Genomic DNA, 112301 nt, shown 5'->3' on the forward strand with positions numbered 1-112301 from the left:
TCAGGCCCGCAGGGCCTGAAGCCTTCAGGGGCGCGGGGAACTGCGCGAGAAGCCCCACCGGACCCGCACCCGACCACACACCCGAACCCCCGACGTCCCCGAGGTCCCCGAGGTCCCCGAGGTCCCCGAGGTCCCCGAGGTCCCCGAGGTCCCCGAGCTACAAAGCCCCCCCGTCTCACCCGACGGACGATGTTTCGCCCCGGTTTCCCCGAGCCGATAGGCTCGCGGCGTGGCTGATATCCAGATCCCCGCTGACATCAAGCCCGCCGACGGACGTTTCGGCGCGGGCCCCTCCAAGGTGCGGACGGAGGCGCTGGACGCCCTGGCCGCGACCGGTACCTCCCTGCTCGGCACCTCCCACCGCCAGGCCCCGGTGAAGAACCTGGTCGGCCAGGTCCGCGCGGGCATCAGCGAGCTGTTCTCCCTCCCCGAGGGCTACGAGGTCATCCTCGGCAACGGCGGGTCCACGGCGTTCTGGGACGTCGCGACCCACGGCCTGATCGAGAACAAGAGCCAGCACCTGACCTTCGGCGAGTTCAGCTCGAAGTTCGCCAAGGCCGCGAAGCTCGCCCCCTGGCTCGCCGAGCCCACGGTCGTCTCCTCCGACCCCGGTACGCACCCGGAGCCGACCGCCGAGGCCGGCGTCGACGTCTACGCCTACACCCACAACGAGACCTCAACCGGTGTCGCCGCCCCGCTCAACCGCGTGGCCGGGGCCGACGAGGGCGCCCTCGTCCTGGTCGACGCCACGTCCGGCGCCGGCGGCCTGCCCGTCGACATCACCGAGACCGACGTCTACTACTTCGCCCCGCAGAAGTCCTTCGCCTCCGACGGCGGCCTCTGGATCGGCGTCTTCTCCCCGGCCGCCATCGAGCGCGCCGAGCGGATCCACGCCTCCGGCCGCCACATCCCGGAGTTCTTCAGCCTCCCCACGGCGATCGACAACTCCCGCAAGAACCAGACGTACAACACCCCGGCCCTCGCCACCCTCTTCCTGCTCAACCAGCAGCTGGAGTGGATCAACGGCCAGGGCGGTCTGAGCTGGTCCACGGCCCGTACGAAGGACTCCTCGACCCGGCTGTACACCTGGGCGGAGGAGAGCAAGTACGCGAGCCCCTTCGTCACCGACCCGGCCAAGCGGTCCCAGGTCATCGGCACGATCGACTTCTCCGACGAGATCGACGCCGCCGCCGTCGCCAAGGTCCTGCGCGCCAACGGCATCGTCGACACCGAGCCGTACCGCAAGCTCGGCCGCAACCAGCTCCGCGTCGCCATGTTCCCGGCGATCGACCCGGCGGACGTCGAGGCCCTCACCAAGTGCGTCGACTACGTGATCGAGAAGCTCTGACCCGGATCACTCCCGTACGAGGATCACTCCTGTACGACAGCGAAGGGGCCCGGCAGCACGTGCTGCCGGGCCCCTTCGTGTTCTTCAGCGTGACGGTGACGCTCAGCCGCGGAAGCCGAGGATGCCGTGCAGGGTCTCACCGCTGGTCGCGGCCGGCCCCTGCGTGCTCAGCGTCGACCGGGCGGAAGCCTCCTGCGTGGCCGCCGGCTTCGGGTCGGGCAGCTTCTTGCAGGTGGCGTCGGCCGCGCCCTTGCCCCGCGGCACCTTGCCGTTGGTGAGGTAGGTCGCCAGGTACTTGTCGAGGCAGCTGTTGCCGCTCAGCGTGATGCCGTGGTTGCCGCCGCCCTGCTCGACGACCAGGCTGGAGTTCTTGAGCAGCTTGTGGACGGTGACACCGCCCTGGTACGGGGTGGCCGCGTCGTCCGTCGCCTGGAACAGCAGCGCCGGCGGGATCTTGGAGTTGGCGACGTTCACCGGCTTCAGCGACTTGGTCGGCCAGAACGCGCACGGCGCGTTGTACCAGGCGTTGTTCCAGGTCATGAACGGGGCCTTCTTGTAGACGGCCCAGTTGTCCTTGGTCCACTTCTTCCAGTCGCGCGGCCAGGCGGCGTCACGGCACTGCACCGAGGTGTAGACGCTGTAGCCGTTGTCACCGGAGGAGTCGACGGCCGCGAAGTTCTGGTACGCCTCGACCAGCGGGTCGGAGTTCTTGTCACCCACGTAGGCGGCGAACGCCTCGGCGAGGAACGGCCAGTAGCCGTTGTAGTAGCCGCCGGGGAGGAAGGTGTCCTCCAGCTCGGAGGCGCCCACCTTCACCGAGCCGCCGACCGGCTTCTTGGCGAGGGCGGCGCGCATGGCGTACCACTTCGCCTCGATCTTCTTCGCGTCGGTGCCGAGCTTGTAGGTGGCGTTGTTCTTGGCGACCCACTTCATGAACGCCTTGTGCCGCTTGTCGAAGGCGTAGTCCTGGTCGAGGTTGTCCCGGTACCAGACACCCGTCGGGTCGACGATCGAGTCGAGCACCAGGCGCCGCACCCGCGTCGGGTACAGCTTGGCGTAGACCGCGCCGAGGTAGGTGCCGTACGAGTAGCCGAAGTAGTTGATCTTCTTGGCGCCGAGGGCCTTGCGGATCGAGTCCAGGTCCTTCACGGCGTTGATCGTGTTGATGTACGGCAGGACGTCCTTGTGCTTCGTGCCGCAGGCCTTGGCGAAGGACTTCGCCCGCTCGACGTTGGCCTTCTCTATCGCGGCGGTGCTGGGCACGGAGTCCGGGCGCACCGGGTCGAAGTGGCCGGGCTTGCAGTTCAGGGCGGGCTTGCTGGCGCCCACGCCACGCGGGTCGAAGCCGATGACGTCGTACTGCGCCGCGACCTTCTTCGGCAGCGCGGAGGCGACGAATCCAGCCAAGGTCAGACCGCTGCCGCCGGGGCCACCCGGGTTGACCAGCAGCGGGCCCTGGTACGTCTTGGAGGTGTGCGGCACCCGGGACAGCGCCAGGGTGATCTTCTTCCCGCTCGGCTTCGCGTAGTCGAGCGGCACCTTCACCGACGCGCACTGCAGCGTCGGGTAGGCGTCCGTGGCGCACTTCTTCCAGGCGACCTTCGCGGCTGCGGCCTGGACGGTGTTGCTCGCGGCGGCCGCCCCACTGGCGTTGGCGGGGACGGCGCTGACCGTCCCGGCCAGGACCACGATGGCACCGCTCAACACGGCTGCGCTTCTTCTCATAGACATCTCTCAGAACGATGAGGGGGGTTCAGGTCCGCGAGGTACGCGGCCCGTGCCGCATGTTTCCTGAAGAGCACCCCACACACGCACTCATTAGACGAAGACTTGACCGAATTGATCCATAGGATTCACTCAAGAACCCCACAGAATGGGGCACTTGAAGCCATCCAGGACACCTCCCGCCCCGCCCGCCTGCTCCACCTGCTCCGGGGGCTCCGCCTGCGCCCGAATCACGTCCACGCCGGCCTCCGGCAGAGCCGCTCAGGTCGCGTCCCCCTCCCCCGGCCACAACCCGCCCGGCCCCCCCTCGCATCGTCCGCTCACGTCGCCGTGCAGCTCACGCTCGGCGCAGCCCCGCCCCCGGGCGCGCCCCCGAAGCCGAAGGTCGCCGAACCGCCTGGGGCGAGCGACCCGTTGTGGGCGGCGTTGGTGGCGGTGACCGTGGCGCCGGTCTGGGTGTGGGACGCGTTCCACATGGTCGTCACCCGCTGGGAGCCCGGCCAGGTCCAGGTGACCTTCCAGGAACCGATCGCGGCCGCACCGGTGTTGGTGACCTTCACCTCGGCGTTGAAGCCGCTGCCCCAGTCGCTGCCGACGGTGTACGCGGCGGTGCAGGCGGGCGTCCCGCCTCCCGGGTCGCCGGGGTCCTCCGGGTCGCCGGGGTCGGTGCCCCCGCCGGGCGGGAAGCCCGGGGCCTTGATGCTCGTCAGATAGCCGTCCTTGACCGTGTCCACCGTCTGCCAGTCGTCCTTCAGGATGCCGCCGGTGTCACCGGAGTTGGGGTTCCAGGACCAGAAGGTCCAGTGGAAGGAGTCCGAGCCGTGGGCGGAGGTCGAGCGCAGATACGTCACCAGGGCCGACAGCCAGCGCTGGTCGATCGTGGACTGGAGGGTCGTACCGAACTCGCCGACCCAGACCGGCGCGATGTTCTGCTTGAAGATGTAGCCCCAGTACTTGTCCCAGACGCCCGGCATGTTGGCCGGGAAGGACGGGTCGCTGAACCAGCTCTGCTGGGCGACGCTCGTGGCGTAGTCGTGGGCCGAGTACACCACCCGGTTCGCCACGTCCAGCTGTACGGGGTACTGCGCCACCCCCATCAGATTGCCGCCCCACCAGCCCGAGACGCCGTTGAACGTCTGGACGCCCTCGACGAGGATCAGCAGGTCCGGGTTGACGGAGAGGACCGCGTTGCCGGCACGCTGGGCGGCCAGCCGCCAGTCCCTGGCCGTGTCGCCGCAGCCCCAGCAGGCGGGATCGTGGGGCTCGTTGTGGAGGTCGATGCCGACGACGGTCGGGTTCCCCTTGTACCGGGTGGCCAGCGCCCTGAGGTTGGCGATCCACGTCGTCTCGGGGACGGCCGAGGTGTACCAGAGCGCCGACTGACCCGCCGCGTCCGGGCGGTGCCGGTCGAGGATGATCTTCAGCCCGCTCTGGCCGGCGTACGCCACGATCTTGTCCAGGACCTGGAGCGAGGTCAGGCCCTGGAGGTCCGCGTTCTTGCCGTCGGAGTAGTTGACGCTGTCGGGCATGGTGCCGGGCTTCAGGATGTCGTCGCTGTAGGGCATCCGGATGGTGTTGTAGCCCAGCGACTTCATCTGGTCGATCATGCTCTTGTAGTCGCGGGCCCAGAGGCCGTGGGTGACGTTGTTGGCGGTCTCGAAACCGAACCAGTTGATGCCGGCGATCCGGACGGGCCGGCCGCTCGCGTCCAGGATCTGACGGCCGCTGGTACGCCAGTAGCCGGCACCGGCGTCGGCGTCGGCCGCGTCGGCGTAGGCCGCGTCGGCCGCGCGGGCCGGCGTGAAGCCGCCGGCCGCCGCGTCGGCGCCCAGCTGCCCGGCCGCCGCGTGCGCACCGCCGGCGAAGGGCAGTGCGAGCACGGCGGCGGCCGCACACAGGGCGCCCAGGGTTCTCCGTAAGCTGCGGAACATGTCGCTGCTTCCTCCTCGGGATGCGCGAGGCCGGAACAAGGTGGGAGCGCTCCCACCGCCCTCGCTTCCCATGGAAGACAGAACGCATGAACACGTCAAGGCGTCCGGCGTCACCTGATACACCGGACGCCCTTGACGGTGTCCTCGGGCCCCCTGCGGCCCCCCGTGGCCCCCGCGCGTGGCGCCCGAGTGCCCACGCGCCGGGGCCGTACGTCACCGGCTCAGCTTCTGGAACCTCCGTACCGCCAGCGGCAGGAAGATCAGGGTGAGTACCACCGGCCACACCAGGGCCATCAGCAGCGCGTTCTGTTCGATCCAGGAGTCGCCGACGACCGGCGTGCCGAACAGATCGCGGGTCGCGGCCGCCGTGGAGGAGATCGGGTTCCAGGCGGCGATCCAGCCCAGCCAGTCGGGCATCAGCTGCGGGGCGACGAAGATGCTGGAGATCATGGTCAGCGGGAACGCGACCGCGAAGAGACCGCCCGCCGCCTCCGGGTTGGGGACCAGCAGTCCCAGCCAGACGCCGATCCAGATGAGCGCGAACCGCAGCCAGAGCAGCAGACCGAAGGCGGCCAGGAAGCCGAGGCCCGTGTCCGGGCGCCAGCCCATCGCGAGGGCGGTCAGCATCATGATGGCCAACTCGGCGCAGGCGACGAGGAGATCGGTGATCCCCCGTCCCGCCACCACCGCCGACGGCGCCATCGGCATGGAGCGGAACCGGTCGATGACGCCCTTGGTGGAGTCGTAGACCACGAGGGTCGCCGTGTTGATGAACCCGAAGGCCATCGTCATCACGAACATCCCCGGCATCAGGAAGTCCCCGTAGTCCCCGCCGCCCGGCACCTGCATGGCACTGCCGAAGACATAGCCGTAGAGCAGGACGGAGAGGATCGGGAAGCCCAACTGCCAGGCGATGTTGACCGGTTGACGCCGGTAGTGGGTCAGGCCGCGACGGACGATGTTCCAGACGTCGGCCAGCACCCAGTACGTACGGCCGTGCCCGCTCGACACGTCCAGGTCGACGGCGCTCGTGGCGGCGCTCCCGGCGCCGACGGCGTTCGGATCGACGGTGGTCATGCGAGGGCCCCCTTGTCGTTCTCGCCGGTCTTCTCCGTGCGGTGGCCCGTCAGGCGCAGGAACACGTCGTCCAGGCTGGGCCTGCGCAGGCCGATGTCCTCGACCCTCACGCCCTCGTCCTGGAGGGTGCGGGCCACCTCGGTGAGGGCCGAGACGCGGTCGGTCACGGGCGCGTGGACCCGCAACTCCGCGTCGTCCGACTCCGGTTCGCCGTCCGAGACGCGGGCGACGACCTTCGCCGCGCGCGGGATGTCGGCGCGCTCGGCGACGACGACCTCGATGCGGTCGCCGCCGACCGTGCTCTTCAGCCCGTCCGGGGTGTCGTCCGCGATGGCCCGCCCCTGGTCGATGACGGTGATGCGCGAGGCGAGCCGGTCGGCCTCCTCCAGATACTGCGTGGTGAGCAGCACGGTCGTACCGCTCGCCACCAGCGCCCTGACGGAATCCCAGACTTCGCCCCGGCTGCGCGGGTCGAGGCCGGTCGTCGGCTCGTCGAGGAAGAGGACGGACGGGGCGAGAATCATCGAGGCGGCGAGGTCGAGCCGGCGCCGCATGCCGCCGCTGTACTTGCCGACGCCCAGGTCGGCCGCGTCGGTGAGGTCGAACCGGTCGAGCAGCTCGACCGCGCGCAGCTTCGCCCGCTTCCCGCCGAGGTGGAACAGCCGGCCGAACATCTCCAGGTTCTGACGTCCCGTCAACACCTCGTCCACGGCGGCGTACTGCCCCGTCAGCCCGATACGGGCCCGCACCTCACGCGGGTGGCGGGCCACGTCGAGCCCGGCCACCGTCGCCCGGCCGCCGTCCAGGCGCAGCAGCGTGGAGAGGATGCGTACGGCTGTGGTCTTGCCCGCGCCGTTCGGGCCGAGGAGGCCGTGCACCGCGCCTTCGCGGACGGTGAGGTCGAAGCCGTCCAGCGCGCGTTTCTCCCCGTACCGCTTCTCCAGACCCTCGGCCCGGACCGCGTACCCGTCACTCATGAGTCCCCCTCAACAGGCTTCCGTCAAGAACTGAGTACACCGTACCCTATTTCGCGTACGACGTACCCAGTTTTTTCGCGAGCACTTAAACTCGGGCTCATGACAAGGGGCAAGAGCGCTACGACAGGCGGTACGGGCGGTACGGCAGGCGGCACGAAGGGCAGCACCACCGTCGGTACGGAGACCAGCGGCAGCGGCGACATCGTCCGCACCCAGCAACTGCTCTGGGACACCGGCCCTCGCCCCAGTCGCGGCCCCAAGCCGGGGCTCACCCTGGAGCGGATCGTGGAAGCGGCGATCCGGGTCGCCGACGCGGAGGGGCTGCACGCCCTGTCGATGCGCCGGGTCGCGACCGAACTCGGCACCGGGACCATGTCCCTGTACCGCTACCTCCCCGGCAAGGGCGAACTGCTGGACCTCATGCTCGACCGCGTCCAGCGGCCCTCGGAGAACCCCGCCGACCTCGGCGACGGCGGCTGGCGCTCCGCCCTGGAGGCCATGGGGCGCGCCACCCTGGCGCTCTACCGGCGCCACCCGTGGCTGCTCCAGGTGAACCAGTCCCGCCCCGTCCTCGGGCCGAGCGCGCTGGAGGGCATGGAGAAGATCCTCTCCCGTATCAAGTCCATGGGGCTGACCGACCCCGAGCTGATCTCGGCGGTCGTCGCCGTGGACGGCTATGTCGTCGGCGCGGCCCGTACGCAGCTCTACGCGGAGGAGGCGGAACACCGCACGGGCCTCACCGACACGGAGTTCTGGCAGGCCCAGGCGCCCATCCTCGAAGAACTCATGCTCTCCGGCCGCTACCCCCTCCTGGCCGGCCTCTCCGAGGACGCGTTCGGCTCGGACTTCGACCACTTCGAGTTCGGCCTGCAGCGCATGCTGGACGGCCTGGAGGTATTCGTGAACAGGCGCCGCGCGACCGCGGAGACCGCGGAGACCGCGGAGACCGCGGGTGCGGGGGTCGGGGGCACGGAAGGCGCGGGAGCCGGAGGCGCCGGAGCCGGCGGGGCGTAGTCGGCGTGTCGTAGTCGGCGGGCGCGGAGGCCGGGCGCAGAGGCCGGGCGCGCGGGTGACGGCCACGAACGAAACCGGCGACGCGAAGGCCGCGGATCCGAAGGCCCGGTTGCGGGAGGCCGGGTAGGCCGGGTAGGTCAGGCGGACGGGCGGCGCAGGAGGCGGCGGAAGCCCCATACGACGACCACCGCGCCGGCCACGGCCAGTGCGCCGACCTTGACGGTCGAGCTCGTGCCCTCACCGTCGGCCTGCGTCGTGCCGGAACCGCCCCCGTCGGAGGAGGACGACCCGGAGCCGCCGCTCCCGGAGCCGCCGCCGGGCACCTCCCGCGCGACGACGGAGCTGCCGGCCCCCTCACTGCCGTACATGATCTTCGAGCCGTCGGTACGGAAGGTCACCGACTCCCCCTGTCGCTGCAGGGGCACGCTCAGCCGCTCGGCCTTCTTGATCTTGCCGCCGTTCCAGTCGTAGAGGATGCCGCCGAAGTACGCGCGCAGGGCGAGCTGCTTGCCGTCCGGCGAGAACGCGCCGTCGGTGACCTCCAGGTCCGGGACGGACGCGACCTTCTTGAACACGTTGGTGCCGGACGCGGACAGCTCCGCGGGCCCCTCGTACAGCGATCCGCCCGCCTCGTTCTTGTCGGCGATGTACACCCGCCCGGTCTTCGGATGCACCATCAGCGCCTCCGCGTCCCGCGCCCCGTCCTCGTACTTCACGACGTACTGCGTGGCCTTGAGCGTCTGGTCCTTCAGCTCCTTCGGCTCCGGCAGCTCGTAGATCCACACGTACGCCCAGGTGCCGCCGAGGTTGTCACCGATGTCGCCGACGTAGAGCTTGTCGCCGGGGCCCATCGAGATCGCCTCGACGTCCCTCGGGGTGCCGACGCCCGTCAGGGTGACCGTGGCGACCGTCTCGCCCGTCTTGCTGTCGACCGCGTACAGGAAGGCGCCGTCGTCGCTGTCGTTGTGGGTCCAGTAGACCCCCGGGTGCTGCCGGGACGCGGCTAGACCGCTCGACTCGGTGATCCGCGAGTCCTGCATCGTGAACCCGTCGTCGTCGGCGAGGGCGGGCGTGGCCGGGAGGACGGCGAGCAGGATCGCCGCGAGACCGGCGAGACCGGCGAAGCCGGTGCGGGCCGCGCGGAACCGGCGGAGGGGACGGGGGCGGTTGAGGGGGCGACGGCGCATGGGGCCAAGCCTGCCATCTCGCTCCGCCGGGTGGGGTGGGGGAACGCGGTGGGGGCTGGCGAGTCGTTCGGTGCAGGTCCGGTGGGGGCTGGTCGCGCAGTTCCCCGCGCCCCTGAAAAAGCGGGGCTGCGCCCCTGCTTTTTCGCCCGGAGGGCCACTAGGCCCTCAAGCGGCACGGGAACGGCGCGAGAAGCCCCACCCCATCCAGCCCGCGTGGCCAGATTCACAGCACCCGTCGGCCGCCCGCCCCCTACCACCGGGTAGCCATCGTTCATGATGAGCGGATGCTCAGGTTCATGCCCGTAGGCGACTCCATGACGATCGGCAGCGCGGGCGAACACACATGGCGCTTCCGGCTCTGGCAGCACCTGCGCGCGACGTACGACGGCCCCTTCAAGATCGTCGGGCCACGCGAGACGCTCTACGACAAGGCGACGGACGCCCCGACGTCGTACGAGTACGCCGACACCGACCCACGTTTCCCCCGCGCCCACCTCGCGGGCTGGGGCGAGGGCTGGCTCCATATGGCCCCGCTGATCGCCGACGCGGTCCGCACCCATCGCGCCGACGTCCTCCTCGTCTCCCTCGGCCTCATCGACCTGGGCTTCTACACCAACGCCGAGCAGACCGCCGAGAACACCCGCCGCTTCGTCGAGGCGGCCCGTGAGGCCGCCCCGCACATCCGTATGGTCCTCCTGCCGGTCACCCCGAACATCCGCGCCGAGTCCGACGCCCCCTTCGCCGCCCAGGTCACCCGCTTCAACGAACTCCTCGCCAAGACGGCCGCCGACCTCGACGAACCCCGCTCCCCCCTCCTGCTGGCCTCCCCGCCGCCGTCGTACGACATCCACTGGGACACCTACGACGGCACCCACCCCAACGCCTCCGGCGAACACAAGCTGGCGGCGACCTTCGCCAACGCGATGCACGAGGCGTGGGGGCTCGGAGGCCCGTACGAGCAGGCGTAGCGTCCGCGCCCCTTTCGTCCGTCGTGTCCTCGTCACCGTGCGTATCGTTGTACCGCGCGGCCGTCCTCGATCGAGGGGCGGCCGGGGAGGAGCGCCACGATGACCGTCCTTGAAGACAGGATCGCGATGGCCGAGAGCGACAACACGCGCCAGCTGGACGAGATGTTCGAGCGGCTCGAGAAGATGCCCGTCCCCGAGGGATACAAGGTCGAGATCGTCGAGGGGACCATCTACATGTCGCCGCAGCGGGATGCCCATTGGCAGACAATCCGCCGGATCGTTCGCGTGCTCGACAACCGTTTCGGCGAGGACGTGCATGTCGTCTCCGACGTCCGCATCGACTTCCCCGGCCTGCTGAACGGCTACTGCCCCGACGTGGCGAAGCTGCGCGACGACGCCGAGAAGGACTCCAACGGTCGCTGGCGCCACGAGGACGTCGAGTTCATCGCCGAGGTCATCTCCAAGGACACCGCCAAGAACGACTACGGCCCCAAGAAGACCGCGTACGCCCTCGCCGAGGTCCCCGTCTACCTGATCGCCGACCCCTACGTGGGCAAGTGCCGACTGTTCACCCAGCCCAAGGACGGCGACTACGTCAGCGACCTGTCCATCACCTACGGCGGCGACGTCGACATGACCACCACCCACCTCGGCCTGGTGCTTCCCACCGCCAAGTTCCCCCGCAGCTGACGACGCCGCCCACGGCCGCCCGGATCCGCCGCTCCGCGCTTGCTCGGCCGCCCTCCACTCGCTTGGATGTCCCGGTCGGACGCGGCGGCGACGGATGCGGGGCGGGCGGATGACGCGGGGCGGTGGGCTGGGGCGGGAGTTCCGGTGGCTGTGGGCGGCGTACACGGTCAGCGCGTTCGGGACCCGGCTGTCGTTCGACGCGCTCCCCCTGCTCGCGGTGCTGGTCCTGCACGTCGGCCCCACGGAGGTCTCCGCGCTGGCGGCCACCGGTCTGGCGGTGGGCGCGGCGGTGGCCGTACCGCTCGGTCCCTGGGTGGAGTTCCGCCGCAAGCGCCCGGTGATGATCTCGATGGACCTCGTCCGCTGCGCGGCCCTGCTGTCCGTCCCGGTGGCCTACGCCCTGGACCTGCTCACCTTCCCCCAGCTGCTCCTGGTCTCCGTGGTCGTCGCCGTCGCCGACATCACCTTCACCGCGGCGAGCGGCGCCTGTCTGAAGTTCCTGGTCCCCCCGGAGCACCTGGTGGCCGCCAACGGCCGCTTCGAGGCCACGACCTGGACCACGACGATGCTCGGCCCGCCCCTCGGCGGCGCCGCGATGGGTCTCTTCGGCCCGGTCGTCACCGTGCTGATCGACGCCGGCAGCTACCTCCTCTCGGCGGCGGGCATCCGCGCGATCGGCACCGAGGAGCCCCGACCGGCCGACGCCAAGGAACCCCGCCCGGCCGGCACCGAAGAACCCCACCCGGCCGACGCCAAGGAACCCCGCCCGGCCCCGGCCACCAAACCCGCGCCGGGGTGTGGCACCCGGCTCCGCCTCGGTGACCTCCCGGACGGCTGGCGGTACATCCTCCGCGACCCCGCCCTGCGCCCCCTCTTCCTCAACTCCGTCCTGGTCAACGCCCTGATCATGGCCCCGGCACCACTGCTGCTCATCCTCATGGTGGGCCAACTCGGCTTCGCGCCCTGGCAGTACGGCCTCGCCTTCGCCGTCCCGTGCGTCGGCGGTCTGATCGGCTCGCGCCTCTCCCGCCGTCTGGTCGTCCGGTACGGGCAGGACAGGGTCATCCGGGTCGCCGGAACCCTGCGGGCGTGCTGGCCGCTGGGTCTGGCGTTCGTCGGTACGGGTCCGGCGGGCCTGGTCCTCGTGATGGTCGTCGAACTGGGCCTGATCACCTGCATCGGCGTCTTCAACCCCGTCCTGGCCACCCAGCGCCTCACCCGGACCCCGTCGGACCGCGTCGCCCGCACGCTCACCGCCTGGTCCGTCACCGGCAAACTCACCATCGCCGCCACGACGGCCCTCTGGGGCCTCCTCGCCTCCGTCACCACCCCCCGCACGGCGATCGCCACGGCCGGCCTGCTGCTCCTGACGACCCCTCTGCTGCTGCTCCTCCCCAAGAGCCACCGTCCGGACCCGCCCCGCAGCCCGGCCCCGACCGGCCACCAGGACCCGCACCCGGCTCCGAAGAATCAACAACTCCCTTGATCTCAACCGTGCTTGAGGATGCACCATGGTCCACATGACCACGGAAACCACGGCGCGAGCCGCCGACATCGAAGCCGTCAAGCAGGTCGTCGCCACCGTCGAGCACTCCCAGCAGCACAAGGACCCCGACGAGTTCCTCGCTCTCTTCCACCCCGACGCGATCTGGACGACGGCTCACGGCAAGGTCCTCATCGGCCTGGACGAGATAGCGGCGTTCACCCGCAAGGTGCTCCCCGGGGCCCACTGGGACGGCGAGGTCAGCTACGAGGTGGTCCACGTGCTCTTCCTCCGCCCCGACGTCGCGGCGGTCAAGGTCCGCCAGCGCTACCTGGGCGGGGACGACGACAGCGAGGGGGCCCCGCTCTACGTGATGACCAAGCAGCCCGACGGCCGCTGGCTCCTGACCGCCTGCCAGAACACGCAGGTCCTGGCAGGCTGAGCGAGGAATCGGCCGGGGGCGCCGGGAAGCCGGCGCGGCGGTCAGAACATCGTGTTGTCGTTCGCCGACGTCTCCGGTACGTCCTGCAGCGCGTCCCAGTGTTCGACGATCTTCCCGTTCCGCACCCGGAACAGGTCGACGACCGCCTGCCCCCGCTCCCCCGGCACGTTCACGTAGTGGCTGTGGACGGCGACGAGGTCGCCCTCGGCCACGACGCGCTTGCGCGAGACGGTGAGGGACGGGAACTGCTGGAAGTAGCCGCCCAGACCGGCCCTGACCCCCTCCACACCGTCGGGGATGTTGGGGTTGTGCTGGTGGTACTCGCGGCCCCAGTACTTGTCGATCGCCGACAGGTCCTTGCGCACCAGCAGTCGGTCGAACGCCTTGGTCACCAGCTTCTCGTGGTACGAGGTCAGCCAGGCCGGTCCCGGCTCGCTCGTCCGCGGCCTGCTGACCGTGGAGAACATGTCGTTGCCGTTGGCCGACGTCGCCGGCACGTCCTGCGCCACGTCCCAGTGCTCGGCGATCCGCCCGCCCTGGAACCGGAAGATGTCGAAGACGGCGGAGCCGGGCGTGCCGGGCGTCAGCACGACGTTGGAGTGCACGAGCACGAGGTCGCCCTGCGCGATGACCCGCTTGACGTCGTACTTGGCATCCGGGAACTGCTCGTTCACCACCCCGGCGAGGCCCTTCAGCGTCTCCGCCCCGTCCGGCGCGAACGGGTTGTGCTGGATGTAGTCCGGCCGCACGTACCGGTCCACGACCTCCGTGTCCCCGTCCTCGAACACCCCCTTCAGCACGCGTACGACAACGGCCTTCTGATGACCGAGCCGCGCGGCGTCCCCGTGCGGGGCCCGTTCCACGACGGCGGCGGAGGGCGGGGCCGCGACAGCCGGTACGACGGCGACGGTGGAGGTGAGCGCGGCGGCCGCGAGGACGGCGACGAGCGCGCGTCGGGCAGGCGTGGTGGGGGTCACGATGCTCCCATCTGCAAGGCAACGGGCATATTGAAAGTTCAAGCTTATGCTTACGAAAGGAAAGCACTAACCCCCGGTTAGCGTCAAGATCTCTCCTGCTTGCCTAGAGCGCACTCCACGGCCTTGGCTGGGGAGTCATGAAGTACACACAGCTCGGACGCACGGGACTCAAGGTCAGCCGACTGGTCCTCGGCACGATGAACTTCGGTCCGCAGACGGACGAAGCGGACAGCCACGCGATCATGGACACGGCTCTGGACGCGGGCATCAACTTCTTCGACACGGCGAACGTGTACGGCTGGGGCGAGAACAAGGGCCGCACCGAGGAGATCATCGGGAACTGGTTCGCGAAGGGCGGCGACCGCCGCGACAAGGTCGTCCTCGCGACCAAGGTGTACGGCAACATGGCGGACTCCGACCACGCCTGGCCCAACCACGACAAGCTCTCCGCGTTGAACATCCGGCGCGCCGTGGACGCCAGCCTGAAGCGGCTGCGGACGGACCACATCGACCTCTACCAGTTCCACCACGTCGACCGGGACACCCCGTTCGACGAGATCTGGCAGGCCGTCGACGTGCTCGTCCAGCAGGGCAAGATCCTCTACGCCGGCTCGTCCAACTTCCCCGGCTACAAGATCGCCCAGGCCAACGAGACCGCCGCCCGCCGCGGCGGCACCATCGGCCTGGTCAGCGAGCAGTGCCTCTACAACCTCTACGAACGCCGCGCCGAGATGGAGGTCATCCCGGCCGCGCAGGAGTACGGCCTCGGTGTCATCCCGTGGTCGCCGCTGCACGGCGGTGCGCTCGGCGGCGTCCTGAAGAAGGAGGTCAAGGGCGGCCGACGCGCCTCGGGACGCGCGGCGGCCGCAGTGTCCGGCCCCGACGCACGCGCCAAGATCCAGGCGTACGAGGACCTGCTGGAGAAGCACGGTCTGGAGCCCGGCGAGGCCGCCCTGGCCTGGCTGCTCACCCGCCCCGGCGTGACCGGCCCGATCGTCGGCCCGCGCACCGCCGAGCAGCTCGAGTCCGCGCTGCGCGCGGTGGAGCTGGAGCTGGGCGAGGAGCTGCTGGCGTCCCTGGACGAGATCTTCCCGGGTCCGGGCCCGTCCCCGGAGGCCTTCGCCTGGTGACGGCGGTGACAGGGGACGCCCCCTGTCCGTAGGGGCGCGGGAACTGCGCGACGAGCCCTCACCGGCCGGCGGCCGTCACCGGCAACGGCCGACGAAGACGCGGTTCCCCGCCCCTTCGCCCGCGACAGGGCTACTTGCCGAGCGCGGCAGCGACAGCCACCACAGCGAACATCAGTACGAGCACACCGGCCATGATCCGGTTACGGGTCTTCGGGTCCACACCCCGAGCCTAACCGGCGGCCCGAACGGTCATCCGCCCGCCCCGAGCCCCCACCGCGCCACCGTCTCGTACCGCGGCTGCTCACCCGCCACCCCGGACGCCGGCAGACGGCTGCGCACCAGCGCCAGCTCGGACACCGTCCACGACCGCCCGGCGAAGGCGTCGAGCACGGCGACGTACGGCTTCACGTCGAGGTCCTCCCGGCTGCGGGCCACCGTCAGATGGGGGGTGTACCGACGGTGCTCCCCCATCGGCACCCCGGCCTTGCGCGCCGCCGCCTCCGCCCGGTCGGCCAGCATCCGCAGCGCGCCGAGGTCCCCCTCGGCCCCCGCCCACAGTGCCCGGCCACGCCCGAACTTCCCACCGCCGCGCACGGCCAGCCGGAACGGCTCGCTCCGCTCCGCGGCCCGCTCCAGCCGCCGCGACAGCTCCGGTACGACGTCCTCCTCGACCTCCCCGTAGAAGGCGAGCGTGAAGTGCCAGCCGGGCGGCTGGGTCCAGCGCAGCCGCTCCGCACCCGCGAGGCTCCTCAACTCCCCGACCACCAGACCGAGTTCCTCGACGACATCAGCGGGCGGAAGCACAGCGGCGAACAGTCTCATGCCCGCCACCTTCCCAGGCCGACGTGTGCCCCCGCGACTCCCCGAGCCCCGGTCAGGGGCGCGGGGAACGGCGTGACGAGCCACGACGGCGCGGCAGCCGCCGACCACGCCGCGCGGCACCCCCTCCGGCGGCCGACCAGGCGGAGCGCCACCGCACCCCGCCGGCCCGCACGAGGACGAGGCCCACGGTGACGGCGGCGACCGTGGCGACGACACCGCCGGCGACGAAGCCCATCCGGGCGCCGTACGCGTCGGTGACCCAGCCGGCGATCGGCGCGCCCAGCGGCGTACCGCCCAGGAAGACCATCATGTAGAGGGCCATGACGCGGCCGCGCATCACGGGGTCGGTGTTCATCTGGATGGCCGTGTTGGCGGTGACGTTCACCGTCAGGCCGAACATCCCTATCGGCACCATCAGCAGGGCGAAGATCCAATACGCGGGGGCCAGCGCCGCCACGATCTCCAGCAGGCCGAAGGCGAGCGCGCCGCCGATCAGCACACGCAGCCGCGCGGTGCCCCGGCGGGCGGCGAGCAGGGCGCCGGCGACCGAGCCGACCGCCATGAGCGTGTTGAAGAGGCTGTACGAGCCGGCGTCCGCGTGGAACACGTCGTCCGCGTAGGCCGAGAGCCAGACGGGGAAGTTGAAGCCGAAGGTGCCGATGAAGCCGACCAGCACGATGGGCCACAGCAACTCGGGACGCCCGGCCACATAGCGCAGGCCCTCGCGGAGCTGCCCCTTGGCGCGGGGGGCGCGGCGGACGGGGTGCAGGTCACTGCTCCGCATCAGCAGCAGGCCGATGATGGGGGCGACGAAGGAGAGCCCGTTGTAGAGGAAGGCCCAGCCCGTGCCGACGGTGGTGATCAGCACACCGGCGACGGCGGGGCCGACGAGACGGGCGGACTGGAAGTTCGCCGAGTTGAGACTGACCGCGTTCTGCAGGTGGTCCGGCCCGACCATCTCGGACACGAACGACTGTCGGGCCGGGTTGTCGACGACCGTGGCCATGCCGACGGCGAAGGCGGCCACGTACACGTGCCACACCTGCACCTGGCCCGAGATCGTCAGCGCGGCCAGCGCCAGCCCCGTCACCGCCATCGACGTCTGCGTCACGAACAGCAGCCGCCGCTTGGGGAACCGGTCGACCAGCACACCGCCGTACAGTCCGAACAGCAGCATCGGCAGGAACTGGAGCGCCATCGTCACACCGACGGCCGTGGAGGACCCGGCCAGGCTCAGGACGAGCCAGTCCTGCGCGATCCGCTGCATCCACGTGCCGATGTTCGACACGACCTGCCCGACGAAGAACAGCCGGTAGTTCCGCACCCGCAACGACCGGAACATGGAGGCCCGCGCCCCCTCGGGCGAAACCGCCGAGGAACCAGCGGTTCGGGGGGTGGCCCCGGCAGGCGCGGCGGCGACGGAAGGCGGGGCGTCCGCGGGAGCCGCGGTGGAACGGGCGTGGGCGTCGGCCTGGCTCGCGGGTCCGGGGATCAGAACCGAACCGCCGGCAGCGGAGGCGGAAGCGGGATGGGCGGAGGCGGAGGCGGGATGGGCGGAGGCCGATGGGTCGGCGGCGCCCGGCAGGGCGCTGGTGCTGCCCTCGTTGGGCCGGCCGTCGGTATCCGGCGGGGCCTCCAGTACGGCGGGAGTGGGTGGCTGCTCGTGGGTGGGCGGGGGTGCGGGGACGGAAGGTGTTCCGGGGCCCGTACTCAAAGGGGTTCGCCTCCTTGCGTGAAACGCGTGTTCGTCCTGCGGCTGTGTGCGCCTCAGCGCTCCTGTTCTGTCTGCTGGTTTTCGGGTCGGCCCATGCCCGCCCCCTGACGGCGCACAGGCTGTATGCCGGGGCGCACCGGCGGCCGCACCGGCGTGCCCCACGGCCACGGCGCATCGCGCGCGGCGCATCAGGCGGCCGGCCCGGGTGCGGCGGCATCCCTAGAGGTGCGCGAGTTTCTCCAGTACCGGCGCGGCGGTCCGGAGCGCGGCCCACTCCTCCTCGTCGAGCCCTTCCACCAGGGACGCGAGGAACGCGTTGCGCTTGCGCCGGCTCTCCTCCAACATCGCCTCGGCCCGCTCGGTCTGGGTGACCACCTTCTGCCGCCGGTCCTCGGGGTGCGGTTCCAGCTTCACCAGCCCCTTGCTCTCCAGCAGGGCGACGATCCTGGTCATCGACGGCGGCTGCACATGCTCCTTGCGGGCCAGCTCACCGGGGGTGGCCGTACCGCAACGGGCGAGCGTGCCGAGCACCGACATCTCGGTCGGGCTCAGCGACTCGTCGACCCGCTGGTGCTTGAGCCGACGGGACAGGCGCATCACGGCGGAACGGAGGGCGTTCACAGCGGCCTCGTCGTCGCCATGGTTCAGGTCAGGCATGTTCTTTAGCCTAACTCATTACTCTCGCTAAAGACCACCGGAACTCCACAGCCGCGCCCGTGAGCCCCGCCACTCACGCCGACCCCAACTATGCCGATCCCCTGCCCGGATCACTCATATGAGTGACTAGTACGCAGAACATGACACGACAGAGCAGAGCACACCTGACCCTCGTACACATGGGGACCACTGTGCTGAGCCTGCGGATAGACGGGGAGCTGCTCGAACGGCTCCGGACCCACGCGGCGAAAAGGGGAATGAGCGTCCAGGACTACGTGATCGGGACGCTCATTCGGGACGACTTCGACGAGCGGTTCCAGACCGCGGTCGAGGAGACGGAGAAGTTCTACGGTGTGACGTGAGGGGCGGCCGCGGTCACCCGCAGCGGCCGCGCACCGCTCACGTCAGACCCAGCGCCGGCATCAGGTAGTAGAAGAGGAAGACCGCCGAGACCACGTACATCGCGACCGGGACCTCACGGCCGCGCCCGGCGGCCAGGCGCAGCACGACGAAGGTGATGAAGCCCATGCCGATGCCGTTGGTGATCGAGTAGGTGAACGGCATCATCACCATCGTCACAAAGGCCGGGACCGCGATCGTGTAGTCGGCCCAGTCGATCTCGCGGACGGAGTTCGCGAGGATCAGGAACCCGACCGCGAGCAGCGCCGGGGTGGCCGCCTGGGAGGGGACCATCGTGGCGATGGGCGTGAGGAACAGCGCGACCGTGAACAGGGCACCGGTCACCACGTTGGCGAAACCGGTGCGCGCCCCCTCGCCCACACCCGCCGTCGACTCCACGAAGCAGGTCGTGGCGGACGAGGAGCTGGCACCACCGGCCGCGACGGCGATGCCGTCGACGAACAGCACCTTGTTGATGCCCGGCATCTGACCGTCCGCGTCGGTCAGCTTGGCCTCGTCGCCGACGCCCATGATCGTGCCCATCGCGTCGAAGAAACACGACAGCAGCACGGTGAAGACGAACAGGACGCCCGTCAGCAGGCCGACCTTGCCGAAGCCGCCGAAGAGACTGACCTCGCCGAGCAGCCCGAAGTCGGGGGTCGCGACCGGGTTGCCGGGCCACTTCGGGGTGGTCAGACCCCACGAACCCGCCGGAAGCTTGGCGACGGCGTCGACGACCACCGCGAGCAGCGTCATCGCGACGATCGAGATGAGGATCGCGCCCGGCACCTTGCGCACGATCAGCGCGAGCGTCAGCAGCGCCCCGAGCACGAAGACCAGCACGGGCCAGCCGTTGAGGTGCCCGTCCGCACCGAGCTGGAGCGGCACGGTCGTCCTGGCGGCATCCGGGATCCGGGTGACGAAGCCGGCGTCGACCAGGCCGATCAGCATGATGAACAGACCGATACCGATGGAGATGCCCTTGCGCAGGCCCAGCGGCACCGCGTTCATCACGCGCTCCCGCAGACCCGTCGCCACCAGCAGCATCACGACGAAACCGGCCAGCACGACCATGCCCATCGCGTCCGGCCACGACATGCGAGGCGCGAGCTGGAGGGCGACGACCGTGTTCACACCGAGCCCCGCCGCCAGCGCGATCGGCACATTGCCGATGACGCCCATGAGGAGGGTGGTGAAGGCGGCGGTGACCGCGGTGGCGGTGACCAGCTGTCCGTAGTCCAGCTGATGCCCGTACATGTCCTTCGCGCTGCTCAGGATGATCGGGTTGAGCACGATGATGTACGCCATCGCGAAGAAGGTGGCGAAACCGCCCCGGATCTCACGCGACAGCGTGCTGCCGCGCTCCGTGATCCTGAAGTAGCGGTCGAGGGAGCTGCCCTGCGGGGACATAGGAGACCTCATCCCCAACAGGTCGCGGGCGCTGCGGGAGCACCACCGGAGCATGCTGGAGTTTTCTACGAACAGAAGTGGCCAATCAGAAACCGTTTCAGTATGAACATACATTGCGGCAAAGACCATCTCCGCGCGTAGACCCGCGCGCCTCGTAAGCTGTGCCCCATGGCGAAGTGGACCCCCAAGCACGAGGCACCGGAGCCCCTGGAAGGGCCCATCGTGCCGACCATCATCGGCGGCACGATCCTGTGGCTCGTCCTCTTCGTCGTCCAGCTCCCCTTCTACGGCTGGTACGAGGACCACGGGCACGCCTGGTGGGTGTGGACCTGCCTGGCGGGCGGCGGACTCGGCTTCATCGGCATCTACTACGTCCGCAGACGGGACGCGGCGATCAAGCGAGACACGGCCCGGCAGGCCGAGGCGGAGGCCGGCGAGGCCGAGGCCGGTGACGTGGAGGCACGGCCCGCCACCAACTGAGCCCGTCCGGCGATCGAGGACGAGCCCGAAGGGCGACAAGCGGGGGTCCGGGGGCGCGGCCCCCGGCGGCCCGCATCAACCGACCGCACCCGCCACACCCCCGCACGTACGACCCCGGCACCACGCCGAAGCAGAACCCTCCTCCCCTGGTCGGATCTTTCGCCCACTCGATGGGTGAACCCCCGAATCCGCACGTACCGTCGGATGCATGACGCACATCGACGCGGGCACCGACCTCGATCCTGTGCACCCCACCACCGCCTCGGCCCCCCTGGACACGAGGCGGGCGCGTGGGCTGTCGGCCGCCGAAGTGACCGAGCGGGTGGCCCGTGGCGAGGTGAACGACGTACCCGTACGGAGCAGCCGCTCCACGGTGGACATCGTCCGCGCCAACGTCTTCACCCGGTTCAACGCGATCATCGGCGTCCTCTGGGTGATCATGCTGTTCGTCGCGCCGATCCAGGACAGCCTCTTCGGCTTCGTGATCCTGGCCAACACGGGCATCGGCATCGTCCAGGAGTGGCGGGCGAAGAAGACCCTCGACTCCCTCGCGGTGATCGGCGAGGCGAGGCCGACGGTCCGGCGGGACGGCGTCGCCGCCTCGGTCGGTACGTCCGAGATCGTCCTCGGGGACCTGATCGAGATCGGGCCCGGCGACAAGATCGTCGTCGACGGGGAGTGCGTCGAGACCGACGGCCTGGAGATCGACGAGTCGCTGCTCACCGGTGAGGCGGACCCGGTCGTCAAGCAACCCGGTGACCAGGTGATGTCCGGCAGTTTCGTGGTCGCGGGCGGCGGCGCGTTCACCGCGACCAAGGTCGGCCGGGAGGCGTACGCGGCCCAGCTGGCCGAGGAGGCGAGCCGCTTCACGCTCGTCCACTCCGAGCTGCGCTCCGGCATCTCCACCATCCTCAAGTACGTCACCTGGATGATGGTCCCGACCGCGATCGGTCTGATCATCAGCCAGCTGATCGTGAAGGAGAACGACTTCAAGGACTCCGTCGCCCGCACGGTCGGCGGCATCGTCCCGATGGTCCCCGAGGGCCTGGTCCTGCTCACCTCCGTCGCCTTCGCCATCGGCGTCATCCGGCTCGGCCGCAAGCAGTGCCTGGTGCAGGAGCTGCCGGCCATCGAGGGCCTGGCCCGCGTCGACACCGTCTGCCTCGACAAGACGGGCACCCTCACCGAGGGCGGCATGGACGTCACCGAGCTGCGCCCCCTGGCCGGGACGGACGAGTCGTACGTACGCCGCGTGCTGGGCGCCCTCGGCGCGTCGGACCCACGGCCCAACGCCTCGCTCCAGGCGATCATCGACGCCTACCCGGACGGCGAGGACTGGCGCTGCACCCGGTCGCTGCCCTTCTCCTCGGCCCGCAAGTACAGCGGCGCGGCCTTCGGCGAGAGCGACGGCGGGTCCAGCACCTGGCTGCTGGGCGCCCCCGACGTCCTGCTCCCCGACGACGACCCGGCCCTCACCGAGACCGAACGGCTCAACGAGGACGGCCTACGGGTGCTGCTGCTGGCCCGGGTCACCCGGGAGCTGGACGACCCCGAGGTCGCGACCGACGCGCGCCCCACCGCCCTCGTCGTCCTCGAACAGCGGCTGCGTCCGGACGCCGCCGACACCCTGCGCTACTTCGAGGAGCAGAACGTCCGGGCGAAGGTCATCTCCGGCGACAACGCGGTCTCGGTCGGCGCGGTGGCCGGCAAGCTCGGCCTGGCCGGCGAGGTGGTCGACGCCCGCCGGCTGCCGGCCGAGCGCGACCACATGGCGACGGCCCTCGACTCGGGCACCGTGTTCGGCCGCGTGACCCCCCAGCAGAAACGGGACATGGTCGGCGCGCTCCAGTCCCACGGCCACACGGTCGCGATGACCGGCGACGGCGTGAACGACGTCCTGGCCCTCAAGGACGCCGACATCGGTGTGGCGATGGGCTCCGGGTCGGAGGCGACCCGGGCGGTCGCCCAGATCGTCCTCCTCAACAACAGCTTCGCGACGCTGCCGTCGGTGGTCGCCGAGGGCCGCCGGGTGATCGGCAACATCACCCGCGTGGCGACGCTGTTCCTGGTCAAGACGGTCTACTCGGTGCTGCTCGCCATCCTGGTCGTCTGCTGGCAGGTGGAGTACCCCTTCCTGCCCCGCCATCTGACCCTGCTCTCCACCCTGACGATCGGCGTCCCGGCCTTCTTCCTCGCCCTCGCCCCCAACAAGGAGCGGGCGAAACCCCACTTCGTCCGCCGGGTCATGCGGTACGCCATTCCGGGCGGCGTCCTGGCGGCCCTGGCGACCTTCGCCACGTATCTGATCGCCCGTCACCACTACACGGGGGCCGACGCGTTGGAGGCGGAGACCAGCGCCGCCACCCTCACGCTCTTCCTGATCTCGATGTGGGTACTGGCCATCATCGCCCGCCCGTACACCTGGTGGCGCCTCGGTCTGGTCGCCGCGATGGCGGCCGGCTTCCTGCTGGTCCTCGTCGTCCCCTGGCTCCAGGACTTCTTCGCGCTGCGCCTGGTCGGCACGACGATGCCGTGGACCGCGGTCGCCGTCGCGGCCGGGGCCGCGGCGGTCCTGGAGTTCTTGTGGAGGTGGGTGGACCGCCGCTTCCCCGCGTAGCCGACGGGCCTCCGCGTGGCCGGCGGGCCTCCGCGTGGCCGGCGGGCCTCCGCGTGGCCGGCGGGCCTCCGCGTGGCCGGCGCATGCCCACGCAGCCGGCGCCTCCCGGCGCACGGCGGGCGCGCGCAAGGGGGCGTACGCCCGCGCGCGAAACCGGACCCGCGCGGTCGGCGTCCTCGCTTCTGACCGACCCCGCCGCGGCCGCTCCCCGCCCTCACCGGCCGGTGGAACGGGTCCGTGGCGGGGCGTGCGGTTCAGGGAGGGGAGAGGCACCACATGAACCCGGATCAGCCGGTGGAGTTCCACGCCTCGTGCGGTCATCTGATCTCGGCACCGGCCGATCGCGTGGGGCAGGAGGTCCGCTGTCCCCACTGCCATCGGGTGGTGCGGGTCCCGTCCCCGGACGTCCCGTACGCCTCGGTGGTGCCCGTCCCGGCCGGCGCCGTCGAGCCGCCCGCGCTGACCGCCCTCTACGTGACCACTCTCGTCGGTGGTCTCCTCGCCGCCGGACTCGTCTACCTGGTCATGTTCGACGAGTTCTCCGAGTCCGAGCTGGTCTCGATCACACCGCTGTGGTTCTTCCCCGTCGTCTTCGGCCTGTACGGCTTCGCCTCGCAGCGGTTGCTGCGCCACATCGCGACCGGCCGCGCGGGAACCCTCGGCGAGGCGGCCCGGCTCTCCATCGACGTGGCCGGCTACTGGGCGGCCCTGGTGCTCTTCCCGTTCCTGGTGCTGAAGTGGCGCAGTTCGCTGCTGGTGTCGCTGGCGGCGGCGCTCTTCTGGGCCGTCCTGCTGTGGCTGTTCTTCGCCCTGCTCTTCCCGATGCTCTGACCGCGCGACGAGGGGGTGCCGCCGTCCGAGTACCGGCCTGCGCAACGGAAAGGGCGTCGGCCCGGGAGACCCCCCGGCCGACGCCCTGCCTCTGACCGCTGCCTGCGGCTTACTTCACGTCGATGGCGTCGGCCGCGGAGGTCACGGCCGGCGTCGTGGAGGTACCCGCGAACACGAAGCGGAACGAACCGTCGGCGCTCGCCTTGACGGTTGTCCTCAGCGCACCGCCGGAGCCGGACTTGACGGTCTTGACGTCCTTGTAGGCGGACGTGCCCTTCTTCTTGAACTGCAGCTTCACCGACTGGCTGGTGTAGCCCGCGTACTTGAGCGTGTCCCAGTTGGCGCGGGTCAGCTTGCCGGAGACCGTGATGGTCTTGCCCTTCTTGACCGGCTCGGGAGAGGCGTTGGTGGTCAGCGCGGACGCGCGCTTGACGCTCGCCGTGGAGTGCTTCTCCCGGATGTTGCGGTCGCCGTCCTTGGCCAGGGCACCGGCGAAGACGTGCCACTTGCCGGCCAGGATGTTGCTGTAGATGTTGTCGTTCGGGTCGGCGACGACGGTCACCTTGCAGGTGGACGTGGTCGCGTCGACGGCGGTGCAGGTGCCGTTCTCCGCGTCCGGGACCATGGCGCCCACGACATCGCCGGAGTCGATGTCGTTCCCCTTCCACAGGAACGCGTAGCCGTCCTCGATGCCCGACGGGTCGGTCGCGGTGACCGAGAGGGTGACGCTCTTCTTCTTGGAGGTGCCGACCACGATGTCCTTGCCACCGTTGACGGTGACCTTCTTGATGACGGTGTCGCCGACGATCTCGTCCGCCAGGGCCCCGAACGGCGTGACCGACGCCCCGAGGGCGCCGGGCGCGTCATCGGCCTGCGCGGCCGGAACGGCGAAGACGGACAGGGCGAGGGCGCCCGAGACGGCGATCACAGTGGCACGCATACGCATGTATTCCCCCGGTGGTGAGATGGGGCCGACGGTCTGGTCGCATCGGCCCGGGTGGTCGCGAGTCGGCTGACCCGCCGGCTCTGCGGGTGGGGGACGCGCCGGTGCGCCCTGCGTGTCCCCCTGGCTCCTGCTGCTTACTGCACGTCGATGGTGTCGCCCGTGGCGGTCGCGCCCGCCGTGGTCGACGTGCCCGCGAAGACGTAGCGGTACGTGCCGTCGGCGCTCGCCTTGACGGTGGTGGACACGTCGCCCGTGGAAGCAGAGTTGACGGTCTTGACCGTCTTGTAGGCGGTCGTGCCGGCCTTCTTGAACTGCAGCTGCACCGGCTGGCCGCCGAGCGCGCCGTTCACCCCGGTGTTCCAGTTGGCGCGGGTCAGCTTGCTGGTGACGGTGATCGTCTCACCCTTCGCGACCGGCTCCGGAGAGGCGTTCGCGCCCGCGAGCTGGGCGGCGCGCAGGACCTTGAAGGACTTGATGTTCTCCCGCTCGATGAAGTCGGCGTCCTTGCCCTGGGCGATGGCCCAGGTCTTCCAGGTGCCCGCGTGAGCGTTGAAGGCGTTCGAGCCGGCCTCGATGGTGTAGTTCGCCGAGCAGGTCGCCTTGGTGGAGCTGGCCCTGGTGCACTTGATCCAGGTGTTGCTGGACGGAGCGGCGGTGTCCATGTTCGCGGTGCTCGAACCGCGGTACAGGAACGCGGCGGCACGCCAGGCGCCGGAGTTGTCGGTGACGGTGAACTTGAGCTTGACCGTCTTCTTGGCCGTCGCACCCACGACGACGGGCTTGCCGCCGTTGACGACGACGTTCGAGATCTTCGTGTTGCCGCTGGTGATGTTGTCAGCCTGTGCGGCCGGAGCGACGAAAGCGGTCAGGGCCAGGGCGCCGGTGACGGCGCCCACGATGGCACGCTTGTGCAAAATATTCCCCACGTGGTTGGGATCTCACGGCGGCGCGGCGGCGGCGCACGAGATCCGGTCAGGTCTGAGGAGCCCGTCGGCTTCTGGGAGTCATGCGACTCCAGGGAAAACCGTCGGCTCGGGTGATCAGATCCACGAGTGTGGCGAATGGTTGTACGAGTTTCGCGTTTCCCGTGAAGATGTAGCCCAGATCACATCGAGCCGACGTACTCCTCGGCCCGCGCTCAGTCGAACCAGCGATCCCGCGCCAGTTCCTCCGTCCTGGACGGGTCTTCGAGCAGCGCGGCAACCTCGAAGCGGCGTGGCCACTGCCCGGCCGCCCAGGCCAGTCCGGCCGCGACACCCTCCAGCGTGGCCGCGTGCAGCACACCGTCGCGGGTACGGCGCCAGTCCAACTCCACGCCGTCGACGACGAGTTCCTCGTGCTCGACGTACGACGCCGACGTGGCCGGGCCCAGCAGGACCCGCACCGACTCCGGGACCTCGTGCTCCGTGCCCTCGGAGTCGACCTCCCCCGTCACCGACTCGCTGAGCCGCCGCACCTGGAACAGCTCGGCCAACTCGGCGGCCCGCGACGGCCGTACGGGGAGCAGGGGCACACCGGAGGTAAAGGGCAGCAGGTCGGGCGAGTCGACGACCACGGCGTCGGCCGCGTCCACCACGGTCACCTCACCGTCCAGCACCGCGCGCAACTCGTCCGGGAGCGTCACCTGTTCTGGGTCCAGCTCGGCCAACGCGCCGTACAGACCGTGCAGTTGCGCGGCACCCACCGGCAGGTCGGGGTCGGCCAGCCGGTCCAGCAGTTCGGCGGCGCCGCCCGGCTCGTCCAGCAGCGCGGCCACCGAGGTCCGTACGCCCAGCGCCCGCAGCACCTGCTCGTCGTCGAAGCCGGTGGCGTCGGCCTCGTCGTACAGGCCGCGCAGCAGCGGGTCGCCGCCGGCCGCGAGCAGGCCCGCCGGGCGGCGGCCGTCGAGGACGGGGTGACCGCGCAGCCACCAGGCGGTGTAGGGGCGGACGACCTCGTGCGTACCGTCCGCGAGCAGGATGCGCACCGGCTGGACCAGCGCGTCGCGCAGCGGCGGCTTCGCCAGCAGCGCGAGCGCCTCCGGCCAGCGGTCCTCGTCGACGAGGTCCAGGTCGCGCACGGCCACGATCTCCGTCGCGACCGGCGGCACCGGGCTGTCGGGGAACCGGTCGAGGATGTCCTCGGACCACACGTCCACCGCGTCCAGCAGCCCGGCGTCGTCGGGCTCGGCGAAGTCCCCGTCGCGCGGCTCCAGTTCGTCGGGGTCGAGGACGACGTCGGTGGCGCGTACGAGGGCGAAGGTGGCGAGGACCCCGCAGGCGGCCAGGGGCTGTTCACCCCAGCGCTCGGCCAGCTCGGCGTCGACGAAGGCGAGTTCGTCCTCACGCATGACCCGGGCGAACGGGCTGCCGGGGAGGACGAGTTCACCGGCGGGCGCCAGCTCACCGTCCTCGTCGGTGAGGGCGAGGGCGCCGAGCCAGGGCTCGTCGCCGGGTTCGAGGCCCGCGTCGCGGACCAGGGCGAGGACGAGGTCGGCCAGCTCGTCGGCGTCGGGCCGCCCGTCCTCCTCGTCCCAGACGCCGCCGTCGTCGTCCAGGGAGGCGGCCACGGCGGCCCGTACCTGCGGCGTGGTGAGCACGGCGCGCGGGGTCGCGGGCAGCGCGCCCAGCTTCTCCAGGAGGGGATGCGCGGCGTCCGGGTGCGCGACCTTCAGCCCGAGGCGGGCGAGCGTGTCGGGACGGGCCGTCCCCGGGCCGTCGGGGGCCGGGAGCAGGACCTGCCGGGGCCCGATGGTGGTCCGGCCGTCGGCGAGCGGGACCGGGAGACCGGACAGACGGTCCGGATCGACGCCGGCGAGGCTGTCGTACAGCCGCCGCCACCAGTCGGGGGCCTTCTCCAGCCCGGCGAGCCGGTCGACGGCGTCGCCCAGCGGCAGGCGCGCGACGCCCAACGTCCGCAACTCCGCGCGCCGTTCGAGCCCGGCGGGCAGCAGGCTGGGCAGGACGTCCGCGAGCACCCGTACGGTCTCGGCGCCGGCCCCCTCGACGACCTCGGCGTCACGCGGACGCAGCGCGGCGGACAACTCCTCCAGCTCGTCATCGGGTTCGGGCATCACGGCACGCGGCAGGAACGCGGTCCTGGGCAGCCGCTCCAGGATCGCCTGGCGCAGCGCCCCGTCCAGCTCGCCCTTGCCCAGCGGGCCGGGCACGAGGTCGATGATGCCCTCGCCCACCGGCTCCCAGGCGGCCAGGAGCGTGGCGTACGCGTCGGCCGCGCGCTGCACGAGGAAGTCGGTGAGCGGTCCGGGCGCCGCGTGCCGCCGGGTCGTGTCCAGCGGGAAGGAGGCGATGAGCAGCGCGGGCACCCCGAGGGCCTCGTCGCTGGGCGTCGGCGCGTGCACCACGGCACTGGTGCGCGGCCGGACCGGCGCGCCGTCGGGCCCGGTCGGCACGGCCCACGTGACGGACCAGTGCGGTCGCAGCCGCTCCTCGACGGGCCGGTCGGCGAGCAGCGCGGCCTCGATCGCCCCGTGCTCGGCGACGGTGCGCCAGCGCGTCACCCCGTCCCGCGAGTCCTCCACGACGACATACGCCCCCTCCACGCGCCGTCGCAGCGTCCGCGCCTCACCGGCGCCGACCTCGATGACGACCTCGTCGAGGCCGGGCAGGGCGAGCAGCAGTGCGTCGTCGACGGCGTGCAGCAACCGCTCGGCGAGATCGGCGGCGGCGGTGTCGCGCAGCGGCAGGATCACGACGGTGTCGTACGACTCCGGAGCGGATCCCTCGGCCGCGAACGGCAGCCGCAGCAGCGGCACATGACCGTCCCGGCGGCGGATCTCGTCGCCCAGGCCGGGGCTGTGCCGGGCGGTGTCGGCGGCGAGCAGCCGGGCCTCGGCGAGCGACCAGCGGATACCGCCGTGCCGCCCGATGACGGCGGGCTCGTCGGTGACGGCGAGCACGGCGGCGAAGCCGACGCCGAACCGGCCCACCGCGCCCTCGTGGCCGCCGCCCTGGCTGTCCCGCTTCGCGGACGCGCGGAGCGTGGACAGCGACTCGACGCCGCCCGCGTCCAGCGGGGCTCCGGTGTTGGCGGCGACGAGCACACCGTCCCGGAGGGTCAGCCGCAGCCGCCCGGGGACCTTCGCCCTGGCCGCCGCGTCGGCGGCGTTCTGCGCCAGCTCCACGACGAGGCGGTCCCGGTAGCCGCCGAGGACGAGGTCCTCCTCGGCGTTGGCGTCCTCGCGGAACCGGGCGGGGCTGGTCGCCCAGGCGTCCAGCACACCCCGCCGCAGTCGCGCCGTCCCGAACGGGTCCGCACCCTCGGCCGCCGGCCGCACGAACTTGCTCACGGTTCACATCTCCCTGTCGCCTGGTGGACACGAAGGTACCGGGTCGCTGCGCCGGCTTGGGCCGGGCGCCCAGGGGGTGGGGGTAGCTGGTACGTGGGCGAGTGCGGGTGCGTGGGGGCTGGTCGCGCCCACGCGGCGGAGCCGCATATGGACACAGCCCCGCGCCCCTGAAAGACCGTCCCCCGTAATCCTGGAAGGCGACCGACGGCGGGCGCGCGAAAGCCGGGAAAAGCACGGGGCGCAGCCCCTGCTTTTCAGGGGCGCGGGGAACTGCGCGAGCAACCCCCACGCACCCGCACCCGCACCCGCACCCGCACCCGCCGAAACAGGCACCTCCGAGCTATGAGGCGCCCCTACGAGTGCCCGAGGTCGGCCTCGGACTCGGCGTCCTCCACCGGCACCGACCCGGAATCCCGCGCGGGCCGCAGCGGGAAGGGATCCACCCGCGTCTCGTCGAGCCGCGGCGGAGCCGGCCGCGGCGGCTTCGGCATGACCGCCGCCTCCGAGTGCCCCCCGCACCCGTACGTCAGGGACACCATCCGCCCGTCCGCCGGCGCGAACTCGTTCGCGCACACCCCGAAGGCCTGCCCGAGCGACCCCCCGATCGGCACGAGGAACCCACAGCTCACACACGCGGCGGGCGCGGCCTGGGCCATCGCGGTCTTGGCCCCGAAGCCCTCCTCCCACCGGTCCGCCGCCGTGTGCAGCCCGTACCGGGACAGGACACGCGCCCGGCGCATCCCCAGCTCCTCGGCGACCGCGGCGATCGACCCGCGGCTCGGCGCGAGCGGCAGGTTCGCCGGCACCCCACCGGTGACCTCGGCGTCCTCCGCCTCCACCAGCTCGGCCATGTCGTGCGAGACGGGCGAGTTGGGCAGGGGTTCGTCCTCGCCGGAGTACCCGGGCTCCAGCCGCAGGTCATCGGCTTCGGTGGGCAGCAGATCGCCGGGGCCCATGTCGCCGGGCCGCAGCCGCTCGCTCCACGGCACCCACTCCGGCGCGAGCAGCGCGTCCGGGCCGGGCAGCAGCACGACCTCGTCCAGGGTCACGAACTTCGCGCGGGAGGCGCGGGCGACGGTGACGGCCCAGCGCCAGCCTCGGTACCCCATCTCCTTGCACTCGAAGAAGTGCGTCACTACCCGGTCGCCCTCGGAGACGAGGCCCGCGTGTTCGCCCACCACGCCGGGTGCGGCGGCCTCCTCGGCGGCGGAGCGGGCGAGGTCGACGGCCTCGGCGCACAGACGGTCGGGGGTGCGGCTTCGCGTTGTCGCTGCGCTCACAGGTATCGCTTCTCTCCTACGCCGTCTCACGAGTGCGCCTCCCTCGGCGGGGGGTGCGGACGGAGCGGACCAGGGGGCCGCGTCGACGTCCGCGCCCGATCGCACTCGGGCGCACCTATGTCATCCATTCTGCGGGATGAACCAGAGGCGCGCGGCCGAGAACAACCGCCGCAGGCGCGCTATGCACGCTACCTTCTCCGAGGCTCCGCGCCCACACCGACGTAAGGGTTCCGCGATTCCGCTGCGCTCGGCTTTGGCCGACGGCGGGGGGTGAGGGGCGGCTTCGGGGGTGGCCGACGGTTGGCGGGAAACCGCCGTGGCCTGCGGCCGGCTCCGCGCGGGCGGGTGTGGGGAGACTGAGGTTGTCGGGCGTCCACAGGCCCGGTGGGGCTTCACGCGCAGTTCCCCGCGCCCCTTGAAAACCCAGGTCCCACGCCATTGCAGCCCAGGTTCCACGCCCCCCTTGCAAGCCCAGGTTCCCGCCCCCCCTGAAAGCCCAGGTTCCCGCGCCCCCTTGCCAGCCCACGTCCCGCGCCTTGGCCAGCCCACGTCCCGCGCCCCTGCCAGCCCAGGTCGCCCGTCGAAAGCCCAGGCCGCATCTCGAAACCTGGGCCCACGCCCGTCGAAAGCCCAGGCACGGCACCCCCACGAGGTCCGGTCGGCGGGTTTGAAAGGGCGCCGGCTGCGCGAGCTCGTGGACAACGGCCCTCGGCGGCCGATGAAAGCCGGGGCGCAGCCCCGCTTTTTCAGGGGCGCGGGGAACTGCGCGAGAAGTCCCCCGCACCCGCACCAGCCGACGAAACACGCACCCCCACCCCAGCAGGCGCCCGACGCCCCCCACTCCCACCTCGCGGCCATACGAGCGGTAACCGCACTACGCCCCGCCATCTCGGGGCACTATGACGAGGTGACCGGCGCCGAGCGGAGCGGAGCGCGCGGATCGGGTCGGGTGACCGGCGCGGTCCGCTCGGTGGGTCGCGCCCTGCACCTGCCGTTCACCGGCCCGGCCCGAGGCATCCGCAAGGCCACCCACGCCCACGGCGCCGGCGAGTCCGGCCTCGGCAAACTGATCGAGCTGCACGGAGTGAACGGCGCCGGCGACGTGATGATCACCGTCTCCCTCGCCTCCACCGTCTTCTTCTCCGTCCCCACCGACGAGGCCCGCGGTCGCGTCGCCCTCTACCTCGCCATCACCCTCGCCCCCTTCGCCCTGCTCGCCCCGGTCGTCGGCCCCCTCCTGGACCGCCTCCCGCACGGCCGCCGCGCCGCGATGGCCGGCGCCATGCTGGCCAGGGCGTTCCTGGCCCTGGTCCTGGTCGGCGCCGTCGAGACGGGCCGCATCGAGCTCTACCCCGCCGCACTCGGCGTCCTGGTCGCGTCGAAGGCGTACGGCGTGGTCAGAAGCGCCGTCGTCCCCCGCCTCCTCCCGCCCCGGTTCTCCCTGGTGAAGGCCAACTCCCGGGTCACCCTCAGCGGCCTGCTCGCCACCGGCGTCGCCGCCCCCATCGGCGCCGGACTCCAGGCACTCGGGCCCCGCTGGCCGCTCTACGGCGCCTGCCTGATCTTCATCGCGGGTACGTTCCTCTCCTTCACCCTGCCCGCGAAGGTCGACTCGGCGAAGGGCGAGGACCGGGCGCTGCTCGCGGCGGACGCCGAGCATCTGCACGGCCCGCACCGCAGCAGCGCGCTCAAGCGGCCGGGGCTGCGGACGGTCGGCCCGGCGGTCACTCACGCGCTCGGCGCGAACGCAGCCCTGCGCGGCCTCTCCGGCTTCCTGATCTTCTATCTGGCGTTCCTGCTGCGCATCCACCCGCTGCACGGGCAGAGCGCGGCCGTGTCGCTGGGCATGGTGGCCGTGGCCGCCGGTACGGGGAACGCGCTGGGCACGGCCGTCGGCGCGTGGGTGAAACAGCGCTCGCCGGAACTGATCATCGTGACGGTGGTCGCCGTGGAGCTCGCGGTGGCGATCCTGGCGGCGCTGTTCTTCGGCACGTTCTTCATCGCCGCTCTCGCCGCGGTCGCCGGTTTCTCGCAGGCGCTGTCCAAGCTGTCGCTGGACGCCCTGATCCAGCGTGACGTCCCCGAACTCGTGCGCACCTCCGCGTTCGCCCGCTCCGAGACCCTGCTGCAGATGTCCTGGGTGGTCGGCGGCGCCGTCGGGATCGCCCTGCCCCTCAACGGCACCCTGGGGATGGCCGTGGCCGCCGCGATCGTCGCCGCCGGCTGGCTCACCACGGTCCGCGGCCTGCTCTCGTCCGCCCGGCACGGGGGCGCGCCCCGGGCCCGGGTGGCATGACCCCGGGCCCCGCCGACCCCCGGCGCGCGCCCGGCCGACCCGGCACGCCGTACCCCACATAAGGGCACCCCTGGACACGCCAGATAGCCTTCGCCCATGACCTCCCCGCGTTCCCGTCGCGCCGCAGCCACTCTCGGCGCTGTTTCCGCCGGACTCCTCGTCCTGTCGGCCTGCGATGAGCCCACGCCGATGGCCACCGTCACGATCGGTACCGACTCGATCAGCTCCGAGGCCGCCTGCTACCGCACCCTCACCGCCGAAGAGGCCAAGGAGTGCGCGCAGAAGAAGCCCTCCAAGTCGATCGACCTGCCCCAGGGCGAGACGCTGCGCATCGGTGTCGACCCCGAGGTGTCGGAGACGGGCTGGGCCCTGTGGATCAACGGGGAGCAGGCCACCAACAACACGTTCGACAAGACCTACTGGTCCTTCGAGAACGCCGACCTGTTCGCCACCCAGCCGGGTCAGGCCGCCCAGAAGTCGCTGACCATCAGCGTCGTCGAGCAGAACGCCGAGGGCTCGAAGATCGAGGGTGTGTGGAACTTCGAGCTGAAGAACCCCGACGCCTGATCCACGGCCGACCCGCATGCGCATCCTCGTAGCCACCGCCGTCCCGGCCGAACGGGACGCGGTGGCACGAGCGTTTCCGGGCCCGGCGACCGAGACCCGGCTCCCGGCCGGCACCCTCCACCGGTTCCACGCCTCGGCCCACGCACCGGACGCGACGCCGCCCTGCTCGGCGACGACCACCGCACCCGACCACGGCGACACCCCGCCCGCACTCCCCACCGGCCCGGAGTACGACCTCCTCGCCGCCGGTGTGGGCCCCGCGCTCGCCGCCGCCTCCGTCGCCGGTGCGCTGACTGCGGCGGTCCTGGAGGGCAGGCCGTACGGGCTGGTCGTGTCCGCCGGGATCGCGGGCGGGTTCGCGCCCGACGCCCCCCTCGGCTCGCTCGTCCTCGCCGACGAGATCACGGCCGCCGATCTCGGTGCCGAGACACCGGACGGCTTCCTCCCGGTCACCGACCTGGGCTTCGGCACCGTCACCCACCACCCGCCCCGGGACCTCGTACGCGCCGCCGCGACCGCCACCGGCGCCCGTACCGGCACCGTGCTCACCGTCTCCACGGTCACCGGCAGCGCCGGGCGCGCGGCCGAGCTGCGCGCCCGCCATCCCCGCGCGCTGGCCGAGGCGATGGAGGGCTTCGGGGTCGCCGAGGCCGCCGCCGCGCACGCGACGCCCGTCCTCGAACTGCGGGCCGTCTCCAACCCCGTGGGGCCGCGCGACCGCGCCGCCTGGCGGATCGGCGACGCCCTGACCGCACTCACCACGGCCTTCGGGAAGCTGACGCCCGTACTGGAGAGTTGGAACCCACATGAGCCCTGAGACGAGCCCCGTGACCGCCCCCGCCGAAGCCGCCGCCCCCACCGCGCCCGGCGCACTGCGCATGGCGTACTCCCCCTGCCCGAACGACACCTTCGTCTTCGACGCCTGGGCCCACGGCCGGGTGCCGGGCGCGCCCGCGCTCGACGTGACGTTCGCGGACATCGACATCACCAACGGCATGGCCGAACGCGGCGACCTCGACGTACTGAAGGTGTCGTACGCCGTCCTGCCGTACGTCCTCGACGAGTACGCGCTGCTGCCGTGCGGCGGTGCGCTGGGGCGGGGCTGCGGTCCGCTGGTGCTGACGCGGGAGCCGGGCTCGGACCTCACCGGCCGTACGGTGGCCGTGCCGAGCGAGCGCTCGACCGCGTATCTGCTCTTCCGTCTCTGGGCGGCGGACACGCTGCCCGGCGGGGTCGGCGAGACCGTCGTGATGCCGTTCCACGAGATCATGCCGGCCGTACGGGACGGGAAGGTCGACGCCGGACTCGTGATCCACGAGGCCCGCTTCACCTACCGGAACTACGGCCTCCACAAACTCGCCGACATGGGCGAGCACTGGGAGGAGACGACGGGACTGCCGATCCCGCTCGGCGCGATCATCGCGAAGCGCTCGCTGGGCGCGGCGACCCTGACCACGCTCGCCGAGACGATCCGCGCCTCCGTCCGCGCGGCCTGGGACGACCCCGAGGCCTCCCGCCCGTACGTCCTGGAACACGCCCAGGAGATGGACCCGGCCGTCGCCGACCAGCACATCGGCCTGTACGTCAACGAGTTCACGGCCGATCTCGGCGAGGACGGCTACGCGGCGGTCCGGGGTCTGCTGACCCGCGCGGCGGCCGAGGGACTGGTACCGCCCCTCGGCCCGGACGCGCTCGAATTCCCTTGAGAACCAGGGGATTCGCCTGGAGCCGGCTGGTCTACACGTCCAACTGGTCGGCCACGGCGCGCAACAGACCCGCGATCTTCTTGCCGGCGGCACGGTCGGGATAGCGGCCCCGCTCCAGCATCGGCGTGATGTTCTCCAGCAGCGTCGTCAGGTCCTGCACGATCGAGGCCAGCTCGTCGGGCTTCTTGCGCTGGGCGGCGGCGACCGAGGGGGCGGGCTCCAGGATCGTCACGGACAGGGCCTGGTCGCCGCGCTGACCGGCGACGACTCCGAACTCGACCTTCTGACCCGGCTTCAAGGTGTCGACACCGGCGGGCAGTACGGAGGAGTGGACGAAGACGTCACCGCCGTCGTCGCGGGAGAGAAAGCCGAAGCCCTTCTCACTGTTGAACCATTTGACCTTGCCAGTCGGCAAAGCACACACTCCCTCGATCGCTCCCGGACTGGCCGGACACCCTTGATCTGCCGTTGAGACAGCCTACCGGGGGTCTCTCCAGCCGAACACGCCTTAAAACGAGACTGAGCCCCTACCAGTGAAGGCAGAGGCTCAAAGTGGTGCAGGAAGCGTGAGGGGCTTAGCTCTCCTTGGCTTCCGCCTTGATGCGGAAGACCGTTGCCCGACCAATCCCATGCTTGGCAGCAACCTTCATGACGCTCATGCCGTCGTTGAGGTCTTCCAGGACGGCCGTACGGTCAATCTCCCTGGGACGCCCCCAAGTCTTCCCGCTGGCCTCACGAGAGGCACGCGCAGAGGCACGGCGCTCACGCTGGAAGATGAGTTCCATCTCAGCGAACGTACCGAGCATCAGAAGAGCCATGTCCGTAGCCGGACCACCTACGCGAGTGTCAATGGTCATCGCTCCCCCGATGACCAGATGAACACCCTTCTCCCTGAGTTCCGCAACGAGAGCCAAGACCTTGTGCATGGTGCGCCCAAGCCTGTCCAGAGAGGGCACGTACAGCACGTCACCGGAACGGAGTTGGGCGAGCACTGCACCCAAGCCCTCACGCTCAAAGTCGGTACCGGTCTTCTTGTCGGCGTAGGTGCGCTCAGTCGGCACGCCCTGTGCAGCGAGCCAATCCAGTTGCCTCTTCAAGTCCTGCGCCGTGGTGCTGACTCGGGCGTATCCGTATTCGTAGGTGGTCATTTCGTCTCCCCCTGGTCTCACTGTGTCCCTGACTGACTTTCGATACCGGTATCAAAACCTACTCTGGGACAGGAGTCAAGCGAGACCCCGCCAACTGCCCGGCAAACCGCACTGAAACCGGACATAGGGACATGGTCGGCAAGGGTCGTGAGACGGGGTCTCGTATTTAAGAATCTGAGACCCCCTTGAGACGACACAAAGCCTGCTACAGAACTGGGACAATAGAAGACAGAGGGAGCAGAGGTGGAGAGATACGACAGACAGGAGATTGATCATGGGCATGAACCCCGTAGACCTAGACGTGGTCGACCGCATGGGAGCCGACACGGCAGCGCGCAGCGAGCAAGGGGCGCAGCTAGCCGAGGACGGCATGCGCGACATTGGGAACGCACTGGAGAGCCGCTCAGCAGCGTTCTCCCAGGGAGCGGCGAGCGGACGAGTAGCGCCGGTATCTAGCATTGGAAGCGCTGCAAGAACAGCACCATAAAGTGTGATCTTTCTCACACACTTACCGGATAGCGGACAGGTCGAGTAACTACACCTTACATACGGTAACGACAGAAGCCCTAGCAATTACTGATTGTGATTGCTAGGGCTTTTCGCTGCTCAGGGGCACTCCTGCTCTCACGAAAACCTCTCGAAATCGTGAGATGATTAAGGAAGAAGGGTGAGGTCGACGGAGAGAAAGAACCTATCGACCAACCTTGGAGCAATAACTATGAGCGTGACCATTCCGCGTACGACCGTGCCAACCGTACCTATTCACCAAGTCAAGAACCTTAGCATGCACGCGAAGGTTATTTGGTCTTGCTGGCAGATCGGGCTTCCCCTCACTGAAGAGGCATGGGAAGACTACCTATCTAAGATGCGCGTTCCTTACGTACCCCTCGATGCCTGCAAGGAAGAGCTACGCCGTAACGGCTGGCTGGCATAGAGGTACGGACATGAGCACAAGCATTGCAGAGATCAGCCCCGAGGCATTCACGGTGCTACACGTGATCAGAGCACACAGCGAAAAGCATGAGTACGTCTCTACCGGCGTACTGGCACACGAGACACACATGACCCCGGACCACATCAGAGAGTGCCTTAGAGAGCTGTCTGAATGGCCAGAGAGAGCCCTAGTCGCGTAGAGAAAAGGATGAGATGGAAGAGCAGACAGAAGTAATCGAGCTAGAAGGGAAGCCCCTTACACGCTGGACACCCTGGAAGCGTAAGAGAGTAGAGGCCAGAGCAAATCTCCTCTACATGTACCTGAGCCTATTCGAGGGGCAGGACAAGAGATTCAGTCAGCCTGAGCTAAGCGAAGTGCTGACACTGGGGAAGAACCAACAGCCTCTCAAAGAAGCGGTAGGGGTATTGGAGCAACGGGGATGGGTCAAGGTAGACCGCAGTAAAAAGCCCCACAGATATGAGCTATTGAAGAACGACACAGAGGAGACAGCAGAATGACGAACACCAATGCATTCACCTTCGGGAGCCAGGAGCGCTCAGATAACTACTGGGCTCGCGTTAGCGCTCCTGAGTACCAGGAAGAGAAGAGAGCTAAGCAGGAAGCCCTAGAGACGGAGCAGCGCAGAATGATTGCGGCTCACCAGGAGCAGCAGCGAGCACAGGCAATCATGACCCATGCCGGACCGGCTCTAGTCGACATGATTCGTAAGTATGACGCTCAAGGAAGACCGGCCGTAACGGCTCAGGTAGAGCGTGATTTCACTGAGGCTCTCCCTGGTGCTACCCCTGGAGAATTCCGTACCGCCCTCGAACATCTCAAGGCTTCCGGCATCGTCCATGAGCTGACTAGCTCCACACAGGGATTTATGGGTGAGCGAACAACCCATCTCTACGTACTAGAGGGCTAACCATGAACCTTAGTCTTCCGGCTACCGCGCTCTTCACAGAGCTGCGAGATACCGGAGAGCAGTACCCGAGAGATGCATTCGAGCGAGAGTTTCCAGGAGCCGACTACGACACAGCGCTTAGTGAGGCTCTGGAGGAACTTAAGAACACGGGGCCGACCGAGACAGGGCAGGCTTTCACCTATGACAAGCCAAGAGGAGTTCTCTTCTCTCAGAGGAGTTCCAGACCGATTCGGATTGACTAGACGAAACAAGAAAGCCCCGGTCCCATACGTATAAGTGTGGGAGCCGGGGCTTTCTCCTGATGGCCTCAGGTAACGGTAACAAAGTACGGAGAGAAGAAACCGTTTAGTCCGAATCATGATTCATATTTGAGCGATCGAGAAAGGATCAGAAGTGAAAACCATGCAAGTTATCGACCTAAGACAAGGATACCAGGAATGACCGACAACAATACGACCGTACCCGTTGACCTATTGGATACCCCAGACGTCATGTACAAGGGTGGAGCCTTTATCCGCACACCAAAGGCGCTGCTATACAGCTTTGATCTGACACCCCAAGCCAAAATCCTATGGCAGATCCTAGAAGAGCATGCCGGGCAGAACCGTAAGGCCAACGCTGGACAGAAGCGTCTAGCGGCATTGATGAATAACATCAGCCTGAGTCAGCTAAAGGTGTACGTGAAGGAGCTACGGGACCAGGGGTGGCTTATCACCCAGGGAAGCAACGGAGACACTCTCTCTTACACGCTGGCCATTCCAGCGGGCTTCAGAGCCCTTGATGAAGAGTCCTACAAGCACGGAACGGCACACGTAGAGGTCACCGTAAAGGACGCAATCATGGAAAAGGACAAGAAGGCATGGTGTGGGATTGAGGCCAAGGGATCTGACATTGCCCCGCGTCTGGCAGTCTCAGCCAACCGTATGAAGCTTGAGATGGACAGACGGAAGATGGGGGTAGCCGGAATCCCGGCTAGGGGGGTAGCCGGAAAACCGGCTAGGGGTAGTCGGAATACCGGCCAGGAGGTAGTCGGAATCCCGGCTACAAACAATAAGAAAGAACCAAAAGAAGTAACCATAAGAAGGGAACAACCGCTACCCCTGGCGTAGCCAGGGACAGCGAATGAGTACAGAGACAGTAATTAGGTAGACCAGAGGGAAAGCCCTGGTTGAGACTAATACCCGCCTTCGGCGGATTGGGTTTCTCCTCTGGTTTACCTGATTAGGTATCCCCGACTTCCCTATTGCTACTCCTCTGGTAATGGAATATCCCAGCCGGCTGGGGTACACTAATTCCTTTATTCAATAGGGAATCCCGGCTACTGAATAGCAATTCCAAAGGAATTCTACCCACGACTCCTAGGAAATGTGGGTAGTTCACGGGGTATCTCGCCTAGGTGGAGTTACTCCTGTCTAGCCGCCTCTGAGCTATGAGGAGAAAACTCCGAGTTTCAGAAATCCCTCAGAATCGCTAGGGAGTTACTTGTCTGGCTACGACTCAATGGCCTTGAGTCCCTGGTATGCCTCTCTCAGGTCTGCGCTCTCAGGGAGTTGCCTAGCCTCTACAGCCTTCACTACTTCCAGCGCACGCCAGTGATTCGAGGGAACCACACGGCCGGACAGAATGGCTTTCTGTGCCGAGTCGCACGCCTCATCTAGTCGGTCTTCCTTGAGGAGTACCAAGGCAAGGTCGATATTCGCTGAAGCCACACGCCTAGGCCACTGGCTTACGTCCTCACTAGGGCTCAGCCTCTTGATTACTTCCCTGGCGTAAGGCTCTGCCGCAGCATCCCCCAGCCAAGCAAGGGTTGTAGCCGTATAGGAGAGAGCCTTTGCAGGGTCGTACCGGTAATGATGCTCTGGAGTCTCAGGGGAGCCGATAGCAGCAGAGAGAGCCTGTACCCGCTCAATGGCTGAGTAGGTCTCTTTCCCGTTCCCGAGCCGCGCATTCGCTCTTCCCTCTTGTGCTGTCGCCTGAATCAAGGCTGAAGTACCGGCCGGAGCGATGTCCTGAGCCGTACGGGAGAGTTCAACGGCTTGGACATAATCCCCATCGGTAAGGACTCTCCAAGCCTCAGTCTCGAAACACCATGCCTCAATCTCAGGGTGTCCGGCCTCCCTGGCTAGCGTTGCTGCTGTCTCCAGTCGAGCCGTAGCCGCATCGTCTTGCATCAGGTCGATATGGACAGTGGCACCCAAGAGAGAGAGCCAACCCCCGACTACCAACAAGCGTCGGTGCTCGGAAAGGGTCTTCTTACTGTCCAAGAGCTTTACGACATAGGCAGAGTGCCTGCGTACCTGCCTCAGCAAGTCGGCAGGATCAGACTTTGGGTAGGCCATGGCCAGACGGTCAAAGGCGTACTCCAGCCGTTCCAGGGTGGCGTTTCCTACGTCGCTTGCCTGTACGCGTCGGGCAAGTTCCCATGCGTCCATCTCATCGTCATGAGAGCCGCTGTCTTCCACTGTGAGGGAGAGTCCGAGGTATTCGTTAAGGGCTTGGGTCAGTTCAGGAGAGGGAGCCTGTTTCCCATTGAGTACCCGGCTCAGATAGGCAACGTCATAGTGAAGTTCCTTGGCTGCACCTCTCAGGCTCTTCCCCTGTGCCTTGAGTGCCCTACGTACCTCAGACCCGAAGTCGACCATGGTGCAGCTCCCGTTGACTGTTGACGTCGAGCATAGTCAACGCTGGTCAACTGCCCTACGGGTGCACGAAATCGGTTGAGTCGGCAGACGCAACAAGAAACCCCCGGACCACAGGCGACGTGATCCGGGGGCGTCAGCCGACTAGCTAGGAGTCGACCGCCGTGAACGCTACAGCCCCGAACCATCAGTCGGAGACAGCTCCGCTGGACATCGAGACGATCAAGAGCGCTGCACAGGACGTGATCACCAACGGAGCCAAGATCGAGGACGTAGACGAGCTGGAAACGATCATCCTTCTGCTACGCGGGATGATCATGCTTCTCATCCCTGAGGTAGAGGCAGACCTAGCCCGGTACGCCAAGAGCAACACTGCTGCCGTTGGTGCCCGTGCGGGCGTCCAGGAAGCGCGTATCCGGGCTCACGCCGTACCTGGCTCGTCCATCCCCGAACTAGTCGGCCACGCACAGAGGTTGGCACGGGGGGTGCTGGCTCTCATCCGGCATCACGAAAAGCTCGGTGGTGCGGCATGAGCGCTCAGACGACCGAGCAGCCGACCATGTCGGCAGAGTGCGCGTTAGCCCAACAGCCGGACTACAGAGGGCTTCACGGCCAATGCCGACAGACCAGAGACGTTCCCCTGCCGCACTCCAGGGGCATCCTGTTAGCGCGTCGCTGCGGCTGCTCCTGCCACCGCTACAGCCGACAGACGGACGCTTCCGGCACAGGGAGACCCGAGAGCACTGAGAGCCCCTGAGAGAGGCACAGGGAGGCTCTGAGGACGGCTCCCGGCTACTGCCTCCCCCGTAGGGAGCCTCAGGCACGCGAGAGACCAGACCACCCGCTTTTGTTATTCAACCGTTAATGGTAGGGGGTCGAATTCATAAACAATTCCATAAAAGAATAAGGCGCCGCTATTCAGCGACGCCTTTTCTTTATGCTCTCTATTACTTGGCGAGAGCCAATGCCTTCCACAATTGTTCCTGCGCATTATGGCTAAGCACTAGCCTAGTCATCTTCTCTTTCTTTTCCAGGCTGAGTTCCTGAGCCATGGTCTGAATATCCCCTAGGTCCATGACCATTCCCGGCTCATTCTCATCCGTCCCCTTATCCCAAGCCCAGACCTTTACGCCATAGGTGCGGAGGAATTCCCTACGGTCTTCCTGATCCTTGGCCGTCCATTCCTCCCCGTACTTCTTACCCGTTGCCTTGAGAATCGGGTTAGCCCTCTCCTCTTCCTGCTTAGCCAGGAGAGCAATCTTTCCCGACAGTCCCTTGTGCATTCGCCAGTACGACTCTTCCTGCCCCTCCCCGTCGTACTTCCCGGCGAGGTAATCACCCTCCAGCTTTTCCAGGCGTGCCTTTGCGTCCTGGAGTTCCTTTGCCTGGGACGGTCCCTTACCGGCGCGCTCGTACATGTCCCATTGTCCGATGCTCCCTAGAATTTCCTGGTCAATCCATGCGTCGAGAGCATCCGCACGGACATACAGACCTTCCTTACAGTTCCCTCCCTTGAACTTATTGGCGCAGCGGTAATACCTGTGACCAGGAACCTTCGTGCCGTCCTTCCTCTCGTGTCCAGAGCCCTTGAGAGAGGTCACAGGGGTGTTGCAGTGTCCGCAGCGTGCGATGCCTCCCAGCAGGCTTGCAGCGCCGTTACGGGTCTCCTGTGCTCCCTCAGGCTTAGGAGCGGGAGCGATTAGGTCGACTAGCTCTAGCCACTCTTCCATTTCAGCGTGTGGCTTTTCCGGCATGATGTACGGATCGCCATTGTCATTCAGAACAACCTCACCTTTATAGGTGTAGATACCGGCGAACCAATTCGATCGGATCATTTTATTGATGATGGTTGCCTGCCACTGAATTCCCTTGGGCTCTTCCCCCTTCAATATCCGCAGATGATCCGACCACGTGAGAATTTCACGCTTATTGAAGTCCCGCGCAATCCTGTGCGTCGACTGCTTCTTTTCCCGTACCCGAGTCTTGATTTCCTCGATGTACTCCCAGAAAGACTCATCCCGCGCAATGACCTTACGGCGCTCCCCTTCCACCTGAACAATCTTGTATCCGGTGGGCGGAGCACCCGTAAGCCATGAACGGTTCTCTAGGCGTGTCTGTACGCCGTTGAGGATTCGAGCTTGGATGATGTCCCACTCAGCCTCAGCGAATACGGCTGTCATGCGAGCCATCATCTTGCCTTGGGGAGTCGAGAGGTCGAATCCCTCTTCAACACAGACGATGAACTTGCCGTTTTCCTGCGCCCACTCCAAGAGTTCATTGAAGTGCATCGAGCGACGCGTAAGCCTGTCCATCTTGGCTGCAATGATCACGTCGAATTCGTCGGCACGCTTCGTGAGCCAGCGTCCTAGCTTGGGACGCTTGAAGGGGCTCATCGAGCCTGAGACGTCCGTGTCCTCTGCCTCCCCCACCAGGACGCCGGACAGGTGCGGAGAGCTGACGTGGTGTCGGATCACGCCACGCTGCCACTCGATGGACGTCGAGCCGTCCGAGTCGGCAGACAGGCGGAGGCAGGCGAGGTAGCGCAGGTTGGGTTGCATGAGGGGAGGCTAGCGGAGTCTGTGTGCCTAGGTAACCGGCTTGACCTTGCCGGTGGGCACGTCTGTCCTCGTCCTCGTACTCGTCGGAAACTGCGTCTGAAAGGTGTTCGAAGCTGTTCTGGGTGTGTTCTGAACGTGTTCTCGGTGTGCGGAAACTGCTCTGGACAGCACTACAGCGGGTCGCCGGACCCGCCGGTCCCCAGCCTATTGGTCCGGGGGCGGGTGACAAGACGTCGGCCGACTGTTCCCTCGCGCTGGGAACTACCCTGGTCGGGTGCGTGACAAAACCCAACCGAATTCCGCCGAACCCGGTGACCGACTGATCCGTGTCGGCGGCATCGTCTTCGTCGTCGGCGCCGTGGCCACATTGGTCACCGTGGCCCCGCTGTTCCTCGGAACGACTCCGTTCCCCGTCTACATGTTCGTCCTGAGCATGCTCATGGGCGTCGGATTCCTCATCGCCGGCGCCGGAGTCCTGCAGTCGGTCGCGGCGGGCCGCAGACGGGCACGCGAAGTGCGGTCCTAGGCGTCAACGGGAACGCGTCCGCCCGCGACCGGCCTACCGGCCTATGCGGTGTGTCCGGTGAGCCACTGCGGAAACGCCGTCAGGTCCGCGAGGACGACGTCGGCGCCCGCCTCGCGCAGCTCCCGCTCGTCGCAGGGGCCGGTGGCGACGGCGACCGAGTACGCCTGTGCCGTGCGCGCGCCCCGTACGTCGCCGGTGTGGTCGCCGACGTACACGCTCGCGCCGTGCTCGCGCAGGGCGTCCGCCTTGGCCTCCGCCCACAGGTCGCCCACGACCACGTCGGGCTCGATGCCGAGGTGCTCCAGGTGCAGCTTGGCGTTCGGCTCGTACTTGGCGGTGACCACGATGGCCCGCCCGCCGGCCGCCCGGACCGCGGCGATCGCCTCCGGCGCGCCCGGCATCGCGGGGGTCGCGGCGATCGCGATCGCCGGGTACATCTCGCGGTAGAGGTCGGCCGTGGCCGGGATCTCGGCCGCCGGGAACCAGTGCGCGAGCTCGTCCGCCAGGGGCGGACCCAGCCGGGTGATCGCCAGGTCGGCGTCTATGTACACCCCCGTGCGCGCCGCCAAAGCCTCGTAGCAGGCGCGGATCCCCGGCCGGGAATCGATCAACGTCATATCGAGATCGAACCCGACGGTCAGCATGCGAGCGGTCATGACGTCCATTGTGGGGTGGCTCGGATGCGTCGTCGGCTGCGGGCCCGGTGGGGGCTGGTCGCAAAGTTCCCCGCGCCCCTGAAGAGCCTGCGGCCCTTTCGGGCCGAAAAGCATGGGGCGCAGCCCCTGCGTTTCAGGGGCGCGGGGAACTGCGCGGGAAGCCCCACCGGGCCCGCAGCCGACAACGCACCCGACGCGGGGCAAGCGAGAACCCCGCTCAACGCGCTCGCTGCGACCGCCACAACAGATAGAGCGCGGACGACACGGCCGCGACCCGCAGCACCCACGGCCAGGTCTCCGCCAGCGCGTCACTCATCTGCCCCTGAGCGATGGGATCCCCCCACCGCCCGTCACCACGCCCCCACAGCCACACCACACCCCCGGCCGCCACCACCCCGGGCACCCCCATCACGGCCCACTTCGACTCCGAGGGCGTCAACCTCCGCGAGAGATAGGCGATCAACCACCCCAGCCCCAACGGCACCAGACTTCCCATGACCGCTCCCGCGACCAACAGCACGGCCGCCAGCAACAGCAGCGGATTGCTCCACCCCCCACCCACCGGCCGCAACCGGGGCACCGGCAGCCGCCGCCGAGGAGCCTTTTCCTCCACGTCCCCCGCAGAAGCCGCCGCCCCCTTCTCGACGCCGGCCCCAGGCTCCCCTGCGGCCTTTCCGTCGCGGTCCCCGTCCGCCTTCGCCGGAGGCGGCGGCTTCAGCAACTCGGGAATCTCCACACCCCCGACGAACCCCGGCACGGAGTCCCCGACCCCGAACCCGATGTCGCCGCCCGGCGCCCCGCCCCCGCCGACCCGCCACCAGTCGGGCTGCGCGTCGCCCTCGCCCAGCTCGTGCAGCGGGGCGAGATGCGGCGGAGCGGCACCGCCCGCCACCGGCGGCGGCACGGCGTCGGAGGAACGGGGTCGCGGCACGACCCGCCGCAGCCCCTTGGCCCGCTCCCCGGTGTCCTCGGCGGTCACGTCCCCACCGGTCACCCGCTGCACGGGCACGGCGGCCGCCGGGGGCTCCGGTACGTCACCGGGCCCGCCCGCCGCCTCGACGACCTCGTCCGGCGTCCCCAGGCGGGCGATGATGCGGCGTACGGCGGCCGGACTGTCCACCGGCGCCTTCGCCCGCCGCCGGTCGATCTCGTCCCGCAGCCCCGACACGAGACGCATCCGCGTCGAGGACGGCAACTGCCGCTGCTGGGCCAGATCACCGACCCGGCTCAGGTACTCGTAGACGACCTGGTCGCTCTCAATCCCCACGAAGCCCCTCCGGGGTCGGCCGCGCATACTCCTCCGACCGTATCGCTTCCGACAGGACGGAAGTCATGCCCCGATCCGGAAGGCCGAAGTCCCGACCGATCCACAAGAACGGCAGCCACGACCGATCCGGGAAGACGAGAGCCATGGCCGATCCCGGCGGACGGGAGGCGTGGCCGAGAAGCCCGGGGCGCAGCCCCGGCTTCTCAGGGACGCGGGGAACTGCGCGAGAACCCCCACCCACCCGCACCCGCCAACGAGACCCGCACCCCCGACCCACCAGGCACCCCCACCCCCACCCCCGCCCAACCACGCACCCCACGCCCGCACCCCCCACCCCACCGGCCCCACCGAAACGCACTCCCGAGCCACCAGGCGCCCCAGCCCGGCGCAGCCGCTACCGTTGGCCGGATGAGCACCGAGGAGCACACCCCCACGGAGGCGGCCCCCACCGGCGGAGCCCCCCGTTCCCTGGCGGAGGCGCTACGCGGACGCGACGACCGTTCGCTCGCCGTGCTGCTCCGGGCCCGGCCGGACCTCATCACACCCGTGCCCACCGACCTGACCCAGCTGGCCACCCGCGCCGGCACCCGCGCCTCGGTGGTCCGGGCCCTGGAACGCCTGGACCGGTTCGCCCTGCAGACCGCCCAGGCCCTGGCCGTGGCGGCGGACCCGGCGCCGTACGGCGAACTCGCCGCCCTGCTGGCCGGTGACGACGCGGACCCCGCCGTCACCGCCGCGCTGCCCCACGCCCTCGGCACCCTGCGCGACCAGGCCCTCGTATGGGGCCCCGACGACCGGCTCCGCCTCGTGCGCACGGCCCGCGAGCTGCTCGCCCCCTCCCCGCAGCACCCCTCCCCCACCGGCCTCGGGCCGACCGTCGCGGAGGCCACGGCGGGCATGTCGCCGGGGCGGGTGCAGGAGATCGTCGCGGCGGCCGGCCTGCCGAGCACCCATGACTCGGTGTCGGCGGTCACGGCCCTCGCCTCGCTCTTCACCGACCGCCGCCGCATGGCCGCGCTCCTCGCCGCCGCGCCCCCGGAGTCCGTCGAGGTCCTGACCCGGCTGGTGTGGGGGCCGCCGTACGGCCAGGTCACCGCCAACCCGGCGGCCCATCTGCGCTGGTTGCTGGACCGGGGGCTGCTCCTGCCGACCGCCCCCGGCACGGTCGTCATCCCCCGCGAGGTCGCCCTGCACCTGCGCGGGGGCCGCGCGCACCGGGAGGTCCAGCCCGTGCCGCCGCCCGTCGAGGCGTCGGGCGCGCACCGTCCACAGGTTGTGGACGCGACGGCGGCCGGGCAGGCGTACACCGCGCTGGCGACCGTGGAGGAGCTGCTGAAGGACTGGGACGAGGGCGGCCCCGGCGTCCTGCGTGCGGGCGGGTTGAGCGTGCGGGACCTGAAACGGACCGCCGTGGCCCTCGACGTGCCCGAGCCGGTCGCCGCCTTCTGGGTCGAACTCGCCTACGCCGCAGGGCTGTTGGCCTCCGACGGCGAGGCCGACGAACGGTACGCCGCCACACCCGCGTACGACGAGTGGCTGGAGCTGCCCGCCGCCGAGCGCTGGGCGCGGCTCGCCACGGCCTGGCTGACGGCGACCCGTACGCCGGGCGTGATCGGGGAACGGGACGCCAAGGACCGTACGTTGTCGGCGCTGGGCCCGGGGCTGGACCGGTCGGCCGCGCCCGAGGTGCGCCATCGGGTCCTCGCCCTGCTCGCCGGGCTCCCCGAGGGCGCCTCGGCCACCCCCGACTCCGTACTGGCGCGCCTCCACTGGGAACGCCCCACGCGCGGCGGCCAGCAGTCCCATCCGGCCCCCGGCCAGCCCTCGTCGGTGCCGACGCAGACGCAGCAGCCCGCGCAGTCCCAGTCGGCGCAGTCGTCCTCATCGGCCCAGTCGGCCCCGCAGCCGTCCGCGCGGTCGCGTCAGGGCGAGGACCTGCGGGCCCGGATCGCCCGGTGGACCCTCTCCGAGGCCGAGTCGCTCGGGGTCACCGGGCGCGGCGCGCTGTCCTCGCACGGTCGCGCGCTCCTCGGGCTGCCTCCCGGGACCCCGGCCACGGCCGAGCTGCCGGAGACCCCGGGCGACAGGCTCCCCGCCCACCACGTGCCCCTGCCCGAGCGCCCGTCGGCGCCGGCCCCCTCCCCCGACCCCGTCGCCGAGCAGGCCGCGGCCGCCTCCCGGGCCGCGCGGCTGCTCGCGCCGCTGCTTCCCGAGCCGCTGGACCACGTCCTGCTCCAGGCCGACCTGACGGCGGTCGCGCCCGGTCCGCTGAAGCGTCCGCTGGCCGACGTGCTGGGCGTGCTGGCGGACGTGGAGTCGAAGGGTGGCGCGACGGTGTACCGGTTCACGCCGGGGTCCGTACGCCGGGCGCTGGATGCCGGGCGCAGCGCCTCCGACCTGCACGACTTCCTGACCGCGCACTCCCGTACGCCGGTCCCGCAGCCGCTCGCGTACCTGATCGACGACGTGGCCCGGCGCCACGGCCATCTGCGGATCGGCGCGGCGTCGGCGTACGTCCGCTGCGACGACGACGCGATGCTCAGCGAGATCCTCGCCGACAAGCGGTCCCAGGGGCTCGGGCTGCGGCGGCTCGCGCCGACCGTCCTCGCTGCCCAGGCCGACCCGGCCTCGCTGCTCGACGGGCTGCGGGCGATGGGGTACGCGCCGGCGGCCGAGTCGGCGGAGGGCGATGTGCTGATCACCCGGGCGCACGCCCACCGCACCCCGCCCCGCACGGCCCCGGAGCCCGTCCCGGACGGTCCCCCGGCCCCGGACGACACCCTGCTGGGCGCCGCGATCCGGGCCATCCGCGCCGGTGACCTGGCCTCCACGGCGCCCCGCCGGACTCCCAGCGGCCCGGCCACCCCGCCGGGCACCCTGCCCCGTACCGGCTCCGCCGAGACGCTCGCGACGATGCAGGCCGCCGTCCTCACCGGCGAGGCCCTCTGGATCGGCTACGTCAACGCCGAGGGCTCCGCCAGCCAGCGGGTCATCGCCCCGGTCCGCGTCGAGGGCGGCTTCGTGACGGCGTACGACCACACGGCGGACGAGGTCCGCACCTTCCCGCTCCACCGGATCACGGGCGTCGCGGAACTGGCGGACGACGCCACCTGACCGAACCGGCCACACCTGGTCACACCTGGTCACCCCTTGTTGATCAAGCCGCCTCCCGCGCATCACCCGTTCGGGCGTACGCGGGCTTTCATGCAGGCCACGCCCGTTTTTCCCCCTCATGGGCGAGCGCGGGTCCCCTGGCGCATCCTCTCGGGGCGCGCGGGGCAGCCACCCTGTGTCCGATCGAGATCGACCCCTGTGCTCGAAAGGCCCACACCCACGCATGCGCTCTCTCGCCACGCTCCTGACCGCGTCCACCGTCTCCGTCGCCGCAGCCGTCGTCCTGGTGGGCGCTCTGGCCGCCCCGGCCGCCGCGAACCCGCCGCTGCCCCTCCCCGAACTCGGCACCCTGGTGGGTGAGGGCATCGGCGTGGAGGGGCCGCTGATCCAGAACGTCAGCCTGCTGAAGTGACGCGCAGCCGGTAGCTGTCCCCTTCGAGAAGAACGATCTCGGCGTGGTGCGCGAGGCGGTCCACCATCGCCGGGGCCGCCCCGCCGAAGATCTCCTCCCAGCGGCCGAGCGGGCGGTCGCTGGTCACGATCAGCGAGGCCCGCTCGTAGCGGTGTGCGATCAACTGGAAGAAGAGCCGGGCGGTGTCGGTGTCGAAGGGGAGGTAGCCGACTTCGTCGACGATCAGCAGGGGGCAGGCGTCGAGCGCGGACAGTTCCTCGGCGAGCCTGCCCTCGGCCCGTGCCCCGGCCAGTCGTGCCGCCCACTCCGTCGCCGTCGCGAACAGCACCCGGTGTCCGGCCTGGCAGGCCCGTACGCCGAGACCGATCGCGAGGTGCGTCTTGCCGGTGCCGGGGGCGCCGACGAACACGACGTTCCGTCCGGTGCCGAGGAAGTCCAAGGTGCTCAGCCGGGCCAGCAACCGCCGGTCGAAGGAGCGCGGGTGCGCCTCGTCGAACTCCTCCAGCAGTTTGCGCGCCGGGAACCCGGCCGCCCGCACCCGCCCCTCGGCCCCGGTCCCGGCCCCGGCCCCGGTCCCACCCGCGACACCGGCACCCGCGCCGCCCCCGCCCCCGGCCGGGTACGGCGCACGCCAGGTCTCGTACTGCACCAGCCGCGTCCCGCCCCGCGTGAAGCGGGTCTCGGGGGATGTCGCCTGGGCCGGGATCGGCAGCGGCGCCCGGGAGTTCGCGGGGGCGGCGGCCGCCGTCGGCTCGCTGCGTTCCGTCGGCTCGGCGGGCCCGTGCGGGGTCTTCGGCGGCCTCGGGCCGCCGGACGGGTCGTGGTGAGAGCCGTGGCCCTTGTCCTCGCGCAGCATCGGCCCCGACATGTACGCCAGGAGCACCGCCGAGGCGATGAAGGCCATGTGGATCACCGTGCCCCACAGCAGCGCGTGCTGGGAGGTGTGGTGGACGTCCACGAACATCTGGAGCAGATGCACGGAGGAGATGCCCACGATGGCGGTGGCGAGCTTGACCTTCAGCACGTTGGAATTGACGTGCGAGAGCCATTCGGGCTGGTCGCGGTGGCCCTGGAGGCCGATACGGGAGACAAAGGTCTCGTAGCCGCCGACGATCGTCATGATCAGCAGATTGGCGATCATGACGACGTCGACCAGTTTGAGCACCGCGAGCATCACATACGTCTCGGTGGCGCTCCCGCTCACGCAGCGGACGATTAACGTCCACAGCTCGTTGAAGAACTTGTAGACGTACACCCCCTGCGCCGCGACCAGGCCGAAGTACAGCGGCGCCTGGAGCCAGCGCGTGGCGAACAGCGCGTAGCCGAGTGTGGTGCCCTGCGGCGAGACGGACGGGGTGACCGGTTCAGCGGCGTCGGCCTGGGTGGGAGGGTGCACGGTTCGCATTCTTCGGAACACGTACCGCAAATCTGAATTCCAGCCACTCATCGGAATGAATAGACATCCAATAGGACTGGAACCCTGCGAAGAGAAACGTGCGGCCATCACCGGGAGACGGACCGGCCGAGTCGCCGTTCGACGGGGCCGTCAGCGGTGGTGAGGCGGCGAGCCTTCCAGCGGCTTGATCCGCGCGGCTCGTGGGCTGGGCGACCGGCACAGTCAGCTCGCCGCCCGGCCCCGCCTGGTCATCAACTACAGCTAGATATAAGCAGATTGCCCGACGCGGCAGCGTGTAGTGTCCGTTGCGTGCTGGCTGAGCAACGACACCAACTCATCCTGCGGTCCCTGCGTTCCGGCGGCACTGCCTCCGTCGCCGACCTCGCCGAGCAGCTTGACGCCAGCGCCGCGACCATCCGCCGGGACCTCCTCAAACTGGAGGCCGACGGGCTGATCACCCGCGTCCACGGCGGGGCAGTCATCGAGGATGATCAGCCGCCCTTCGCCGAGGCTGCCGAAGTGCAGGTGGCGGAGAAGGACGCCATCGCCGCCCGGGCAGCTGCAATGGTCGAGGACAGCCAAGCGGTCATTCTTGACAGCGGCACTACGGTTCACAGGCTTGCACTTCACCTGCGCGGTCGGCGAATCACCGTGATCACCAACAACCTTGCGGTGTACGACGAACTCATAGCTGACGAGAACGTCGATCTGATGCTGCTGGGGGGCATCGTCATCCGTGAGTCCCGCATGCTGGACGGTTTCATGGCCGAGGACAACCTCCGCCAGGTTCACGCCGACTGGCTCTTCATGGGTGCTTGCGGCCTCCGGCCTGGGGGTCAGGTCATGGACACCACAGTGGCCGAGGTGCCCGCCCGCCGCGCCATGATCGCCGCTAGCGACAAGGTGGCGCTCTTGGCTGACAAGACCAAGTTTCCCGGAACCGGCATGGTCAAGATCTGCGGTCCCGGGGACCTGGACGTGATCATCACCGATGCGTCCGAGGACGATGCGACCTGCATGGCTCTGCGGGAAGCGGGTGTGAGGGTCGTGACGACAGCTACGGCCACTGTCGACGGCTGACAGAGACGATGCCTCGACCCGCCGACCCGCCGACCCGCCGACCCGCCGACCCGTCCTCGTCCGGGGTCACGTCCTACGGGCGGCGGGCCAGCAAGTGGGTGTCGAGGAAGCCTCGCTCGGACACCGGGTCGTGAAGCAGCCGGGCGAACGTGACGAGCCCGGCCCCGGCCAGCAATCCGGCGAACTGGTCCACCGGCCAGCCATAGGCGGGCGTCACCTTGTGGTCGAAGAGGACCGGCTCCGGTCCTTCGGTCCCGAAGAAGGACACCAGGAGCAGACCCCCTGGCGCCAGGACACGCACCTGCTCGGCGAGCAGCGCGGGCAATTCTCCGGGTGGGATATGGATCATCGAGTAGTGGGCCAGCACTCCGCCGAGTGCACCGTCCTCGATCGGCAGGGCCTCCATGCGCGCTTCGTCGAACCGCAGCATCGGCTGTGCCCGCCGGGCGTGGGCAACCATGGCCGGGGAGAGATCGAGCCCGAAGGCGTCCAGCCCCAAGTCGTGCAGCATGGTCGTCAGATGACCGGGGCCGCACCCGACGTCGGCCACCCGCAGGTTCCCTGTGGCTCGCACGAGTTCGGCGAAGGTGCCGATCATGTTCCGCGCGAACGGCATCGTCTCCAACCGACTGGTGAACATCGACGCATACTGCTCGACGACTCCGTCGTAGGCCGCCCTGGTCTCGTCCTGGTGATTTAACACGGGCAGGAAACTTACACCCGCGCCGTTCGCCCTTTCTCCGGATCCATTCCGGCGCTTTCTCGGGTTTGATCGTCCCGTCAGCTGATCAGGGGGCACCCTTCGGTGATGCAGAGAAGAACTCGCCTTCTCCGCGCGCACTGCTCGCCAGGCTGTCTCCTTCCGAGCTGATCGGGGCCGCGGTGTGCCCCCACGCGGGTGCGGCTGCAATCAGTCCTGGCCGTTGGCTGCCTCGGCCTCCTGTTCGCTCTCCTTCGCCGCTGCCGCTCGCCGCATATGCCCCTCCTCGCCGAAGTACACCGCCAGACGCGACGTGTCCAGCTTCTTGCCGCCAGTGCATGATGCCGCGCAGCGTCGTCGTGTACCACTGCTTGGAGTCGCTGCGCTTGCCCGTGGTCTGGCGCGAGGTGTGGCCGGGTGAGGGGACACCCTCCTTGTTGAGGTCGTTGATGATCTGCATGAGCGAGTCCTTGGTCAGGACCCGCTCCACGATCCGCTTGATCGTCTCAGCCTCGTCCTCGTCGACCGCGAGGACCTTGCCCGCCCCGTTGGGGTTGGGGACGACCATGTATCCGTACGGGACCCGACCCCCGGTGTAGCGGCCCTGGCGGCGCAGGTGCTCGTGCGCGCTGGACACCCGCATCCCGATCGATGTCCTCCTCGGCGGCCACGACCTCCCAGCCACGTGCCTCGCACAACGCTTCACACGCCGCGCGCTGGCGTTCCGGCGAAGTCGTCTCGTCGGTTTCGCGCGATAGGCGAACATAGATAGCGGCGCGCATCCCCGGCGCGCCGGCCGGGACGCCCTTTCCGGCGTCGGGCACGGGGCATAGCCCGTGCTGTGACAGGCGTTGGTTCTGTCATGAGACGACCCTATCTCCGGAGGTATGTGTGTCCTGCCTAATCGTCCAGTCCGACAAGACGCTGCTCCTGGAGGTCGACCACGAGCAGGCGGACGAGTGCCGTCGGGCCATCGCGCCGTTCGCCGAGCTGGAGCGGGCGCCGGAGCACATCCACACCTACCGGGTGACTCCGCTCGGGCTGTGGAACGCGCGGGCCGCCGGCCATGACGCCGAGCAGGTCGTGGACGCGCTGGTGCAGTACAGCCGCTACCCGGTGCCGCACGCGCTGCTCGTGGACGTCGCCGAGACGATGGACCGCTACGGCCGCCTCACCCTCTCCAAGCACCCGACGCACGGCCTCGTCCTCACCACCACCGACCGGCCGGTGCTGGAGGAGATCCTGCGGTCGAAGAAGGTCGCTCCGCTCGTCGGGGCGCGGATCGACCCCGACACCGTCGCCGTGCACCCCTCCGAGCGCGGGCAGATCAAGCAGACCCTGCTGAAGCTGGGCTGGCCCGCCGAGGACCTCGCCGGGTACGTGGACGGTGAGGCCCACCCGATCGAGCTGGCCGAGGACGGCTGGGCGCTGCGGCCCTACCAGAAGCAGGCCGTGGAGAACTTCTGGCACGGCGGCAGCGGGGTCGTCGTGCTGCCCTGCGGCGCCGGGAAGACCCTGGTCGGCGCCGGGTCCATGGCCCAGGCCAAGTCGACCACGCTCATCCTCGTCACCAACACCGTCTCCGCGCGGCAGTGGAAGCACGAGCTGGTGAAGCGGACGTCGCTGACCGAGGAGGAGATCGGCGAGTACAGCGGGACGAGGAAGGAGATCCGGCCGGTCACCATCGCCACGTACCAGGTGCTGACGACCCGGCGGAAGGGCGTCTACCCGCACCTGGAGCTGTTCGACTCCCGTGACTGGGGCCTCATCGTCTATGACGAGGTGCACCTGCTGCCCGCGCCGGTCTTCAAGTTCACCGCCGATCTCCAGGCGCGCCGGCGGCTGGGGCTGACGGCCACGCTGGTCCGCGAGGACGGGCGGGAGTCGGACGTGTTCTCCCTCATCGGACCCAAGCGGTTCGACGCGCCGTGGAAGGAGATCGAGGCGCAGGGCTACATCGCGCCCGCCGACTGTGTCGAGGTCCGGGTGAACCTCACCGACTCCGAGCGGCTCGCCTACGCCACCGCCGAGCAGGAGGAGAAGTACCGCTTCTGCTCCACCACCGCGACCAAGCGGAAGGTGGCCGAGGCGATCGTCCGCCGTTTCGCGGGTCAGCAGATCCTGGTCATCGGCCAGTACATCGACCAGCTCGACGAACTGGGCGCGCATCTGGACGCGCCGGTGATCAAGGGTGAGACCAGCAACGCCCAGCGCGAGAAGCTCTTCGACGCGTTCCGCGAGGGTGAGATCAACGTCCTCGTGGTGTCGAAGGTCGCGAACTTCTCCATCGACCTGCCCGAGGCCACCGTCGCCATCCAGGTCTCCGGCACGTTCGGTTCCCGCCAGGAGGAGGCGCAGCGTCTCGGCCGGGTCCTGCGCCCGAAGGCCGACGGCCACCAGGCCCACTTCTACTCCGTGGTCGCCCGCGACACGATCGACCAGGACTTCGCGGCGCACCGCCAGCGCTTCCTGGCCGAACAGGGCTACGCGTACCGGATCATGGACGCGGACGAGCTGCTGGCGGAGGGCTGAGGCCGGACCGGACGGAGGGAGGTGCCCGGCGGTGTGCCGCCGGGCACCCTCCTCGGTCGGCGCTCTAGTGGAAGTCCCTGGAGACGACCCAGCCCTTCTTCTTGCCGGCCTTGCCGTAGTACCAGTTGTAGCCGTTCTTGTACGTCTCGCAGTACACGCGCACGTCGGTGCCGAGTTCGAGGAACTTGACGTCCTTGTACTTGTAGCCCGGACCCGACTGCATGGTGGTACCGGCGTAGTTGTTGACCATGTAGGTCGCGTCCTTGATGTTCTTCGTGCACGCGGACGAGCCGACCGCCGAGGCGCTCGGCGCGGCCACGAGGGTGACGCCCAGGGCGAGCGCGGTGGCGGCGGTCAGGCCGCTCACCGTCCTGCGAAGCCGATGCGATGCGAAGCGCATGAACAATCCCCGTTTCCTTGATCCATGCTCCGTTGAGCTGATCGATCGAGCTCATCGACGGAGCTTGTCGATGGAGCTTGTCGATCATGCTGACACATTGAATCTTTGCGCCCGTAACGGGGGTTGGGGCGAAGAGCGAACGCGGAGAGTGTGGAGGTACCGAGGACGGGGCCGCCTTGAGTGCGGGCAGCGGAACCGGGTCCTCGGGCTGGAGGGAGGCAGGGGGCAGGGAGGGCAGGGGTGGTCGGCGGCTCACGCGCAAAGGCTGAACCCGGCGTTCACCGGCGGCGTACGCCCGCTTCCTCCGCGTACTCGCCGAGGATGACGACGCCGAACGCGGCGCTCGCGAAGACCTTGACGGCGCGCAGGGCGTCGGCGAGGCGGTGGCGGTTGTGGTGGTCGTCGAGGCCGGTCGCGCCGGGCGGCGGACCGGGTCGGCCGGAGGCCGAGGCTGGGATGAAGGTCGCTGCACTCATGTCTCCATGGTGGAACGCCCGCCTTCGAACCGCGTCGGTCTCCGGAGTGAACGCGCTGAGCCCCCGGCTCCCCCTCAGGTCCAGCTCCCCCGTAATACCGGCGGTGTAGTGACCCCCTAGGGGTACGGCGGGTGCGGCGGACGCGCCGGCAAAAAAATCCGTTGGCTTCCGCCCCCTCCCCTCACCTACACTCTCCGCTCTTGCCCGCCTCCCGTCCGTGGAGCGCCGCCGCCCGGACGGAAACCGGTCGGTCACCGCCGTCAGGCGTACCCCCCAGCTCCCCGCAGGCCCCGGAGGCACCCCCTTGTCCGCGCAGCCCACCGCCGACCCCGCCGCCCCCAGCGACCCGGCCGACCCCCTCTCCCGCGAGCGCTCCCACCTCGCCGCCTCCCGGTCCGCGCTGCGGGCGATGCGGGAGGACGTGCAGGCGTTGGACATCAAGGACGTCACCGCGAACTGGGTGAACGCGGAGGTGCTGGCCCGCCAGATCGAGGAGCGGATCAAGGCCCTGGCGGACCTGAGCCACACCCCGCTCTTCTTCGGCCGGCTCGACTACCTCCACTCCCCCGGCGCGGACCGGGCGGAGGGCGCGGAGGGGGAGCGTTTCTACATCGGGCGCCGGCACGTGCACGACGCGGACGGCGACCCGATGGTCATCGACTGGCGCGCCCCCGTCTCGCAGCCCTTCTACCGGGCGTCCAGGACCGACCCCATGGACGTCGGGCTGCGGCGCCGCTTCGGGTACACCGGCGGCGACCTGACCGCGTACGAGGACGAGCACCTCTCCGACCCCGCCGAGGCGGCAGCCACCAGCAAGCTGCTCCAGCAGGAGATCGAGCGTCCGCGTGTCGGCCCGATGCGGGACATCGTGGCGACGATCCAGCCGGAGCAGGACGAGATCGTCCGCTCGGACCTGTCCGGCAGCCTCTGTGTCCAGGGCGGTCCCGGCACCGGGAAGACCGCCGTCGGCCTGCACCGGGTCGCCTATCTCCTCTACGCCCACCGCGAGCGGCTGTCCCGCACCGGCACCCTCGTCATCGGGCCGAACCGCTCCTTCCTCCACTACATCGAGCAGGTCCTGCCCGCGCTGGGCGAGCTGGAGGTCAAGCAGGCGACCGTCGACGACCTCGTCGCCCATGTCGAGGTGCGGGGCACGGACGACGCGGCGGCCGCCGTCGTCAAGGGTGACGCCCGGATGGCCGAGGTGCTCCGCCGGGCGGTGCGCTCGCACGTCACGCTCCCCACCGAGCCCGTCGTGGTCGTCCGGGGTTCGCGTCGCTGGCGCGTGCCTGCGTACGAACTCGAAGACATCGTGCGGGAGTTGCTGGACCGGGACATCCGCTACGGGGCCGCGCGGGACGCGCTGCCGCAGCGGATCGCGCACGCGGTGCTGGTGCAGATGGAGCGGTCCGGGGAGGCGCCGGACGACCGGGTGCAGGACGCGGTGGCGCGCAACGCGGCGGTGAAGGCGGCCGTCAAGGCGATCTGGCCGCCCGTCGACCCCGCGAAGCTCGTGCTGCGGCTGCTCTCCGACGCGGACTTCCTCGCCGAGCACGCGGACGGGATCCTCACGGACGAGGAGCAGAAGACGATCCTGTGGGCGAAGCCGGCGCGGAGCGTGAAGTCGGTGAAGTGGTCGGCCGCCGACGCGGTCCTGGTCGACGAGGCCACGGACCTGGTGCAGCGGACGCACTCCCTCGGCCATGTCGTCCTCGACGAGGCGCAGGATCTCTCGCCCATGCAGTACCGGGCGGTGGGCCGCCGCTGCACCACCGGTTCGGCGACGGTCCTCGGTGACCTGGCACAGGGCACGACCCCCTGGGCGACGCGGAGTTGGCAGGAGGCGCTGGCCCACCTCGGCAAAGCGGAGGCCCATGTGGAGGAGCTGACGGCCGGTTTCCGCGTCCCGACGGACGTGATCACGTACGCCTCCCGGCTCCTCCCGCACATCGCGCCCGGCCTGACCCCGGTGGCGTCCGTCCGCGAGAACCCGGGCTTCTTCGACGTACGCCCGACCACCGACGACTCCCACGTCATCGCCGCCTGCGAGGAGTTGCTCCGCAACGAGGGTTCGACCGGCCTCATCGCCGCCGACACCCGCGTCCCCGCCCTCGCCGAGGCGCTGACGGCGGCGGGCCTCGCCCATCTGTCCCCCGGCGAGGAGACGACGCACGAGACCCGCCTGACCCTCGTCCCGGCGTCACTCGCCAAGGGCCTGGAGTACGACTACGTCGTCCTGGACGAGCCTCAGGCGATCGTCGACGCCGAACCGGACGAACGCACGGGCCTGCGCCGCCTCTACGTCACCCTCACCCGAGCGGTCTCGGGCCTGATCGTGACCCATTCGGCGCCGCTGCCGCCGCAGCTCGTCTAGGCCCCTTCCGACGGAAGGGCCCTAAGGTCGGCTGAACGTCAGGTGCGTGACCCCGCCGGGCGAGGAGACGGCCTCGACGTCGTAGTCCTTCTCCAGGCCCTCCAGCCCGTCCCAGAGACGTTCGCCCCGGCCGAGCAGCACGGGGACCACCACGACGTGCATGTGGTCGATGAGCCCGGCGGCGAAGAAGTCCCGGATCACGGTGACCCCGCCGCCGATGCGTACGTCCTGGCCTCCCGCGGCCTCGCGGGCCGCCTCCAGCGCCTCGGCGGGGGCGGCGTCGAGGAAGTGGAACGTCGTGCCGCCCTCCATCTCGATCGACGGCCGGGGGTGGTGGGTGAGGACGAAGGTGGGGGTGTGGAAGGGAGGGTTGGGCCCCCACCACCCCTTCCACTCCGGGTCCTCGTGCCATCCGGGGTAGCCGAACTTCCCGGCGCCCATGATCTCGGCGCCGACCCCGGGTTGGAACTTCCGTGCGAAGGCGTCGTCGAGGCCGGCGGTGCCGCCGGACCCGCCGGTGGCCTCCTTCCACCACCGGGTGGCGAACATCCACTCGTGCAGCCTCTCCCCGGCGTGGCCGAACGGCTCGTCGCGGCTCAGGCCCTCTCCGGTGCCGAAGCCGTCGAGCGAGACGGAGAAGTTGTGGACGCGGGCGAGTGACATGGCTGGTGACTCCCTTTCATCCGCCGGCCGAGTTCGTCGACCGGACCTGTCGGACCTGTCGGACCGTCCAGCCCGGTCGGCCCGGTCGGTCGGCCCGGTCATGAGGGAGATGATGGCCGCCAGGACACGCCTCGCCTACTCCCGCGACATCACCGCCGCCGTCGGCCGTCCGACGGCCACCCGGATGGGCGTCCGGGCCCCGCCCGGTGTCACTCCTCGCCCTCGAACACGAAATCCTCGTCGCTGATGTCCTCGATCTCGTCGTCCACCAGATCGGGCCGCCGGAACTGCACATCCCGCTCCCGCGTCCAGCGGTAGGACCAGTCGATCTCGCTGGTGATGCCCTTGATGCTGTCGGGTGGCAGAACCCTCTTGGCCTCGCGAACCGCCGCTTCCACGGCTGCCTCGTAGGCCGCGCGGGCTCGCTGGTAGTGAACGGTCGATCCTTCGGTCTGGAGATCGAAGTCGATCGTGATCGTCAGATGCTTCGGTGCGGGCTCCTTGGCCACTGGTCCCCCTCGACTCTGTCTCGAAGGGTCAGTATCACCGGTCCCCTTCCGGTGCACGCGCGAACGGCCCCCGGGGACCGAAGTCGCCGGGGGCCGTTCGCGCGTGGGTTTCGCCTACTTGAACTTGTTGCTGGTCGCCAGGTAGACCTGCTTCGCGTTCTTGCCGAGGCGCGGCCCCGTGATGAACGTGGAGCGGTCGCTGAGGGAGTTGTTGGAGACCAGGTAGGTGCGGCCCTTGTGGGACATGAACCAGGGGCCGCCGGAGGCGCCGCCGTTCATGGTGCAGCCGACCATGTACTGGGCCGGGTAGTCGCTCGGGTAGCTGTAGCCGAGGACGAAGCGCTTGGTGGCGCCCTGGCAGTGGTACATCTTCGAGCCGTCGTACGGGGCCTCGGCCGGGTAGCCGCGCACCTTCATGTTCTTGACCTTGTTGGCGGCGGGGGCGTTGAACCACACCGGCAGGGCCGAACCGAGGCGCTCCTCCAGGGACTTGGAGCCCTTCTCCGGCTTCACGTGCAGCACCGCGTAGTCGTACGCGGCGGCCACGGTGCCCTCGCTCGCGGCGCCGCCCTTGATCCAGGTGCCGGAGGTGGTGGCCCAGTCGGCCCAGGCGACGCCGTACGGGGAGACGTTGCTCGCGCGGTAGTTCGCGGACGCCTGGCTGATGTTCAGCTTGCCCGTGTTGTTGAAGGACGGCACGAAGGCGATGTTGCGGTACCAGCCGCCGCCCTTGCCCGCGTGCACACAGTGCCCCGCGGTCCACACGAGGTTGGACTTGCCCGGGTGCGCCGGGTCCTTCACGACCGCGGCGGAGCAGACGCTCGACCCCTGGGGCGTGGTGAAGAAGAGCTTGCCGACGGGCGGCGCGTACTTGTGGTACGTGGCCTTGACCCTGCTGGCCTGCTGCTTCTTGACCTTGCCATCGGGCAGCCAGACCTGGGTGGTCTTGCCGGCCCCGGTGGCGGTGTTGCCCGCCTCTGCGATGGCCGGCAGGTCCGGCAGGTTCTCCTTGGCCTCGGCGATGCGCTCCGGCGTCCAGAAGTTCTCGATGTACGGGTTGGCGAAGTCCTCCGCCTTGGAGGCCCAGTCGCCGCTGAAGTCCTGCCAGCCACCGTCCTTCCACTTCTGCAGCTCGTCACCGGTGAGCTCGGTGGGCACGCCCTTCGGGAGCTTGAAGCCGCCGACGGTCGTGTCACCGCCGCTCTCGTTCTCCCCGGTGTCGACGTTGTCGCCTGCGTCCGCCTGGGCGGTCGTGGAGTCGGATGCCTTGGCCCCGCTCTCCTCGGTCTTGCTGCAGGCGGTGGTAGTGACCATGACCGCGGCGATCACGGCGGCTGCGGCCGTGAGGCCGCGGCGGCGTATGAATGGCATGGAGCCCGTCCCCGTGTGATGAAACTTGTCATGCCCCCGCTTGTCTGGGGCGAGACAACTATGCACGCGCGGGAGCCCGCGATGATCTACGGAAGCCCCTTCGCGGCGACTTCGCACACAACAACTACGTGGCGGATATCTACCTGTGATGTGGCGCGTCCGCGCCCGCCCTCACTCCTGGGCCACAACTCACAGCCTTTTCACAATGATTGATTCTTCATCACTCCGACACCTCCGACCCCTTGTGCACTACCCGCGAGTAGCGCCAATCTGACCTGCGCATGCCATGACGCACGCCACGGCATGCGCCATCCCCCGCGGCAGGCCCAGGAGGCCGTAGTGAAGACAGGTTCGCGCACGCGCGCTTCGCGTCGTTTCCGCAGATCCGCCGTGGTGCTCGGCGCCACCGTCACCCTGGTGGTCGGCGTCGCCGGCAGCGCGTTCGCGGCCCCGCCCGCCGCGCTGCCCGCCAACGCGGAGGCCCTGGAGACGACCTGGCAGCCGGCGTACGACTACGACACGGACGGCTGTTACTCCACACCCGCGATCGGACCGACGGGCACGGTCAACGGCGGGCTGAAGCCCACCGGTTCACTGAGCGGCGACTGCCGCGACCGGTCCGATCTGGACAACACCAACGGCTACTCGCGCTACAAGTGCAACAACGGCTGGTGCGCGATCATGTACGACCTCTACTTCGAGAAGGACCAGGCGGTCTCGGGCAGCAGCATCGGCGGCCACCGGCACGACTGGGAGCACGTCGTGGTCTGGGTGCAGAACGGCACGGCCCAGTACGTCTCGACCTCCGCGCACGGCGGCTTCAGCGTGCACGCCGCGTCCTCGGTCCGCTGGGACGGTACGCATCCGAAGATCGTCTACCACAAGGACGGCATCCGGACGCACTGCTTCCGGCTCGCGGGCTCGAACGACGAGCCGCCGGAGAACCACAAGGGCACCTGGCAGTACCCGCCGCTCGTCGGCTGGAACGGCTACCCGGCCGGCGTCCGCGACATCCTCGTCTCGCACGACTTCGGCAGCGCCAACTTCGGCCTCAAGGACGGGAGTTTCGCCTCCAACCTCGCCAAGGCCAAGCCGTCGGGGATCGCCTTCGACCCCAACGCGTAGCCCTGCGGGCGGCTTGGCCGGGGTGGGTGCGCTGTGGGTGTGGGTGCGTTGTCGGGTGCGGGTGGGTGGGGCTTCTCGCGCAGTTCCCCGCGCCCCTGAAAAGCGGGGGCTGCGCCCCTCGCTTTTCAGGCCCGCAGCGCCGTCGTCCTTCCGGTCGTACGGCTACGGGGCCCAGGTCAGGGCCAGGAAGGCCACCAGGTACGCGGCCACGAACAGGGGTGGAACCCACTGTTCCAGGCGGGTCAGCGGCACGTACCGGCGCCAGTCCTCGCCCTCTCCCAGCTCGGCCCATTCGGCGCGGGAGTAGGCGTAGGCGGGCAGCCGCTTCTCGAACGCGCCGATGACCGCCCATTTCGCCGTGTTCAGCTGACGGTAGGAACGGACCATCAGGTACCAGGCGAGACACTGCCCGACGAGGATCAGCAGACCGGCTAGGAGCAGCCACACCGACACCCGCCCAGGCCGCGGCCCCAGCCCCCCGACCATGGCCGTGGCGATGGCGCTGTTGAGCGACAGGAAGAAGGTGTTGGCAGCGCCTCGCCGCGCGCTGACGCGGTCGGCCGTCTCGACGCAGAGCTTGTACTGCTCGAAGAGCACGCCCAGATAAGGGGTGTTGGCGGGCGTGTAACTGTCCGGGGCGACGTCGGAGTTCCACAGGGAGTGGTGGAGGTCTGCCATCCGCCCATCATGTCCGCCGCCCGCCGGAGCCCCGCTGTACGAGCCCTCGGGAGCCACGAAAGAGCGAATCACGACCCGTAATCCCGCTGTTCGATTGCGCGTCGCGACCGGCCTCCGATCTGTTGTTCCTCATGACCGATCACCCTCCCTTCGGGACTCCACGACGACGCCAGCGCCCGTTGTTCGGCTGCGCGTTGAGACTCGTGGGCCTGGCGGGGACGGCCTGGGGCGGCCTGCTGGTGATCCTCGCCGCCGTCAAGACCAAGACGGTGTTCATTCCGGTCAACGGCATCGACGCCATGGTCCGGGACGTCCTGATCGTCGCCGGTTGCGGCCTCTGGGGCGCGGTCTCCCTCGTGGTGGGCCTGCGCATGCGGCGGCACGGGCGGCGCCATCACGCCTCCGTGGTGCGGACGATGGACGAGGCACGGAAGCGCCCGTACGTCCTCTATCTGCGCCCCTTCGCCGAGGACGCCACCGGCACCCTGATGCGGCACGCCTTCAGCCGCTGGATGGGGGTGGGCGGCTCGCTGGTGAGCGGCAGTTCGCTCACGCTGGAGGAGGGTGTGTGCCGGACGTTCAGCGCCTTCGGCCGCCCGCTCGCCGTGGGCGAACCCGACGAGGCGCTCCCCCTCGCCGGCTCCCGCCGCCTCTACCTCCCCCTCCACGACTGGCAGCCCACCGTCTCCTCGCTCATCACCGACGCCCGCCTGGTCCTGCTGGTGGCCGGCACCAGCGAGGGCACCCTGTGGGAACTGACCGAGGTGATGCGGCTGCGCCGCCCCGAGTCCGTTCTCGTCCTGCTCTACGGCGACCGGCGGGCGGACGACGTCCGGGGGGAGTACGACGCCTTCCGCGTCGCGGCCGAACGTGAACTGACCGCGCGGGCCGCGGAGTTGCGCCAGGTGCACGGCCCCGACTGGCAGCCGCCGCGCTTCCCGCCCCTCCCCGGCTTCCACGACCCCTACCGCCTCAAATGGACCACCCTGCTGCGGGCCGTCATCCGCTTCGGCCCCGACTGGACCCCGGAGATCGTGCTCCTGGACCCCACGGCCGTGGACGCCTGGACCCACGAGGGACGCGTCCGCAAGATGACCCGCACCCAGGTGCTGCCCCTGTTGACCCGGTTGCAGGACGACCTGAAAGGCCTGGAAGGAACGGCCGCCGGGCCGGTCCGGCCCTCGACGCTCCCGACGCTCCCGATGGACCGCCACTGACCCGGAGGCCCCGAACGGAACCCATGTCTCCGGTGCCGTGCGTCAGTCGCCCCGGCCCCTGACTCCCGCGCGGGCGACACGGGCGTCCAGGGCCGCACGCCAGTCCCGTACGGCCTCGGCGGCGACCGGCGCGCCCCAGCCGTGCGGGCGGGCCGCGCCGCCGATGTGGAAGGCGTCGACGCGAGCGGCGCGCAGCCGGGGGATGTGGTCGAGGCGGAGGCCCCCGCCGATCATGAGGCGCTGCGTGTAGCCGGGATCCCCACGTCTCGCGGCCTCCGCCAGCAGGACCGGCATCCCGTCGTCCACGCCCCGCCCCGACCCGGCCGTCAGATACGTGTCCAGCCCCGGCAGGTCGGCGAGCTGCTTGCGCAGGGCGTCCCGGTCGGCGGCACGGTCGATCGCCCGGTGGAACGTCCACGAGCGCCCGTCCAGCTCGGCGACCACCCGCTCCACCGCGTCCAGATCGGGCCCGCCGTCCTCCCCGAGGAACCCGAGCACGAACTCCTCCGCGCCGGCCGCCCGCATGTCGCACGCGACCCGCACCAACGCGTCCACCCGGCCCGCCGCGAACCCGTCCGCGAGCCGCAGCATGACCCGTACGGGGATGTCGACGGCGGCCTGCACCTCCACGAACGTCGCGACCGTCGGGGTGAGGCCGTCGGCGGCCATGTCCGCCACCAGCTCCAGCCGGTCGGCACCTCCGGCCTGGGCGGCGACGGCGTCCTCGGCGTCGAGGGCGATCACCTCCAGAAGCGCGCGCGTGGTCATGGGGCCCCTTCCCTCGGGCTTCACGTGACGACAACAGGTCTAGTCCAATTTACCAACAACCGGGCTGTTGGACGCGGCCGTCACGTTCGGCACGCGCCCGACCACCCTCCGCATCTACCCTCGAATCGGCGCGCAGCAACAAGACCGGCTGTCCGAGAGGGAGTTGGATGCAGCCGGAGTTCGGGAGGACGGCGGACGAGGTGCTGGCCGCGGACGGGTTCTTCACGCGGAACCTGGAGGCGGCGCGGCAGTCGCCGTACGAGCACCACTTCGCGGATGTGGTGGAGTTCGAGGGCCTGGCACTCACGATCAAAGACGGGCGCCGATCCCGGTGCCCGGCCTGCTTCAGACGGCGGAGTACACGCGGGCGGTGGTCCGGGCGTACGACCCGTTCCTGGAGGAGGAGGCGGCCGAGGCGCGAGTGGCCGCCCGCCGGGCCCGGGCACACATCTTCGAGAACCCGAGGAAGCCTCGGTACTGGGCTGAGGATGCGCACCGCACCCGATCTGAGGACCGCCACTTGGCGTAAGAGCAGCTACAGCGGGGGCAACAGCGCCGAGTGCGTCGAAGTGTCCGGCAACCTCCCCGGCCTCGTCCCCGTCCGCGACAGCAGGAACCCCGCCGGTGGCGTCCTCGTGTTCCAGGCCGCCGCCTGGGCCCGCTTCCTGGGGGGCGTGAGGCGGACGGGCGAGTAGGGCACGTCCGATTGCACGGACGGATCTGAGTAGGCGTACTCAGGTGCAACCCCTGACACTCCGCGACCGTCTTCCATGAGCAATTCATCGACGGTGCCAGGGGTGGGGGAACTGTGCTGCGGTACAGAAGAAGTATGGGTGCGGCCATGGTCGCCGCACTGGTCACGACGTGTCTCACGGTGGCGGGGGGCGCTTCGGCGGCCGACGCCGGAACCGGGACCGGGTCGGGTGGGACGAGGGCAGGCGCGGGGGCCGGGTCCGTCGTCACACTGATCTCCGGCGACCGGGTGCACGTGGACGCCGAGGGCCGGGTGACCCGCGTCCAGCCCGGCCAGGGCCGCGAGGGCATCCCGATATCCGTCCAGCGGACGGGCGACGAGACCTACGTCCTGCCGGCCGACGCGCTCCCCCTGATCGGGCAGGGCACGGTGGACCGCCGGCTGTTCAATGTGACGGGGCTGCTCAGGGCCGAGTACGACGACGCGCACCGGGCGACGGTGCCCCTGATCGTCTCGTACACGAAGAACACGAAGAAGCGGGCCACCGCGGAGGCGGCGATCGCGGAGGCGGATGTCCGCGTGGGCCGCGAGCTGCCCGCCGTCCGAGGTGAGGCGCTGACCGCGCCCAAGAGCGGCGCGGACGAGGTCTGGGACGCGCTCACCACGGCCGACCCCCGCGGCGGGCAGGCCCTGAAGACGGCTCCGGGTATCGCCCACGTATGGCTGGACGGCCGCCGCAAGGCCGCCCTCGACAAGAGCACGGCGCAGATCGGCGCCCCGGCGGCCTGGCAGGCCGGGTACGACGGTACGGATGTGAAGGTCGCCGTACTGGACACCGGTGTGGACGAGACGCATCCCGACCTCAAGGGCGTCGAGATCGCCCAGAAGGACTTCTCGGGTTCGGGTGGCACCGTCGACCACGTCGGCCACGGCACGCATGTCGCGTCGACCGTGGCGGGATCGGGGGCCAGGTCCGGCGGCACGCACAAGGGGGTCGCGCCCGGTGCGCGGATCCTGGACGCCAAGGTCCTCGACAACGGGGGGTTCGGCTCGGACTCCGGCATCATCGCGGGCATGCAGTGGGCCGCCGACCAGGGCGCCAGGATCGCCAACCTCTCCCTCGGCGGCGAGGACTCGGTGGCGAACGACCCGCTGGAGGCCGCCCTCGACCGTATTTCCGCCGAGAGCGGCACCCTCTTCGTCGTCGCGGCCGGCAACGAGGGCCCCGAGGCGACGACCATCGGCTCCCCCGGCAGCGCGGCCTCCGCGCTCACCGTCGGCGCGGTCGACCGCAAGGACGGCATCGCGGAGTTCTCCAGCGTCGGCCCCACGGCCGACGGCTCGCTGAAGCCGGACCTCACCGCCCCGGGCGTCGGCATCGTCGCGGCGAAGGCCGCCAAGGGTGTCGAAGGCACCCCGGCCATCCCCGGCTATGTGTCGATGTCCGGTACGTCGATGGCGACCCCGCACGTGGCCGGCGCGGCGGCGATCCTCGCGCAACGCCACCCGGACTGGAGCGCGGAGCGGATCAAGCGGGCGCTGACCTCCTCCACCGAGCCCGGCGCCCGTCTGTCGCCGTTCCAGCAGGGCACCGGGCGGACCGACCTGGTGCGGGCGCTCACCCAGACCGTGAGCGGCGAGCAGGCTTCGGTGAACCTCGGCACGCAGCTGTGGCCGCACGCCGACGACAAGCCGGTGACCCGACGGATCACCTACCGCAACGACGGCACGCAGCCCGTCACCCTCGACCTGTCCATGGAGACGGCCGGGCCGAAGGGCAAGCCCGCACCGGCCGGTTTCTTCACCGCCGGCGCCGACCGGGTCACCGTCCCGGCGGGCGGCACCGCGGGCGTCGACCTCACGGCGGACACCCGGATCGGCAGCCAGGACGGCGTGTTCGCCGGGGTGCTCGTCGCCCGCGCGACCGAGGGCGGCCAGCGCGTCCGTACCTCGTTCGCCGTGCACCGGGAGTCGGAGGCGTACGACCTCACCCTGAAGTACGTCGACACCGAGGGCAGGCCCTCCCAGTCCGGGACGCTGGTCCTCGGCCAGAACGTCGACCTCCAGCTGGACCCGTACGACACCGACGGCGACGGAGTCGTCAAGACCCGTGTTCCGAAGGGGACTTACCTTCTGGAGACGCTGGTCCGGACCCCCAAGGGGGCGCAGGACCGCCCGGATCTCGCGCTGATGGCGCAGCCGAAGCTCACCGTCTCCAAGAACACCACGGTGACCTTCGACGCCCGCAAGGCCAAGCCGGTGGACATCACCGTGCCGGGGTCCGCCAAGAGTGTGCAGACGTTCGTGAGGTACTCCCTGGAGAACGGTTCCTTCTTCCACAACTCGGTCTGGCAGTCGGACTCCTTCAAGGGGTTCCGCACCGGTCATGTGGGCGGCACGCTGCCGGCGAAGGAGCTCGGCTCGCAGGTCTCCGGTATCTGGCAGAAGGGCAGTACGACGTACAACCTGGTCTACGACCGCGCTGGTTCGCTGTACACCGGGCTCACCCGCAAGGTCGCCACGAGTGAACTCGCCCTGGTGAAACTGGGGATCGGCGCCTCGGTCGAGAACAGCAAGGGCGCGATCAGCCCGACCTGGGAGACGGCCTCGGGGGCCGGGTACGACGCGGTCAGCAAGCCGTTCGCCCTGCCGGCCACCGCGAAGACCTATGTCAACGCGCCGAAGGGGGTCAAGTGGAGATTCAGCGCCGCGCAGTTCCGGCCCGGGTCGAGCGACGAGTTCGACGTCTTCGTCGGGGACGCCGATCCCCGGACCTACCGGGCCGGGCAGACGTACTCGCGGACGTACAACGTCGGTGTGTTCAGCCCGAAGATCGACGAGTACAACACCGCCCAGCGCTGGGGCAATGAACTCAGCGTCTGCATAGGGTTGTTCGCGGACGGCTCCGGTAACTTCGTCGAGTCGGCGACCACCGGGCAGCACGCCGTCGTCACCGTCGACGGCAAGAAGCTCATGGACGGGGAGGGGCCGCTCTGCCAGGACATCGACGGCCTGCCCTCCAGGTCCGCCAAGTACCGGATCAGCGCGGAGGCGACCCGTGCCACGAAGGTCGCCGGTGTCACCACCCGTCTCGTCGCGGCCTGGACGTTCACCTCGAAGAAGGTCACGGGTGACGACTACGAGAAGCTGCCGCTCTCCTCGGTCCGCTTCGCCCCGAAGCTGGACCTGTCCAGCAGCGCGCCTGCCGGCCGTAAGTTCACGGTCCCTCTCACCCTCCAGGGCCCCGCGGCCAAGAGCCTCAAGTCCCTCACCGTCCAGGTCTCCTACGACGGCGGCAAGAAGTGGTCCAAGGCCCCGGTCACCACGAAGAAGGGTGAGCGGAGCCTCACGCTGAACCACCCGAAGAAGGCCAAGTCGGTCTCCTTCAAGGCGAAGCTCACAGACAAGAGCGGCAACACGTACGAGGTCACCGTGGTGAAGGCGTACCTGCTGCGGTAGCCGTCACCACAGGCGCGGTCGGGAAGCCGGAGGGCAGGCCCTCCGGCTTCCCGTCGGCTTCCCGTCGACGTTCCTCAAGGGTGTCGAGGGCCACGATCTGCGCGATGGCGAGACGCGGTCGATACCGGCGGACGCGATGCCGGTGGACGCGATGCCGGTGGACGCGATGCCGGCGGAGGCGATGCCGGCGGAGGCGATGCCGGCGGAGGCGATGCCGGCGGAGGCACGCCACGGCGGGCCGGGCTCAGGGATAGAGGATGAGCTCGGCCTCGGCCGCGCCGGCCAGTTCGTACGACGTCCCGGCGGGCGGTCGGCGACCCGAGTAGAGGCGTACGAGGGTGGGGGCGTCGCCGATGTAGCGGGCGGGCGGGGCGTCGCCGCTCGGGGCACCGAGCAGCAGGGGCGCGTCGGCGTCGTCGAGGTCGGCGTGCAGCGGGCGGGAGCCGTGGGCCCGGGTGAGGTGGGCCAACAGCTCGACCGCCATACCCAGTTGGGGGCCCTCGTAGGCACCGGGCAGACTCCACGCCTCGCGTACGTCACCGGCGTGCACCCACTCGCCGAAGGCGACGCCGTCCAGGACGCCACCGGCGTCGGCGATGACCGGGCCCGCGTCGGTCATGCCCCGCTCCAGCTCGTCCACGATCCGCGCGACGGGCCACTCGGCCCGCTCGGCGATGTCCCGGTCGTTCGACTCCGGGCTGAAGACTCCCTTCTCGAGCCGGCCCTCGACCACCCGCGACAACACGGCGGAACAGTGCGCCAGCATGTCCCGCACACTCCACCCCGGACAACAGGTCGCCGCCCCGAAGTCCGCCTCCGGCCTGTCCCGCAACAGCGGCACCAGCGCGTCCCGCTCCCCGGCCAGCAGCCGCGCGGGGAGTCCGGGGTCCCGTACATCGTGCGTATCAGCCACAGTCGTCATGCGACCCACGCTAGGGGCAGAGGGCCGCCGGGCGCACGACCACGGCGCACGACCACGCCGCACCACCCCGGCTCACCTCCACGGCACAATGCGTACATGCCCGACTCCCAGTCCCCCAGGGAAGACCTCCGCCACCGCTGGCTGCCCGCGTTGCTGTCGGCCCGGGACGGGGCCTGCGATCCCGCGCCGCTCCCGTATGCCGATGCCCTGATCAAACGGTGGTCGGAGCCGCAGCGGAAGTACCACACCCTGGACCACCTCACGGCGGTGCTGGACCGTATCGAGGTGCTGGAGGACCACGCGACGGACCCGGACCTGGTCCGGCTGGCCGCCTGGTTCCACGACGCGGTGTATCTGCCGGACCGGTCGGAGAACGAGGAGCGGTCGGCGCGGCTCGCCGAGCGGGCGCTGCCGGAGGCCGGGGTGTCGGCGGAGCGGACGGCGGAGGTGGCGCGGCTGGTGCGTCTGACCGTGACACACGATCCGGCCGACGACGACCCGAACGGCCAGGTCCTGTGCGACGCGGACCTCGCGATCCTGGCGTCACCGCCGGACGTGTACGCCGCGTACGCGGCCGCCGTGCGGGAGGAGTACGGCTTCGTCCCGGACGACGCGTTCCGCGCGGGCCGAGCGGCGGTACTGCGCCAACTCTTGGACCTGCCCAGGCTGTTCAGGACCCCGTACGGCCGACGGGAGTGGGAGGACCGGGCCCGGGAGAACCTGCGGGCGGAACTGGCGGAGCTCGCGGGCGTCCCGCATGGTGACCGGGAGCGGCGAGCTGACCGGGAGCGGCGAGCTGACCGGAAGCGGTGAGCCGACCGGCGGCGGTGAGCCGACCGGCGGCGGTGAGCCGACCGGCGGCGGCAGTGGCCGCGGCGTAAATCCGGTACGTACGGACGCCTGACCCCGCCTATCCTCGCCGCCATGCGACCAATGGGTGGGGAACAGGTACGGGCAGCCGTCGAACACTGTCTCGCGGTGCTGGGGGCGGTGGCCGACCGGGAATGGGAGGGCACCAAGGCCGGGCGGCTGGACTGGAACTGCCGGGAGACCGCCGAGCACATCGCGTCGGACCTGATCGCGTACGCGGGCCAGTTGGCGGGGCGCCCGACCGCGCGCTACGTACCGTTCGAGATCGACATGGCGGAGTGCGAGAACAACGCCGACCTGCTGGAGGTGATCCGGACGACCGGTGTCCTGCTCACGGCCGTCGTCCAGACCACGCCCCGCACGGTCCGCGCCTTCCACCCGTACCCGTTCCGCGCCGCCGACCGCGAGGGCTTCGCGGCGATGGGCGTCGCCGAGGTGCTGCTGCACACGCACGACATCGTCGAAGGGCTCGGGCTCCCGGCGTCCGCTGCGGTGCCGCCCGCCGGGCTCGGCCTGTGCGAGACCGTGCTCGCCCGCCTCTTCCCGCACGTCAGGCCCGGTGACGACGCCTGGGCGACGCTGCTGTGGGCCACCGGCCGGGGCGACCTGCCGGACCGGGCGCCCGTCACGGAGTGGAAGTGGAGCAACCCGCTGCACATCGACGCCGAACGCCTCGTCCTCCAGGGCGTCCACCCGGCCGCCGCGGCCGATCTGGCCGAGGGCGGCACCGGCGGCTTCGACTGGATCGCGGGCGGCCCGGTGGACGGGACCCGCACCGGCGCGGGCCTGGTGTTCCAGGCGTACGAGGCGGGGGTGCACCGGCCGGAGTGGGCCATGTTCGTGCTCGTCCGCAAGGAGGACGGGCTGGCCGTCGGCGCGCTCGGCTACCACGGGGCGCCGGACGAGGAAGGCCGCGTCGAGATCGGCTACGACCTGGTGGAGGGGGCGCGCGGGCACGGTTACATGACCGAGGCGGTGCGCGCGCTGGCCGACTGGGCGCGGGAGCGGGGCCGGGAGCGGGGCGACGTACGGTCGCTGTTCGCGGTCGTCGACAAGTCCAACCTGCCTTCGCAGGGCGTCGTTTCGCGTACCGGATTCGAGAAGGTGAGCGACGACTGGGGTGACGGCGGGCAGACCGGAGAGCAGGCCGGGGAGCACGGGGAGCACTTCGCGTACGAACTCCGTCTGCGCGCCTGACGTACGCCGGGCCCAACCGCTCCGGTTTCTTGTCGTTTCCCCTGTCGAGGCCCCTGCGGCAGTCCTGATAATCCGGTCATGGCGGCGTGAATGCCGTCAACGCGGCGCGAAAGCGTCGCGCGCGCTCGCGCGCGTCGGGGGATCGGGGGATCACGATGAGCCAGCCCACACCGCAGCCGGGTCCTCCCGTACCGGACCCGGACGCCGATCACGGGCGCCGGAGCGTCCGGATCGCCGTCATCAGTCTGATCGTCAGCAGCGTGCTCACGGTGGTGGGCTTCGTGGTGACGGCGGCGACATCGGGCAGGAGCGGCGGGGACGGGGGCACGACCGTCGGCAGCACGAGCACGTCGGGCGGCACGAGCACCTCCGGCGGCACGGACGGTGGCGGCACCACGACGGATGGTACGACCGGCGGCGAGAAGGTGGACGACACCACCGGCGGCACGGACGGGGGCACGGACGGGGGCACGGACGGGGGCACGGACGGGGAGACGGCCGGTGGTACGGAGGAGACCACCACCGGCGAGACGGACGCGGGCACGGACGCCGGCACCGAGGTCGACACCGGCAGCGACGACGGCCTCACCACCGCCGAACGCGACCTGCGCGACTCGCTCAACGACAGCCAGTGGACGCACGAGAGCTGTGTGAGCGAGGTGGCGCCCGGCTCCGACGCGGCCGTGACCTGCACGGTGACCACGGAGAGCGTCACCATGGGCCCCGTGACGACGAAGGCGAGCGTCGCGGTGTACCCGTCCCGGAGCAAGCAGCAGGAGGTCTACCGGGCCTACGGCGGCACCCTCCAGGAGGGCGACTGCTCACAGATGTGGAACGTCCGGGGCTCCTGGTACGAGTCGGACTCCAGCGACCCCACCGGCGACATTTCCTGCTACACGCCCAACGGCACCCAGTACGTCATCGTCTGCACCTTCTACGACCGCAACGCGATCTTCCAGGTGATGGGCGGGGACCCGGCGGCGCTCATCACGTGGTGGAAGGGCCTGGACCCGGTCTTCGTCGACTGACCTCCCCGCGCCCTCCCTCCCGCTCAGGCCGGGGTCCCCCGCCGCTTCGGCCGCCGCAGCCCCGCCCCCGTCAGCCGGCGCAGCAGCTCCTTCGAGCCCACCTCCACGGCCCCCGCCCGCACGACCTCCGCGTAGCGGTGGGACGGGATGTCGTAGTGGTCGCGCTCGAAGGCCCGCTCGGGAATGCCCAACTCCCTGGCGAAGGTGTGCAGTTCGTCGAAGGACACGTCGCTCACCAGGTGGGACCACATACGCCCGTGCCCCGGCCAGGTGGGCGGATCGACGTAGAGGGTCACGGGGCCGCCGCCCCGCCGAGCGCGCCCAGCGCCGCGACCCGCACCCCGGCCTTGTGGCACACCCACTGCGGATCGGGCCCGAGCTCCGGCTCCACGTCGAGCGCGTGCGGGTCGCCGGTGCCGCAGACCGGGCAGAGGGGCCAGCGGCCGTACCGTTCGAGCAGGGCGTCCTGGACGTCCTGGGCGACGAGCCCGGCGACGTACGCCGCGCCGTCCGGCCACTGCTCGACCCACCACCTGCGCTGCACGACGGATTCCTCGACCATCGAGACGACATCCGCCTCCGCGACCTGTCCGGACACCAGATCGGCGAGCACGAGGGCGCGGGCGGCGTGCAGCGCCTGCTCAAGGGGGCTCACGGGGTCACTGCCGGTACTCATGCGTCCATTGTGCGGCCCTTGACCATCCCGCCCGACAGAAAATATCTTTCAAGATGTGAGTGATGACGTGAAGGAAATTTTCTCCCCGGCGTCCGGTCCCGCGCCGCCCGCCCCCGCCGCCCTCGCGGCGAAGGTGCGGACGCTGGCGCCCTCCATGACCCGCTCCATGCAGCGCGTCGCGGAGGCCGTGGCGAGCGACCCGGCCGCCTGCGCGGCGCTCACGGTCACCGGCCTCGCCGAACTCACGGGGACCAGCGAGGCGACGGTCGTCCGCACCGCCCGCCTCCTCGGCTACCCGGGCTACCGGGATCTGCGGCTCGCCCTCGCGGGTCTCGCCGCGCACCAGCAGTCGGGCCGCGCGCCCTCGGTCACGGCCGACATCGCGGTGGACGACCCGCTGCCCGACGTGGTCGCCAAGCTCGCGTACGACGAGCAGCAGACCCTCGCGGACACGGCGGCCGGACTCGACATGGGCCAGCTCGGCGCGGCGGTCGGAGCGCTCGCCGGGGCGCGGCGCATCGATGTGTACGGGGTCGGGGCGTCCGGGCTGGTCGCGCAGGACCTCACGCAGAAACTGCTCCGCATAGGGCTGATAGCCCAGGCGCACGTCGACCCGCACCTCGCCGTCACCAACGCGGTGCAGCTCCGCGCGAAGGACGTGGCCGTGGCGATCACCCACTCCGGTTCGACGGGCGACGTCATCGAGCCGCTGCGGGTCGCCTTCGACCACGGGGCCACGACGGTCGCGATCACCGGCCGCCCGGACGGACCGGTGTCCCAGTACGCCGACCACGTCCTGACCACCTCCACGGCACGGGAGAGCGAGCTGCGACCGGCGGCGATGTCGTCCCGCACGAGCCAACTGCTCGTCGTGGACTGCCTGTTCGTCGGAGTGGCGCAACGGACGTACGAGTCGGCCGCGCCGGCGCTGTCGGCGTCGTACGAGGCGCTGGCCCATAGGCATCGGACCGGGGGCCCCTCGCGCTAGCCGGGCCGACACTCACGGCGCCCGTGGCCACCCGTCACGGCAGCGCCCGGCATCCACCCCGAAGGCACCAGGCACAGTCGCTCCACCTGCACGGAATGAGTCACCATGCCACCCACCTGCCCCAACGCCTCCCCTCGCCCCGACACGTCCGACTCATCGAACCCGTCCGGCCAGGCCCTCCCCGACTCCTCCGCCCTCCCGCACTCCTCCGCCCTCGCCAACCACCTCGCCGTGCGTGCCGAGTTGGAGGCGTTGACGACCGAGGCGTTCCGGCCGGAGCTGGCCGACATCGATCAGCTTCCGACGCTCGACATCGCCAAGCTGATGAACACCGAGGACGCGGCGGTGCCGACGGCCGTGACGGCGCAGCTGCCGCTGATCGCGGCCGCGATCGACGCGATCGCGGAACGGATGGCCCGGGGCGGCCGGCTGATCTACGCGGGCGCGGGCACGGCGGGCCGCCTGGGCGTACTGGACGCGTCCGAGTGCCCGCCGACGTTCAACACGGCCCCGACGCAGGTCGTGGGCCTGATCGCGGGCGGCCGGGAGGCCATGGTCACCTCGATCGAGGGCGCGGAGGACTCGGCGGACCTCGCCCGCACCGACCTCGACGCGCTCGCGCTGACGCCCGACGACACGGTGGTCGGCGTCTCGGCCTCGGGCCGCACGCCCTACGCGGTGGGAGCGGTGGAGCACGCGCGGGCGGCCGGCGCGCTGACGGTGGGCCTGTCCTGCAACTCGGCCAGCGCGCTCGCGGCGGCCGCCGACCACGGCATCGAGATCGTCGTCGGTCCCGAGCTGGTCACCGGCTCGACCCGGCTCAAGGCGGGCACGGCCCAGAAGCTCGTCCTCAACATGCTCTCGACGATCACGATGATCCGCCTCGGCAAGACCTACGGGAATCTGATGGTCGATGTCCGGGCCACCAACGACAAGCTCCGCGCCCGCTCCCACCGCATCGTCGCCCTCGCCACCGGCGCGACGGACACCGAGATCGAAACGGCCCTCACCGCCACGAACGGCCAGGTCAAGAACGCCATCCTCACGATCCTGAGCGGCGTGGACGCCCCCACGGCGACCCGCCTGCTGACAGAGAACGAGGGCCACCTGAGGGCGGCGCTGGCGGCGGCGACGCGGTGAGATGTCACCGGAAGGCGCCCCTGGTGCCGCCGTCTACAGCGGCCCCTGATGCACATTGAGTTGTCGCAGCTCGACCGCCAGGCGAGCGGCTGTCACGAAGTCCCTGTCGTCGTGCAGCACGACCAGACCGTGGTGAGCGGCGGTGGCACAGATCTGGAGATCGACGGCGGACAGCGCCTGGTGCTCTCCCCGCTCGGCGGCTCTCAGCTGCAGGCCGCCGATCCACTTGGGCGCCTGCTTCGGAACGGAGACGTCGTCGTAGAGTTCCGCGAACATCGCGCTGTACGCCTCGTACTCCTTCAGGTCACGTGCCGACCGAAGGAACTCCGCCCGCTGCGGATAGCACGAACGGATGTCGCCGTCCATGGCGATCGGGCGCCACGCGTCGCGCAGCTGCCGGTCCCTGAGCAGGCACCATAGGGCCGACGAGTCCAGCAGGTACCCGCTCACGCTCGGTGAGCCTCCTTGTCGGCGCGATGCGCGGCCTCGGCCCCTTCGATGTCCCACTCCTGAGCGAGGTCGAAGTACTTGTCGTAGGCAGTACCACGCTGCAACCGCAGGTTGTACTCCTCCAGCGCCTTCGCCACCGCAGCCGTCTTCGTCCGGTGCCCGCCCAGGCGCTTGGCCGTCTCCAGCGCCTCGTCGTCGATGTCGATGTGTGTCAGAGACATGCGACCTCCCGCGATGCGATGTACAGATTCATCCGCGATCTCACTCGTCAGTGTACATAGATCACGTCGACCGAGCCCGGCCCCGACGGGACTGTCAGTGGCGTGTGGCACGGTGGTGGAGTCGCTGTCGTCTCCCCCACCCCTCCGGGAAGGACCGAATCCGTGAACCACGCCCAGCTCACCGCCCTCGGCCGTGCCCTGCGTGTCCTCGGGGAGCACGGCGAGGCACTGAACGCCGACACCCCGGACGCCAAGCTGCACGAGGTGAAGGCCGACCTCAGACGAGCCCTGGAGCTGCTGGACGAGACGGTCACGACGGCCGCCCCCACCACCCGCTGCGCCGAGCACCCGAACGGCCCGGTGGACGAGGAGGCCCCCGATCGCTGCCTGCTCTGCGAGACCCGCCGCCGAGCCGCCCGCCGCACCCAGCTGAACGACAGCTACGGCCCGCCCCGCCCCACCGGCCCCACCACCCCGGCCCCCTCCCGCTACGGCATCCGGGACGACCGCCCCGAACCCCAGCAGCGCTGGCTCCCGGAAGCGTGGAACGGCCAGGTCTGGCAGCTGTGCGGCACCCCCCGCCGCGACCGCCGCGAGGCCGAGCTCTACCTCGCCACCCAACGCCGTGGCCCCCGCCCCGCCATCGCCTACCGCCTGGTCCAGGAGTTCACGGACTACGACGTGACCCGCATCTGGGGCGAGCCGGTTCGGATGGACATCGAGCCGCTGGGAAACATGTGAGCCCCAGGAGACCGGCGCTCAGCACGGCAGCCGCCCCTCCTCGTTGACCCGGCGCACCCGGGCCCGCAGCACCTCCCCCGGCGTCGCCTCGCGCAGCGCCCCCGGCGGGCAGTCCCACTCCCGCCCACCCCCGACCGGCCGCAACTGCGTGTAACCGCCCTCGTGGCCCATGACCTCGCCGAGCCGCCCGTCCCGTACGTCCACGGCGTACGACCGCGAGCCCCGCGGGGCCGGTCACGTCTCGGCCGCCTTACGCAGGACGGCAGCGAGCTTGGCGGCGACCTGAAGGTTGCAGCGCCCCAACTCGACGAGCGGGTAGGGCAGTTCACTGGCTCCGGTGATCGGATCGACGCGCAGGGAGGGCAGGATGATCCCGACCCCGCGCAGGGCCTGGTCGAGCTGCTCCACGGCGTCCTCCGTAGAGAACGCGGAGCTGCGCCGCCGCCCGTTCGCCGCTCTGTTCTTCACGTCGCCATTCCTCCACGCTGGGTTGCCGATTCACGACACAGCGTGTCCGAGACGGTCCTAGCCTGGCCAGATACGACGCCCCAACAGGGGGCTGCTGTACAGGGGGTAGTGCCCATGCCAGGACCGAAGGACCTCGACCCGTCGTCGTCACCGCGCGCTCCTGGGCGCGGAGCTGCGCCACGCGAGAGAGCGGGCGGGGCTGAGCCAGGAGGACCTGGGCCAGCGGCTGTTCGTGAGCGGTTCGTTCGTGGGGCAGCTGGAGTCGGCGGTACGGCGCATGCAGCCGGAGATCGCCCGGCTGATCGATGTCGCGCTGGACACGGGGGACTTCTTCCTCCGAAACTGCCAGGCCACCACCAAGTCCAAGTACCCGGAACACTTCGCGGAAGCGGCGGACGCGGAGGCGGAGGCCACGGAGATCAGGGAGTACGCGCCGCTGCTGATCCCGGGGTTGCTCCAGACAGCGGGGTACGCCCGAGCCGTGTTCCGGGCATACCAGCCGACGGCACCACAGCGGGTGGTCGACGATCTGGTGACGGCCAGGATGGAACGCGTGCGCATTCTCGACGATCCAGCAGACCCCTTGTTGTGGGTGGTCCTGGACGAGGCCGCACTGCGTCGCACCACGGGCGGCCCCAAGGTGATGGCCGAGGCCCTACGGCACATCGCCGGGATGATCCACCGAAATCGGGCGATCGTCCAGGTGCTGCCGTTCAACTCCGGCGCCCACGCGTCGATGGAGGGCTCCATCAAGTTGATGGACTTCACGGAGGCCCCTCCACTCGTCTACTACGAGGGCGTCGGCACCGGCCGCCTCGAAGACGACCCCGCCACCCGTCCGCTACCAGCGACGCACCTTCGAGTTCCTCACCGCCGCCGCCCTGCCGCCGGAGAACTCCCTGGTCATGCTCGAAACAATGGCCCAGGATTATGCACATGAGGAGCATGCCTGAGTACGACCTGGACTCGGCCACCTGGCACAAGTCCAGCTACAGCGGCGGCAGCGGCGGCAACTGCCTCGAAGTGGCCCGCTGGCACAAGTCCAGCTACAGCGGCGGCAGCGGCGGCGACTGCCTGGAGGTCGCCCGCTGGCGGAAGTCGACGCACAGCGGCGGCAGCGGCGGCAACTGCCTCGAAGTGGCCCTCTCCACCGCCCCCCACATCCCCGTGCGCGACTCCAAGAACCCCCTCGGCCCGAAGCTCGTGTTCCGAGCCGCGAGCTGGTCCCTCTTCATCGAGCAACTGAAGAGCGAGGTCAATGAGGTCAGGATCTGACCTACACGCTCCCTAGCGTGGAGCCATGAACACCACCACGGACACCCCGGCCCGCACCCTCCCCACCGAAGAGCACGCCACCCTGCTGGACGCTCTGGCACAGCACCGCGACTTCCTGCGCCTCACCACCCGCGACCTCACCGACGAGCAGGCCGGCCGACGCACGACCGCCAGCGAGCTGTGTCTCGGCGGCCTGGTCAAACACGTCACGTCGGTGGAGCGCAAGTGGGTGACGTTCATCCTGGAGGGCACGTCGTCGATGCCCGACTTCACCAAGATGACCGACGCCGACTGGGCCCGCAGGGCGGACGAGTTCCGGATGCTGCCCGGCGAGACCCTGGCGGACGTACTGGACGCGTACGCGCGCACGGCGGACCGCACGACCGAGGTGATCGCCGCGCTGCCCGACCTGAACGTGTCCCACCCGCTGCCGAAGGCGCCCTGGTTCGAGGGCCAGCCGCACTGGTCGGCCCGGAGGGTGCTGCTGCACATCATCGGCGAGACGGCCCAGCACTCCGGTCACGCGGACATCATCAGGGAGTCCCTGGACGGCGCGAAGAGCATGGGCTGACACTCGGACGAAAACGGCCCCGAAGCTCAAGCCACCAGCCGCGAGCACTCTTTTTTCGGAAGGGGTGGAGGGCCTCAACCCACCCTCCCACCCGGCGAGTTGACTTGACGCGTTCGACTTGCCACGCACCGTGACGGTGCTGATACGGTGCCCGCAGACGAAACAGCCCCCGCCAGGTGCTACCAACACCTGCGGGGGCTTGACCTACAAGATCGAAGGACACATTCGATCCCATGGCTACTGCCAACCTTAGTGGCGCTCCCCTGCCCGCGCACGCGGACCCACACCCTCCGCACCGTCACCCCATGGCCAACCCCGGCTACGGCAAGCGCGCCACCCCCGGCCAACTCCCCCGCACGGCATACGACTTCGCGGACCTCCCACCCCGTGAGGCGGCTGTCGCCGCGTACATCGACCGCCTCCCCGACGGCGCCGACATCAGCGTGAAGACGCTGGCCAAGGAGCTGCCGTACGGCCAATGTGCGCTGCGTACGGCGCTCAACAGGATCCAGGACGCGGGTCACTTGCGCCGGGGGCGGGAGCACCTGACCGCCAAGTCGGGGACACCGCGGTGGATCACCCGAACGTGGTTCTCCCGTACCGCGCGCGACGACACCTGGTGGGCGAGGTTCACCCGGGGTGACGTACCCGAAGAGGAACCGGACCGAGCCCGCCCCACCCGCTCCCGGGCCCACATCCTGCTGGCCGCCCTCGGCCGTACGGCCCCGGCCCTGTCCCTCTCCCAGGCCGACTGCGTGACCCTGGCCCCGCTCCTGACGCCGTGGTTCGAGCGAGGCGCCACCGACGAGTCCGTGATCCGCGCCCTCACCACGGGCCTCCCGGTCCCCGTCCACAGCCCGGCGGCCCTGATCCGCACCCGCCTACGCGACAAACTCCCCCCAGAACCACTACCGGCACCGGAACGCACCCAGGAGCCACCCCTCTCCCGCCCACCCCTCCGCATGCTGGAATGCGCCCAATGCCGAACCCCGGGCCGCCCGGAGGCGCTTCCAGGCGGCACCTGCAACACCTGCCGGGGCGAACGCGCCCCCGCCCGCCCCCACTCACCCCTCTCCGCCGCCACCGTAAGCACCCACGCGGCGGAGATCCGCGCGGCGATGTCGCAGCAACGACAGGAACACCGGGCAGAGCCCGGGGCCCGTAGGTCTTCCCGTGTGACCTAGCTGTCGGAGCACGAGGGCCAGTGGTCCACCGCCCATTCCGGCCAGCCCGGCCAACCCGTCGGCGGGCCGGGGATCTCGTCGCCGTCGAGTTCGGCGGCGCCCGGCACCTGGAACTCCTCCCGCCATTGGTCCACGTCGGCCTCGCTCATCGGGAACGTCTGGTGCGGTGTCGTCGCCTGGCGGTGCGCGATGCGGGCGAGTTGGACGTCCTTGTCCACGGGAACGTAGACCACCTGGCATGCCGCCCCGGTCGACCGTGCCAGCCAGCGCAGTGCCGACCGTTCGTCGCGGCCCCAGAGCCCGTAGTCAAGCACGACGCTGGTCCCCAGCCGCAGCGCCTGCAGCGCGACCGAGATGAGCCGCCCTTCGAGCACCCACCGCTTGCCGTCGGCCATCGGATCGCCGAACAACGGGATCATCCAGTGATCCGGGGTCAGCCGCAGCGCCCGATGCGTCGCGGCGAGCTCTTTGGCCCGGGTGGTCTTCCCGGCTCCGGGAAGACCGACCATCAGGAACAGGGTGGCGACACGCGGGACGCGGAACGGGTCTTCGTACGGTGCGTTGACATGCTGCTGCTGAGACACGACTCCCCTGATCAGGCAGGATGGCCCGGCAGCACGGGAATGAGCGAGTGACTGCCGGCAGGACACCGATCGGGCGGTACGGGCAACCTCGGGTACCGCCGCTAGGCAGCGGTCCTGGTGGTCATGGGAGAGCAGCACATGCCTTCACCGTAGCCGACAGCGTCGGCTCCGCTCAGCGGCGACTCGGCTGAGCGAAGCTCTACTGATCGAACCCCAGCCAAGCGAACCTCAGCTGAGCGAACCCAGCGCCGCCGGCTCGAACGCCTTCAGCTCGTCGAAGCGGCCATCGAGCACCTTCGCCGCCCACTCGGGGTCCTGGAGCAGCGCCCGGCCCACGGCGACGAGGTCGAACTCCTCGGCCTCCAGTCCGTCCAGCAGATCGTCGATCGCCTTGGTCGACGCGTTCTCGCCGGCGAACGCGGCGAGGAACTCCCCGTCCAGGCCGACCGAACCGACCGTGATGGTGGGCTTGCCGGTGAGCTTCTTCGTCCAGCCCGCGAGGTTCAGCTCGGACCCCTCGAACTCGGCCTGCCAGTAGCGGCGCGTGGACGCGTGGAACGCGTCGACACCGGCCGCCACCAGCGGGCTCAGCAGCGCCTCCAGCTCCTGGGGCGTCTCGGCGAGACGCGCGTCGTACGCGTCCTGCTTCCACTGCGAGTAGCGGAAGATGACGGGGAAGTCGGCGGACACGGAGTCCCGTACGGCCGCCACGACCTCCGCCGCGAACTTCGTCCGGGCGACGAGGTCACCGCCGTAGGCGTCGGTGCGACGGTTGGTGTGCTCCCAGAGGAACTGGTCGACGAGGTAGCCGTGGGCGCCGTGGATCTCGACGCCGTCCATGCCGATGCGCTCGGCGTCGGCGGCGGACTTGGCGAAGGCCGCGACGACCTCGTCGATGTCGGCCTGGGTCATCGCGCGGCCGCCCTCGGCCTCGGTGCCGTCGGGCCGCAGACCGGAGGGGCCGAGGACCGGGGCCTCGGGGAACAGCTTGCCCTGCTGCCGGACGGTGCCGATGTGCCACAGCTGCGGCACGATCGTCCCGCCCCCGGCGTGCACGGCCTCCGCGACCTTCGCCCACCCGGCGAGCTGCTCCTCACCGGCGAACCGGGGCACCCCGTCGAGGTCCCCCGCCGTCTCGTGCCCGACGTACGTCCCCTCGGTCACGATCAGCCCGACCCCCGCGGCCGCCCGCCGCCCGTAGTACGAGGCGACGTCCGCACCGGGCACACCACCGGGCGAGAACACCCGCGTCATCGGCGCCATCGCGATCCGGTTGGGGATGGTCAGCCCGTTGATCGTGACGGGCCGGGACAGCACCTCGGCGGCACGGGACGCGGAACCAGTGGCGGAGGCGGCGGAGGCAGTGGTCACGGAGGAACTCCTTGGAGGCGTCGGACGGCGAGGGGCACCGACGGCGGCGGGCCGTCGGGTCCAGACGATATGTGCACATGCATCAACCGTCTCTCTGGCCAACGGCTCCCCCCGGCACCGCATTCCGCTCCGCTCGCAGAGCTCCCTGTGACCCCGGACACAACGGCGGGTGGCGCTCTCCTCGGATCGCCGCCGGTCTACTCCGCCCCCACGATGCGCTCCACGGCGGCCGCCACCAGCTGCTCACGCTCCGCCTCGTCGAAGACGTCCGGCAGCGTGAGCTGTTCGACGATCAGCCAGTTCAGCGTCAGGATGAGCAGCTTGACGGCCATGGCGTCGCCGGGGAGGCCGGAAGCCTCGTGATAGGCGACATTGGCGTCGACGTCGGCCCGGACCCGGTCGGTGAGGACCTTGCGCAGCTCGGGGCGGCGGGTGGCCTCCAGGCGCAGCTCCAGCAGTGCGAGGTAACCGGTGCGGAAGGCGGCGACGCGGCCGACGAGCTCCCGCATCAGTTCGACATAGGTCTCACGGTCGCGGCCGGCCGCCCGCTGACGGGCGATGGTGGCCTCGTCGGGCTGGAGCCGCTCGTAGACCCGGGCGCCGGCCTGGGTGAACAGGTCGTCACGGTTGGCGAAGTAGTTGGACGCCGTGCCGATGGGCACGGCGGCTTCGGCGTCCACGGCCCGGAAAGTCAGTCCTCGCGCGCCTTCTCGGGCCAGCACCTCGATAGCCGCGTCGACGAGGGCCGCGCGCCGCTGCTCGTTCCGTCTCACCATTGACACCACTCCGGATGTAGTACTACGTTCAAACCACTTCAAGCAGAGTACTACGTATGGGGGTCATGAGATGCGAAAGCTCGTGTACTACGTCGGCGTCTCGCTCGACGGCCGCATTGCCGGTCCCGGCGGCGAATTCGACTTCTTCCCGCAGGGCGACGAGCAGCAGGCCGCCGCCTACTCGACCTGGATGAACGCGCTGCACCCGGAGACCGTCCCGACCGCCTACCGCGCGGCCGTCGGCGTCGCCGACGCACCCAACCGGCGTTTCGACACCGTCGTCATGGGCCTCGGCACCTACCGCCCCGCCTTCGACAACGGGATCACCAGCCCCTACGCGCACCTGCGTCAGTACGTCGTGTCCAGCACCCTCGCCCCGGACACCGACCCTGCCGTCACCGTCGTGCCGAGCGACCCGCTCACCCTCGTCCGCGAGCTCAAGGCCGAAAAGAGCACCGGCTTGGACATCTGGCTCTGCGGCGGCGGCCGGCTCGCGGGCACCCTGTTGCCCGAGATCGACGAGCTGCTGATCAAGACCTACCCGGTCGTCGTCGGCACCGGAATCCCGATGGTCGACGGCGCCTTCGACCCCACCGCCTTCGACACCGCCGAACGCACGGCCTTCCCCAACGGCGTCACCTTCACCCGCCTCACGCGCCGCTGATGCGGGGGCCCTCTCCGGCTCTCGTCTCAGCCGAATCCTGCTCCCCTCCCAGCCGAAACGCCCGAGGGCGGCACCCCCCTTTCCAGGGGAGTGCCGCCCTCGGTACCGCAGGACGGTGATCGACCGGGGTCGATCAGAAGTCCATGTCACCGCCCGGCATGCCGCCGCCGGCGGGCGCGGCGGCCTTCTCCGGCTTGTCGGCGATGACGGCCTCGGTGGTCAGGAAGAGCGCGGCGATGGAGGCGGCGTTCTGCAGAGCGGAGCGCGTCACCTTCGCCGGGTCGATGATGCCGGAGGCGATCATGTCGACGTACTCACCGGTCGCGGCGTTCAGGCCGTGGCCGACCTGGAGGTTGCGGACCTTCTCCACGACGACGCCGCCCTCGAGGCCACCGTTGACGGCGATCTGCTTGAGCGGGGCCTCCAGCGCGAGCTTCACGGCGTTGGCGCCGGTCGCCTCGTCACCGTCGAGCTCCAGCTTCTCGAAGACCTGGGAGGCCTGCAGCAGGGCCACGCCACCACCGGCGACGATGCCCTCCTCGACGGCCGCCTTCGCGTTGCGAACGGCGTCCTCGATGCGGTGCTTGCGCTCCTTGAGCTCCACCTCGGTCGCGGCACCGGCCTTGATGACGGCCACGCCGCCCGCGAGCTTCGCCAGGCGCTCCTGGAGCTTCTCGCGGTCGTAGTCCGAGTCGCTGTTCTCGATCTCGGCGCGGATCTGGTTGACCCGGCCCTGGACCTGCTCCGAGGAGCCGGCCCCGTCGACGATGGTGGTCTCGTCCTTGGTGATGACGACCTTGCGGGCGCGGCCCAGGAGGTCGATGGTGGTGTTCTCGAGCTTGAGGCCGACCTCCTCGGAGATGACCTCGCCGCCGGTGAGGATGGCGATGTCGTTCAGCATCGCCTTGCGGCGGTCACCGAAGCCCGGGGCCTTGACGGCGACGGACTTGAAGGTGCCACGGATCTTGTTCACGACCAGGGTCGACAGGGCCTCGCCCTCGACGTCCTCGGCGATGATCAGCAGCGGCTTGCCCGACTGCATGACCTTCTCCAGGAGCGGGAGCAGGTCCTTGACGTTGGTGACCTTGGAGTTGGCGATGAGGATGTAGGGGTCCTCCAGGACCGCCTCCATGCGCTCCATGTCGGTCGCGAAGTACGCCGAGATGTAGCCCTTGTCGAAGCGCATGCCCTCGGTGAGCTCAAGCTCCAGACCGAAGGTCTGCGACTCCTCGACGGTGATGACGCCTTCCTTGCCGACCTTGTCCATGGCCTCGGCGATCAGCTCGCCGATCTGGGTGTCGGCGGCGGAGATGGAGGCCGTGGAGGCGATCTGCTCCTTGGTCTCGACCTCCTTGGCCTGGTCGAGCAGCGCACCGGAGACGGCCTCGACGGCCTTCTCGATGCCGCGCTTGAGGGCCATCGGGTTGGCGCCGGCGGCTACGTTGCGCAGGCCTTCCTTGACCAGGGCCTGGGCGAGAACGGTCGCGGTGGTCGTACCGTCACCGGCGACGTCGTCCGTCTTCTTGGCGACTTCCTTGACCAGCTCGGCGCCGATCTTCTCGTACGGGTCCTCGAGCTCGATCTCCTTGGCGATGGACACACCATCGTTGGTGATCGTGGGGGCGCCCCACTTCTTCTCGAGGACGACGTTCCGGCCCTTGGGGCCGAGCGTCACCTTGACGGCGTCCGCGAGCTGGTTCATGCCGCGCTCGAGGCCGCGCCGCGCCTCCTCGTCGAACGCGATGATCTTGGCCATGTGAAGTGGTCCTCCCGGACTGGGGTGGATTGCTCCGGACCGCGCTGGCGCCCGCGACGGACGGCCTGCCTGCCTCGTGGTTCCTTGCCCCACCCGGCCTGCGGGCCTCACCGACCCGGTCCTCGTTGTCACTCTCACCTTCAGAGTGCTAACGCCAATGATTAGCACTCGACCATGCCGAGTGCAAGCGGCTCTCGATGATCCGCAGGTGAACGCGCCCGCGCACGCGCCGCCCCGGCGGCCCAGCGCCCCGCACGTACCCCTCACACGCAGGAGGGCCCGCACCCCTGACGGGGTGCGAGCCCTCCCGAAAAGAACGAAGAACGTCGCTGCGTGAAACCCGGCGCGTTACTTCAGCCGACCGCGAGCCGGACCATGTCCGCCTGCGGCCCCTTCTGACCCTGCGAGATCTCGAACTCGACCCGCTGGCCCTCTTCCAGGGTGCGGTAACCGTCCATCTGGATCGCGCTGTAGTGGACGAATACATCCGCACCACCGTCGACCGCGATGAAGCCGTACCCCTTCTCCGCGTTGAACCACTTGACGGTGCCCTGAGCCATGCCTAACTCCCCTATTACTGGCCCTTGCACAGATCCACACTTCGCGGATCCGGGTCAGACCTCACCCCCCAACGGTTGGGGGTGTGCGCCGGAACGCGTCGACCGCGGCCGAATGTATCTGTCCAACTGCCCTCTGCAACAGGTCAATCGGACGAGAATTCTGGACACGACCGGTCGGGAATGTACGAACAATTCGCCTGAATTCAGGGCAAGTCGGGCCCCACAAAAGGAACGAAATACGCAAAAGGCCTGCACACTTTGGCTACTTCATATAGGGCGTGCGGCGCGATCGGATATGCGCCCGGCAAGGAATCACTACGGTGATCGGACCGGGTTCCCCAACTCTACAGTGCTCAACCATAGAGAATTGCCCCCTCCGCTTCTCTCACGGAGGGGGCAATTCGATGAACTCTCGGTAATCAAAGTTACCGACGGTTACTACCGACCGGTACGGCGACGGTCAGCCACCGGCGACCGCGGGAATGATCGAAACGCCCGCACCGTCCGGCGTAGCCGTCTCCAGACCCTGCTCGAAGCGGACGTCGTCGTCGTTCACGTACACGTTCACGAACCGCCGCAGCTTGCCCTGGTCGTCGAGCACCCGGGCGGCGATCCCGGTGTGGTTCTTCTCCAGGTCGGCGATGACCTCGGCGAGGGTCGCCCCCTCGGCACTCACCTCGGCCTGCCCGCCGGTGTAGGTGCGAAGAATGGTGGGGATGCGGACGGAAACGCTCATGACGTGTGACCTCCGGTCAGTGCAGAAGAGTTAGGGGCGCGGGGCTGTGTTCAATGTGCGGCTACCGCCGCGTGGGCGCGACCAGCCCCACGGACCCGCAGACGAACGACTACCAGGCCTTAGACAAGGCCGGCCTCACGGAACGAATCAAGGTTGGGCCGGATGGTCGCGGTCAGGCCGGTCCCGGCCACCGCGTCCAGCGTCTTGAGACCGTCACCGGTGTTGAGCACGACCGTGGTCAGCGTCGGGTCGAGGAGACCGTCCTCGATCAGCTTCTTCGTGACGCCGACGGTCACCCCACCGGCGGTCTCCGCGAAGATCCCCTCGGTGCGCGCGAGCAGCTTGATCGCCTCGACGACCTGCTCGTCCGTCACGTCCTCCACGGCCCCACCGGTCCGCCGCGCGATGTCCAGCACATACGGCCCGTCCGCCGGGTTGCCGATCGCGAGCGACTTGGCGATGGTGTTCGGCTTCTGGGGCCGCACCACGTCGTGCCCGGCCTTGAAGGCCACCGACACCGGCGAGCACCCCTCGGCCTGAGCGCCGAAGATCTTGTACGGCTTGTCCTCGACGAGCCCGAGCTTGATCAGCTCCTGCAGCCCCTTGTCGATCTTCGTGAGCTGCGACCCGGAGGCGATCGGCACGACCAGCTGGTCGGGAAGCTGCCAGCCGAGCTGCTCGCAGATCTCGTACGCGAGCGTCTTGGAGCCCTCAGCGTAGTACGGCCGCAGGTTGACGTTCACGAAGCCCCAGCCCTCGCCGGCCGGGTCGCCGATCAGCTCGGAGCAGAAGCGGTTCACGTCGTCGTAGTTGCCCTCGATGCCGACGAGCTCGCCGCCGTAGATCGCGGCCATGACGACCTTGCCCTGCTCCAGGTCGTGCGGGATGAACACGCAGGACCGGAAGCCGGCGCGGGCGGCGGCGGCGCCGACGGCACCGGCCAGGTTGCCCGTGGAGGAGCAGGAGAGAGTGGTGAAGCCGAAGGCGCGGGCCGCCTCAAGGGCCTGCGCGACGACCCGGTCCTTGAAGGAGTGCGTCGGGTTGCCGGAGTCGTCCTTGACGAAGAGCTTGCCGGCGTCGACGCCGAGCGCGGCGGCCAGGTTGTCGGCCTTCACGAGCTGGGTCCAGCCGGGGTTGATGTTCGGCTTCGTGGCCACGTCCGCGGGGACGGGCAGCAGGGGCGCGTACCGCCAGATGTTCGCGGGACCGGCCTCGATCCGCTTGCGCAGCTCCTCCGTGTCGTAGGCGGAGTAGTCGTACGCGATCTCCAGCGGCCCGAAACACTCCTCGCACGCGAAGACCGGGCCGAGGGGTACGCGGTGACCGCACTCACGACAGCTCAGAGCGGCGGCGGGGCCGAGGTCTACTGTGGAGGTGGAGCCGAGGGAGTCGGTGGTGCTTGCAACAGTCTGCGCAGCCATGGAGGCGAGGCCCTTTCTCCTCATCTTCCTCACGACGCACTTCGCCGTGAGACGGATTTGGCACCTTCCCTAGCCGGGAGCCTCACCACGATGACGGTGAACGGATGTCGTGGTCAGACCGGCTGGAGGGTTGCCGGGGCTTCATCGGGCCGTATCCCTCTGCCCCTCTGGATGAGCGGTATTTGGTTGTATGCGCCGACGAGCCGCGACATGCGATGGTCATCAGCGTTGTCCAAGACTGTAACCGAAGGCCAGGACAGTTGAGAGAGCCGTCCGAACCGCGAGATGAACGCAGAGGAGCCGCGCACTGTGCTGAACGAAGTCGAGCGCTGGCTGAGTACCCGCTCCTGGTCCATGGCCGACCGCCCGCTGCACCGGATCATGGCCGCGAAACGCGCCACGGGACAGACGGTCAGCGTCGTCCTGCCCGCGCTGAACGAGGAGGAGACGGTCGGCGACATCGTCGCGATCATCCGTCACGACCTCATGCGACAGGTCCCGCTGGTCGACGAGATCGTGGTCGTCGACTCCGGCTCGACCGACCGGACCTCGCAGGTCGCGGCGGCCGCCGGGGCCACGGTCGTCCACCGCGACGACATCCTGCCCCGCATCCCGGCCGTGCCCGGTAAGGGCGAGGTCCTGTGGCGGTCGCTGATGGTGACCTCCGGCGACATCGTCTGCTTCATCGACGCGGACCTCAGGGAGTTCTCGTCGGACTTCGTCTCCGGGATCGTCGGCCCCCTGCTCACCGACCCCGGTGTCGATCTCGTCAAGGCGATGTACGACCGCCCCCTGGGCTCGGCCGCGGGCCAGGGCGGACGTGTGACGGAACTCATGGCCCGCCCCCTGCTCAACATGCACTGGCCTCAGCTGGCCGGCTTCGTCCAGCCGCTCGGTGGCGAGTACGCGGCCCGGCGCTCGCTCCTCGAGCGGCTGCCGTTCCCGGTGGGCTACGGCATCGAGCTGGGCATGCTGGTCGACGCGCTGCACCTGGTCGGCCTCGACGCGCTCGCGCAGGTCGACGTGGGCGTCCGCAAACACCGGCACCAGGACGGGGCGGCGCTGGGCCGCATGTCGGCGGCGATCTACCGCACGGCTCAGCTGCGGCTGGCCCGGGGCCATCTGATCCGCCCGGTCCTGACGCAGTTCGAACGGGGCCGGGAGGGTTTCGAGCCACGCACGTACTCGGTGGACCTGGAGGAACGACAGCCGATGCTGGAGATCGAGGAGTACGCGGAGCGCAGGGCTGCGTAGGGCGGCGTAGGGGGTGGGGGTGCCTGTTTCGTCGCCGGGTGCGGGTGAGTGGGGCTTCTCGCGCAGTTCCCCGCGCCCCTGAAAAGCAGGGGCTGCGCCCCGTGCTTTTCAGGCCCGCAGGGCCTGGGCTTCTAGGGGCGCGGGGAACTGCGCGAGAAGCCCCCACTCACCCGCAGCCGCCCACGCAACACGCACCCCCTGCCCCATAGGCACCCCGTAGACGGCCGAACCGTACGTTTGACCGGCGAACCCAGGGGCTAGGTTGAGCCGTATGGCATCGACGCACAGCGCGCGGATCCTCGTCGCCTCCAACCGCGGCCCCATCACGTACACCGAGGACGAATCCGGCGCCCTCACAGCGAAGCGCGGCGGTGGCGGCCTCGTCTCGGGCCTCTCCGCGATCGACCCGGACGCGGGGGCCGTCTGGGTGTGCTCCGCCCTCGGCGACGGCGACCGCGAGGCCGTACGCCGCGGTGTCGGCGAGCCCGGCGTCCGCATGCTCGACATCCCCGCCGACGTGCACCACGACGCGTACAACGGCGTCGCCAACTCCACGCTGTGGTTCGTGCACCACATGCTGTACCAGACCCCGCTGGAGCCGTCCTTCGACGCGGAGTTCCGGCGCCAGTGGGCGTCGTACGAGACGTACAACCGCGCCTTCGCCGAGGCCCTCGCCCAGGAGGCGGCGGACGGCGCGTCCGTGCTCGTGCAGGACTACCACCTGACCCTGGTCCCCCGGATGCTCCGCGAGCTCCGCCCCGACCTGCGGATCGGTCACTTCTCCCACACCCCGTGGGCGCCCGTCGAGTACTTCCGGCTGTTGCCCGACGACATCGCCGCCCAGGTGCTCGACGGCATCCTCGGCGCCGACCGGGCCGCGTTCCTCACCCGGCGGTGGGCGGACGCGTTCACCGAGTGCGCGCGCGCCGTCCTCGGCCCCGATGCCCCGTCCGGCACCCGGATCGGCGTGCACGGCCTGGGCGCCGACGCGGACTTCCTGCGGGCCCGCGCCCACCAGGCGGACGTCGACGACCGCATGGCCACGCTGCGGGAGCAGATCGGTACGGCCCCCGACGGCTCCCCGCGCCGCACCATCGTCCGCGTCGACCGTACGGAACTCTCCAAGAACATCGTGCGCGGCCTGCACGCCTTCCGGCAGCTTCTCGACGAGCGGCCGGACTGGCGCGAGCGCGTCGTGCACATCGCCCTCGCCTACCCGTCGCGGCAGGACCTCGCGGTGTACCGGGACTACATGACCGAGGTCCAGCGGGTCGCGGACGACATCAACGAGCGGTACGGGACGCCGGACTGGACCCCGGTCGTCCTCCACCTGAAGGACGACTTCGCGCGCTCCCTCGCGGCCTACCGGCTCGCCGACGTGGCCCTGGTGAACCCCATCCGGGACGGCATGAACCTCGTCGCCAAGGAGGTGCCGGTCGTCTCCGACGAGGGGTGCGCCCTCGTGCTGTCACGGGAGGCCGGGGCGTACGAGGAGCTGGGCGACGACGCGCTGGTGGTGAACCCCTACGACGTGGTGGGCACGGCCGCCGCCCTGCACGAGGCGTTGCGCCAGCCGGCGGCGGAGCGGGCGGAGCGGACGAAGCGGCTCGTCGCGGCGGCGACCGCATTGCCGCCGACGCGGTGGTTCCTGGATCAGTTGGGGGCGTTGGAGGGCGCCTGACAGCTCGGGGGGGTTCGTCGGCGAGTGCGGGTCCGGTGGGGCGTGGGGTTTCTCCCGCAGTTCCCCGCGCCCCTGAAAAGCACCGGGCCCCCTGTCGCTACACGTGCTCGGCGATCGTCGACAGCAGGTGGACGACGCCCGCCGGGCCGTCCACCACCAGGTCCGCGCGCTCCGACAACTCGCTCACCTCCGCGCTGCCGCTGCACACCAGCAGGCCCGGTGTGCCCTCGGTGCGGAGTTTCTCGACGGTGGCGAAGGCGGGGAGGTCGCCGAGGTCGTCGCCGGCGTAGAGGACGGACTCCGCGGCGGTCTCCTTGAGGTAGTCGTGGAGGGCGACGCCCTTGTCCATGCCCGGGGGGCGCAGTTCGAGGACCATGCGGCCGGGTTCGACGATGAGGCCGTGCCGGCCGGCGAGGTCGGCCAGCGGGGCGCGCAGCGCTTCGAAGGCGGCCTGCGGGTCGGTGGCGCGGCGCGTGTGGACGGCGACCGCGCGGCCCTTCTCCTCGATCCAGGTGCCCTGCCACGCGCCGACGCCGTCCAGCAGCCCGGGGAGCTCCGCGCGGACCGCGGCGACACCGGGGTGCGGGGCGGGGGCGCTGACGGTGCCGGTGACGGCGTCCCAGCGTTCGGCGCCGTAGTGGCCGAGGACGACGAGGTGTTCCAGTCCGGGGACACCGGCGAAGCCGCCGTGGCGGACGGCGACGGCGGCGGGGCGACCGGTCACCACGGCGACGGAGGCGACCTTGGGGGCGAGTGCGGCGAGCGCGGCCACGGCGTCGGGGTGGGCGCGGGCCTGTTCGGGGTCGGGGACGATGGGGGCGAGGGTGCCGTCGAAGTCGAGCGCGATCACCGTGCGGCCGGGTCGTCGGAGGATCGCGTCCAGCGCGTCCCGCCCGGCGGGGGTCACGGGTGTCGGCAAGGTGGCCCCGGAGTTCGCCGGATGCGTGTTCTCTGCGTCCTTGTGGCTGCCCATGGCTTCGACCCTATCCGTCATCGCTCCTCGCGGCGGGCCTCTCGCACCCTTCGCAGCCGGTTGACGGTGACCGGGTCGTGGGCGAGGGCGCGGGGGTCGTCGAGCAGGGCGTTGAGGAGCTGGTAGTACCGCACGGGAGCGATCCCGAGCCGCTCCCTTATGGCCCGCTCCTTGGCCCCCGGCCCCGCCCACGACTGCCGTTCCACGGCGAGGATGGCCTGTTCACGGGGTTCGAGCGCGTCCATGGGACGACCGTAACGGAGGGGTGTGACAGGGCGCCCAGCAGCTCGGGGGTGCGTGTGTCGTCGGCGGCCGGCGGCCGGTGGGGCTTCTCGCGCAGTTCCCCGCGCCCCTGAAAAGCAGGGGCTGCGCCCCGTGCTTTTCATCCCGCAGCCCCGTCGCCTCTCAGGCCCGCAGCCCCGTCGCCTCTCAGGCCCGCAGGGCCGTGGTCTTTCAGGCCCGCAGGGCCGTGGTCTTTCAGGGGCGCGGGGAACTGCGCGCGAAGCCCCACGAACCCGCACCCGCCAACGAAACACGCACCCCCGAGCTACTGGGCGCCCTATTCCCCCCGGTCCGCAACACTCGCCGTCTTCTGCAACTGCTCCAGCACAACCCCCGGATCAGTTCCCGGCCGCACCGCCCGCCCGATCTGCTCCTTGACCGCCGCGCTGACATCCGCCCAGGACGTCTTGCCCACCGGCGGCAGCACCGCGCCCGGCAACGCGTCGAGGAACGGCGCGAGGTCCGCCTCGTCCTTGTCCGCCGCCATCTCCTCGGACGCCGACACGGTCACCGGCAGCAGGTCGTACTCCCGGGAGAAGTCGAGGACGTTCGCGTCGCTGTAGACGAAGTCGAGGAAGTCCCCGATCTCCTCCCCGTGGCCGTTCTCCTTGAAGGCCATCATCCAGTCGGCCACCCCCATGGTCGCGTGCCGCCCGCCGCCGTACCCGGGCATGGCGGCCGTCCCGTAGTCGACCCCCTCGTCCGCGGCCATCCGCATCAGGCTGGGGTGCCCGTTGAGCATGCCGACCTCCCCGCGCGCGAACGCCGCGAACGCGTCGGCCCGGTTCAGCTCCGCCGGCGCGGTGGGCCCGGTGAGCCCCTGGTCGACGAGCTTCTCCTTGAGCCAGGTGAAGGTCCGGACGTTCTCCTCGGAGTCGAGACGGTAGGTGCCGACGGTGTCGACATAGCCCGCCCCGCCGCTGAGCAGCCACTGCATGGTCTCGGCCTGGGCCTCCTCGGGCCCGAGCGGCAGCGCGTAGGGGGTCTTGACCCCGGCCTCGTCGAGGGCCTCGGCGTCGGCCGCCAGCTCGCTCCAGTTGCGCGGGGCGCCGTCGAGGCCCGCCTCGGCGAAGAGCTTCTTGTTGTAGAAGAGGACGCGGGTGGACGCGGCGAAGGGCATCCCGTAGGCGGCGCGCCGCACCTTGCCGGCGTCGGCGAGCTGGGGGAGGAACCCGGCCTGGACGGGGATGGAGAGCAGGTCGTCCACCTCGTAGAGCCGGTCGGCGGCGGCGTAGTCCGCGTAGGTGCCCGCCTGCGCCATGTCGGGCGCCTCACCGGCGGCGACCATCTCCTTGACCTTGCGGTCGACGTCGTTCCAGGAGTACACGGTGACGTCGACCTTGACGCCCGGGGTCTTCTTCTCGTACGCCTTCACGACGTCGTCCCAGTACTTCCGGGAGCTGTTGGCCCTGGAGTCGCCGTAGTCGGCGGCGACCAGTTCCAGGGTGACGCCGGGGCCGTCGGCCGCCGAGGCACCGCAGCCCGCAAGCGTCGCCATCAGTCCCAGCGCGGTCAGTACCGCCGTCCCGCTGTTCCTGACGCCCGTCTTCGTCCGCCGCTGCCGCTCTCGCACTCGTCCTGCCCCAAACCCGTCGCACGTGCCCCCGCGTGAACCAGCCTGAGTCACCGGCTCTCCGCTCAAGGCCGTTGATCACTCAACTTCTCGAACCCTCCATAAGGTCTACACCACTCCTCTCATGAGGTCTAGACCACGCGAGTGGACTAGACCTCTCGCGGGTCCAAGGGCCACACTGTCCTCCGTGAGACATGTCATCGCCCTCGACGTGGGCGGCACCGGGATGAAGGCCGCGCTGGTCGGGGCCGACAGCGCGGACTCCGGGGGTACACCCGCCGGGGCCCCCGTCCTGCTGCACCAGGCACGCCGGGCGACCGGACGCGAGCGCGGGCCGGAAGCCGTCGTCGCGTCGATCCTCGACTTCGCCGCAGAGCTGCGCACGTACGGCGAACGGCACTTCGGCGAGCCCGCCCTCGCCGCCGGCGTCGCCGTGCCCGGCATCGTCGACGCCGAGCGGGGCACGGCCGTCTACGCCGCCAACCTCGGCTGGCGCGACGTCCCGCTGCGCGCGCTCCTCACCGAACGCCTCGGCGTCCCGGTCGCCCTCGGCCACGACGTACGCACCGGAGGGCTCGCGGAGGGGCGCGTGGGCGCGGGCCGGGGCGCGGACCGCTATCTCTTCGTGGCGCTCGGCACCGGGATCGCCGGCGCGATCGGCGTCGACGGCCGGGTGGAGGCAGGCGCCCACGGCTTCGCGGGCGAGATCGGCCACGTCGTCGTACGGCCCGGGGGCATCCCGTGCCCCTGCGGGCAGTACGGCTGTCTGGAGCGGTACGCCTCGGCGGCGGCCGTCAGCCAGGCCTGGGCGCAGACGTGCGGGGAACCCGAGGCCGACGCGGCGGACTGCGCCAAGGCCGTCGAGTCGGGCGACCCGCGCGCGAGCGCCGTCTGGCAGCACGCCGTCGACGCCCTCGCCGACGGCCTCGTCACCGCCCTCACTCTCCTCGACCCCCGCACCCTCATCATCGGCGGCGGCCTGGCGGAGGCCGGTGACACCCTGTTCGACCCTCTCCGCGCCGCCGTGGAACACCGGGTGACCTTCCAGAAGGTCCCCACCATCGTCCCCGCGGCCCTGGGCGACACCGCGGGCAGCCTGGGCGCCGGCCTGATGGCCTGGGACCTGATCGCCCCCACGAGCCCCACAACCCCGACGGACCCTTCGGAGGTAACCGCCTGATGCCCCCCGCATTTTCCGACCAAGGGTCCGAAACCAGCGCCCCGTCAGGGGCACGGGGCAGCGCTGAACATGCGGCTGCCGGCGCGCGGGCGCGACCAGCCCCCACCCACCCGCAGTCGCCGAACCCAGCGCGTCCCTACGTCCTGGAAGGCGCCGACGTCGTCCTCCCCACCGGCACGGCAAAAAACGCCCGACTCACCATCGACGGCACCAAGATCACCGAAGGCATCCCCGAGAACGCCCGCACCATCGACGTCCGCGGCCACTGGATCGTCCCCGGCTTCGTCGACCTCCACAACCACGGCGGCGGCGGAGCCTCCTTCACCTCCGGCACCGTCGACGAGGTGCTCACGGGCATCCGCACCCACCGCCTGCACGGCACCACCACCCTCGTCGCCTCCACGGTCACCGACGACATGGACGGCCTCGCCCACCGCGCCGGCCTCCTCTCCGAACTCGCCGAACAGGGCGACATCGCCGGCATCCACTTCGAGGGCCCCTTCATCTCCCCCTGCCGCAAGGGCGCCCACTCGGAGGCCCTCCTGCGCGACCCCGACCCGGCGGAGGTCCGCAAGCTGATCGACGCGGCGCGCGGCCGGGCCGCGATGGTCACCCTCGCCACCGAACTCCCCGGCGGCCTCGACTCCGTACGGCTCCTCGCCGAACACGGCGTCATCGCGGCGATCGGACACACCGACGCGACGTACGAACAGACGGTTCAGGCCATCGACGCGGGCGCGACCGTGGCCACCCACCTCTTCAACGCGATGCCACCGCTCGGCCACCGCGACCCCGGTCCGATCGCCGCGCTCCTGGAGGACGAACGGATCACGGTCGAGCTGATCAACGACGGCACCCATCTCCACCCCGCCGCCCTCCAGCTGGCGTTCCGTCACGCGGGCGCGGACCGCGTCGCGTTCATCACCGACGCCATGGACGCCGCCGGCTTCGGCGACGGCCGCTACACGCTGGGCCCGCTGGCCGTCGAGGTCGTGGACGGGGTGGCCCGTCTGGTGGAGGGCGGCTCGATCGCCGGCTCGACCCTCACCCAGGACCGCGCCTTCAAACGGGCCGTCACCCTCGACCGCCTCCCCGTCGAGGACGCCGTCGCCGCCCTCTGCTCCAACCCGGCGAAACTCCTCGGCCTCTACGACCGCGTGGGCTCCCTGGACCCCGGCAAGGACGCCGACCTGGTCCTCCTCGACGCGCACTTCGACCTCAAGGGGGTGCTGCGCAAGGGCGAATGGGTGGTCGATCCCCAACTGGGGTGATTCGGCTGGTTGTTGGCATGAGGTGCGGAGTGCGGCGGTTGTCCCGGAGGGCTGGGACGACCGCCGCTCTTTTGGCATGATCGAGCCTCCGCAACCGCGTCCGGGCGAGCGCACCCTGATACTCGGCAGGCGCGCCCACGAGCACCAAAGGGGGTAGGCCCAGGTGATCCTCACGGTCACACTGAACACCGCTCTCGACCTCACCTACCGCGTACGGGACCTCAGGCCCCACACCACGCACCGGGTGACCGATGTCATCGAACGGCCCGGCGGCAAGGGCCTGAACGTGGCCCGGGTGCTGGCGGCGCTCGGCCACGAGGTGACCGTCACCGGTTTCGTCGGCGGCGCGACCGGCCGGGCCGTGCAGGACCGGCTCACGCACACAGCGGGCGTGGTGGACGCGCTGGTGCCGGTGGAGGGCGCGACCCGCCGGACGATCGCCGTGGCCGACGCGAGCGGTGACACGACTCAGCTCAACGAACCGGGCCCGCTCGTCTCACCCGCCGAGTGGTCCGCCTTCCAGGAGGCGTACGTCGATCTGCTGCGCTCCGCCTCGGTGGTGGCCCTGTGCGGAAGTCTGCCGCCGGGGGTGCCTGTGGGGGCGTACGCGGGCCTGGTCCGGACGGCCCGCACACTGTCCGTGCCGGTCCTGCTGGACACCAGCGGCGAGCCGTTGCGGCGCGGGGTGGCGGCCCGCCCCGACCTGGTGAAGCCGAACACCGACGAACTGGCCGAGCTCACCGGCTCCCACGAGCCGTCCCGCGCGACCCGGGACGCCCGCCGTCGCGGCGCGCAGGCGGTCGTCGCCTCCCTCGGCCCCGACGGTCTGCTCGCCCACACCCCCGAGGGCCTCTGGCGTGCCACCCCGCCCCGCCGTCTGCGCGGCAACCCGACCGGCGCGGGCGACTCGGCGGTGGCGGGCCTCCTGTCGGGCCTGGTCGACCGCCTCTCCTGGCCCGACCGCCTGGCCCGCGCGACGGCCCTGTCGGCCGCGACCGTACTGACCCCGGTGGCGGGCGAGTTCGACCGTCAGGCGTACGAGGAACTGGTGGACCAGGTGACGGTGACGGGGGAGGTCACGGCGGCGTGAGCGAAGGCGCTCAGTTCCCGCCTTCCTCGTTCTTGCCGGTCAGGTACAGCTGGTCGATGTTGACGTCGCAGGAGTTGCCCTGCTCGCACGAGATCTTGATCTCGTTGGTGCCCTTGTTGAGCTGGACGGCGGACCAGCTGTAGGTCCAGCCCTTCTCGTAGTCGCCCTCCGGAGCCTTCGAGAAGTTCTCCAAGTTGAGCGGGCGGCTCTGGACCTTGCCGTTGACCGTGAGCGTGGCGTTGGCGTTCTTGCCGGGCACGCCGTAGACGACGTACAGCCGGTAGGAATCGGTCTTCGGCACGTCCTCCGTCTTCCACGTCACCGACGACCCGACCGAGTTGAAGTTCCCCACATAGAACCCGCCCTCCGACTTCGCGCCGGGGACGTCGGAGGCGATGGCCGCGTTGCCGCCGAGGAGGAGGGTCTTGGCCTCGGCCTTGGGGAGTTCGGCGGTCTCGGGCTTCTTGGTCTTGCTGGCCGAGGGGCTGGGGTCGGCGCTCTCCTGGGTGGTGGGGCCGGTGGAGGCACCGGAGTCGTTGCCCGAGGCGCCGTCGGAATCGTCGCCGCCCAGCATGGCGACGCTGATGCCGATCACCACGGCGGCCACCACGGCGATCGCGCCGATGAGGAGGCCCTTGGTGTTGGGGCCACGGCCCCGGCCGCCGCCCCCGCCGTTGCCGTAGCTCTGCTGACGCGTCGTCTGGGCGCCACCGGAGAAGCTCTCGGGGGCCTGGTAGTGCGCGTTCGGCTGTCCAGGGGCGCCCTGCGGCTGGCCGTATCCCTGCTGCGGGACCTGCCCGTACTGCGCGGTGGCGGCCTGGGGCGCCTGCTGCGTCTGCTGTCCGTACTGCCGCTCGCCGACCGGTCGGACCCGGTTGACCGCGTTCGGGTAGCCGTAGCTCCCCGTGGGCGGCTGGGCTCCTCGGGCCTGCCCGTCGGCGTAGAGGTAGCCGAACGGGTCGTCGTCCTCGGGCGTGCTCGCGCCGTTGTTGCCGGGCGTCATCCCTAGGTCTCCTCAGCGGTGCGGTACATACACGTACGGGTGGCGGGTTGGTGCGTGGGGGTGTAGGACAGCGAGCCTACCCGCTCGCGCTGGCCCAAACGGGTGACTCGGACCTCATCGCCCGGCCGGCCCAGCGCCGACCAGGCGCTTTTCAGCCGCCAGCGGGCTCTGACCTGGGCTTCCGTCCCGGTGTCTCCGCTGTCACACCGGGCTCTATCCGGCCCGCCTGTGCTGTCTGGGACGAGATCGTTTCTCGACGTACATCCGCTCGTCAGCTGATTTCAACACCTCGTCCGCCGTCATTCCGCAGTGGGCCCATCCGATGCCGAAACTGGCCCCGACGCGCATCGCGCGGCCGTCGACGCGAATCGGCTGGATGATCTCGTTGCGCAGGCGTACGGCGAGGTCCTGGGCGTCGGCGCGGCCGAGCCCGTCGGCGAGGACGACGAACTCGTCACCGCCGAGCCGGGCCACGGTGTCGCCGTCGCGCACACCCCGGCTGAGCCGCCGGGCCACCTCGATGAGGACGGCGTCGCCCGCGTTGTGCCCGAACCGGTCGTTGATCGACTTGAACCCGTCGAGGTCGCAGAAGAGCACCGCGAGCCCCTTGGTCCCGTCGTCCCGATCGTCCTCGGGCGCGACGGCGTGCACATGGTGGTCGAAGGCGTCGTACGGCCTGCCGACCGCGTGGAAGTCGAAGGCGTGCCCGCTGTGCCCGGCGGCCTCGTAGGCGTCGAACGACGGGTGCGGCAGCCGCGCCGCGTGCTCGGCGCCGTACTCCCCGAAATCGCCCCCCTCGCCCTGCTCGCCGAACTGCCCGAAGGCCGCGTTCATGGAGTCGGCCGCCGCGCCGGCCGGGAGGGACTGGGGGCGCTGGCAGATACGGGCGGACAGGCGCGAGCGCAGCTCGGCGGAGTTCGGCAGGCCCGTGAGGGCGTCGTGCGAGGCCCGGTGCGCGAGCTGGAGCTCACGCCGCTTGCGCTCCTCGATGTCCTCGACGTGGGTGAGCAGGAAGCGGGGCCCGTCGGCGGCGTCCGCGACCACACTGTTGCGCAGGGACACCCACACGTACGTCCCGTCGCGGCGCCCGAGGCGCAGCTCGGCGCGCCCGCCCTCGGCGGAGGTCCGCAGGAGGGTGCCTATGTCCTCGGGGTGGACGAGGTCGGAGAAGGCGTACCGCCGCATGGCGGAGGCGGGCCGGCCCAGCAGCCGGCACAGGGCGTCGTTGGTCCGCAGGAGCCGGCCGTGCTGGTCGCCGCCCATCTCCGCGATGGCCATACCGCTCGGGGCGTATTCGAACGCCTGGCGGAAGGATTCCTCGCTGGCGCGCAGCGCCTGCTGCTCCCTTTCGAGCCTGACCAGTGCGCGCTGCATGTTGGCGCGCAGCCGAGCGTTACTGATCGCGATGGCGGCCTGGAAGGCGTACATCTGGAGCGCTTCGCGTCCCCACGCGCCCGGTCGGCGACCGTTTCGCGGCCGGTCCACGGAAATGACCCCGAGCAGCTCGCCGCAGGAGGCGCCGCCGGCGCCCGGGGTGTACATCGGAGCGAAGAGCCGGTCGGAGGGGTGCCACTCGTCCTCGAAGCGGGGCGCGGGGCCGTCGGTGTACCACTGGGGGACGTCGTCCTCGTCGAGCACCCAGCCCTCGGTGTGCGGTATGAACCGCAGGTCGCCCCAGGCTTCGCCCATGTTCAGCCGACGGTCCCAGGACGCGCGGGAGCCTACGCGGCCGGTGATCAGGGCCTCGGCCGCGCTGTTGCCGGAGAGGGCGGCGACGACCAGGTCGCCGTCGGGGCGGCGACGACCAGGTCGCCGTCGGGGCGGACGAGGTTGACGCAGGCCAGTTCGTAGCCCAGGCCGTTGACCACACCGTCGGCGACGGTCTGCAGCGTGTCGGCCAGGCTGCGCGCGGTGTTCATGTCCGCCATCACCTGGTGCAGCTGCCGCAGCGTCGTCAGACGGACGTAGGGCTCCGACTCGGTCTCCATTCGCCCTCCCCCCGAGATCTCGTGGCAGCTCCAGGCTCCAGGTAACCTGCGGAACCTGCTCGACGCGCTTAACTCGCGGGCTTACAACCGCTTACAGTTCCCGCTTACAGGTTCCAGCTTTCCCCGCCACTGAATCACAGCGCGAAGCCCACTCGGTACACAGGGTCAACAAAATATGGCACCTGTGACTCAAGTCACAGCAGAACATGAGCAATTGAGTGGAGTTTGTGCGTTTCCCACGTGCGCTTCCTGAACAGGATTCAGAACTCTGTGTAGGCACTGTGAGCGACCTTGACCAGCCGCTTACGGCGGCCGTCCTAGGTCGCAGGTCCGGGGCGGGGTCGGGCGTCGGCCCGATGCGAGGGGCCGGTGCGGCGGACTAGCGTGCGAGCGTGCCGAAGACAGTTCCTCTCGCAAACGCGCCCGTGGCCCAGCGCACCCCGGCCGCCCCCCGTCCCCTCCCCGGCGGGCATGCTGAGGGAGTGAGCGAAGACGAGTTCCGTGCCGCGATGTCCCGACTGGCGGCGGGCGTGGTCCTGCTGACCGCGCACGAGGCGGCGCTGGATCCGGACGGGCCGCGCGGCGAGGACGTGGGCATGACGGCCACCTCCTTCATGTCCGTCTCCCTCGACCCGCCCCTCGTCCTGGTGAGCCTGCGCGAGGGCTCCCGCATGGACGACCTGCTCGCCGAGCAGCCCCGGTGGGCGGTCTCCGTCCTCTCGGACCACCAGCACACCGTCGCGGCACGCTTCGCCATGCGAAACCGCGTGAGCGACCGCCTCCTCTTCGACTCGATCCCCCACACCCGGGGCGAGGCGACCGGCGCGCCCCTGATCGACGGCGCCCTGGCCACCCTGGAGTGCCAGACGGAACAACGCGTCACCGCGGGCGACCACACCCTGGTCATCGGCAGAGTCCTGGCCGCGACCCTCCCGGGCCCGGACGCAGGCCCCCTCACCTACTTCCGCGGCCGCTACCGGCAGCTCTCCCAGTAGGCCGGGCCCCGGCCCTCAGCCCCAGTCCCGCCCCGACCGGCCCCGCTTCGTGTCCGAACGCTGCTTCTTCTCCCGCAGCCGACGCTCGTTGATCCCGCGCGGGATACGGGTCGCCCGGCGCGGCTTGGGCGGCGGCGCCGTCGCCTCCGCGAGCAGCGCGGCCAGCCGTACGGCGGCGGTCTCCCGGTTGCGCCACTGCGAACGGTGCTCGGAGGAGCGGACGCTGACCACCCCGTCGACGAGCCTCGACGCGAGCCGCTCCAGCGCCCGCGCCTTCCACACCTCGGGCAGCGCCTCGGTGTTCGCGAGGTCGAACCGCAGCTCGACCTGCGAGTCACTGGTGTTGACATGCTGTCCGCCGGGACCGGAGGACCGGGAGAAACGCCACATGAGCTCGGCCTCGGGAAGCGAGACGGAGCCACGGATGACGTAAGGACCGGACATGCCCCCATGGTCGCCCGGATGTCCGGTCCACGTCACGTCCTTTTCACCGCACCCGCACCGGTTCCACGGGTAAAGAAAGTAAAAACCGCTGGAACCTCTGGCGCCCCTCCCGACGTTCATAGGGGTACAGGTAGCTTCGTCCCCGGCACGAAGCCCGTATGGCACGTACGCAACGAGGGAAGGACTCCCAACCATGGCTGTAAGCCTGTCCAAGGGTGGCAACGTCTCGCTCACCAAGGAGGCTCCGGGCCTGACCGCCGTCACCGTGGGCCTCGGCTGGGACGTCCGCACCACCACCGGCACGGACTTCGACCTCGACGCCTCCGCGATCGCGGTCAACACGCAGGGCAAGGTCTACTCGGACGGCCACTTCGTCTTCTTCAACAACAAGCAGACCCCGGACCAGACCATCGTCCACACCGGCGACAACCGCACGGGCGAGGGCGCGGGCGACGACGAGGCGATCAACGTCAACCTGGCGGGCCTCCCCGCCGACGTCGACAAGATCGTCTTCCCGGTCTCCATCTACGACGCCGAGAACCGCTCGCAGAACTTCGGCCAGGTCCGCAACGCCTACATCCGTATCGTCAACCAGGCCGGCGGCGCCGAGATCGCCCGGTACGACCTCTCCGAGGACGCCGCCACCGAGACCGCCATGGTCTTCGGCGAGCTGTACCGCAACGGCGCGGAGTGGAAGTTCCGCGCGGTCGGCCAGGGCTACGCCTCGGGTCTGGTCGGCATCGCCCAGGACTTCGGCGTCAACGTCTGAGTCCCGCACCACCGCACGACCGCTCCACCGCTTCACCGAAGGCCCCGCCGGCGCACGGCGGGGCCTTCGGCCGTCATACGCGCCAGTCGGCGCAGTACTGGACGTGCAGCGAGGCGGGGACACGCCGCCGGTTCCGTATCCGGGACCAGGGCCCCGGGTCGAGTTCGACGCAGAAATGCCCCGCGCCGGGGTGCCGGTGCGGGAACGACGGCGCCTCGTCGACGAGCCCCCGCAGCGCGGCGCCCCGCTCGCGGAACGCGGTGGGGCTGCCCACGACGAACAGGGTGTGCGCCGCGATGTCGAAGGCGAGCTGGTCGCGGTACGAACGGTGGTGCCATCTCCCGTAGTCGATGGCGTCCTCGTCCGGGAAGTCCCGCTCCGGTGTCGCCGTGGTCTGGGGCCGACCGGCGTCGAGCCGGGACCGCACCTCCTTCCACGAGGCGGTCGGGAACCGCAGGCTGTGATGGACCAGGACCAGGTCCAGCGCGACGGGTTCGCCGTCGCCGCCGCTGCCGGCACCGTCGGGAACGGCCGCCGCCCGGAGCGGCAGATGGACCAGCGAGCGGGCGGACCGGGCGGCCAGCGCCCACAGGGCGACAAGCCGCTCCGCACCGGCCCGGTCGACGTACATCGACAGCCAGTGGTGGTCGTCGCGCAGCGCCAGCCGTGCCGCCGACGGGGTCGGCCGGATCACCCGGAACTCGTCGCCGCCCAGCCGCGCCCTGTGCACGCGCACGCGCTGTTCCACACGCCCCCTCCGCTCCCTGCGTATCCGGAGGAACTGTAGGCCCCCCGACGGGAACCCCGATCGGTAACGTGCGGGCATGCTGCTGCTCGAAACCCTCCGTACGGCCGCGGACGGAACCGTTCCCGGGCCCCTCCTCGCCGAACTCACCGCCCTGTACGCCTCCAACCGCGACTTCTACGCCCTGAGCGGTGACTTCCCGGACGCGAACGACATCCGTCCCGAACAGGTGGCCGCGGCCCTGTCGGTGGAACTGGCCAACCCGGATGTGGAGATCCTGCTCGCGAGGGAGGGCGCGGAGGATGGGGACGGCCCCGCCCCCCGGCGGCTCGTCGGGGTCGCCATCACCCTCGCGCGCCATCCCGATCCGGCCGACCCCGACCCGTGGATCGGGCTGCTGCTCGTCGACGCCGGGGCTCAGCGGCGGGGACACGGGCGCGAGTTGGCGACCCTCGTGGCAGAACGGTTCCGGCGGGCCGGGCGTACCGCCGTACGGCTGGCGGCGCTCGACAACAACCCCGGCGCCCTGGCGTTCTGGGCCTCCCTCGGCTACGAGGTCGTCGAACACCGCCGGGACCGCCAACTGGGGCGCCCGTGCACGGTGTTGCGCAAGGCGCTGAGCGAACCGTCGAGCGAGCCGCCGCGCCGATCGCGCCGGGCCGCGCGGATCGCCGTACTCGATCCGGAGGGTGCCGTCTTCCTCTTCCGGTACCTCGACGACGAGACGGGCCCGCACTGGGCCCTGCCCGGCGGCGGTCTGGAGGAAGGCGAGTCACCGCGCGAGGGCGCCCTGCGGGAGCTGCGCGAGGAGACGGGCTGGACGGACGTGGAGCCGGGCGCCTTCCTCTGCTCCTGGGAGCACGACTTCACCCGCGCCGGAGTCCGCGTCCGCCAGTACGACGACATCTATGTGGCCCGGGGCCCCCGCCGCGAGCCGGTCGGCGGCCTCCTCACCACCTCCCGCGCCGAGGAGGGCATCCTGACCTGGCGCTGGTGGACCCCCTCCGACCTGGCCGACCCGGCGGCCGAGCCCGTGTGGCCGCCGGAACTGCCCCGGCTGCTGGCGGAGCTCGAGGCGGCCGTCGACGCCGGGGACACCCCGCCGGCGCCGGCCGACGTCAGCGGAACCGGGCCGGCCTGACGACCGCTTCGCAGAGCCGTTTCCGTTCCTCCGGTCTTGGCCGGCGAAGATCCCCGCCATCAGTTGCACGACCGTCAGCAGAGCGAACCGCGCCGCGCGCTGCCCACCTTCCAACATTCCGCCCGCCTGACCTCGGCGGAGATGGATCACTTGAAAGCCGGTGGCCGGTCACGGCGGTGGGATCAAGCCGACGGAGGCTTTCCGTCCCCGTACAGCCAATCGTCCCAGACCGGCGTCAGATCCGCGCCCGGCGCCGCCTCCTCCGCGAACTTCTCCGCATACGCCGTGAAGTCGGCCGTGTCCGCGTTGCCGTGGCGGTGCGCGGCCGCCCAGCCCCGGATCAGCTCGAAGAAGGCGCCGTCGCCGACGGCCTCGCGGACCTTGTGCAGGACCATGGCGCCGCGTTCGTACACCGGGCTGTCGGAGATCCGGGCGGCGCTCGGCGGGCGCGCGGGCGGGAAGTCCCAGACGGCCTCGTTCGAGGCGGCGTCCGGGAAGTGGTCGCCCGCGTACAGCGCGTCGAAGATCTCCTGGGCGCTGTCACCCCCGTGGTCCTCCTCCCACAGCCACTCGGCGTACGTCGCGAACCCCTCGTTGAGCCACATGTCCCGCCAGCTCTTCGGGGTGACCGAGTCGCCGTACCACTGGTGGGCCAGTTCATGGACGAGGAGGGAGAGGTCGGGGGCACCGGGAAAGACGGGCCGGTTCTGGGTCTCCAGCGCGTACGCCGAGTCCTCCGGCCTGTCGACGATCGCCCCGGTCGAGGAGAAGGGATACGGACCGAAGTACCTCTCCGCCCATGCGACGACCTCGGGAATCCGCCCGAGCACGGCACGGCTGTCCTCGGCCTGGGACGGATCGACGGCGACGTACACGGGGAGCCGCCCCGAGCGCTCTCCTTCTCCCCCGCCCGCCGTCGAGCGCCGGATCTCGTACGTGCCGATCGCCAGCGTGGCCACGTAGCTCGCCATCGGTTCGGCGGTGCGCCAGGAGAAGGTCGTACGGCCGTCCTCGGTGGACTCCCGCCGCAGCTCCCCGTTGGAGACGGCGTGCAGGCCCTCGGGGACGGTGACCGTGAGGTCGTAGGCGGCCTTGTCGGACGGGTGGTGGTTGCCGGGGAACCAGGTCGTCGAGCCCGCCGGTTCGCCGAGCGCGAGGGCTCCGTCGGCGGTGGGCAGCCAGCCCTCGCGGGAGCCGTCGGGATCGGTGAGCGTCTCCGGGGCGCCGGAGTAGCGCACGGTCGTACGAAACGTCTCCCCCTCGTCGAGGCCGGCGTGCGCGGGGGTGACGGTCAGCTCCTGCCCGGCCCGCTTCCACCGCGCCGTCACACCGTCGACGGCGACGGACTCGACGTCCAGCCCCTTGAGGTCGAGGTTGAAGGAGGCGAGGTCCTGTGTCGCCCGTGCGGTGATGACGGCGGTGCCGCGCAGCGGGGCGTCCGCCTCGGGGTCGTAGGCGAGGGTGAGGGCGTAGTGGGCGGCGTCGTAGCCGCCGTTGCCGAGCCGGGGGAAGTAGGGGTCCCGGAGACCGGCGGAGCCCCGGGCCGCCCCGGCGTCGCCGCCCCCGGTGCACGAAGTGAGGGTCAGGGCCAGCGCGGCGGTGAGCAGGACGGCCGGGACAACCGGTGCGGATCGGGGCACGTCGGCGATCCTATGAGGACATGGCACCATCGCCTACGTGCTCGACATCGGCTACGCCCTCTCCAACCGCTTCCCGGACCCGCCGCAGACGGACTACCGCCGGGCCGACGTGTACGCGCTGCGGCACGACCTGTTCTGCGGTGACGTCTACCTCGCCGACACGAAGGCGGACCGGGAGCTGTCCACAGCCTGGGGATGGGTGCCGGTGCTGGACTTCGCGTGGGCGCTGTGCGACATCGTGGAACAGCTCGACCAGGACCCCGCGGGGTCCCGCGCCTCCCGGCCCCAGTACGCGGAACTCGACTTCACCGAGTCCACGGACCGGATGCTCTTCGAGCGCCGCTTCGGGTGGGTGGACGTCGAGGCCGACTGGATGCCAGCGGAGGAGGCCCCGCTCACCTTCTCCCACGCCGAACTCCGCCGCGAGGCCCGCGACTTCCTCCACGACGTCATCGCCGACCTGTGCGATCTGCACGACGCGCTCGCCGAGAATCCGGCGATCTGGACGTTGCAGGCGCGGTTTCCCCGGGTGCCGTAGGGGTTTTGGGCGGCGAGCTTCGTCCGCGGGTGTGTGGAGCTTCTCGCGCAGTTCCCCGCGCCCCTGAAAAAGCGGGGCTACGCCCCTGCTTTTTCGGCCCGAAAGGGCCGCGCGAGACGCCCCACCGGACCCGCACCCGTCAACGCACCCGAACCCCCGAGCTATCAGGCGCCCCGCGCAACACCCCCCTCACCCCTCCACCCGAATCCCCATCTCTGCCGCCAGCACCGGCGCCAGATCCATCAACTGCGCCGCACTGATCACGGCCCCCGACAACCGCCCCACCCCCCGAGCGATCTCCACCGACGCGGCCTCCCGCAGATCCACGTCCACCAGGCTCACCCCACTCAGGTCGGCCCCCTTCACCGCACACCCCACAAACGCGACCCGCTCCAGCCGCGCACCCCCGAAGTCCGGCTCGACCAGCACACAGTCCTCGAACACGACATCCTTGAGCCGCGCCTCCCGCAGATTCAGGAAGTCGATCTTCCCCCCGCGCACCAGCACCCGCTCCAGCACGGCCCCGTGCAGCTGCACCCCACCCAGCCGAGCCTCCACCACCTCGACATCCCGCAACGTCGCCTCGGACAGGTCCGTCCCGACGCCCCGTATCCCCGTGAGGACGGAGTCGAGCACCCGCGCCCGGTGCAGCCGTGTCTCGTCCAGCGCGCACCCCGTCAGCGCGCAGTCCATGAACCGCGCACCCCCGCCGTCCTGCCCGACGAAGTCCTCCTCCCGGAACTCCAGCCCGTCGTAGTCCCCGTCGGGCTCCAACTCCCCGCCCGCGTACGCCTCCAGCACCGGCAACCGCACCTCCGGCCGCCGCGCCGCCTTCACCACCGAACTCGCCCGCACCATGCCCCCATCGTGCACCTCACCACTGACAATCCCCCCGAACACGCCCCGACCCCGACGCCTGCCCCCGACCGATGTCACGTCCCGGCGTCCCCGATCCGTCGTACCCGCGGCCAGCCGCGCGACCGCGCGACCGCACACCGACCCGAGGGAGCCAGCCATGCACGCCACCCGACCCCCCGTCCACACCCCCACCCACACCCCGACCCCCCTCACCGTCATCGGCGGCGGCTTCGCCGGCCTCACCGCGGCGATCACCGCCGCCGAGGCGGGCGCGCGGGTCACCCTGTACGAGACGCACCACACCCTCGGCGGCCGGGCCCGCACCGCGGAGGGCCCGTACCGGACGAACGAGGGACCGCACGCCCTGTACAACGGCGGCCCGCACTGGACCTGGCTCGCCCAGCGGGGCCTGATCGGCCCGCTCGCGCCCCTCCCTCCCCTGGAGGCCGCCCGGCTGCGCCTGCACCACCGGGGCGCGCTGCGCCGCACCCCGCCGTTCGCGATGCTCAAGCTGCTCCGCCCGCGCCGTGGCCGTACGGGCGGGAACGCGCCCGTGGATGTCGACTTCCTCACCTGGGCGACCGAACAGGCCGGTGAGGAGGCCGCACGCGCCGCGGCCAACTACTCGGCGGTGGCGCTGTTCCACCACGACCCGGGCTCCCTGTCCGCCGCGTTCGTGCAGGAACGGCTGCGCCGGGCGACGAAGCTGCCCCCGGAGGCGCACTACCCGCGCGGCGGCTGGGCGAGCGTGATCGACCGGATGGCGGCCCGCGCCTGGAACCTCGGCGTCCGGATGGAGACCCGCAGCCGCGTCGACTCCCTCGACGCCCTCACCGGCACCGGCACCGGGGCAGGAGCCGGGACCGGGACCGGGGCAGGAGCCGGGACCGGGACCGGGACCGGCCCGATCATCGTCGCCACTTCCCTCGACGCCGCCCGCCGACTGCTCGGGGACGACTCGCTGACCTGGCCGAGCGGCCGTACGGCACTGCTCGATCTCGCCCTGCGCACCCGCCGCGGCGACCCGTTCGCGGTCTCCGACCTGGACGCGCCCGGCTGGATCGAACGGTTCACGGCCCAGGACCGCACGCTGGCCCCGGCCGGCGAGCAGTTGCTCCAGGGACAGTTCCCGATCGGTCCGCAGGAGTCCCGGGCGGACGGCGTCGCCCGCGCCGAGCACCTGCTCGACCTGGGCTTCCCCGGCTGGCGGGACCGCGTCACCTGGCGGCGCGAGGCGACCGCCAACGGCCGTACGGGCGCCGTCGATCCGGTCGGCAGCACCTGGCGCGACCGCCCGGCCGTGGACCGGGGCGACGGCGTGTACCTCGCGGGCGACCAGGTCGCGGCGCCGGGGGTGCTCTCGGAGGTGTCGTTCAACAGCGCCCTCGCGGCCGTCTCGCTGGCGCTCGGCAGGCGGTCGAGGAACACCCTTGACCTCAAGCATGCTTGAGGTCCGAGGCTGGGGTCCATCGAGCGATACCAGGCGCCGCGCCGCGCGAGAACGACATCGCCCAAGGGGGCCCTCCATGCACGCCATCCGTCTGCACGCCTTCGGCCCGGCCGAGAACCTGACGTACGAGAAGGTCGCGGACCCCGAGCCCGGACCCGGCCAGGTCCGCCTCGTGCAGTACGCCAAGAACGCGGGCGCCACGGTCGTCGGCCTCGCCGGCGGCCCCGCGAAGACGGCCCGGGTGGCGGCCGACGGCGCCGACCTCGCCGTCGACTACACCGATCCGGCCTGGCCGGAGAAGGTCGCGGCGTACCGGGGGAAGGCCACGATCGTCTTCGACGGGGTCGGCGGGACGACGGCGCGCGAGTCCGTCGCCCTGCTCGCCCCCGGCGGCAGGCACCTGATCTTCGGCTGGTCGGCGGACGGGATCAAGGACGGCGGCCCCTACGTCGTGGAGGGCGTCTCGCGGACGGTCCTCGGCCAGGAGATGCTCAGCCGGGCCGACGGCCCCGACCCCCTGCGCACCCTCGAACTCCGCGCCCTCGCCGAGGCCGCCGCCGGCCGCCTCACCCCGGCCGTCCACCGCTTCCCGCTCGCCGAGGCCGCCACCGCCCACCGCGCCCTGGAGAACCGGGGCACCACCGGCAAGGTCGTGCTGGAGCCGTGACCGCCTCCACCAAGCGCCCCAGGACCACCGAGGTCACGAGCACCGGGACGCCCCCGACCCCCGCCGCTGGTGGGCCCTCGCCGTCATCGCGCTCGCGCAGCCGAGGATGATCCTCGACGCAACGGTCGCGAGCGGGGAGGTACGCGCCCTACCGCCCCGCCACCCGGTCCGCCCACCGCGCCAACCGGGACGACTCCCCGCTGTTCGACACGGCTTCGCGGCGGTCGGCGGCGCGGTAGGTCGCGTACATTCCCTGCACGCCCAGCCAACGGAACGGCTCCGGCTCCCACTTGCGCACCCGGTGGTTCACCCAGGGCAGCGAGGTCAGCCCGGTGGCGCCGCCCTGCCCCGAGTCCCGCCGGACCAGGTCGCGGAGCGTCCGGGCGGCGAGGTTGGTGGTGGCCACACCGGAGCCGACGTAACCGCCGGCCCAGCCGAGCCCCGTCGCCCGGTCGAGGGTGACCGTGGCACACCAGTCGCGGGGCACCCCCAGCACACCGGACCAGGCGTGGTCGACCTCGACGCCGGTCAGCGAGGGGAAGAACCGGACGAGGATCTCGTACAGCGCCTCGATCGTCGCCGGCTGCGTCCGCCCGTCGTTGTCGGTCCGCGACCCGAACCGGTACGGCACCCCGCGCCCGCCGAGCGCGATCCGGTCGTCGGCCGTGCGCTGGGCGTACATATAGGCGTGCGCCATGTCGCCGAGCGTCTCGCGGCCCGCCCAGCCGATCTCCGCCCACTGCCCGGCCGTCAGCGGCTCGGTGGCGATCATCGAGGAGTTCATCGGCAGCCAGGTCCGCTTCTGTCCTTTGAGGTTCGCCGTGAACCCCTCCGTGCAGCGCAGCACATAGGGCGCCCGGACCGTGCCGTACGGCGTGACCGCGTGCCCCGCACGGATCTCGGTGACCGGCGTCAGCTCGTGCACGACGACCCCCATCGTCTCCACGACAGCCGCCAGCCCGGTCACCAGCTTCACCGGGTTCAACCGCGCCCCGTGCGGCGTCCAGGTCGACCCCACTGCGTCGGCGACCCTGATCCGCTCGGCCGTCTCCCGGGCGCCGTACAGCTCGCGGTCGTCCTCCCCGTACGCCAGCTCATGCTCGTGGAAGGCCTTCAGCCGCGCCAACTGCGCGGGCGTACAGGCGACTTCGAGCACGCCCCCCTGGTGGACGTCCGCCTCGACGCCCTCCTCCGCCGCGACCCGTACGACCTCCTCGACGGTCTCGTTCATGGCCCGCTGCAACCGCACGGCGGCGTCCCGCCCGTGCAGGCGCGCGTAACGGTCACGCCCGGCGATCCCGTTGTAGAGCCAGCCGCCGTTGCGCCCCGAGGCCCCGTACCCGCAGAATTTCTGCTCCAGGACGGTGATCCGCAGCGAAGGGTCGGCCTTCTTCAGGTAGTAGGCCGTCCACAGCCCTGTGTATCCACCCCCGACGATCACCACATCGACCGCCGCGTCCCCGGCCAACGGCTCCCTCGGCACGGGGAGTCCGGCCTGCGCGTACCAGAAGGAGATCCCGCCGTTGACGGTGCCGGCGGTCGCGTCCGGGGTGCTCTGCGAGCTGCTCATGGCCGGACGCTAACCCCTGCCGGCGGGCCCTGTCTTCTACGGATTCCGTGGTGTACGGGCGCTTTCGGGCCGGAAATCCAAAGGACTCGTGGCCGGGGCGCGCGTAGGGTCGGCCGCATGATCGATGTTCCGGAGGAACTGGCCGAGACTCAGGAAGAGATCAACGGAGAAGCGGGCCGCAGATTCATCGCGAACCTCCCGCACCTGACCGCCGAGTTCCTGGACCGCTGGGGCCTGCGCCTCGACGGCAGCCCTATGCACGGCATGTGCGCGCTGATCCTGCCGGTGGTCCGCACGGCCGACGCCACCCCGGCGGTGCTCAAGCTCCAGATCCTCGACGCCGAGAGCGAGGGCGAACCGATCGCCCTGCGCGTCTGGAACGGCGACGGGGCCGTACGGCTCCTGGACCACGATCCCGACACGGGCACCATGCTGCTCGAACGCCTCGACCCGGCCCGCATGCTCTCCCACGAGCCGGACACCCACCAGGCCGTCGAGGTCATCGCCCACCTCCTGGCCCACCTGACCGCCACTTCGGCCCCACCGGCCGTACGCCGCCTAGGCGACATCGCCACGGACATGCTGGAGCGCACCCCCGCGGTCCTGGCCCGCATCCCGGACCCCACCGACCGCCGCCTGATCGCGGACTGCGCGGCGGCGCTCCGCGAGGTCATGACCGAACCCGGCGACCGCCTCCTCCACTGGGACCTGCACTTCGACAACGTCCTGGCCGCCGACCGCGCCCCCTGGCTGGCCATCGACCCCAAGCCCCTGGCGGGCGACCCCGGCTTCGACCTCTGGCCGGCCCTCAACAACCGCTTCGACCCGGCCGACGTCCACTGGCGCTTCGACGCGATGACGGAAATCCTGGCCCTGGACCGCGAACGGGCGAGGTCCTGGACCCTCGCCCGCCTCCTCCAGAACGCGCTCTGGGAGATCGAGGAGAACCGCACCCTCGACCCCGACGACCTGGAACTGGGCCGACGGCTCCGCTGACCCGCCCT

Annotated in this window: 105 protein-coding genes, 3 pseudogenes and 1 riboswitch; of the genes and pseudogenes, 53 read left to right on the forward strand and 55 right to left on the reverse strand. The window is 70.3% G+C overall.

Annotated elements, in window-relative coordinates; genetic code table 11:
• The first annotated feature begins 229 nt into the window (after positions 1-229).
• Positions 230-1348 (forward strand): phosphoserine transaminase, encoded by a 1119-nt coding sequence (gene serC / locus GWK25_RS39400; protein WP_215456287.1) that lies wholly within the window; start codon positions 230-232, stop codon positions 1346-1348.
• Positions 1349-1450: 102 nt separating this feature from the next.
• Here the strand turns inward: serC and GWK25_RS39405 are convergent, their stop codons facing one another.
• The 4 genes from GWK25_RS39405 to GWK25_RS39420 form a co-directional block, all read right to left on the reverse strand.
• A complete protein-coding gene (locus tag GWK25_RS39405; protein ID WP_215456288.1) occupies positions 1451-3073 on the reverse strand; it encodes an alpha/beta hydrolase in 1623 nt (540 codons plus the stop codon).
• 320 nt (positions 3074-3393) lie between these two features.
• Positions 3394-5004 (reverse strand): cellulase family glycosylhydrolase, encoded by a 1611-nt coding sequence (locus tag GWK25_RS39410; RefSeq protein WP_215456289.1) that lies wholly within the window; start codon positions 5002-5004, stop codon positions 3394-3396.
• Positions 5005-5217: 213 nt separating this feature from the next.
• Positions 5218-6081: an ABC transporter permease gene (locus GWK25_RS39415; protein ID WP_215456290.1), complete on the reverse strand. Its 864-nt coding sequence runs from the start codon at positions 6079-6081 to the stop codon at positions 5218-5220.
• Positions 6078-7058, reverse strand: a complete 981-nt coding sequence (locus tag GWK25_RS39420) for an ATP-binding cassette domain-containing protein (protein ID WP_215456291.1) — start codon at positions 7056-7058, stop codon at positions 6078-6080. Before GWK25_RS39420 ends, GWK25_RS39415 begins: the two co-directional genes overlap by 4 nt.
• 99 nt (positions 7059-7157) lie before the next feature.
• Between GWK25_RS39420 and GWK25_RS39425 the strand changes: the two genes are divergently transcribed.
• Positions 7158-8072, forward strand: a complete 915-nt coding sequence (locus GWK25_RS39425; protein WP_215456292.1) for a TetR/AcrR family transcriptional regulator — start codon at positions 7158-7160, stop codon at positions 8070-8072.
• Between the two features lie 137 nt (positions 8073-8209).
• Here GWK25_RS39425 and GWK25_RS39430 read toward each other — a convergent pair whose 3' ends face one another.
• The gene (locus GWK25_RS39430) at positions 8210-9259 is read right to left on the reverse strand and encodes a WD40 repeat domain-containing protein (protein WP_215456293.1); all 1050 of its coding nucleotides are present in this window, start codon (positions 9257-9259) and stop codon (positions 8210-8212) included.
• 284 nt (positions 9260-9543) lie between these two features.
• Between GWK25_RS39430 and GWK25_RS39435 the strand changes: the two genes are divergently transcribed.
• From GWK25_RS39435 to GWK25_RS39450, 4 genes are all read left to right on the forward strand, one after another.
• The gene (locus tag GWK25_RS39435) at positions 9544-10227 is read left to right on the forward strand and encodes a GDSL-type esterase/lipase family protein (RefSeq protein ID WP_215456294.1); all 684 of its coding nucleotides are present in this window, start codon (positions 9544-9546) and stop codon (positions 10225-10227) included.
• Positions 10228-10326: 99 nt separating this feature from the next.
• The gene (locus GWK25_RS39440; RefSeq protein ID WP_215456295.1) at positions 10327-10917 is read left to right on the forward strand and encodes a Uma2 family endonuclease; all 591 of its coding nucleotides are present in this window, start codon (positions 10327-10329) and stop codon (positions 10915-10917) included.
• Positions 10918-11026: 109 nt separating this feature from the next.
• Entirely contained in the window at positions 11027-12403 is a 1377-nt protein-coding gene (locus GWK25_RS39445) for an MFS transporter (protein ID WP_215456296.1), read from the forward strand.
• A 34-nt stretch (positions 12404-12437) separates the two neighbouring features.
• Positions 12438-12842 carry an SgcJ/EcaC family oxidoreductase gene (locus GWK25_RS39450; RefSeq protein WP_215456297.1) on the forward strand — a complete coding sequence of 135 codons (405 nt, stop codon included), beginning with the start codon at positions 12438-12440 and terminating at the stop codon, positions 12840-12842.
• A gap of 41 nt (positions 12843-12883) precedes the next feature.
• Here GWK25_RS39450 and GWK25_RS39455 read toward each other — a convergent pair whose 3' ends face one another.
• Entirely contained in the window at positions 12884-13819 is a 936-nt protein-coding gene (locus tag GWK25_RS39455) for a nuclear transport factor 2 family protein (protein ID WP_215456298.1), read from the reverse strand.
• A gap of 137 nt (positions 13820-13956) precedes the next feature.
• Here GWK25_RS39455 and GWK25_RS39460 point away from each other — a divergent pair, with 137 nt between their 5' ends.
• Positions 13957-14949 (forward strand): aldo/keto reductase, encoded by a 993-nt coding sequence (locus tag GWK25_RS39460; RefSeq protein WP_215456299.1) that lies wholly within the window; start codon positions 13957-13959, stop codon positions 14947-14949.
• A gap of 249 nt (positions 14950-15198) precedes the next feature.
• Here the strand turns inward: GWK25_RS39460 and thpR are convergent, their stop codons facing one another.
• From thpR to GWK25_RS39475, 3 genes are all read right to left on the reverse strand, one after another.
• A complete protein-coding gene (thpR, locus tag GWK25_RS39465) occupies positions 15199-15771 on the reverse strand; it encodes an RNA 2',3'-cyclic phosphodiesterase (protein WP_215456300.1) in 573 nt (190 codons plus the stop codon).
• A gap of 52 nt (positions 15772-15823) precedes the next feature.
• On the reverse strand, positions 15824-17113 hold the full coding sequence (locus tag GWK25_RS39470; protein ID WP_286014690.1) for an MFS transporter: 1290 nt from the start codon (positions 17111-17113) through the stop codon (positions 15824-15826).
• A 591-nt stretch (positions 17114-17704) separates the two neighbouring features.
• Positions 17705-18142 (reverse strand): MarR family winged helix-turn-helix transcriptional regulator, encoded by a 438-nt coding sequence (locus GWK25_RS39475; protein ID WP_215456301.1) that lies wholly within the window; start codon positions 18140-18142, stop codon positions 17705-17707.
• A 179-nt stretch (positions 18143-18321) separates the two neighbouring features.
• On the opposite strand from GWK25_RS39475, the gene GWK25_RS39480 reads away from it, so the two are divergent.
• A complete protein-coding gene (locus GWK25_RS39480) occupies positions 18322-18504 on the forward strand; it encodes a hypothetical protein (RefSeq protein ID WP_037705660.1) in 183 nt (60 codons plus the stop codon).
• A gap of 37 nt (positions 18505-18541) precedes the next feature.
• Here the strand turns inward: GWK25_RS39480 and GWK25_RS39485 are convergent, their stop codons facing one another.
• Complete coding sequence (locus tag GWK25_RS39485; protein WP_215456302.1) at positions 18542-19951, reverse strand: NCS2 family permease; 1410 nt, start codon at positions 19949-19951, stop codon at positions 18542-18544.
• A gap of 168 nt (positions 19952-20119) precedes the next feature.
• Between GWK25_RS39485 and GWK25_RS39490 the strand changes: the two genes are divergently transcribed.
• The 3 genes from GWK25_RS39490 (at position 20120) to GWK25_RS39500 (ending at position 23879) form a co-directional block, all read left to right on the forward strand.
• The gene (locus tag GWK25_RS39490) at positions 20120-20431 is read left to right on the forward strand and encodes a DUF2530 domain-containing protein (RefSeq protein ID WP_215456303.1); all 312 of its coding nucleotides are present in this window, start codon (positions 20120-20122) and stop codon (positions 20429-20431) included.
• Positions 20432-20639: 208 nt separating this feature from the next.
• Positions 20640-23048, forward strand: coding sequence for an HAD-IC family P-type ATPase (locus GWK25_RS39495; RefSeq protein ID WP_215456304.1), 2409 nt, complete (start codon positions 20640-20642; stop codon positions 23046-23048).
• Positions 23049-23324: 276 nt separating this feature from the next.
• Positions 23325-23879 (forward strand): hypothetical protein, encoded by a 555-nt coding sequence (locus tag GWK25_RS39500; RefSeq protein WP_215456305.1) that lies wholly within the window; start codon positions 23325-23327, stop codon positions 23877-23879.
• Between the two features lie 109 nt (positions 23880-23988).
• Here the strand turns inward: GWK25_RS39500 and GWK25_RS39505 are convergent, their stop codons facing one another.
• From GWK25_RS39505 to GWK25_RS39520, 4 genes are all read right to left on the reverse strand, one after another.
• Entirely contained in the window at positions 23989-24825 is an 837-nt protein-coding gene (locus tag GWK25_RS39505) for a DUF5707 domain-containing protein (protein WP_215456306.1), read from the reverse strand.
• Between the two features lie 134 nt (positions 24826-24959).
• Positions 24960-25739 carry a calcium-binding protein gene (locus GWK25_RS39510; protein ID WP_215457904.1) on the reverse strand — a complete coding sequence of 260 codons (780 nt, stop codon included), beginning with the start codon at positions 25737-25739 and terminating at the stop codon, positions 24960-24962.
• Between the two features lie 224 nt (positions 25740-25963).
• Complete coding sequence (locus GWK25_RS39515; protein ID WP_215456307.1) at positions 25964-29113, reverse strand: sacsin N-terminal ATP-binding-like domain-containing protein; 3150 nt, start codon at positions 29111-29113, stop codon at positions 25964-25966.
• 353 nt (positions 29114-29466) lie between these two features.
• Positions 29467-30393: a DUF3027 domain-containing protein gene (locus GWK25_RS39520; RefSeq protein WP_215456308.1), complete on the reverse strand. Its 927-nt coding sequence runs from the start codon at positions 30391-30393 to the stop codon at positions 29467-29469.
• A 949-nt stretch (positions 30394-31342) separates the two neighbouring features.
• Here GWK25_RS39520 and GWK25_RS39525 point away from each other — a divergent pair.
• The 4 genes from GWK25_RS39525 to GWK25_RS39540 all read left to right on the forward strand — a co-directional run bounded on the left by GWK25_RS39525 (position 31343) and on the right by GWK25_RS39540 (position 34962).
• Positions 31343-32689 carry an MFS transporter gene (locus GWK25_RS39525; protein ID WP_215456309.1) on the forward strand — a complete coding sequence of 449 codons (1347 nt, stop codon included), beginning with the start codon at positions 31343-31345 and terminating at the stop codon, positions 32687-32689.
• Positions 32690-32785: 96 nt separating this feature from the next.
• The gene (locus GWK25_RS39530) at positions 32786-33256 is read left to right on the forward strand and encodes a hypothetical protein (protein ID WP_215456310.1); all 471 of its coding nucleotides are present in this window, start codon (positions 32786-32788) and stop codon (positions 33254-33256) included.
• 16 nt (positions 33257-33272) lie between these two features.
• Positions 33273-34073: a futalosine hydrolase gene (locus GWK25_RS39535; RefSeq protein ID WP_215456311.1), complete on the forward strand. Its 801-nt coding sequence runs from the start codon at positions 33273-33275 to the stop codon at positions 34071-34073.
• 61 nt (positions 34074-34134) lie between these two features.
• A complete protein-coding gene (locus GWK25_RS39540) occupies positions 34135-34962 on the forward strand; it encodes a 1,4-dihydroxy-6-naphthoate synthase (RefSeq protein ID WP_215457905.1) in 828 nt (275 codons plus the stop codon).
• Positions 34963-34993: 31 nt separating this feature from the next.
• Here the strand turns inward: GWK25_RS39540 and GWK25_RS44420 are convergent, their stop codons facing one another.
• On the reverse strand, positions 34994-35377 hold the full coding sequence (locus GWK25_RS44420) for a cold-shock protein (RefSeq protein WP_045556039.1): 384 nt from the start codon (positions 35375-35377) through the stop codon (positions 34994-34996).
• A gap of 160 nt (positions 35378-35537) precedes the next feature.
• Entirely contained in the window at positions 35538-36110 is a 573-nt protein-coding gene (locus GWK25_RS39550) for a recombinase family protein (RefSeq protein ID WP_215456312.1), read from the reverse strand.
• Between the two features lie 1146 nt (positions 36111-37256).
• Between GWK25_RS39550 and GWK25_RS39555 the strand changes: the two genes are divergently transcribed.
• The 3 genes from GWK25_RS39555 (at position 37257) to GWK25_RS39565 (ending at position 39081) form a co-directional block, all read left to right on the forward strand.
• Positions 37257-37562, forward strand: a complete 306-nt coding sequence (locus tag GWK25_RS39555; RefSeq protein ID WP_215456313.1) for a hypothetical protein — start codon at positions 37257-37259, stop codon at positions 37560-37562.
• On the forward strand, positions 37559-37972 hold the full coding sequence (locus GWK25_RS39560) for a hypothetical protein (protein ID WP_215456314.1): 414 nt from the start codon (positions 37559-37561) through the stop codon (positions 37970-37972). Before GWK25_RS39555 ends, GWK25_RS39560 begins: the two co-directional genes overlap by 4 nt.
• A 437-nt stretch (positions 37973-38409) precedes the next feature.
• Entirely contained in the window at positions 38410-39081 is a 672-nt protein-coding gene (locus GWK25_RS39565; protein ID WP_215456315.1) for a helix-turn-helix domain-containing protein, read from the forward strand.
• Between the two features lie 381 nt (positions 39082-39462).
• Here GWK25_RS39565 and GWK25_RS39570 read toward each other — a convergent pair whose 3' ends face one another.
• Positions 39463-40614, reverse strand: coding sequence for a helix-turn-helix transcriptional regulator (locus GWK25_RS39570; protein WP_215456316.1), 1152 nt, complete (start codon positions 40612-40614; stop codon positions 39463-39465).
• Between the two features lie 161 nt (positions 40615-40775).
• Between GWK25_RS39570 and GWK25_RS39575 the strand changes: the two genes are divergently transcribed.
• Positions 40776-41144, forward strand: a complete 369-nt coding sequence (locus tag GWK25_RS39575) for a DUF6415 family natural product biosynthesis protein (protein ID WP_215456317.1) — start codon at positions 40776-40778, stop codon at positions 41142-41144.
• 414 nt (positions 41145-41558) lie between these two features.
• Here the strand turns inward: GWK25_RS39575 and GWK25_RS39580 are convergent, their stop codons facing one another.
• Entirely contained in the window at positions 41559-43169 is a 1611-nt protein-coding gene (locus GWK25_RS39580) for a recombinase family protein (protein ID WP_215456318.1), read from the reverse strand.
• A 274-nt stretch (positions 43170-43443) separates the two neighbouring features.
• Between GWK25_RS39580 and GWK25_RS39585 the strand changes: the two genes are divergently transcribed.
• Positions 43444-43695: a hypothetical protein gene (locus GWK25_RS39585; RefSeq protein WP_215456319.1), complete on the forward strand. Its 252-nt coding sequence runs from the start codon at positions 43444-43446 to the stop codon at positions 43693-43695.
• 41 nt (positions 43696-43736) lie between these two features.
• On the opposite strand, the gene GWK25_RS39590 is transcribed toward GWK25_RS39585, so the two are convergent.
• Together GWK25_RS39590 and GWK25_RS39595 are read right to left on the reverse strand one after the other, a co-directional pair.
• A complete protein-coding gene (locus GWK25_RS39590; protein WP_215456320.1) occupies positions 43737-44360 on the reverse strand; it encodes a haloacid dehalogenase-like hydrolase in 624 nt (207 codons plus the stop codon).
• Positions 44361-44568: 208 nt separating this feature from the next.
• The gene (locus GWK25_RS39595) at positions 44569-45618 is read right to left on the reverse strand and encodes a hypothetical protein (protein WP_215456321.1); all 1050 of its coding nucleotides are present in this window, start codon (positions 45616-45618) and stop codon (positions 44569-44571) included.
• A gap of 408 nt (positions 45619-46026) precedes the next feature.
• Between GWK25_RS39595 and GWK25_RS39600 the strand changes: the two genes are divergently transcribed.
• Positions 46027-48732: a helicase C-terminal domain-containing protein gene (locus GWK25_RS39600; RefSeq protein ID WP_215456322.1), complete on the forward strand. Its 2706-nt coding sequence runs from the start codon at positions 46027-46029 to the stop codon at positions 48730-48732.
• A 223-nt stretch (positions 48733-48955) separates the two neighbouring features.
• On the forward strand, positions 48956-49144 hold the full coding sequence (locus GWK25_RS39605; protein ID WP_215456323.1) for a hypothetical protein: 189 nt from the start codon (positions 48956-48958) through the stop codon (positions 49142-49144).
• Here GWK25_RS39605 and istB read toward each other — a convergent pair.
• Positions 49128-50540 carry an IS21-like element helper ATPase IstB gene (istB, locus tag GWK25_RS39610; protein WP_374200674.1) on the reverse strand — a complete coding sequence of 471 codons (1413 nt, stop codon included), beginning with the start codon at positions 50538-50540 and terminating at the stop codon, positions 49128-49130. The genes GWK25_RS39605 and istB overlap by 17 nt on opposite strands.
• 309 nt (positions 50541-50849) lie before the next feature.
• Here istB and GWK25_RS39615 point away from each other — a divergent pair, with 309 nt between their 5' ends.
• Positions 50850-51620: a DeoR/GlpR family DNA-binding transcription regulator gene (locus GWK25_RS39615; RefSeq protein ID WP_215456325.1), complete on the forward strand. Its 771-nt coding sequence runs from the start codon at positions 50850-50852 to the stop codon at positions 51618-51620.
• A 73-nt stretch (positions 51621-51693) separates the two neighbouring features.
• On the opposite strand, the gene GWK25_RS39620 is transcribed toward GWK25_RS39615, so the two are convergent.
• The 3 genes and pseudogenes from GWK25_RS39620 to GWK25_RS44930 form a co-directional block, all read right to left on the reverse strand.
• A complete protein-coding gene (locus tag GWK25_RS39620; RefSeq protein ID WP_215456326.1) occupies positions 51694-52323 on the reverse strand; it encodes a class I SAM-dependent methyltransferase in 630 nt (209 codons plus the stop codon).
• An 85-nt stretch (positions 52324-52408) separates the two neighbouring features.
• Positions 52409-52963 (reverse strand): recombinase family protein, encoded by a 555-nt coding sequence (locus GWK25_RS39625; RefSeq protein WP_251829241.1) that lies wholly within the window; start codon positions 52961-52963, stop codon positions 52409-52411.
• A gap of 19 nt (positions 52964-52982) precedes the next feature.
• Positions 52983-53102: pseudogene (locus GWK25_RS44930) on the reverse strand (recombinase family protein); the annotation flags it as partial.
• 109 nt (positions 53103-53211) lie between these two features.
• Here GWK25_RS44930 and GWK25_RS39635 point away from each other — a divergent pair.
• Positions 53212-54852 carry a DNA repair helicase XPB gene (locus GWK25_RS39635; protein ID WP_215456329.1) on the forward strand — a complete coding sequence of 547 codons (1641 nt, stop codon included), beginning with the start codon at positions 53212-53214 and terminating at the stop codon, positions 54850-54852.
• A 64-nt stretch (positions 54853-54916) separates the two neighbouring features.
• Here the strand turns inward: GWK25_RS39635 and GWK25_RS39640 are convergent, their stop codons facing one another.
• Together GWK25_RS39640 and GWK25_RS39645 are read right to left on the reverse strand one after the other, a co-directional pair.
• A complete protein-coding gene (locus GWK25_RS39640; protein ID WP_215456330.1) occupies positions 54917-55252 on the reverse strand; it encodes a hypothetical protein in 336 nt (111 codons plus the stop codon).
• A gap of 278 nt (positions 55253-55530) precedes the next feature.
• The gene (locus GWK25_RS39645) at positions 55531-55728 is read right to left on the reverse strand and encodes a hypothetical protein (protein WP_184892567.1); all 198 of its coding nucleotides are present in this window, start codon (positions 55726-55728) and stop codon (positions 55531-55533) included.
• 409 nt (positions 55729-56137) lie between these two features.
• On the opposite strand from GWK25_RS39645, the gene GWK25_RS39650 reads away from it, so the two are divergent.
• A complete protein-coding gene (locus tag GWK25_RS39650) occupies positions 56138-58102 on the forward strand; it encodes an AAA family ATPase (RefSeq protein WP_251830704.1) in 1965 nt (654 codons plus the stop codon).
• A 21-nt stretch (positions 58103-58123) separates the two neighbouring features.
• Here the strand turns inward: GWK25_RS39650 and GWK25_RS39655 are convergent, their stop codons facing one another.
• The 3 genes from GWK25_RS39655 to GWK25_RS39665 all read right to left on the reverse strand — a co-directional run bounded on the left by GWK25_RS39655 (position 58124) and on the right by GWK25_RS39665 (position 60645).
• Positions 58124-58765 carry a dihydrofolate reductase family protein gene (locus tag GWK25_RS39655; RefSeq protein WP_215456332.1) on the reverse strand — a complete coding sequence of 214 codons (642 nt, stop codon included), beginning with the start codon at positions 58763-58765 and terminating at the stop codon, positions 58124-58126.
• Positions 58766-58974: 209 nt separating this feature from the next.
• Positions 58975-59274, reverse strand: coding sequence for a hypothetical protein (locus GWK25_RS39660; protein ID WP_215456333.1), 300 nt, complete (start codon positions 59272-59274; stop codon positions 58975-58977).
• A gap of 114 nt (positions 59275-59388) precedes the next feature.
• Positions 59389-60645: a serine protease gene (locus GWK25_RS39665; RefSeq protein ID WP_215456334.1), complete on the reverse strand. Its 1257-nt coding sequence runs from the start codon at positions 60643-60645 to the stop codon at positions 59389-59391.
• Between the two features lie 339 nt (positions 60646-60984).
• Between GWK25_RS39665 and GWK25_RS39670 the strand changes: the two genes are divergently transcribed.
• Positions 60985-61770 carry an NPP1 family protein gene (locus GWK25_RS39670; protein ID WP_215456335.1) on the forward strand — a complete coding sequence of 262 codons (786 nt, stop codon included), beginning with the start codon at positions 60985-60987 and terminating at the stop codon, positions 61768-61770.
• A 162-nt stretch (positions 61771-61932) separates the two neighbouring features.
• On the opposite strand, the gene GWK25_RS39675 is transcribed toward GWK25_RS39670, so the two are convergent.
• The gene (locus GWK25_RS39675) at positions 61933-62448 is read right to left on the reverse strand and encodes a hypothetical protein (protein ID WP_215456336.1); all 516 of its coding nucleotides are present in this window, start codon (positions 62446-62448) and stop codon (positions 61933-61935) included.
• A gap of 131 nt (positions 62449-62579) precedes the next feature.
• Here GWK25_RS39675 and GWK25_RS39680 point away from each other — a divergent pair, with 131 nt between their 5' ends.
• The gene (locus tag GWK25_RS39680; protein WP_215456337.1) at positions 62580-63665 is read left to right on the forward strand and encodes a hypothetical protein; all 1086 of its coding nucleotides are present in this window, start codon (positions 62580-62582) and stop codon (positions 63663-63665) included.
• Between the two features lie 42 nt (positions 63666-63707).
• Here GWK25_RS39680 and GWK25_RS39685 read toward each other — a convergent pair whose 3' ends face one another.
• The gene (locus tag GWK25_RS39685) at positions 63708-64433 is read right to left on the reverse strand and encodes a copper homeostasis protein CutC (protein ID WP_215456338.1); all 726 of its coding nucleotides are present in this window, start codon (positions 64431-64433) and stop codon (positions 63708-63710) included.
• Between the two features lie 331 nt (positions 64434-64764).
• Here GWK25_RS39685 and GWK25_RS44635 point away from each other — a divergent pair, with 331 nt between their 5' ends.
• The 3 genes from GWK25_RS44635 to GWK25_RS39695 all read left to right on the forward strand — a co-directional run bounded on the left by GWK25_RS44635 (position 64765) and on the right by GWK25_RS39695 (position 68586).
• Positions 64765-64962 (forward strand): Scr1 family TA system antitoxin-like transcriptional regulator, encoded by a 198-nt coding sequence (locus tag GWK25_RS44635; protein WP_308404436.1) that lies wholly within the window; start codon positions 64765-64767, stop codon positions 64960-64962.
• Positions 64922-65128 (forward strand): DUF397 domain-containing protein, encoded by a 207-nt coding sequence (locus GWK25_RS39690; RefSeq protein WP_215456339.1) that lies wholly within the window; start codon positions 64922-64924, stop codon positions 65126-65128. The genes GWK25_RS44635 and GWK25_RS39690 overlap by 41 nt, the downstream gene beginning before the upstream one ends.
• A 134-nt stretch (positions 65129-65262) precedes the next feature.
• The gene (locus GWK25_RS39695; protein WP_215456340.1) at positions 65263-68586 is read left to right on the forward strand and encodes a S8 family peptidase; all 3324 of its coding nucleotides are present in this window, start codon (positions 65263-65265) and stop codon (positions 68584-68586) included.
• Positions 68587-68830: 244 nt separating this feature from the next.
• On the opposite strand, the gene GWK25_RS39700 is transcribed toward GWK25_RS39695, so the two are convergent.
• The gene (locus tag GWK25_RS39700; protein ID WP_215456341.1) at positions 68831-69508 is read right to left on the reverse strand and encodes a maleylpyruvate isomerase family mycothiol-dependent enzyme; all 678 of its coding nucleotides are present in this window, start codon (positions 69506-69508) and stop codon (positions 68831-68833) included.
• Between the two features lie 96 nt (positions 69509-69604).
• On the opposite strand from GWK25_RS39700, the gene GWK25_RS39705 reads away from it, so the two are divergent.
• From GWK25_RS39705 to GWK25_RS39715, 3 genes are all read left to right on the forward strand, one after another.
• Positions 69605-70321, forward strand: a complete 717-nt coding sequence (locus GWK25_RS39705; protein WP_215456342.1) for a hypothetical protein — start codon at positions 69605-69607, stop codon at positions 70319-70321.
• Positions 70322-70441: 120 nt separating this feature from the next.
• Entirely contained in the window at positions 70442-71575 is a 1134-nt protein-coding gene (locus tag GWK25_RS39710; protein ID WP_215457906.1) for a GNAT family N-acetyltransferase, read from the forward strand.
• A gap of 155 nt (positions 71576-71730) precedes the next feature.
• Complete coding sequence (locus GWK25_RS39715; RefSeq protein ID WP_215456343.1) at positions 71731-72603, forward strand: hypothetical protein; 873 nt, start codon at positions 71731-71733, stop codon at positions 72601-72603.
• Between the two features lie 23 nt (positions 72604-72626).
• Here the strand turns inward: GWK25_RS39715 and GWK25_RS39720 are convergent, their stop codons facing one another.
• Together GWK25_RS39720 and GWK25_RS39725 are read right to left on the reverse strand one after the other, a co-directional pair.
• Positions 72627-72899, reverse strand: coding sequence for a DUF4031 domain-containing protein (locus GWK25_RS39720; RefSeq protein ID WP_215456344.1), 273 nt, complete (start codon positions 72897-72899; stop codon positions 72627-72629).
• Positions 72896-73279 (reverse strand): hypothetical protein, encoded by a 384-nt coding sequence (locus GWK25_RS39725; protein WP_215456345.1) that lies wholly within the window; start codon positions 73277-73279, stop codon positions 72896-72898. The genes GWK25_RS39720 and GWK25_RS39725 overlap by 4 nt, the downstream gene beginning before the upstream one ends.
• A 55-nt stretch (positions 73280-73334) precedes the next feature.
• On the opposite strand from GWK25_RS39725, the gene GWK25_RS39730 reads away from it, so the two are divergent.
• Both GWK25_RS39730 and murQ read left to right on the forward strand, forming a co-directional pair.
• Complete coding sequence (locus GWK25_RS39730; protein WP_215456346.1) at positions 73335-74267, forward strand: MurR/RpiR family transcriptional regulator; 933 nt, start codon at positions 73335-73337, stop codon at positions 74265-74267.
• A gap of 105 nt (positions 74268-74372) precedes the next feature.
• On the forward strand, positions 74373-75407 hold the full coding sequence (gene murQ, locus GWK25_RS39735) for an N-acetylmuramic acid 6-phosphate etherase (RefSeq protein ID WP_251829243.1): 1035 nt from the start codon (positions 74373-74375) through the stop codon (positions 75405-75407).
• A gap of 33 nt (positions 75408-75440) precedes the next feature.
• Here the strand turns inward: murQ and GWK25_RS39740 are convergent, their stop codons facing one another.
• Together GWK25_RS39740 and GWK25_RS39745 are read right to left on the reverse strand one after the other, a co-directional pair.
• The gene (locus GWK25_RS39740) at positions 75441-75857 is read right to left on the reverse strand and encodes a PIN domain-containing protein (protein WP_215456347.1); all 417 of its coding nucleotides are present in this window, start codon (positions 75855-75857) and stop codon (positions 75441-75443) included.
• On the reverse strand, positions 75854-76078 hold the full coding sequence (locus GWK25_RS39745; protein WP_215456348.1) for a type II toxin-antitoxin system VapB family antitoxin: 225 nt from the start codon (positions 76076-76078) through the stop codon (positions 75854-75856). Before GWK25_RS39745 ends, GWK25_RS39740 begins: the two co-directional genes overlap by 4 nt.
• Positions 76079-76240: 162 nt before the next feature.
• On the opposite strand from GWK25_RS39745, the gene GWK25_RS39750 reads away from it, so the two are divergent.
• Entirely contained in the window at positions 76241-76819 is a 579-nt protein-coding gene (locus GWK25_RS39750) for a hypothetical protein (protein ID WP_215456349.1), read from the forward strand.
• An 18-nt stretch (positions 76820-76837) separates the two neighbouring features.
• Here GWK25_RS39750 and GWK25_RS39755 read toward each other — a convergent pair whose 3' ends face one another.
• A complete protein-coding gene (locus GWK25_RS39755; protein WP_215457983.1) occupies positions 76838-77023 on the reverse strand; it encodes a hypothetical protein in 186 nt (61 codons plus the stop codon).
• 30 nt (positions 77024-77053) lie between these two features.
• A complete protein-coding gene (locus tag GWK25_RS39760) occupies positions 77054-77287 on the reverse strand; it encodes a hypothetical protein (RefSeq protein ID WP_215456350.1) in 234 nt (77 codons plus the stop codon).
• A gap of 114 nt (positions 77288-77401) precedes the next feature.
• Here GWK25_RS39760 and GWK25_RS39765 point away from each other — a divergent pair.
• The 4 genes and pseudogenes from GWK25_RS39765 (at position 77402) to GWK25_RS39780 (ending at position 80317) form a co-directional block, all read left to right on the forward strand.
• Positions 77402-78240: pseudogene (locus GWK25_RS39765) on the forward strand (Scr1 family TA system antitoxin-like transcriptional regulator).
• On the forward strand, positions 78224-78562 hold the full coding sequence (locus GWK25_RS39770; protein WP_215456351.1) for a DUF397 domain-containing protein: 339 nt from the start codon (positions 78224-78226) through the stop codon (positions 78560-78562). Before GWK25_RS39765 ends, GWK25_RS39770 begins: the two are co-directional and overlap by 17 nt.
• A gap of 25 nt (positions 78563-78587) precedes the next feature.
• Positions 78588-79133: a DinB family protein gene (locus GWK25_RS39775; RefSeq protein WP_215456352.1), complete on the forward strand. Its 546-nt coding sequence runs from the start codon at positions 78588-78590 to the stop codon at positions 79131-79133.
• A 305-nt stretch (positions 79134-79438) separates the two neighbouring features.
• Positions 79439-80317: a hypothetical protein gene (locus GWK25_RS39780; RefSeq protein ID WP_215456353.1), complete on the forward strand. Its 879-nt coding sequence runs from the start codon at positions 79439-79441 to the stop codon at positions 80315-80317.
• Here GWK25_RS39780 and GWK25_RS39785 read toward each other — a convergent pair.
• The 3 genes from GWK25_RS39785 to GWK25_RS39795 form a co-directional block, all read right to left on the reverse strand.
• Positions 80314-80826, reverse strand: a complete 513-nt coding sequence (locus GWK25_RS39785) for an ATP-binding protein (protein WP_215457908.1) — start codon at positions 80824-80826, stop codon at positions 80314-80316. The genes GWK25_RS39780 and GWK25_RS39785 overlap by 4 nt on opposite strands.
• Before the next feature lie 303 nt (positions 80827-81129).
• Complete coding sequence (locus GWK25_RS39790; protein ID WP_215456354.1) at positions 81130-82272, reverse strand: NADH:flavin oxidoreductase; 1143 nt, start codon at positions 82270-82272, stop codon at positions 81130-81132.
• A gap of 197 nt (positions 82273-82469) precedes the next feature.
• Positions 82470-83048 carry a TetR/AcrR family transcriptional regulator gene (locus GWK25_RS39795; protein WP_215456355.1) on the reverse strand — a complete coding sequence of 193 codons (579 nt, stop codon included), beginning with the start codon at positions 83046-83048 and terminating at the stop codon, positions 82470-82472.
• A gap of 70 nt (positions 83049-83118) precedes the next feature.
• On the opposite strand from GWK25_RS39795, the gene GWK25_RS39800 reads away from it, so the two are divergent.
• Positions 83119-83712 carry a dihydrofolate reductase family protein gene (locus GWK25_RS39800; RefSeq protein ID WP_215456356.1) on the forward strand — a complete coding sequence of 198 codons (594 nt, stop codon included), beginning with the start codon at positions 83119-83121 and terminating at the stop codon, positions 83710-83712.
• A 133-nt stretch (positions 83713-83845) separates the two neighbouring features.
• On the opposite strand, the gene groL is transcribed toward GWK25_RS39800, so the two are convergent.
• The 4 genes from groL to thrC form a co-directional block, all read right to left on the reverse strand.
• Positions 83846-85468, reverse strand: coding sequence for a chaperonin GroEL (gene groL, locus GWK25_RS39805; RefSeq protein WP_215456357.1), 1623 nt, complete (start codon positions 85466-85468; stop codon positions 83846-83848).
• 353 nt (positions 85469-85821) lie between these two features.
• Complete coding sequence (locus GWK25_RS39810; RefSeq protein WP_046709519.1) at positions 85822-86028, reverse strand: cold-shock protein; 207 nt, start codon at positions 86026-86028, stop codon at positions 85822-85824.
• Positions 86029-86488: 460 nt separating this feature from the next.
• Positions 86489-86764: a MoaD/ThiS family protein gene (locus GWK25_RS39815; protein ID WP_142153020.1), complete on the reverse strand. Its 276-nt coding sequence runs from the start codon at positions 86762-86764 to the stop codon at positions 86489-86491.
• Positions 86765-86883: 119 nt separating this feature from the next.
• Positions 86884-88185 (reverse strand): threonine synthase, encoded by a 1302-nt coding sequence (gene thrC / locus GWK25_RS39820; RefSeq protein WP_215456358.1) that lies wholly within the window; start codon positions 88183-88185, stop codon positions 86884-86886.
• A 17-nt stretch (positions 88186-88202) separates the two neighbouring features.
• Positions 88203-88363, reverse strand: a riboswitch (SAM riboswitch).
• Between the two features lie 131 nt (positions 88364-88494).
• Here thrC and GWK25_RS39825 point away from each other — a divergent pair.
• Together GWK25_RS39825 and GWK25_RS39830 are read left to right on the forward strand one after the other, a co-directional pair.
• Positions 88495-89439, forward strand: coding sequence for a glucosyl-3-phosphoglycerate synthase (locus GWK25_RS39825; protein ID WP_215456359.1), 945 nt, complete (start codon positions 88495-88497; stop codon positions 89437-89439).
• Positions 89440-89710: 271 nt separating this feature from the next.
• Entirely contained in the window at positions 89711-91120 is a 1410-nt protein-coding gene (locus GWK25_RS39830; RefSeq protein WP_215456360.1) for a trehalose-6-phosphate synthase, read from the forward strand.
• A gap of 97 nt (positions 91121-91217) precedes the next feature.
• Here GWK25_RS39830 and otsB read toward each other — a convergent pair whose 3' ends face one another.
• The 3 genes from otsB to GWK25_RS39845 all read right to left on the reverse strand — a co-directional run bounded on the left by otsB (position 91218) and on the right by GWK25_RS39845 (position 93873).
• A complete protein-coding gene (gene otsB / locus GWK25_RS39835; protein WP_215457909.1) occupies positions 91218-92093 on the reverse strand; it encodes a trehalose-phosphatase in 876 nt (291 codons plus the stop codon).
• A gap of 17 nt (positions 92094-92110) precedes the next feature.
• Positions 92111-92338, reverse strand: a complete 228-nt coding sequence (locus GWK25_RS39840; RefSeq protein ID WP_184892514.1) for a DUF3263 domain-containing protein — start codon at positions 92336-92338, stop codon at positions 92111-92113.
• A gap of 314 nt (positions 92339-92652) precedes the next feature.
• Positions 92653-93873, reverse strand: a complete 1221-nt coding sequence (locus tag GWK25_RS39845; protein WP_215457910.1) for an ABC transporter substrate-binding protein — start codon at positions 93871-93873, stop codon at positions 92653-92655.
• Positions 93874-94135: 262 nt separating this feature from the next.
• On the opposite strand from GWK25_RS39845, the gene GWK25_RS39850 reads away from it, so the two are divergent.
• The 3 genes from GWK25_RS39850 to GWK25_RS39860 all read left to right on the forward strand — a co-directional run bounded on the left by GWK25_RS39850 (position 94136) and on the right by GWK25_RS39860 (position 97489).
• Complete coding sequence (locus tag GWK25_RS39850; protein ID WP_308404437.1) at positions 94136-95128, forward strand: ROK family protein; 993 nt, start codon at positions 94136-94138, stop codon at positions 95126-95128.
• Positions 95128-96399 carry an N-acetylglucosamine-6-phosphate deacetylase gene (gene nagA / locus GWK25_RS39855; RefSeq protein ID WP_215456362.1) on the forward strand — a complete coding sequence of 424 codons (1272 nt, stop codon included), beginning with the start codon at positions 95128-95130 and terminating at the stop codon, positions 96397-96399. Before GWK25_RS39850 ends, nagA begins: the two co-directional genes overlap by 1 nt.
• Before the next feature lie 163 nt (positions 96400-96562).
• On the forward strand, positions 96563-97489 hold the full coding sequence (locus GWK25_RS39860) for a 1-phosphofructokinase family hexose kinase (protein ID WP_215456363.1): 927 nt from the start codon (positions 96563-96565) through the stop codon (positions 97487-97489).
• Positions 97490-97499: 10 nt separating this feature from the next.
• On the opposite strand, the gene GWK25_RS39865 is transcribed toward GWK25_RS39860, so the two are convergent.
• Together GWK25_RS39865 and cdgB are read right to left on the reverse strand one after the other, a co-directional pair.
• The gene (locus tag GWK25_RS39865) at positions 97500-98492 is read right to left on the reverse strand and encodes a carbohydrate-binding protein (protein WP_215456364.1); all 993 of its coding nucleotides are present in this window, start codon (positions 98490-98492) and stop codon (positions 97500-97502) included.
• Positions 98493-98705: 213 nt separating this feature from the next.
• Positions 98706-100480: pseudogene (gene cdgB / locus GWK25_RS39870) on the reverse strand (diguanylate cyclase CdgB).
• A gap of 482 nt (positions 100481-100962) precedes the next feature.
• Here cdgB and GWK25_RS39875 point away from each other — a divergent pair.
• Positions 100963-101475 carry a flavin reductase family protein gene (locus GWK25_RS39875; protein ID WP_215456365.1) on the forward strand — a complete coding sequence of 171 codons (513 nt, stop codon included), beginning with the start codon at positions 100963-100965 and terminating at the stop codon, positions 101473-101475.
• A gap of 15 nt (positions 101476-101490) precedes the next feature.
• On the opposite strand, the gene arfB is transcribed toward GWK25_RS39875, so the two are convergent.
• Positions 101491-101919 carry an alternative ribosome rescue aminoacyl-tRNA hydrolase ArfB gene (gene arfB, locus GWK25_RS39880; protein ID WP_215456366.1) on the reverse strand — a complete coding sequence of 143 codons (429 nt, stop codon included), beginning with the start codon at positions 101917-101919 and terminating at the stop codon, positions 101491-101493.
• 193 nt (positions 101920-102112) lie between these two features.
• Between arfB and GWK25_RS39885 the strand changes: the two genes are divergently transcribed.
• The gene (locus tag GWK25_RS39885) at positions 102113-102688 is read left to right on the forward strand and encodes a TerD family protein (protein ID WP_119103030.1); all 576 of its coding nucleotides are present in this window, start codon (positions 102113-102115) and stop codon (positions 102686-102688) included.
• A 73-nt stretch (positions 102689-102761) separates the two neighbouring features.
• Here GWK25_RS39885 and GWK25_RS39890 read toward each other — a convergent pair whose 3' ends face one another.
• A complete protein-coding gene (locus GWK25_RS39890; protein WP_308404438.1) occupies positions 102762-103424 on the reverse strand; it encodes a hypothetical protein in 663 nt (220 codons plus the stop codon).
• A 91-nt stretch (positions 103425-103515) separates the two neighbouring features.
• Between GWK25_RS39890 and GWK25_RS39895 the strand changes: the two genes are divergently transcribed.
• Positions 103516-104574: a GNAT family N-acetyltransferase gene (locus tag GWK25_RS39895; RefSeq protein WP_374200718.1), complete on the forward strand. Its 1059-nt coding sequence runs from the start codon at positions 103516-103518 to the stop codon at positions 104572-104574.
• Positions 104575-104756: 182 nt separating this feature from the next.
• Here GWK25_RS39895 and GWK25_RS39900 read toward each other — a convergent pair whose 3' ends face one another.
• Positions 104757-106244: a M1 family metallopeptidase gene (locus GWK25_RS39900; RefSeq protein ID WP_215456369.1), complete on the reverse strand. Its 1488-nt coding sequence runs from the start codon at positions 106242-106244 to the stop codon at positions 104757-104759.
• A 7-nt stretch (positions 106245-106251) separates the two neighbouring features.
• Here GWK25_RS39900 and GWK25_RS39905 point away from each other — a divergent pair, with 7 nt between their 5' ends.
• Complete coding sequence (locus GWK25_RS39905; RefSeq protein ID WP_215456370.1) at positions 106252-106752, forward strand: hypothetical protein; 501 nt, start codon at positions 106252-106254, stop codon at positions 106750-106752.
• A gap of 189 nt (positions 106753-106941) precedes the next feature.
• On the opposite strand, the gene GWK25_RS39910 is transcribed toward GWK25_RS39905, so the two are convergent.
• Positions 106942-107610, reverse strand: coding sequence for a pentapeptide repeat-containing protein (locus GWK25_RS39910; RefSeq protein ID WP_215456371.1), 669 nt, complete (start codon positions 107608-107610; stop codon positions 106942-106944).
• Between the two features lie 157 nt (positions 107611-107767).
• Between GWK25_RS39910 and GWK25_RS39915 the strand changes: the two genes are divergently transcribed.
• Together GWK25_RS39915 and GWK25_RS39920 are read left to right on the forward strand one after the other, a co-directional pair.
• Complete coding sequence (locus GWK25_RS39915) at positions 107768-109060, forward strand: FAD-dependent oxidoreductase (RefSeq protein WP_215456372.1); 1293 nt, start codon at positions 107768-107770, stop codon at positions 109058-109060.
• A 76-nt stretch (positions 109061-109136) separates the two neighbouring features.
• The gene (locus GWK25_RS39920) at positions 109137-109727 is read left to right on the forward strand and encodes a zinc-binding dehydrogenase (protein WP_215456373.1); all 591 of its coding nucleotides are present in this window, start codon (positions 109137-109139) and stop codon (positions 109725-109727) included.
• A gap of 148 nt (positions 109728-109875) precedes the next feature.
• Here the strand turns inward: GWK25_RS39920 and GWK25_RS39925 are convergent, their stop codons facing one another.
• Positions 109876-111297: an FAD-binding oxidoreductase gene (locus GWK25_RS39925; RefSeq protein WP_215456374.1), complete on the reverse strand. Its 1422-nt coding sequence runs from the start codon at positions 111295-111297 to the stop codon at positions 109876-109878.
• 117 nt (positions 111298-111414) lie between these two features.
• On the opposite strand from GWK25_RS39925, the gene GWK25_RS39930 reads away from it, so the two are divergent.
• A complete protein-coding gene (locus tag GWK25_RS39930) occupies positions 111415-112293 on the forward strand; it encodes an aminoglycoside phosphotransferase family protein (RefSeq protein ID WP_215456375.1) in 879 nt (292 codons plus the stop codon).
• Positions 112294-112301 lie beyond the last annotated feature (8 nt).

The organism is Streptomyces sp. ATCC 21386, from assembly GCF_018728545.1.
Lineage (GTDB): Bacteria > Actinomycetota > Actinomycetes > Streptomycetales > Streptomycetaceae > Streptomyces.

Coding starts and splice junctions, on each gene's coding strand:
- GWK25_RS39405 (WP_215456288.1), bottom strand. CDS start 3,073: ATGAGAAGAAGCGCAGCCGTGTTGAGCGGTGCCATCGTGGTCCTGGCC.
- GWK25_RS39410 (WP_215456289.1), bottom strand. CDS start 5,004: ATGTTCCGCAGCTTACGGAGAACCCTGGGCGCCCTGTGTGCGGCCGCC.
- GWK25_RS39415 (WP_215456290.1), bottom strand. CDS start 6,081: ATGACCACCGTCGATCCGAACGCCGTCGGCGCCGGGAGCGCCGCCACG.
- GWK25_RS39420 (WP_215456291.1), bottom strand. CDS start 7,058: ATGAGTGACGGGTACGCGGTCCGGGCCGAGGGTCTGGAGAAGCGGTAC.
- GWK25_RS39425 (WP_215456292.1), top strand. CDS start 7,158: ATGACAAGGGGCAAGAGCGCTACGACAGGCGGTACGGGCGGTACGGCA.
- GWK25_RS39430 (WP_215456293.1), bottom strand. CDS start 9,259: ATGCGCCGTCGCCCCCTCAACCGCCCCCGTCCCCTCCGCCGGTTCCGC.
- GWK25_RS39435 (WP_215456294.1), top strand. CDS start 9,544: ATGCTCAGGTTCATGCCCGTAGGCGACTCCATGACGATCGGCAGCGCG.
- GWK25_RS39440 (WP_215456295.1), top strand. CDS start 10,327: ATGACCGTCCTTGAAGACAGGATCGCGATGGCCGAGAGCGACAACACG.
- GWK25_RS39445 (WP_215456296.1), top strand. CDS start 11,027: ATGACGCGGGGCGGTGGGCTGGGGCGGGAGTTCCGGTGGCTGTGGGCG.
- GWK25_RS39450 (WP_215456297.1), top strand. CDS start 12,438: ATGACCACGGAAACCACGGCGCGAGCCGCCGACATCGAAGCCGTCAAG.
- GWK25_RS39460 (WP_215456299.1), top strand. CDS start 13,957: ATGAAGTACACACAGCTCGGACGCACGGGACTCAAGGTCAGCCGACTG.
- thpR (WP_215456300.1), bottom strand. CDS start 15,771: ATGAGACTGTTCGCCGCTGTGCTTCCGCCCGCTGATGTCGTCGAGGAA.
- GWK25_RS39470 (WP_286014690.1), bottom strand. CDS start 17,113: ATGTTCCGGTCGTTGCGGGTGCGGAACTACCGGCTGTTCTTCGTCGGG.
- GWK25_RS39475 (WP_215456301.1), bottom strand. CDS start 18,142: ATGCCTGACCTGAACCATGGCGACGACGAGGCCGCTGTGAACGCCCTC.
- GWK25_RS39480 (WP_037705660.1), top strand. CDS start 18,322: ATGGGGACCACTGTGCTGAGCCTGCGGATAGACGGGGAGCTGCTCGAA.
- GWK25_RS39485 (WP_215456302.1), bottom strand. CDS start 19,951: ATGTCCCCGCAGGGCAGCTCCCTCGACCGCTACTTCAGGATCACGGAG.
- GWK25_RS39490 (WP_215456303.1), top strand. CDS start 20,120: ATGGCGAAGTGGACCCCCAAGCACGAGGCACCGGAGCCCCTGGAAGGG.
- GWK25_RS39495 (WP_215456304.1), top strand. CDS start 20,640: ATGACGCACATCGACGCGGGCACCGACCTCGATCCTGTGCACCCCACC.
- GWK25_RS39500 (WP_215456305.1), top strand. CDS start 23,325: ATGAACCCGGATCAGCCGGTGGAGTTCCACGCCTCGTGCGGTCATCTG.
- GWK25_RS39505 (WP_215456306.1), bottom strand. CDS start 24,825: ATGCGTATGCGTGCCACTGTGATCGCCGTCTCGGGCGCCCTCGCCCTG.
- GWK25_RS39530 (WP_215456310.1), top strand. CDS start 32,786: ATGACCTCCCCGCGTTCCCGTCGCGCCGCAGCCACTCTCGGCGCTGTT.
- GWK25_RS39535 (WP_215456311.1), top strand. CDS start 33,273: ATGCGCATCCTCGTAGCCACCGCCGTCCCGGCCGAACGGGACGCGGTG.
- GWK25_RS39540 (WP_215457905.1), top strand. CDS start 34,135: ATGGCGTACTCCCCCTGCCCGAACGACACCTTCGTCTTCGACGCCTGG.
- GWK25_RS39550 (WP_215456312.1), bottom strand. CDS start 36,110: ATGACCACCTACGAATACGGATACGCCCGAGTCAGCACCACGGCGCAG.
- GWK25_RS39555 (WP_215456313.1), top strand. CDS start 37,257: ATGGAAGAGCAGACAGAAGTAATCGAGCTAGAAGGGAAGCCCCTTACA.
- GWK25_RS39560 (WP_215456314.1), top strand. CDS start 37,559: ATGACGAACACCAATGCATTCACCTTCGGGAGCCAGGAGCGCTCAGAT.
- GWK25_RS39565 (WP_215456315.1), top strand. CDS start 38,410: ATGACCGACAACAATACGACCGTACCCGTTGACCTATTGGATACCCCA.
- GWK25_RS39570 (WP_215456316.1), bottom strand. CDS start 40,614: ATGGTCGACTTCGGGTCTGAGGTACGTAGGGCACTCAAGGCACAGGGG.
- GWK25_RS39580 (WP_215456318.1), bottom strand. CDS start 43,169: ATGCAACCCAACCTGCGCTACCTCGCCTGCCTCCGCCTGTCTGCCGAC.
- GWK25_RS39590 (WP_215456320.1), bottom strand. CDS start 44,360: ATGGACGTCATGACCGCTCGCATGCTGACCGTCGGGTTCGATCTCGAT.
- GWK25_RS39600 (WP_215456322.1), top strand. CDS start 46,027: ATGAGCACCGAGGAGCACACCCCCACGGAGGCGGCCCCCACCGGCGGA.
- GWK25_RS39605 (WP_215456323.1), top strand. CDS start 48,956: ATGCGCTCTCTCGCCACGCTCCTGACCGCGTCCACCGTCTCCGTCGCC.
- GWK25_RS39625 (WP_251829241.1), bottom strand. CDS start 52,963: ATGCGGGTGTCCAGCGCGCACGAGCACCTGCGCCGCCAGGGCCGCTAC.
- GWK25_RS39640 (WP_215456330.1), bottom strand. CDS start 55,252: ATGCGCTTCGCATCGCATCGGCTTCGCAGGACGGTGAGCGGCCTGACC.
- GWK25_RS39645 (WP_184892567.1), bottom strand. CDS start 55,728: ATGAGTGCAGCGACCTTCATCCCAGCCTCGGCCTCCGGCCGACCCGGT.
- GWK25_RS39650 (WP_251830704.1), top strand. CDS start 56,138: ATGCGGGAGGACGTGCAGGCGTTGGACATCAAGGACGTCACCGCGAAC.
- GWK25_RS39655 (WP_215456332.1), bottom strand. CDS start 58,765: ATGTCACTCGCCCGCGTCCACAACTTCTCCGTCTCGCTCGACGGCTTC.
- GWK25_RS39665 (WP_215456334.1), bottom strand. CDS start 60,645: ATGCCATTCATACGCCGCCGCGGCCTCACGGCCGCAGCCGCCGTGATC.
- GWK25_RS39675 (WP_215456336.1), bottom strand. CDS start 62,448: ATGGCAGACCTCCACCACTCCCTGTGGAACTCCGACGTCGCCCCGGAC.
- GWK25_RS39680 (WP_215456337.1), top strand. CDS start 62,580: ATGACCGATCACCCTCCCTTCGGGACTCCACGACGACGCCAGCGCCCG.
- GWK25_RS39685 (WP_215456338.1), bottom strand. CDS start 64,433: ATGACCACGCGCGCGCTTCTGGAGGTGATCGCCCTCGACGCCGAGGAC.
- GWK25_RS39690 (WP_215456339.1), top strand. CDS start 64,922: ATGCGCACCGCACCCGATCTGAGGACCGCCACTTGGCGTAAGAGCAGC.
- GWK25_RS39695 (WP_215456340.1), top strand. CDS start 65,263: ATGGGTGCGGCCATGGTCGCCGCACTGGTCACGACGTGTCTCACGGTG.
- GWK25_RS39700 (WP_215456341.1), bottom strand. CDS start 69,508: ATGACGACTGTGGCTGATACGCACGATGTACGGGACCCCGGACTCCCC.
- GWK25_RS39705 (WP_215456342.1), top strand. CDS start 69,605: ATGCCCGACTCCCAGTCCCCCAGGGAAGACCTCCGCCACCGCTGGCTG.
- GWK25_RS39710 (WP_215457906.1), top strand. CDS start 70,442: ATGGGTGGGGAACAGGTACGGGCAGCCGTCGAACACTGTCTCGCGGTG.
- GWK25_RS39715 (WP_215456343.1), top strand. CDS start 71,731: ATGAGCCAGCCCACACCGCAGCCGGGTCCTCCCGTACCGGACCCGGAC.
- GWK25_RS39725 (WP_215456345.1), bottom strand. CDS start 73,279: ATGAGTACCGGCAGTGACCCCGTGAGCCCCCTTGAGCAGGCGCTGCAC.
- murQ (WP_251829243.1), top strand. CDS start 74,373: ATGCCACCCACCTGCCCCAACGCCTCCCCTCGCCCCGACACGTCCGAC.
- GWK25_RS39745 (WP_215456348.1), bottom strand. CDS start 76,078: ATGTCTCTGACACACATCGACATCGACGACGAGGCGCTGGAGACGGCC.
- GWK25_RS39770 (WP_215456351.1), top strand. CDS start 78,224: ATGAGGAGCATGCCTGAGTACGACCTGGACTCGGCCACCTGGCACAAG.
- GWK25_RS39775 (WP_215456352.1), top strand. CDS start 78,588: ATGAACACCACCACGGACACCCCGGCCCGCACCCTCCCCACCGAAGAG.
- GWK25_RS39780 (WP_215456353.1), top strand. CDS start 79,439: ATGGCCAACCCCGGCTACGGCAAGCGCGCCACCCCCGGCCAACTCCCC.
- GWK25_RS39785 (WP_215457908.1), bottom strand. CDS start 80,826: ATGGTCGGTCTTCCCGGAGCCGGGAAGACCACCCGGGCCAAAGAGCTC.
- GWK25_RS39795 (WP_215456355.1), bottom strand. CDS start 83,048: ATGGTGAGACGGAACGAGCAGCGGCGCGCGGCCCTCGTCGACGCGGCT.
- GWK25_RS39800 (WP_215456356.1), top strand. CDS start 83,119: ATGCGAAAGCTCGTGTACTACGTCGGCGTCTCGCTCGACGGCCGCATT.
- groL (WP_215456357.1), bottom strand. CDS start 85,468: ATGGCCAAGATCATCGCGTTCGACGAGGAGGCGCGGCGCGGCCTCGAG.
- GWK25_RS39810 (WP_046709519.1), bottom strand. CDS start 86,028: ATGGCTCAGGGCACCGTCAAGTGGTTCAACGCGGAGAAGGGGTACGGC.
- GWK25_RS39815 (WP_142153020.1), bottom strand. CDS start 86,764: ATGAGCGTTTCCGTCCGCATCCCCACCATTCTTCGCACCTACACCGGC.
- thrC (WP_215456358.1), bottom strand. CDS start 88,185: ATGGCTGCGCAGACTGTTGCAAGCACCACCGACTCCCTCGGCTCCACC.
- GWK25_RS39830 (WP_215456360.1), top strand. CDS start 89,711: ATGGCATCGACGCACAGCGCGCGGATCCTCGTCGCCTCCAACCGCGGC.
- otsB (WP_215457909.1), bottom strand. CDS start 92,093: ATGGGCAGCCACAAGGACGCAGAGAACACGCATCCGGCGAACTCCGGG.
- GWK25_RS39840 (WP_184892514.1), bottom strand. CDS start 92,338: ATGGACGCGCTCGAACCCCGTGAACAGGCCATCCTCGCCGTGGAACGG.
- GWK25_RS39845 (WP_215457910.1), bottom strand. CDS start 93,873: ATGGCGACGCTTGCGGGCTGCGGTGCCTCGGCGGCCGACGGCCCCGGC.
- nagA (WP_215456362.1), top strand. CDS start 95,128: ATGCCCCCCGCATTTTCCGACCAAGGGTCCGAAACCAGCGCCCCGTCA.
- GWK25_RS39865 (WP_215456364.1), bottom strand. CDS start 98,492: ATGACGCCCGGCAACAACGGCGCGAGCACGCCCGAGGACGACGACCCG.
- arfB (WP_215456366.1), bottom strand. CDS start 101,919: ATGTCCGGTCCTTACGTCATCCGTGGCTCCGTCTCGCTTCCCGAGGCC.
- GWK25_RS39885 (WP_119103030.1), top strand. CDS start 102,113: ATGGCTGTAAGCCTGTCCAAGGGTGGCAACGTCTCGCTCACCAAGGAG.
- GWK25_RS39900 (WP_215456369.1), bottom strand. CDS start 106,244: ATGGTGCCATGTCCTCATAGGATCGCCGACGTGCCCCGATCCGCACCG.
- GWK25_RS39910 (WP_215456371.1), bottom strand. CDS start 107,610: ATGGTGCGGGCGAGTTCGGTGGTGAAGGCGGCGCGGCGGCCGGAGGTG.
- GWK25_RS39915 (WP_215456372.1), top strand. CDS start 107,768: ATGCACGCCACCCGACCCCCCGTCCACACCCCCACCCACACCCCGACC.
- GWK25_RS39920 (WP_215456373.1), top strand. CDS start 109,137: ATGCACGCCATCCGTCTGCACGCCTTCGGCCCGGCCGAGAACCTGACG.
- GWK25_RS39925 (WP_215456374.1), bottom strand. CDS start 111,297: ATGAGCAGCTCGCAGAGCACCCCGGACGCGACCGCCGGCACCGTCAAC.
- GWK25_RS39930 (WP_215456375.1), top strand. CDS start 111,415: ATGATCGATGTTCCGGAGGAACTGGCCGAGACTCAGGAAGAGATCAAC.